Annotated in this window: 100 protein-coding genes and 1 tRNA gene; 51 read left to right on the top strand and 50 right to left on the bottom strand. The window is 68.0% G+C overall.

The window, feature by feature from the left end:
* Positions 1-231: 231 nt before the first annotated feature.
* Complete coding sequence (locus tag VK682_RS01510) at positions 232-525, bottom strand: YggT family protein (RefSeq protein ID WP_089842627.1); 294 nt, start codon at positions 523-525, stop codon at positions 232-234.
* A gap of 130 nt (positions 526-655) precedes the next feature.
* Here VK682_RS01510 and VK682_RS01505 point away from each other — a divergent pair, with 130 nt between their 5' ends.
* The 8 genes from VK682_RS01505 (at position 656) to yaaA (ending at position 8,956) form a co-directional block, all read left to right on the top strand.
* Positions 656-1,234: an acyl-CoA thioesterase gene (locus VK682_RS01505; RefSeq protein WP_230794753.1), complete on the top strand. Its 579-nt coding sequence runs from the start codon at positions 656-658 to the stop codon at positions 1,232-1,234.
* A 40-nt stretch (positions 1,235-1,274) separates the two neighbouring features.
* On the top strand, positions 1,275-2,636 hold the full coding sequence (locus VK682_RS01500) for an MFS transporter (protein ID WP_324781389.1): 1,362 nt from the start codon (positions 1,275-1,277) through the stop codon (positions 2,634-2,636).
* The gene (mepA, locus tag VK682_RS01495; RefSeq protein WP_230794751.1) at positions 2,633-3,553 is read left to right on the top strand and encodes a penicillin-insensitive murein endopeptidase; all 921 of its coding nucleotides are present in this window, start codon (positions 2,633-2,635) and stop codon (positions 3,551-3,553) included. The genes VK682_RS01500 and mepA overlap by 4 nt, the downstream gene beginning before the upstream one ends.
* The gene (locus VK682_RS01490; RefSeq protein WP_230794750.1) at positions 3,526-4,437 is read left to right on the top strand and encodes an esterase-like activity of phytase family protein; all 912 of its coding nucleotides are present in this window, start codon (positions 3,526-3,528) and stop codon (positions 4,435-4,437) included. The genes mepA and VK682_RS01490 overlap by 28 nt, the downstream gene beginning before the upstream one ends.
* Before the next feature lie 66 nt (positions 4,438-4,503).
* The gene (locus tag VK682_RS01485; RefSeq protein ID WP_230794749.1) at positions 4,504-5,145 is read left to right on the top strand and encodes a queuosine precursor transporter; all 642 of its coding nucleotides are present in this window, start codon (positions 4,504-4,506) and stop codon (positions 5,143-5,145) included.
* Positions 5,146-5,422: 277 nt separating this feature from the next.
* The gene (arfB, locus tag VK682_RS01480) at positions 5,423-5,842 is read left to right on the top strand and encodes an alternative ribosome rescue aminoacyl-tRNA hydrolase ArfB (RefSeq protein ID WP_230794748.1); all 420 of its coding nucleotides are present in this window, start codon (positions 5,423-5,425) and stop codon (positions 5,840-5,842) included.
* A gap of 217 nt (positions 5,843-6,059) precedes the next feature.
* Positions 6,060-8,114, top strand: a complete 2,055-nt coding sequence (recQ, locus tag VK682_RS01475; protein WP_089842604.1) for a DNA helicase RecQ — start codon at positions 6,060-6,062, stop codon at positions 8,112-8,114.
* Between the two features lie 80 nt (positions 8,115-8,194).
* A complete protein-coding gene (gene yaaA, locus VK682_RS01470) occupies positions 8,195-8,956 on the top strand; it encodes a peroxide stress protein YaaA (RefSeq protein ID WP_089842601.1) in 762 nt (253 codons plus the stop codon).
* Position 8,957: 1 nt separating this feature from the next.
* Here the strand turns inward: yaaA and VK682_RS01465 are convergent, their stop codons facing one another.
* A complete protein-coding gene (locus VK682_RS01465) occupies positions 8,958-9,893 on the bottom strand; it encodes a capsular polysaccharide export protein, LipB/KpsS family (RefSeq protein WP_089842597.1) in 936 nt (311 codons plus the stop codon).
* Positions 9,894-9,958: 65 nt separating this feature from the next.
* Positions 9,959-12,487 carry a response regulator gene (locus VK682_RS01460; protein ID WP_324781335.1) on the bottom strand — a complete coding sequence of 843 codons (2,529 nt, stop codon included), beginning with the start codon at positions 12,485-12,487 and terminating at the stop codon, positions 9,959-9,961.
* 137 nt (positions 12,488-12,624) lie between these two features.
* On the opposite strand from VK682_RS01460, the gene VK682_RS01455 reads away from it, so the two are divergent.
* The 5 genes from VK682_RS01455 to leuD all read left to right on the top strand — a co-directional run bounded on the left by VK682_RS01455 (position 12,625) and on the right by leuD (position 23,285).
* Complete coding sequence (locus VK682_RS01455; RefSeq protein ID WP_324781334.1) at positions 12,625-18,042, top strand: alpha-2-macroglobulin family protein; 5,418 nt, start codon at positions 12,625-12,627, stop codon at positions 18,040-18,042.
* The gene (locus tag VK682_RS01450; protein ID WP_230794744.1) at positions 18,039-18,596 is read left to right on the top strand and encodes a putative glycolipid-binding domain-containing protein; all 558 of its coding nucleotides are present in this window, start codon (positions 18,039-18,041) and stop codon (positions 18,594-18,596) included. The genes VK682_RS01455 and VK682_RS01450 overlap by 4 nt, the downstream gene beginning before the upstream one ends.
* Positions 18,589-20,601 carry a penicillin-binding protein 1C gene (gene pbpC / locus VK682_RS01445; protein WP_230794743.1) on the top strand — a complete coding sequence of 671 codons (2,013 nt, stop codon included), beginning with the start codon at positions 18,589-18,591 and terminating at the stop codon, positions 20,599-20,601. The genes VK682_RS01450 and pbpC overlap by 8 nt, the downstream gene beginning before the upstream one ends.
* Before the next feature lie 524 nt (positions 20,602-21,125).
* Positions 21,126-22,547, top strand: coding sequence for a 3-isopropylmalate dehydratase large subunit (leuC, locus tag VK682_RS01440; RefSeq protein ID WP_089842585.1), 1,422 nt, complete (start codon positions 21,126-21,128; stop codon positions 22,545-22,547).
* A 132-nt stretch (positions 22,548-22,679) separates the two neighbouring features.
* Positions 22,680-23,285: a 3-isopropylmalate dehydratase small subunit gene (gene leuD / locus VK682_RS01435; RefSeq protein ID WP_230794742.1), complete on the top strand. Its 606-nt coding sequence runs from the start codon at positions 22,680-22,682 to the stop codon at positions 23,283-23,285.
* A 220-nt stretch (positions 23,286-23,505) separates the two neighbouring features.
* On the opposite strand, the gene VK682_RS01430 is transcribed toward leuD, so the two are convergent.
* Complete coding sequence (locus tag VK682_RS01430; protein ID WP_230795119.1) at positions 23,506-24,159, bottom strand: 3-oxoacid CoA-transferase subunit B; 654 nt, start codon at positions 24,157-24,159, stop codon at positions 23,506-23,508.
* A 17-nt stretch (positions 24,160-24,176) separates the two neighbouring features.
* On the bottom strand, positions 24,177-24,830 hold the full coding sequence (locus VK682_RS01425; protein WP_230794741.1) for a CoA transferase subunit A: 654 nt from the start codon (positions 24,828-24,830) through the stop codon (positions 24,177-24,179).
* Positions 24,831-25,174: 344 nt separating this feature from the next.
* On the opposite strand from VK682_RS01425, the gene VK682_RS01420 reads away from it, so the two are divergent.
* The 8 genes from VK682_RS01420 (at position 25,175) to arsJ (ending at position 32,648) form a co-directional block, all read left to right on the top strand.
* Positions 25,175-26,005 (top strand): hypothetical protein, encoded by an 831-nt coding sequence (locus tag VK682_RS01420; RefSeq protein WP_089842573.1) that lies wholly within the window; start codon positions 25,175-25,177, stop codon positions 26,003-26,005.
* Positions 25,888-26,970 (top strand): endonuclease/exonuclease/phosphatase family protein, encoded by a 1,083-nt coding sequence (locus VK682_RS01415; RefSeq protein ID WP_230794740.1) that lies wholly within the window; start codon positions 25,888-25,890, stop codon positions 26,968-26,970. Before VK682_RS01420 ends, VK682_RS01415 begins: the two co-directional genes overlap by 118 nt.
* A gap of 65 nt (positions 26,971-27,035) precedes the next feature.
* Positions 27,036-28,139, top strand: coding sequence for a 3-isopropylmalate dehydrogenase (leuB, locus tag VK682_RS01410; RefSeq protein WP_089842570.1), 1,104 nt, complete (start codon positions 27,036-27,038; stop codon positions 28,137-28,139).
* Positions 28,140-28,272: 133 nt separating this feature from the next.
* The gene (locus VK682_RS01405) at positions 28,273-29,256 is read left to right on the top strand and encodes a DMT family transporter (RefSeq protein WP_089842567.1); all 984 of its coding nucleotides are present in this window, start codon (positions 28,273-28,275) and stop codon (positions 29,254-29,256) included.
* A 26-nt stretch (positions 29,257-29,282) separates the two neighbouring features.
* A tRNA-Pro gene (locus tag VK682_RS01400) sits at positions 29,283-29,359 on the top strand.
* 170 nt (positions 29,360-29,529) lie between these two features.
* Positions 29,530-30,378, top strand: coding sequence for an arsenate reductase/protein-tyrosine-phosphatase family protein (locus VK682_RS01395; RefSeq protein WP_230794739.1), 849 nt, complete (start codon positions 29,530-29,532; stop codon positions 30,376-30,378).
* Positions 30,379-30,381: 3 nt separating this feature from the next.
* Positions 30,382-31,392 carry an ArsJ-associated glyceraldehyde-3-phosphate dehydrogenase gene (locus VK682_RS01390; protein ID WP_324781333.1) on the top strand — a complete coding sequence of 337 codons (1,011 nt, stop codon included), beginning with the start codon at positions 30,382-30,384 and terminating at the stop codon, positions 31,390-31,392.
* Positions 31,389-32,648 carry an organoarsenical effux MFS transporter ArsJ gene (arsJ, locus tag VK682_RS01385; protein WP_230794738.1) on the top strand — a complete coding sequence of 420 codons (1,260 nt, stop codon included), beginning with the start codon at positions 31,389-31,391 and terminating at the stop codon, positions 32,646-32,648. Before VK682_RS01390 ends, arsJ begins: the two co-directional genes overlap by 4 nt.
* A 2-nt stretch (positions 32,649-32,650) precedes the next feature.
* Here arsJ and VK682_RS01380 read toward each other — a convergent pair whose 3' ends face one another.
* Positions 32,651-34,117 (bottom strand): S8 family serine peptidase, encoded by a 1,467-nt coding sequence (locus VK682_RS01380; protein WP_230794737.1) that lies wholly within the window; start codon positions 34,115-34,117, stop codon positions 32,651-32,653.
* Between the two features lie 92 nt (positions 34,118-34,209).
* On the opposite strand from VK682_RS01380, the gene VK682_RS01375 reads away from it, so the two are divergent.
* The gene (locus tag VK682_RS01375; RefSeq protein WP_089842552.1) at positions 34,210-34,716 is read left to right on the top strand and encodes an RNA polymerase sigma factor; all 507 of its coding nucleotides are present in this window, start codon (positions 34,210-34,212) and stop codon (positions 34,714-34,716) included.
* Positions 34,717-34,742: 26 nt separating this feature from the next.
* Positions 34,743-35,513: an anti-sigma factor family protein gene (locus VK682_RS01370; RefSeq protein ID WP_230794736.1), complete on the top strand. Its 771-nt coding sequence runs from the start codon at positions 34,743-34,745 to the stop codon at positions 35,511-35,513.
* A gap of 141 nt (positions 35,514-35,654) precedes the next feature.
* On the opposite strand, the gene VK682_RS01365 is transcribed toward VK682_RS01370, so the two are convergent.
* The 4 genes from VK682_RS01365 to VK682_RS01350 form a co-directional block, all read right to left on the bottom strand.
* Entirely contained in the window at positions 35,655-36,440 is a 786-nt protein-coding gene (locus VK682_RS01365) for a calcium-binding protein (RefSeq protein WP_230794735.1), read from the bottom strand.
* Positions 36,441-36,656: 216 nt separating this feature from the next.
* Positions 36,657-37,154 (bottom strand): hypothetical protein, encoded by a 498-nt coding sequence (locus tag VK682_RS01360; protein ID WP_230794734.1) that lies wholly within the window; start codon positions 37,152-37,154, stop codon positions 36,657-36,659.
* A 42-nt stretch (positions 37,155-37,196) separates the two neighbouring features.
* Positions 37,197-37,490, bottom strand: a complete 294-nt coding sequence (locus VK682_RS01355; RefSeq protein ID WP_230794733.1) for a hypothetical protein — start codon at positions 37,488-37,490, stop codon at positions 37,197-37,199.
* A gap of 68 nt (positions 37,491-37,558) precedes the next feature.
* A complete protein-coding gene (locus VK682_RS01350; RefSeq protein ID WP_230794732.1) occupies positions 37,559-37,963 on the bottom strand; it encodes a thiol-disulfide oxidoreductase DCC family protein in 405 nt (134 codons plus the stop codon).
* Between the two features lie 88 nt (positions 37,964-38,051).
* On the opposite strand from VK682_RS01350, the gene VK682_RS01345 reads away from it, so the two are divergent.
* Complete coding sequence (locus VK682_RS01345; RefSeq protein ID WP_324781332.1) at positions 38,052-39,479, top strand: HTTM domain-containing protein; 1,428 nt, start codon at positions 38,052-38,054, stop codon at positions 39,477-39,479.
* Here the strand turns inward: VK682_RS01345 and VK682_RS01340 are convergent.
* Genes VK682_RS01340 through VK682_RS01325 form a run of 4 tightly spaced genes read right to left on the bottom strand, consistent with a single transcriptional unit; the run spans position 39,476 to position 45,668 of the window.
* Positions 39,476-42,988 carry an error-prone DNA polymerase gene (locus VK682_RS01340; RefSeq protein ID WP_425262616.1) on the bottom strand — a complete coding sequence of 1,171 codons (3,513 nt, stop codon included), beginning with the start codon at positions 42,986-42,988 and terminating at the stop codon, positions 39,476-39,478. The genes VK682_RS01345 and VK682_RS01340 overlap by 4 nt on opposite strands.
* Positions 42,985-44,469 (bottom strand): Y-family DNA polymerase, encoded by a 1,485-nt coding sequence (locus VK682_RS01335; RefSeq protein ID WP_089842530.1) that lies wholly within the window; start codon positions 44,467-44,469, stop codon positions 42,985-42,987. Before VK682_RS01335 ends, VK682_RS01340 begins: the two co-directional genes overlap by 4 nt.
* Positions 44,423-44,998 (bottom strand): ImuA family protein, encoded by a 576-nt coding sequence (locus tag VK682_RS01330; protein ID WP_230794730.1) that lies wholly within the window; start codon positions 44,996-44,998, stop codon positions 44,423-44,425. The genes VK682_RS01335 and VK682_RS01330 overlap by 47 nt, the downstream gene beginning before the upstream one ends.
* Positions 44,982-45,668, bottom strand: coding sequence for an SOS response-associated peptidase (locus VK682_RS01325; protein WP_269061906.1), 687 nt, complete (start codon positions 45,666-45,668; stop codon positions 44,982-44,984). Before VK682_RS01325 ends, VK682_RS01330 begins: the two co-directional genes overlap by 17 nt.
* Before the next feature lie 246 nt (positions 45,669-45,914).
* Here VK682_RS01325 and VK682_RS01320 point away from each other — a divergent pair, with 246 nt between their 5' ends.
* A complete protein-coding gene (locus VK682_RS01320) occupies positions 45,915-47,411 on the top strand; it encodes a CHAD domain-containing protein (RefSeq protein ID WP_230794728.1) in 1,497 nt (498 codons plus the stop codon).
* Positions 47,408-48,151 carry a ParA family protein gene (locus tag VK682_RS01315; protein ID WP_089842520.1) on the top strand — a complete coding sequence of 248 codons (744 nt, stop codon included), beginning with the start codon at positions 47,408-47,410 and terminating at the stop codon, positions 48,149-48,151. The genes VK682_RS01320 and VK682_RS01315 overlap by 4 nt, the downstream gene beginning before the upstream one ends.
* Before the next feature lie 39 nt (positions 48,152-48,190).
* Here the strand turns inward: VK682_RS01315 and VK682_RS01310 are convergent, their stop codons facing one another.
* Positions 48,191-49,057, bottom strand: a complete 867-nt coding sequence (locus tag VK682_RS01310) for a prevent-host-death protein (protein ID WP_230794727.1) — start codon at positions 49,055-49,057, stop codon at positions 48,191-48,193.
* A gap of 119 nt (positions 49,058-49,176) precedes the next feature.
* Here VK682_RS01310 and VK682_RS01305 point away from each other — a divergent pair, with 119 nt between their 5' ends.
* The 5 genes from VK682_RS01305 (at position 49,177) to VK682_RS01285 (ending at position 53,003) form a co-directional block, all read left to right on the top strand.
* A complete protein-coding gene (locus VK682_RS01305) occupies positions 49,177-49,473 on the top strand; it encodes a Cys/Met metabolism pyridoxal-phosphate-dependent enzyme (RefSeq protein ID WP_089842516.1) in 297 nt (98 codons plus the stop codon).
* Positions 49,470-50,150, top strand: coding sequence for a response regulator transcription factor (locus VK682_RS01300; protein ID WP_089842513.1), 681 nt, complete (start codon positions 49,470-49,472; stop codon positions 50,148-50,150). The genes VK682_RS01305 and VK682_RS01300 overlap by 4 nt, the downstream gene beginning before the upstream one ends.
* Positions 50,147-51,442: a sensor histidine kinase gene (locus VK682_RS01295; RefSeq protein WP_324781331.1), complete on the top strand. Its 1,296-nt coding sequence runs from the start codon at positions 50,147-50,149 to the stop codon at positions 51,440-51,442. Before VK682_RS01300 ends, VK682_RS01295 begins: the two co-directional genes overlap by 4 nt.
* Positions 51,443-51,546: 104 nt before the next feature.
* Positions 51,547-52,743 carry a GTP-binding protein gene (locus VK682_RS01290; protein WP_324781330.1) on the top strand — a complete coding sequence of 399 codons (1,197 nt, stop codon included), beginning with the start codon at positions 51,547-51,549 and terminating at the stop codon, positions 52,741-52,743.
* Positions 52,743-53,003: a DUF6525 family protein gene (locus tag VK682_RS01285; protein ID WP_230794724.1), complete on the top strand. Its 261-nt coding sequence runs from the start codon at positions 52,743-52,745 to the stop codon at positions 53,001-53,003. Before VK682_RS01290 ends, VK682_RS01285 begins: the two co-directional genes overlap by 1 nt.
* 6 nt (positions 53,004-53,009) lie before the next feature.
* Here the strand turns inward: VK682_RS01285 and VK682_RS01280 are convergent, their stop codons facing one another.
* Complete coding sequence (locus VK682_RS01280; RefSeq protein WP_324781329.1) at positions 53,010-54,179, bottom strand: ROK family transcriptional regulator; 1,170 nt, start codon at positions 54,177-54,179, stop codon at positions 53,010-53,012.
* Between the two features lie 166 nt (positions 54,180-54,345).
* Here VK682_RS01280 and VK682_RS01275 point away from each other — a divergent pair, with 166 nt between their 5' ends.
* The 4 genes from VK682_RS01275 (at position 54,346) to VK682_RS01260 (ending at position 57,809) form a co-directional block, all read left to right on the top strand.
* Positions 54,346-55,359, top strand: coding sequence for a sugar ABC transporter substrate-binding protein (locus VK682_RS01275; RefSeq protein WP_089842496.1), 1,014 nt, complete (start codon positions 54,346-54,348; stop codon positions 55,357-55,359).
* Between the two features lie 110 nt (positions 55,360-55,469).
* On the top strand, positions 55,470-56,540 hold the full coding sequence (locus tag VK682_RS01270; RefSeq protein ID WP_089842492.1) for an ABC transporter permease: 1,071 nt from the start codon (positions 55,470-55,472) through the stop codon (positions 56,538-56,540).
* Entirely contained in the window at positions 56,537-57,316 is a 780-nt protein-coding gene (locus tag VK682_RS01265; RefSeq protein ID WP_230794722.1) for an ATP-binding cassette domain-containing protein, read from the top strand. The genes VK682_RS01270 and VK682_RS01265 overlap by 4 nt, the downstream gene beginning before the upstream one ends.
* Positions 57,317-57,461: 145 nt before the next feature.
* On the top strand, positions 57,462-57,809 hold the full coding sequence (locus tag VK682_RS01260; protein WP_230794721.1) for an H-type lectin domain-containing protein: 348 nt from the start codon (positions 57,462-57,464) through the stop codon (positions 57,807-57,809).
* 37 nt (positions 57,810-57,846) lie between these two features.
* Here VK682_RS01260 and VK682_RS01255 read toward each other — a convergent pair whose 3' ends face one another.
* Complete coding sequence (locus VK682_RS01255) at positions 57,847-58,857, bottom strand: ribose-phosphate pyrophosphokinase (protein ID WP_230794720.1); 1,011 nt, start codon at positions 58,855-58,857, stop codon at positions 57,847-57,849.
* Positions 58,858-58,961: 104 nt separating this feature from the next.
* Here VK682_RS01255 and VK682_RS01250 point away from each other — a divergent pair, with 104 nt between their 5' ends.
* Positions 58,962-59,561: a 2-hydroxychromene-2-carboxylate isomerase gene (locus VK682_RS01250; RefSeq protein ID WP_324781328.1), complete on the top strand. Its 600-nt coding sequence runs from the start codon at positions 58,962-58,964 to the stop codon at positions 59,559-59,561.
* On the opposite strand, the gene plsY is transcribed toward VK682_RS01250, so the two are convergent.
* From plsY to VK682_RS01215, 7 genes are all read right to left on the bottom strand, one after another.
* Complete coding sequence (gene plsY / locus VK682_RS01245; protein ID WP_089842476.1) at positions 59,558-60,169, bottom strand: glycerol-3-phosphate 1-O-acyltransferase PlsY; 612 nt, start codon at positions 60,167-60,169, stop codon at positions 59,558-59,560. The genes VK682_RS01250 and plsY overlap by 4 nt on opposite strands.
* A 1-nt stretch (position 60,170) precedes the next feature.
* Complete coding sequence (gene pyrC / locus VK682_RS01240; RefSeq protein WP_230794718.1) at positions 60,171-61,460, bottom strand: dihydroorotase; 1,290 nt, start codon at positions 61,458-61,460, stop codon at positions 60,171-60,173.
* Between the two features lie 40 nt (positions 61,461-61,500).
* A complete protein-coding gene (locus VK682_RS01235) occupies positions 61,501-62,040 on the bottom strand; it encodes an aspartate carbamoyltransferase catalytic subunit (RefSeq protein ID WP_089842469.1) in 540 nt (179 codons plus the stop codon).
* Entirely contained in the window at positions 62,037-62,987 is a 951-nt protein-coding gene (locus tag VK682_RS01230; RefSeq protein WP_089842466.1) for an aspartate carbamoyltransferase catalytic subunit, read from the bottom strand. Before VK682_RS01230 ends, VK682_RS01235 begins: the two co-directional genes overlap by 4 nt.
* A gap of 118 nt (positions 62,988-63,105) precedes the next feature.
* A complete protein-coding gene (locus VK682_RS01225; RefSeq protein WP_324781327.1) occupies positions 63,106-64,074 on the bottom strand; it encodes an MBL fold metallo-hydrolase in 969 nt (322 codons plus the stop codon).
* Between the two features lie 72 nt (positions 64,075-64,146).
* Entirely contained in the window at positions 64,147-64,704 is a 558-nt protein-coding gene (rsmD, locus tag VK682_RS01220) for a 16S rRNA (guanine(966)-N(2))-methyltransferase RsmD (protein WP_324781326.1), read from the bottom strand.
* Positions 64,701-65,912: an NAD(P)/FAD-dependent oxidoreductase gene (locus VK682_RS01215; protein ID WP_324781325.1), complete on the bottom strand. Its 1,212-nt coding sequence runs from the start codon at positions 65,910-65,912 to the stop codon at positions 64,701-64,703. Before VK682_RS01215 ends, rsmD begins: the two co-directional genes overlap by 4 nt.
* 82 nt (positions 65,913-65,994) lie before the next feature.
* On the opposite strand from VK682_RS01215, the gene VK682_RS01210 reads away from it, so the two are divergent.
* Positions 65,995-66,483: a peroxiredoxin gene (locus VK682_RS01210; RefSeq protein ID WP_089842454.1), complete on the top strand. Its 489-nt coding sequence runs from the start codon at positions 65,995-65,997 to the stop codon at positions 66,481-66,483.
* A 36-nt stretch (positions 66,484-66,519) separates the two neighbouring features.
* Here the strand turns inward: VK682_RS01210 and VK682_RS01205 are convergent, their stop codons facing one another.
* From VK682_RS01205 to VK682_RS01180, 6 genes are all read right to left on the bottom strand, one after another.
* Positions 66,520-66,810 (bottom strand): 4a-hydroxytetrahydrobiopterin dehydratase, encoded by a 291-nt coding sequence (locus VK682_RS01205; RefSeq protein WP_089842450.1) that lies wholly within the window; start codon positions 66,808-66,810, stop codon positions 66,520-66,522.
* Complete coding sequence (locus VK682_RS01200; protein ID WP_230795117.1) at positions 66,807-67,997, bottom strand: GNAT family N-acetyltransferase; 1,191 nt, start codon at positions 67,995-67,997, stop codon at positions 66,807-66,809. Before VK682_RS01200 ends, VK682_RS01205 begins: the two co-directional genes overlap by 4 nt.
* Before the next feature lie 70 nt (positions 67,998-68,067).
* Positions 68,068-68,823, bottom strand: coding sequence for a glycerophosphodiester phosphodiesterase family protein (locus VK682_RS01195; protein ID WP_380714734.1), 756 nt, complete (start codon positions 68,821-68,823; stop codon positions 68,068-68,070).
* The gene (locus VK682_RS01190; protein ID WP_230794715.1) at positions 68,823-69,284 is read right to left on the bottom strand and encodes a RidA family protein; all 462 of its coding nucleotides are present in this window, start codon (positions 69,282-69,284) and stop codon (positions 68,823-68,825) included. The genes VK682_RS01195 and VK682_RS01190 overlap by 1 nt, the downstream gene beginning before the upstream one ends.
* A gap of 108 nt (positions 69,285-69,392) precedes the next feature.
* Entirely contained in the window at positions 69,393-70,703 is a 1,311-nt protein-coding gene (locus VK682_RS01185) for an HlyD family type I secretion periplasmic adaptor subunit (protein WP_089842438.1), read from the bottom strand.
* Complete coding sequence (locus tag VK682_RS01180) at positions 70,703-72,433, bottom strand: type I secretion system permease/ATPase (RefSeq protein ID WP_089842433.1); 1,731 nt, start codon at positions 72,431-72,433, stop codon at positions 70,703-70,705. The genes VK682_RS01185 and VK682_RS01180 overlap by 1 nt, the downstream gene beginning before the upstream one ends.
* Before the next feature lie 191 nt (positions 72,434-72,624).
* On the opposite strand from VK682_RS01180, the gene VK682_RS01175 reads away from it, so the two are divergent.
* Together VK682_RS01175 and VK682_RS01170 are read left to right on the top strand one after the other, a co-directional pair.
* Positions 72,625-73,386: an MlaA family lipoprotein gene (locus VK682_RS01175; RefSeq protein ID WP_230794714.1), complete on the top strand. Its 762-nt coding sequence runs from the start codon at positions 72,625-72,627 to the stop codon at positions 73,384-73,386.
* On the top strand, positions 73,386-73,985 hold the full coding sequence (locus VK682_RS01170; protein WP_089842426.1) for an MlaC/ttg2D family ABC transporter substrate-binding protein: 600 nt from the start codon (positions 73,386-73,388) through the stop codon (positions 73,983-73,985). Before VK682_RS01175 ends, VK682_RS01170 begins: the two co-directional genes overlap by 1 nt.
* An 89-nt stretch (positions 73,986-74,074) precedes the next feature.
* Here VK682_RS01170 and VK682_RS01165 read toward each other — a convergent pair whose 3' ends face one another.
* Positions 74,075-74,281 (bottom strand): cold-shock protein, encoded by a 207-nt coding sequence (locus VK682_RS01165; protein ID WP_089842420.1) that lies wholly within the window; start codon positions 74,279-74,281, stop codon positions 74,075-74,077.
* 222 nt (positions 74,282-74,503) lie between these two features.
* The gene (locus tag VK682_RS01160; RefSeq protein WP_324781324.1) at positions 74,504-76,711 is read right to left on the bottom strand and encodes a transglycosylase domain-containing protein; all 2,208 of its coding nucleotides are present in this window, start codon (positions 76,709-76,711) and stop codon (positions 74,504-74,506) included.
* A 256-nt stretch (positions 76,712-76,967) separates the two neighbouring features.
* Here VK682_RS01160 and VK682_RS01155 point away from each other — a divergent pair, with 256 nt between their 5' ends.
* Both VK682_RS01155 and amt read left to right on the top strand, forming a co-directional pair.
* Positions 76,968-77,306 (top strand): P-II family nitrogen regulator, encoded by a 339-nt coding sequence (locus tag VK682_RS01155; RefSeq protein ID WP_089842414.1) that lies wholly within the window; start codon positions 76,968-76,970, stop codon positions 77,304-77,306.
* Positions 77,307-77,338: 32 nt separating this feature from the next.
* Complete coding sequence (gene amt, locus VK682_RS01150; RefSeq protein ID WP_089842411.1) at positions 77,339-78,676, top strand: ammonium transporter AmtB; 1,338 nt, start codon at positions 77,339-77,341, stop codon at positions 78,674-78,676.
* Between the two features lie 234 nt (positions 78,677-78,910).
* Here the strand turns inward: amt and VK682_RS01145 are convergent, their stop codons facing one another.
* The 5 genes from VK682_RS01145 to recO all read right to left on the bottom strand — a co-directional run bounded on the left by VK682_RS01145 (position 78,911) and on the right by recO (position 81,906).
* Complete coding sequence (locus VK682_RS01145) at positions 78,911-79,681, bottom strand: FadR/GntR family transcriptional regulator (protein ID WP_230794712.1); 771 nt, start codon at positions 79,679-79,681, stop codon at positions 78,911-78,913.
* Between the two features lie 68 nt (positions 79,682-79,749).
* Entirely contained in the window at positions 79,750-80,190 is a 441-nt protein-coding gene (locus VK682_RS01140) for a molybdenum cofactor biosynthesis protein MoaE (RefSeq protein ID WP_230794711.1), read from the bottom strand.
* 3 nt (positions 80,191-80,193) lie between these two features.
* Positions 80,194-80,439, bottom strand: a complete 246-nt coding sequence (gene moaD, locus VK682_RS01135; RefSeq protein WP_089842402.1) for a molybdopterin converting factor subunit 1 — start codon at positions 80,437-80,439, stop codon at positions 80,194-80,196.
* A complete protein-coding gene (gene pgsA / locus VK682_RS01130) occupies positions 80,439-81,104 on the bottom strand; it encodes a CDP-diacylglycerol--glycerol-3-phosphate 3-phosphatidyltransferase (protein ID WP_230794710.1) in 666 nt (221 codons plus the stop codon). The genes moaD and pgsA overlap by 1 nt, the downstream gene beginning before the upstream one ends.
* A 67-nt stretch (positions 81,105-81,171) precedes the next feature.
* Positions 81,172-81,906 (bottom strand): DNA repair protein RecO, encoded by a 735-nt coding sequence (recO, locus tag VK682_RS01125; protein ID WP_230794709.1) that lies wholly within the window; start codon positions 81,904-81,906, stop codon positions 81,172-81,174.
* Positions 81,907-82,024: 118 nt separating this feature from the next.
* Here recO and VK682_RS01120 point away from each other — a divergent pair, with 118 nt between their 5' ends.
* A complete protein-coding gene (locus VK682_RS01120; protein ID WP_230794708.1) occupies positions 82,025-82,669 on the top strand; it encodes a Pr6Pr family membrane protein in 645 nt (214 codons plus the stop codon).
* Here VK682_RS01120 and VK682_RS01115 read toward each other — a convergent pair.
* The 12 genes from VK682_RS01115 to folK form a co-directional block, all read right to left on the bottom strand.
* The gene (locus VK682_RS01115; protein WP_230794707.1) at positions 82,614-82,946 is read right to left on the bottom strand and encodes a DUF1491 family protein; all 333 of its coding nucleotides are present in this window, start codon (positions 82,944-82,946) and stop codon (positions 82,614-82,616) included. The two genes, VK682_RS01120 and VK682_RS01115, sit on opposite strands and share 56 nt — an antisense overlap.
* Positions 82,939-83,850 (bottom strand): GTPase Era, encoded by a 912-nt coding sequence (era, locus tag VK682_RS01110; protein ID WP_089842386.1) that lies wholly within the window; start codon positions 83,848-83,850, stop codon positions 82,939-82,941. Before era ends, VK682_RS01115 begins: the two co-directional genes overlap by 8 nt.
* On the bottom strand, positions 83,847-84,737 hold the full coding sequence (locus tag VK682_RS01105) for a DMT family transporter (protein ID WP_324781388.1): 891 nt from the start codon (positions 84,735-84,737) through the stop codon (positions 83,847-83,849). The genes era and VK682_RS01105 overlap by 4 nt, the downstream gene beginning before the upstream one ends.
* 52 nt (positions 84,738-84,789) lie before the next feature.
* A complete protein-coding gene (rnc, locus tag VK682_RS01100; RefSeq protein WP_089842383.1) occupies positions 84,790-85,476 on the bottom strand; it encodes a ribonuclease III in 687 nt (228 codons plus the stop codon).
* Complete coding sequence (lepB, locus tag VK682_RS01095) at positions 85,473-86,309, bottom strand: signal peptidase I (protein WP_324781323.1); 837 nt, start codon at positions 86,307-86,309, stop codon at positions 85,473-85,475. Before lepB ends, rnc begins: the two co-directional genes overlap by 4 nt.
* A gap of 100 nt (positions 86,310-86,409) precedes the next feature.
* Positions 86,410-86,817, bottom strand: coding sequence for a holo-ACP synthase (acpS, locus tag VK682_RS01090; RefSeq protein ID WP_089842377.1), 408 nt, complete (start codon positions 86,815-86,817; stop codon positions 86,410-86,412).
* Positions 86,814-87,254 (bottom strand): hypothetical protein, encoded by a 441-nt coding sequence (locus tag VK682_RS01085; RefSeq protein WP_230794705.1) that lies wholly within the window; start codon positions 87,252-87,254, stop codon positions 86,814-86,816. The genes acpS and VK682_RS01085 overlap by 4 nt, the downstream gene beginning before the upstream one ends.
* A complete protein-coding gene (locus tag VK682_RS01080) occupies positions 87,251-88,003 on the bottom strand; it encodes a pyridoxine 5'-phosphate synthase (RefSeq protein ID WP_089842371.1) in 753 nt (250 codons plus the stop codon). Before VK682_RS01080 ends, VK682_RS01085 begins: the two co-directional genes overlap by 4 nt.
* 31 nt (positions 88,004-88,034) lie before the next feature.
* Positions 88,035-88,688 carry a DUF2062 domain-containing protein gene (locus tag VK682_RS01075; protein ID WP_089842367.1) on the bottom strand — a complete coding sequence of 218 codons (654 nt, stop codon included), beginning with the start codon at positions 88,686-88,688 and terminating at the stop codon, positions 88,035-88,037.
* A gap of 15 nt (positions 88,689-88,703) precedes the next feature.
* Positions 88,704-90,842 (bottom strand): RelA/SpoT family protein, encoded by a 2,139-nt coding sequence (locus VK682_RS01070; protein ID WP_230794704.1) that lies wholly within the window; start codon positions 90,840-90,842, stop codon positions 88,704-88,706.
* A 42-nt stretch (positions 90,843-90,884) separates the two neighbouring features.
* A complete protein-coding gene (rpoZ, locus tag VK682_RS01065) occupies positions 90,885-91,238 on the bottom strand; it encodes a DNA-directed RNA polymerase subunit omega (protein WP_089842359.1) in 354 nt (117 codons plus the stop codon).
* A 77-nt stretch (positions 91,239-91,315) separates the two neighbouring features.
* On the bottom strand, positions 91,316-91,897 hold the full coding sequence (gene folK, locus VK682_RS01060) for a 2-amino-4-hydroxy-6-hydroxymethyldihydropteridine diphosphokinase (protein ID WP_324781322.1): 582 nt from the start codon (positions 91,895-91,897) through the stop codon (positions 91,316-91,318).
* A 132-nt stretch (positions 91,898-92,029) separates the two neighbouring features.
* Here folK and VK682_RS01055 point away from each other — a divergent pair, with 132 nt between their 5' ends.
* From VK682_RS01055 to VK682_RS01030, 6 genes are read left to right on the top strand one after another with little or no spacing between them, the layout of a single operon-like run.
* A complete protein-coding gene (locus tag VK682_RS01055; RefSeq protein ID WP_089842351.1) occupies positions 92,030-92,605 on the top strand; it encodes a LabA-like NYN domain-containing protein in 576 nt (191 codons plus the stop codon).
* A gap of 42 nt (positions 92,606-92,647) precedes the next feature.
* Positions 92,648-93,088, top strand: a complete 441-nt coding sequence (locus VK682_RS01050; protein WP_324781321.1) for a YqaA family protein — start codon at positions 92,648-92,650, stop codon at positions 93,086-93,088.
* Between the two features lie 60 nt (positions 93,089-93,148).
* The gene (gene ispH, locus VK682_RS01045) at positions 93,149-94,099 is read left to right on the top strand and encodes a 4-hydroxy-3-methylbut-2-enyl diphosphate reductase (protein ID WP_089842344.1); all 951 of its coding nucleotides are present in this window, start codon (positions 93,149-93,151) and stop codon (positions 94,097-94,099) included.
* 15 nt (positions 94,100-94,114) lie between these two features.
* Complete coding sequence (locus tag VK682_RS01040; protein ID WP_230794701.1) at positions 94,115-94,570, top strand: DUF3429 domain-containing protein; 456 nt, start codon at positions 94,115-94,117, stop codon at positions 94,568-94,570.
* 47 nt (positions 94,571-94,617) lie between these two features.
* Positions 94,618-95,070 carry a ribonuclease HI gene (gene rnhA / locus VK682_RS01035; protein WP_089842338.1) on the top strand — a complete coding sequence of 151 codons (453 nt, stop codon included), beginning with the start codon at positions 94,618-94,620 and terminating at the stop codon, positions 95,068-95,070.
* 4 nt (positions 95,071-95,074) lie between these two features.
* Positions 95,075-95,698, top strand: a complete 624-nt coding sequence (locus VK682_RS01030; RefSeq protein WP_089842335.1) for a trimeric intracellular cation channel family protein — start codon at positions 95,075-95,077, stop codon at positions 95,696-95,698.
* A gap of 129 nt (positions 95,699-95,827) precedes the next feature.
* Here VK682_RS01030 and VK682_RS01025 read toward each other — a convergent pair whose 3' ends face one another.
* Positions 95,828-97,006 (bottom strand): MalY/PatB family protein, encoded by a 1,179-nt coding sequence (locus tag VK682_RS01025; protein WP_230794700.1) that lies wholly within the window; start codon positions 97,004-97,006, stop codon positions 95,828-95,830.
* 105 nt (positions 97,007-97,111) lie between these two features.
* Here VK682_RS01025 and def (VK682_RS01020) point away from each other — a divergent pair, with 105 nt between their 5' ends.
* Genes def (VK682_RS01020) through def (VK682_RS01010) form a run of 3 tightly spaced genes read left to right on the top strand, consistent with a single transcriptional unit; the run spans position 97,112 to position 98,621 of the window.
* Entirely contained in the window at positions 97,112-97,633 is a 522-nt protein-coding gene (gene def, locus VK682_RS01020) for a peptide deformylase (protein ID WP_089842327.1), read from the top strand.
* Positions 97,630-98,127, top strand: a complete 498-nt coding sequence (gene def, locus VK682_RS01015) for a peptide deformylase (protein WP_324781320.1) — start codon at positions 97,630-97,632, stop codon at positions 98,125-98,127. Before def (VK682_RS01020) ends, def (VK682_RS01015) begins: the two co-directional genes overlap by 4 nt.
* The gene (def, locus tag VK682_RS01010; RefSeq protein WP_324781319.1) at positions 98,124-98,621 is read left to right on the top strand and encodes a peptide deformylase; all 498 of its coding nucleotides are present in this window, start codon (positions 98,124-98,126) and stop codon (positions 98,619-98,621) included. Before def (VK682_RS01015) ends, def (VK682_RS01010) begins: the two co-directional genes overlap by 4 nt.
* Positions 98,622-98,727 lie beyond the last annotated feature (106 nt).

Here is a 98,727-nt window from a genome sequence, read left to right as displayed (position 1 = left end):
GGGGCGCGGCCTCTGGCCGCGCGCTGCCTGTCTCGGCTCCGGCTGGCGCCTGCGCCTCGGTCTGGCGGAAAGCTGACGCGCCAGCCCATGGGGGCACCCGGTCACGCGGATGCGTCTGCCTCCGGCGGGAGTTTATGGGCAAGATGAAAGGCGCATGTTGCCGTTTCATCTTGCCGGAAAAACTCCGGGGGACTCGCGCGAAGCGCGAGGGGGGCAGAGCCCCCTGCCTCCTCAGTAGCTGTAGAAGACCGCAGCGTTGTTCGCGAGGATGATCCGCAGCGCGTAGATGGCGATCAGGGCCACCAGCGGCGCGAGGTCCAGTCCTCCCATGGGCGGCAGGATGCGGCGGATCGCGGAATAGGCGGGTTCGAGGATCCGGTTCAGCCCGTCCCAGATCTGGGCGACCAGCGGCTGGCGCAGGTTCAGCACCTGAAAGTTGATGAGCCAGCTCATGATGACATGGGCGATGATGATGAACCAGATCAGGTCGAGGATCAGCATCAGGATCTGGAACAGGGATTGCATCGGGCGCTCTTTTGTCAGTGGATTCGCTGACAGACCTAGGCAGCCTGAGCCCAAAGCACAAGAGTTCCGCGAAGTTGTGCTTGACGGGGCGGGGCTGCGGGACACAGCTGGGCGGCGGAGGACTGTGCCGATGTATCCGTTTCTGCGTCTTGCCAAGGACATGCGCATTGCCCGGCGCGCGGCGCCGCTGGGGCTGCTCGACACGCATGTGTCGCGGCATCGCTGTCTGCCATGGGATCTGGACCCGTGGAACGAGCTGAACAACGGGCGCACGCTGACGCTGTATGATCTGGGGCGGCTGCCGCTGGCGCAGCGCACCGGGCTGCTGGCGGTGCTGAAGCGCGAGGGCTGGGGCCTGACCGTGGCGGGGTCGGTGGTACGTTATCGCCGCCGGGTGCGGCTGTTCGACCGGCTGGAGATGCGCTCGCGGCTGATCGGCTGGGACCGGCGGTTCCTGTATCTGGAGCAGGCGATGTGGAAGCCGGATGGCGACTGTGCCAGCCATGCGCTTTACCGCGCTGCGATCACCGATGCCTCCGGCATCGTGGCGCCTGACCGGGTGCTGGCGGCGCTGGGGCAGCCGCAGGCCTCGCCCGACCTGCCAGACTGGGTGACGGCGTGGATCGCGGCGGAGGCGCTGCGGCCCTGGCCCCCCATGGCGGAGGCGGTGCGCGATCCGGGCGCGGAGCGGGTCAGTTCCGCCGCCTGACCGTGCTTCGGTCTTGCCTTGGGAGGGGTCCGCCTGTTCTATCGCGGCGCAACCCGGGGGATACATGACGATCAGGCATTCGCGCAGGCGCATCTGGGGCTGGTTCTTTTTCGACTGGGCCAGCCAGCCTTACAACACGCTGCTGATCACCTTCATCTTTGCGCCCTATGTGCAGGAGCTGGTGGGCGATGGCAGCCGCGCGCAGGCGGCGTGGGGCTTCGGGATTGCCGCTGCTGGCGCGGTGATTGCGCTGCTGGCCCCGGTGCTGGGCGCGCTGGCCGACGGGGGCGGGCGGCGGATGCGCTGGATCTGGGGATTCTCGGCGCTGTATGTGCTGGGCTCCAGCATGCTGTGGTTCGCGGCGCCGGGCGATTTTCACCTGCTGCCGGTGCTGGCGTTTTTTGCGCTGGGGCTGATCGGCATGGAATTTGCCACGATTTTCACCAATGCCATGCTGCCGGATCTGGGGCCGCGCCACGAGATCGGGCGCATTTCCGGCAATGGCTGGGCTTTCGGCTATCTCGGCGGGCTGATCGCGCTGGCGGTGATGCTGGGCTTTTTTGCCGAATCTGCGGCCACCGGGCGCACCTTTCTGGGGCTGCCGCCAGCCTTCGGGCTGGATCCGGCGCAGCGCGAGGGCACGCGGATCGTGGGGCCGCTGACGGCGGTGTGGTATGCCGTCTTCATGATCCCGTTCTTCCTGTGGGTGCGGGATCCGCGCCGGGATCCCGCGCCGCCGGGGGTGCTGCGCCGCGCGCTGGCGGATCTGGGCCGCACCCTGCGCGCCCTGCCGCAGCAGCGCTCGCTGGCCGCCTATCTTGCCTCGTCGATGTTCTACCGCGACGCGCTGAACGGCATGTATGCCTTTGGCGGCATCTATGCGGCGGGGGTGCTGGGCTGGTCGGTGGTGGATACCGGGGTCTTTGGCATCGTGGCCATCATTGCGGGGGCGGTCTTCGCGTGGATCGGCGGCCATGCCGACAGCCGCTTCGGGCCGAAGCCGGTGATCGCGGGGGCCATTCTGGTGCTGACCGCCGTGGCGCTTGGCGTGGTGCTGGTGGACCGCCAGAGCGTGCTGGGCCTGCCGGTGGCGGCGGGCTCGCGCCTGCCGGATCTGGCCTTTTATGCCTTCGGGGCGCTGATCGGCGCGGCGGGGGGCGTGCTGCAGGCGGCCTCGCGCAGCATGATGGTGCGGCAGGCCGATCCGCGCCGCATGACCGAGGCCTTCGGCCTTTATGCGCTGTCGGGCAAGGCCACCTCGTTTCTGGCGCCGCTGCTGATCGGGGTGACCACCGCGCTCAGCGGCAGCCAGCGCATCGGGGTCACGCCGATCATCGGGCTTTTTCTTCTGGGTCTGGTTCTGTTAGCATGGGTGAAAGCAGACGGAGACCGAGCAGAATGATCCGCACCCTGATGGGCCTTGCGCTGGTGGCGAGCCTTGCCGCCTGCGGCACCTCCCGGCCCGCGCCGCAGCCGCAGCTGCCCCTGCCCACCGTGACGGGTGTCTTGTCCACGAAGAACGCCAAGGCGCTGTTCGGGTCTGAAGCCGTGGGTTCGCCGCAGACCCCCGCCGCCTTTGGCAGCTATGCCAAGGGCTGTCTGGCGGGAGGCCAGCAGCTGGCCGAAACCGGCCCGACATGGCAGGCGATGCGCCTGTCGCGCAACCGCAACTGGGGCCATCCCGAGCTTGTGGATTTTCTGCAGGGCCTGTCGCGCCGGGGCGCGGCTCTGCCCGGCTGGCGCGGCATCTATGTGGGCGACATGAGCCAGCCGCGCGGCGGGCCGATGACCTCGGGCCATGCCAGCCACCAGATCGGGCTGGATGCCGACATCTGGCTGCGTCCCGCCGATGACCTGTCGCTGTCGCGGGCGGCGCGGGAATCGATCTCGTCGATCTCCATGTGGCGGTCCAGCGGTGCCTATGTGAACAGCCAGTGGACCCGGGCGCATCACGATCTGGTCAAGGCGGCGGCGCAGGATCCGCGGGTCGACCGGATCTTCATCTTCCCCGGCGCCAAGGTGCAGATGTGCAATGACGAAACCGGCGACCGGGCATGGCTGCGCAAGGTGCGCCCATGGGCCGGGCATCATTACCATTTCCACGTCCGGCTGTCCTGCCCCGACGGCGCGCGCGGCTGCGTCAATCAGGATCCGCCGCCTGCAGGGGATGGCTGTGCCGATGCGCAGGCCTGGGTGAACAACATCCTCAGCCCGCCGCCGCCCGATCCCGATGCGCCGCGCGTGACGCCCAAGCCCAAGCGCGATCTGGTCATGGGGGATCTTCCGGCCCAATGCGCCTCCGTTCTCGCCGCGCGCTGAACGCGGCGCTCGCGGGTCTCATGGCGTTCCCCGCCGTGGCGGACCCGGAGGGCGCGCGGTTCACCGGCAGCTTCCAGTGGCAGATGGATGACCCCGCCTTTGGCGGGTTCTCCGCGATCGAGCTGTCGGAGGATGGCACCACCTTCACCGCGCTCAGCGACCGGGCGGTTCTCACCTCCGGGCGGATCACCCGGCACGAGGGGCGGATCACCGGTGTCACCGCAGGACCGCTGACGCGGCTGCGCAATCCCGAAGGCCGCCGGATGGCGGGCCATGTGGGCGATTCGGAGGGGCTGGCGATTGGTCCCTCTGGCCCGATGTTCGTCAGCTTCGAAGGCGTGGACCGGGTCTGGGCCTATGAGGATCCGGCGCGCGCGCTTCCTCTGCCGCGTCTGGCAGAGTGGGACTGGCTGGAGCCCAATGGCGGGCTGGAGGCGCTGGCCATCGACGCGGATGGCGCGCTTTACACCCTGCCCGAACGGTCCGGGCAGGCAAACCAGCCCTTCCCGCTCTGGCGGTTCCGGGACGGGGCGTGGCAGCAGGTGGCAGAGATCCCGCGCCGCGGCGGGTTCCTGCCCGTGGGCGCGGATTTTGACGCCGAAGACCGGTTCTACCTGCTGGAGCGGGAGTTTACCGGCATCGGCTTTCGCAGCCGGGTGCGCCGCTTCGGTCTGGACGAGGCCGGGATCACCGGCGAGGAGGTGCTGCTGGAAAGCGCGCTTCTGGAGCATGACAACCTTGAAGGCATCGCCGTCTGGAGCCCGGCCCCCGGCCATATCCGGCTGACGATGATCTCGGACGACAACTTCTTCCCGCTGCAATCGACGCAGATCGTGGAATATGATCTGACGGAATCTCTTGCCGAAGCCGCGGCAAGGCCGTAAGGCAGCGCCCGTCCGTCGCGCTGGCGGGCCAAGTCCCCGCAACCTTGTCAAAACGGGTCAGATAACATGACACGCACCCATATTCCCGGCATTCTTGCCATGGCCGCCATCGTGCTGGCCTCCAACATCCTCGTGCAGTTCCTGTTCGGCCAGTGGCTGACATGGGGCGCCTTCACCTATCCGCTGGCCTTTCTGGTCACCGACGTGATGAACCGCCTTTACGGCGCCGCCGCCGCGCGCCGCGTCGTGCTGGCGGGCTTTGTCGTCGGCGTGATCTGTTCGCTGATCGGCACGCAGATCCTGCTGCAGGGCGACGGCTACACCTATCCCGCCGTGACGCTGCGCATCGCGCTGGCCTCGGGCAGCGCCTTCCTGCTGGCGCAGCTGATGGATGTGGCGATCTTCGACCGCCTGCGCACGGGGCGCTGGTGGCGCGCGCCGCTCGCCTCCACGCTGGTGGGCAGCTCGCTTGACACCGCGATCTTCTTCACCGTGGCCTTTTCCGGCGCGCTGAGCTTTCTGGAACCGGGCAATGACGTGTCCTGGGCCGCCGAGGCGCTGCCGCTGCTGGGGGTCGGGCCCATGGTGCCGCTCTGGGTGTCGCTGGGCATGGCGGACTGGCTGGTGAAGCTGTCGCTGGCCCTGATCGCGCTGCTGCCGTTCCGTCTGATCGTTTCGAAGGCACAGTCGCGCGGCGCCACCGCCTGAGGGCAGAAAAACGCTTTGACTTGCGCGCGCTCCGTGCCACCTTTGAGAGGCGTTGTCATAACAGCTGAAAGGAGGTGATCCAGTGTCCAGAGAAACATTGGAGAGAGGTGTCGGAACAGTTTGGAGGGCAGTGCGCTAGGGCAGCCCCTGGCGTGAAGGAACCCGAATTGGCTGCGCCTAACCGGCCCGCCTCCTTGACGTCTCGAATGGGTCGCCCGACAGGCCGGGCGGCCCATTTCCGTTACAACCCACTCCCGAAGAACCTGACCCGGACCCCATGCTGCACATCACCGACACCGTCCGCATCGAGGATTGGGAAATCACCGAACAGTTCATCCGCGCCTCCGGGCCGGGCGGGCAGAACGTGAACAAGGTCTCAAGCGCGGTGGAACTGCGCTTCGAAGCCGACCGGTCCCCCAGCCTGTCGCCGCCGGTGAAGGCCCGGCTGCGCCGCCTTGCCGGGCGTCGCTGGACCAAGGAAGGCGCGTTGGTGCTGCAGGTCGACGAAACCCGCAGTCAGGTGCGCAACCGCGAGATCGCCCGCGAGCGGCTGGTGGCCCTGATTCGGCAGGCGCTGGAAAAGCCGCGCCCGCGCATCGCCACCCGCCCCACGCTGGGCTCGAAACGCCGCAGGCTCGCCGCCAAGAAAGAGCGCGGCGAGGTCAAGGCCCTGCGCGGCAAGGTCGATCCGGACTGAAAGGCCGCATGGGGGCTCTGCCCCCGCCCGCGCGTGCCGCGCGGCCTCCCCCGGAGTTTAACAGGCAAGATGAATGGCAGACCCTCGTCTTCATCTTGCTCTTTAAACTCCCGCCGGAGGCAGGCCGGAAATTGCGGCCGGGTGCGGGGCTTGGCAAGCGAATCAGGGTATGAGACTGTGCGGCCAACGCCCGAGCGACATCACCGGACCTGATCCCATGCCACGCGACACCGCGCCCGCCGAGGCGCTGCTCAAGGACATCTTTGGATATGACGCCTTTCGCCCCGGTCAGGGCGAGATCGTGGAGGCTGTGGCGCGGGGGCGCAACGTGCTGGCCATCATGCCCACGGGGGGCGGCAAGTCGCTGTGTTTCCAGCTGCCTGCCCTGATGCGCGAGGGGCTGACCGTGGTGATCTCGCCGCTGATCGCGCTGATGCGGGATCAGGTGCGGGGCCTGCGCGAAGCGGGGGTTGCGGCGGGGGCGCTGACCTCGGGCAACACGCAGGAAGAAAGCGACGCGGTCTGGGACAGCCTGCAGTCCGGGGCGCTGAAGCTGCTTTATCTCGCGCCGGAACGGCTGGCCTCGGGCGGCACACAGCGGATGCTGGCGCAGGCGGGCGTGTCGCTGATCGCGGTGGACGAGGCGCATTGCGTCAGCCAGTGGGGCCATGATTTCCGCCCCGATTACCTGCGCATCGGCGAGCTACGCCGCGCGCTTGACGTGCCGCTGGCGGCCTTTACCGCCACCGCCGATCAGGAGACGCAGGAAGAGATCGTCACCCGGCTTTTTGATGGCCAGCAGCCCGAGACCTTTCTGCGCGGCTTTGACCGGCCCAACATCCATCTGGCCTTTCTGCCCAAGGACCAGCCGCGCGCGCAGATCCTGCGCTTTGCGGCGGCGCGGCGCGGTCGGTCGGGCATCGTCTATTGCGGCACCCGCGCCAAGACCGAAAGCCTGTCCGCCGCGCTGGCGCAGGAGGGGCATCCCGCCTGTTATTACCATGGCGGCATGGAGGCGGCGGACCGCCGCGCCGTCGAAGAGCGCTTTGCCACCGAAGACGGGCTGATCGTGGTGGCGACGGTGGCCTTTGGCATGGGCGTGGACAAGCCCGACATCCGCTGGGTGGCCCATGCCGATCTGCCCAAATCCATCGAATCCTATTATCAGGAGATCGGGCGCGCGGGCCGGGATGGCGCCCCCGCCGAGACGCTGACGCTTTATGGCCCCGATGACATCCGCCTGCGCCGGTCGCAGATCGACGAGGGCGCCGCCCCGCCGGAGCGGCAGGCGGCGGATCACGGGCGGCTCAACGCGCTGCTGGGTCTGGCCGAGGCTCTGGGCTGCCGCCGCCGCCAGCTTCTGGGCTATTTCGGCGAGGAGGCCGAGGCCTGCGGCAACTGCGATCTGTGCGACCGCCCGCCCGAGGTGTTCGACGGCACCGAGGCGGTGCGCAAGGCGCTGTCCGCCGCGCTGCGGACCGAGGAATCCTTTGGTGCCGGGCATCTGATCGACATCCTGCTGGGGCAGGTGACCGACAAGGTGCGCCAGCGCGGCCATGACAGCCTGCCCACTTTCGGGGTCGGGCGGGATCTGACCCGCAGCCAGTGGCAGGCGGTGTTCCGGCAGATGATGGGCCGCGATCTGATGCGGCCCGATGCCGCCCGCCATGGCGCGCTGGTGATGACCGAAGCTGCGCGCCCGATCCTGCGCGGGGAGGAGACGATTTCGCTGCGCCGCGACGTGATCGACCGTGCGGCAGAGCGGCGGCCTCAGGTCAAGACGCTGGTGTCGGACGAGGACGCGCCGCTGCTGTCGGCGCTGAAGGCCAAGCGGCGCGCGCTGGCCGAAGGCGCCTCCCTGCCGGCCTACATGATCTTTCCTGACCGCACGTTGATCGAGATGGCCGAAAAGCGGCCCGCCACGCTGGACCAGATGGCGGCGATCAGCGGGGTTGGCGCCAAGAAACTGTCGAGCTATGGCGCGGAATTCCTGTCGGTCATCACCGGCGCGCTGGAGGAAAGCCATCCGCAGCGGCTGCGCGCGGCGGCGCGGGGGGCGGGCACGGTCTATGACCGGCTGATGGCGGTGCAGGCCGATCTGATGCGCGGCAGCGACGGCATCGACAAGCCGCTGTCCTGTTCGGCAGCCCAGCTTGCCAAGGTGGCGCAGCTGCGCGATCCGGGACCAGAGGATCTGGAGCGGGTGCTGGGAGAGCGGCGGTTCGACCGCTTTGGCGCGGCCTTTCTGGACGTTCTCGCGGAAGCGGATTAGAACGATTCCAGACTGGGCGCCCCCGCGATCTGCGGCCTGCGCGGCGCCCTCCCCAGATCTTGAAAACGGACCTGTCCTGCATGCTGATCCTGCTGTCTCCGGCGAAGAATCTCAACGAATCCCGTGGTGCCGGGCGCGCCACCACCCAGCCCCGCTTTCTGGACGAGGCCGCCGAACTGGCGCAGCTTGCCCGGGGCTGGTCCGAGGCGGAGATCGCGCGTCTGATGCAGGTCTCGCCCGCCATTGCGGCGCTGAACCGCGACCGTTTTGCGGCATGGTCGCGCGAGCCTGCCGAGACGCAGGCGGCGGCGGACATGTTCGATGGCGATGTCTACCGGCATCTGGACATGGCGACGCTGGACGATCCGCACCGGGCCGAGGCGGCGCGGCGGCTGCGCATCCTGTCGGGGCTTTACGGTCTGCTGCGCCCCACCGATGCCGTGCTGCCCTACCGGCTGGAAATGGGCCGCAAGCTGCCCGGCCATGACGCGGGCACGCTGTATAAGTTCTGGGGCGGCAAGATCGCGCAGGCGGTGGCGCGGGACGCGCAGGAGGCTGGCGCGGACACGGTGCTGAACCTCGCCTCTGACGAGTATTTCAAATCGGTGGACCGCAGCCAGCTTGGCACGCTGGCGGTGGTGGAGCCCCGATTTGAGGAGGATCGGGGCGGCACGCGCAAGGTCATCGCCTTTGCCGCCAAGCGGGCGCGCGGGGCCATGGCGCGCTGGGTGTTGGAGCAGGGCGTCACCGATCCGGCGGATCTGGCGCAGTTCGAAACCGGTGGCTATGGCTTTGACGCCGAAGCCTCGACCGCGCAGCGCCCGGTTTTCGTGCGCGCCTGAGCTAGAGCGGGCAGCCCCTTGCCGCGAGGCGGTCCAGCACGCGGTCGGTCAGATCCTTGGCCCCCGCGTCAAGGCACTGCGTGCCGAAATACCACGCGATGTAGCGGGCAAAGGCGCGGCGCGGCGGCGTGGCCCGCAGGGCGGCGCGCAGCGCCTGCGGATCGCGCGCGCTGGTGCAGATGTGGTGAAAATCGGCCCTTCCGCACAGGATCACCGGCTTGCGGTGCAGCAGCGCCTCGATCCCCACGGCGGAATTGATCGTCACCACGCGGTCGGCTGTGGCGAGGATGTCATGGATGTTGGCGGTGCTCAGATGCAGGTTCGGATGCGCGGCCAGCCGCGCGGCCAGCCCGCTGCCGGTATCGGGATCGCGGTCGCGCGGATGCGGCTTGACCACCACGGGCCGCCCGTCAGCGGCTGCAAGGCAGGTGTCGAGCATGGTCCAGCGGTCGAGCCACAGCGTTTCCTCGACGCTGCGCTGGCCCTCGGTCTGCAGGAAGACGGCGATGCTGCCCTCTGGCACCGGCTCCACCGCCTGCTGCTGCGGATAACGTGACTGCCGCGCCCCCACCATGCGCTGCCGCAGGCGGCGAAAGAAGGCCTGCGCGCTGTCCCCGTCAACCTCGGCGGGGCGGAAGACGCTGTCGGTGATCGTGGAAAAGGCGCGGATGCCCAAGGGATCCAGATGCCAGTAGGGGTAGATATAGGCGATGCCTGCGGTCAGCACGCGCGGATGCGGGTGCCGCGCGTGGTTCAGGATGTGAAAGGCGCTGTCCGACGCGATCCGGTCGGCCAGCGTGGCGCGGTCCATCGGCACCCATGTCTGCGCGATGCCACGCGCCGCCAGCCCCTCGGACAGGCGGCGGTAAAAGCGGGGCATCTTTTCCGGCGCGGCGCCAAGCCAGAGCTCCGGAACATGAAACACGATTTCGCCCATGGTTTCCTCCGGCCCCGGCCCTGTGCCGGACAGTAGGCGGGGCGCGGGCGCGCCGCAACGGGCGGTCAGTCGGCCATGGCGCGCGCGGTTTCTGTCCAGCGGGCCATCAGCGCCGCCAGATCGGGCTTGCGCAGGGGTTTGGTCAGGTAATCATCCAGCCCCGCCGCAAGGATGGTTTCGCGGTCGCCCGCCATGGCATGGGCGGTGACGGCGATCACCGGCACATGTGGCCCGTCGCCTTCCAGCGCGCGGATGGCGCGGGTGGCATCCTTGCCGTCCATCTGCGGCATGGAAATGTCCATGAAGATCAGGTCGGGGCGCTGCGTCCGGAACGCCTCCACCGCCTCCAGCCCGTTATTGGCGAAGCGCAGCGTCAGCGGCAGATCCAGCGCGCCGATCATCTTGCGGAACACCAGCTGGTTGGTGCGGTTGTCCTCTGCCACCAGCACGTCGAGCAGCCGGGGTCCGGGCGGGCCGCGATGGCGGAAAGCGGGCAGATCCGGGCTGACCGGTGCCGGGGGCGGCGGCGCGATCTGTTCCAGCGCGGCGAAGAGCGTCCGCCGCGGCACCGGTTTCTGCAGCACCAGCCGGGGTGGCCCGTGCGGATCGGGGCCGGGCAGCGCGCCGGGGCTTGCCGCCAGCAGCAGCACCGGGGTGGCATGGCCCGCCTCGGCCAGCCGCCGCGCCAGTTCCGATCCGGTCATGTCGGGCAGATCCTGTTCCGCGATCACCAGATCCGGCGGATCGGCCATGGCAGCCAGCGCCGCATCGGCGGTCAGGCAGAAGCGGGGCGAGAGCCCGATGATGTCCAGCTGCTTGGCCAGGATGGAGCGGTTGACTGCCTGATCCTCCACCACCAGCACGCGGCGCAGCGTGGCGGGCAGGCGGGCGGTGTCGCGCAGGATCGGTTCTTCGACCGGCAGGACCAGCCGCAGCCCGAAACAGGCGCCTTGGCCCAGATCGGACTCCACCCAGATCTCGCCGCCCATCATCGTCACCAGCCGCCGCGTGATGGCGAGCCCCAGCCCGGTGCCTTCGAACGCGCGGCTGCGGGCATCGTCCACCTGATTGAATTCGCCAAAGACGTGATCCAGCTTTTCGCGGGGAATGCCGATGCCGGTATCCTCGACCGTCATGTGGATGGCGGCGCTGTGATCGGGCTCTACCGTGCCGGTGACCCGCACCAGCACATGGCCCGAAGGCGTGAATTTCACCGCATTGCCCATGAGATTGGTCAGGATCTGCCGGATCCGGCCCAGATCGCCGATAAAATGCGTCGGCAGGAACAGATCGTAATCCACCAGCAGATCCAGCTGCTTTTCCCGGGCGGAGGGCTGCAGCAGCATCACCACCTCGTGGATGGCGCGTTCCAGATCGAAGGGATCAAGTTTCAGCTGCATCCTGTCCGCCTCGATCTTGGAATAATCAAGGATGTCATTGATGATCACCAGCAGGCTTTCGCCGGAATTGCGGATGGTTTCGACGTAAAGCCGCTGTTCCTCGGACAGCGGTCCCTCCAGCAGCAGGGCGGCCATGCCCACCACGCCGTTCATGGGCGTGCGGATTTCGTGGCTCATATTGGCGAGGAAGGTGGATTTGGCGCGGTTGGCGATGTCGGCGCGCAGGCTGGCCTCCTGCAGCTTCTGTTCGATGCGCTTCGCCTCGGTGATGTCGATGCGCAGCCCGACGCGCCCGCCATCCGACAGCGGGCGTTCATAGACCCGGAGCCAGCGCCCGTCCCCAAGCTGCTGCTCCGCCTCCTGCGTGGCGTCGCGATGGATGCGCAGCCGGTCCTCCAGCCATGCCTCCTCGCGCCCGCAGGCATCGGCATACTGCCCCCGCTCCAGCCCGTAGCGCAGGATGTCCTCGAAACTGGCGCCGGGCACGATGGCGGGGGTGCTTTCGTGGTAGATCTGCCGGTAGGGTTCGTTGCACATCAGCAGCCGGTCCTCTGCGTCATAGATCACGAAACCATCGGGCAGTTCCTCCAGCGCGGACCACATGCGCATCAGTTCGGTGATGTCGAAGGTCAGGCTGACGATGCCGCCATCGGGCATGTGGCGGTCCTGCAGTTTCAGGAACTGCCCGGTATAAAGCCGGATGGTTTCCGACGGGATCGGGTCGCGGTCCCAGCGGGCCAGCATCCGCATCCGCCATGACCGCCCGTCCTCGCCCTGCAGATCGACGATGCCTTCTTCTACCATCATGTCGAGCACATGGCCGTAGCTGGCGCCGGGGCCGATCGTGTCCAGATCCTCGAACACCGACAGCCACGCGCCATTGGCCAGTTCCATCAGCCGGTCGCGGTTGAACATGGCAAAACCGTCGCGCATGGTCTGCAGCGCCTTCCACAGCTGCCCCTCCACCAGTTCGATCTTCTGATGGGCGGCGCCCAGCTGGGATTTCACCCGCTGATTCTCGTGCCGCACCTCCGCCACCTCGGCGCGGGTTTCGCTGATTTCATGGGTCAGCTGGCGGGCATGTTTGTTCAGCTTGCGGTTGGCGGCAAAGAGTTCAGCCTGTTTCAGTTCCAGCAGCCGTTCCGCCGCCAGCCTTGCGCGCCGTTCCTCCGCCAGCCGTGCCGCCAGTTCCATCCGATGCCAACCCTAACAGACCGGCGCAGCATGGGTGGGTTGAGGTGAAGATTGGCTTAAAGAGCAAACCTTTCGGGGAATCCTTGCCTTCGCTCCGGGGCAGGGGCACCATGGTGCGGTCAGGTGAGGAGATTGGCATGCGGACGCTGTTTCTTGGGATCGCGCTGGCAGTGGCGGCAGCTTCGGCGGGGGCCGCGCAGGATCTGATCCCCGAGCGGCGGATGGTGGTCACGCGCGGCGCGGATTTCTACGGATCCGATCTGGCCACGCTGTTCGACACCACGCTGGAAGCCTGTCAGGCGCAGTGCCTGAACGATCCCGCCTGTGGCGCCTTCACCTACAACACCCGTTCGCGGGCCTGTTTCCCCAAATCCGGCGTGACCGAGGTGCAGCCCTATGACGGCGCCATCTCGGCCCGGGTTCTGAATGCCGATCCGGCGCTGGCGGCACAGGCCACGGCGCGGGCTGCCGATCTGGACATGCTGCGCCCCGAGGATCTGGAGGCGGCGCGGCAGGAGGCTTTGGCGCTTGGCCTGCGCCACGAGGGCGGCGACTGGGACAGCGCCGCGCTGCTGGATGCCGCCCGTCAGGCGGAGGCGCAGGGCGATCTGCGCGGCGCATGGGGCTGGACCGGGGCGGCGCTGGCGCAGAGCGATGCCGCCGACCTGTGGCTGGATTATGCCCGGCTGACGCTGGCGCGGGCCGAAGCGGGGGATGACCCGTGGACCCTGCGCAGTCAGGCGCTGTCGGCGGCGGTGAACGGCACGCTGCGCGCGGCCCCCGGCCCGCAGACCGGCAGCGCGCTGCTGCAGCTGGCGCAGGCCCTGCAGGCGGTGGATCGCGGGCGCGAGTCCGTGCCCGCGCTGCGGCTGGCGCAGGATCTGGCGCCGCGCCCCGAAATCGCGGCGGCGCTGGAGGACGCGCGCGCGCAGTTCGGCTTCCGCATCACCGATCACGAGGTCAGCTCCGATGCCGCCGATCCCCGGCTCTGCGCGCAGTTTTCCGAACCCTTGGCTGCGGCGGGGGTGGATTATGCCAGCTTCGTGCGCCTGCCCGATCCCCGGCTTGCGGTCAGCGCCGAGGACAGCCGCCTGTGCGTCATGGGGCTGGACCATGGCCAGAGCTATGAGGTGACCTTCCGCGCCGGTCTGCCCTCTGCCGAGGGCGAGGCGCTGCCGAACGACGTGCCGATCACCGCCTATGTGCGCGACCGGACCCCTGCCGTGCGCTTTCCGGGCCGCGCCTATGTGCTGCCCAAGACCGAAGGCGCGGGCCTGCCGGTGGAAACGGTGAACCTGTCGCAGATCGACCTGACCCTGCGCCGCGTGTCGGACCGCAGCCTGATCCGCACCCTGCAGGAGGATCTGTTCGGGCGTCCGCTGGATGCGTGGGAACAGGACCGCTTTGGCGCCGATCTGTCGGAAACCATCTGGACCGGCACGGGCGAGGTGGAAAACCAGCTTAACGCCGATGTCACCACCCGGCTGCCCTTGGGCGAGGTGGTGGGCGGGCTGCCTGCCGGGATTTATGCGCTGTCCGCTGCCGTGCCGGGGGCCGATCCCTATGACACGCCCGCCGCCACGCAGTGGTTCGTGCTGTCGGATATCGGGCTCACCACGCTGTCGGGCACTGACGGACTGACCGTCTTTGCCCGCGCGCTGTCGGGGGCCACGCCGCTGCAGGGGCTGGAGGTGCAGCTTGTTTCGCGCGCCAACCGCGTGCTGGAGACGGTGCAGACCGACGATCAGGGCGTGGCGCGCTTTGCCGCCGGGCTGATGCGTGGCACCGGGGGCGCCGCGCCCGCGCTGGTTCTGGCCCGTCAGGGCGAGGCGGATCTGGCCTTCCTGTCGCTGACCGATCCGGCCTTCGATCTGTCCGACCGGGGGGTGGCGGGCCGCGCGCCTGCCGGGCCGGTGGATGCGTTCCTCACCACCGACCGGGGCGCCTATCGCGCCGGAGAGACCATCCATGCCACGGCGCTGCTGCGCGATGCCCGGGTGCGGGCGGTGACCGATCTGCCGCTGACCGCCGTGCTGACCCGTCCCGATGGCGTGGAACATGCGCGGCAGGTGTCCGGCACGGGGGTGAATGGCGGCCATGTGCTGCAGTTTCCGCTGGCGCCGTCGGTGCCGCGTGGCACGTGGCGGCTGGCGCTTTACGGCGATCCGCAGGCGGAGCCGCTGACCTCCACCCCGCTGCTGGTCGAGGATTTTGTGCCCGAACGGCTGGATCTGACCCTGTCCCTGCCCGAAGGTCCGCTGACCGCCGCGACCCTGCCGCGCCTTCAGGTTCAGGCCGATTACCTGTTCGGCGCGCCTGGCGCCGATCTGCCGCTGGAGGGGGAGGTGACGCTGACCCCGCTTGCCACGCTGGAGGCGCTGCCCGGCTACCGCTTTGGCCGCCATGACGCGCCGGGGGATCCGCGCCGCGACAGCCTTGCCGCCGCACTGCGCACCGATGCCGAAGGCGCTGCGGATCTGCTGCTGCCGCTGCCCGACCCCGCCAGCCCCGGCCAGCCGCAGGAGCTGCGCGCGACGCTGCGCGTGGCCGAAGGATCGGGGCGTCCGGTGGAACGCAGCCTGACCCGTCCGCTGCTGCCCGAAGCCGCGATGCTGGGCATCCGCCCGGAATTTGACGGCACCCTGCCCGAAGGCACCGAGGCCAGCTTTCTGCTGCAGGCCTTTGGCGCCGATCTGGCGCCGGTGAGCGCCGAGGTCGAATGGCAGGTGAACCGCATCGAAACCCGCTATCAGTGGTATCAGCTTTACGGCAGCTGGAACTGGGAACCGGTGACCAGCCGCAGCACCATCGCCACCGGCACCGCCACGCTGGGCGGCGATCCGGTGCGGGTCAGCGCGGATCTGGACTGGGGCCAGTATGAACTGGTGGTGGCGCGCACCGATGGCGCCTACAGCGCCACCTCTGTCGGGTTCGAGGCGGGCTGGTATGCGCCCGCCGGGGCCGTGGCCACCCCCGACATGCTGGATCTGTCGCTGGACCAGCCCGCCTATGCCCCCGGCGAGACCGCGCAGTTGCGCGTGGTGCCGCGCCATGCGGGCAAGGCGCTGATCACCGTGCTGTCGGATCATGTCATCGCCATGCAGGCAGTGGATCTGCCCGAGGGCGAGACGGTGATCGACCTGCCGGTGACCGAGGAGTGGGGGGCGGGCGCCTATGTCACGGCGCAGCTGCTGCGGCCCATGGATCAGGCCAGCGGGCAGCAGCCCGCGCGCAGCCTTGGCCTTGCCCATGCCGCCATCGCGCCGGGCGACCGCGCGCTTGAGGTCAGTCTGGACACCGCGACCGAGGCTGCGCCGCGCGGGCCGCTGCGCGCTGCCGTGGTGCTGGACAGCCTGCCCGAGGGCGAGACCGCCCATGTCACCGTCGCGGCGGTGGATCTGGGCATCCTGAACCTGACCGGCTTTGAAAGCCCCGATCCCTTTGAGCATTATTTCGGCCAGCGCCGTCTGGGGGTGGAAATCCGCGACATCTACGGTCGGCTCATTGACGGATCGCAGGGCGCCATGGGGCGGCTGCGCTCCGGCGGGGATGCGGGGGCGATGATGCGTCTGGAAAGCCCGCCGCCGACCGAGGATCTGGTCGCCTTCTTCTCCGGCCCGGTCACGGTCGGCCCCGATGGCCGCGCCGAGGTCAGCTTTGATCTGCCGGATTTCAACGGCACGGTGCGGCTGATGGCGGTGGCATGGACCAAGACGGCGGTGGGGCAGGCGCAGGCCGATGTGCTGGTGCGCGACCCGGTGGTGATTGCCGCAGCGCTGCCGCGCTTTCTGGCGCCGGGGGACCAGACCCGGCTGGCGCTGGATCTGACCCACACCACCGGGGCCGCAGGCGAGATGGCGCTGGAAGTCAGCGCCGAGGGCCTGACGCTGGGCGCCGCCCCCGCCACGGTCACCCTGCCCGAAGGCGGCAGCACCCGGATCACCCTGCCGCTGACAGCAGCGGCGCCGGGCGATCACGCCATCACCGTGGCGCTGACCACGCCCGACGGCCAGCGCCTGACCAAGGCGCTGACGGTGGGCGTGCGCGCCAATGATCCGCAGGTCGCCAGCACCCGCCGCCTGACGCTGGATCCCGGCGACAGCTTCACGCTGGATGCCGAGATCCTGAGCGGGCTTCTGCCCGACAGCGCCGAGGTCATGGTCTCTGCCGGGCCGATGGCGCGGTTCGACGTGCCGGGGCTTCTGGCCTCGCTCGACCGCTATCCCTATGGCTGCACCGAACAGGTGACCTCGCAGGCGCTGCCGCTGCTGTCGCTGGCGCCGCTCGCCGGGCCGCTGGGTCTGGGTGATGCCGCGCGGATCACGCAGCGCATCGATCAGGCGGTGGCCCGGGTGCTGACCCGGCAGGCGGGCAGTGGCGGCTTCGGCCTCTGGCGGGCCGAGGCGGGGGATCTGTGGCTGGATGCCTATGTCACCGATTTCCTCAGCCGCGCCCGTGCCGCAGGGCATGAGGTGCCGGACCGCGCCTTCACCAGCGCGCTCGACAACCTGCGCAACCGCGTCGCCTATGCCCCCGATTTCGAACAGGGCGGCGAGGATCTGGCCTATGCGCTGCTTGTGCTGGCCCGCGAAGGGCAGGCGGCCATCGGCGATCTGCGCTATTACGCCGACCAGCGCGCCGGGGCCTTTGCCACGCCGCTGGCGCAGGCACAGCTGGGCGCGGCGCTGGCCGCCTATGGCGAACAGACCCGCGCCGATGCGCTGTTCTCCCGCGCGGGGGCACGGCTGGCCGGGGCCTCTGCTGCGGAAGGGCAGGTCTGGCGCAGCGATTACGGCTCGGTGCTGCGCGATGCCGCCGCCACGCTGGCGCTGGGGATCGAGGCGCGGAGCGAGGCGCTGGACCGTCCCGCGCTGGCCGCGCTTGTGGCAGAGGCGGGGCGCCCGCTTTCGCCGCAGGAACAGGCGTGGTCGCTGATGGCGGCCCGCGCGCTGGTCGATGATCCCGCAGCCTCTGGCCTGACGCTGGACGGGGCGCCGGTCTCGGGCCCGCTGCTGCGCCGCATTCCGGGCGCCGAACTTGCGCCCATGACCCTCGCCAACACCGCCAGCACCCCCACCGCGCTGACCCTGACCACGATGGGCGTGCCGGAGGGAGCGACAGAGGCGGGCGGCACCGGCTACACGCTGGAGCGGGCCTATTACCGCATGGACGGCACCCCGCTGGACGGAGAGGTGGCGCAGGGTGACCGGCTGGTGACGGTGCTGACCATCCGCCCCGCCGAAGATGTGCGCGCCCGGCTGATGCTGGACGATCCGCTGCCCGCCGGGTTCGAGATCGACAATCCGACCCTGCTGCGCGCCGGGGATCTGCGCGGGCTCGACTGGCTGGAGAGTGCGACGCCCGATCACGCCGAATTCCGCAGCGACCGCTTTCTGGCGGCGCTGACGCAGGAGGGCACGGCGCCGATCCGTCTGGCCTATGTGGTGCGCGCGGTCAGCCCGGGGCGGTTCCATCACCCGGCAGCGCTGGTGCTGGACATGTATCGCCCCGATTACCGCGCCACCACCGCCTCCGGCACGCTGGACGTGCAATGACCGGTACCACACTGGCCCATATCCACTGGCGCGCGCTGGACCGCGACGGCGAGGACAAATGCCGCCTTGCCCGGCACGAGGGCGGCTTCATGCTTCTGGGCCATGCCCGGTTCCGCGATGGCACCGGCTGGGCCGCGCTGGATTACGTCATCCGCACCGGGCCGGACTGGCGCACCCGCAGCGCCGATGTGACCGGCACCCATGCCGGGCAGGATCTGGCGCTGCGGCTGACCTGCGACAAGGGGCAGTGGACGCTGAACGGCGTGCCCCAGCCGCATCTTCACGGCTGCGAGGATGTGGATTTCGCCTTCACCCCCGCCACCAACCTGATGCCGCTGCGCCGCCTGCCCGAGGTGGGGCGCATCGCCACCCGCGCCGCATGGCTGCGCCTGCCGGGGCCAAGCCTTGATCCGCTGGACCAGACCTATCTGCGCGACCGGGGCGGGCTGGTCAGCTATCATGCGTGGCAGACCGATTTCCGCACCCAGCTGGCGGTGGCGGCGTCGGGCTTTGTCACGCTCTATCCCGGGCTCTGGACGGCGGAGGATGGCTAGGCGCGGCCTGCTCGCGCTGGTCCTGCTGCTCTGGGCGCTGGCCTTTGCCCGCGACCGGGCCGAGGACTGGATCGCCGCCACCGATCTGCCGCCGCTGCTGCAGGCCACCGCCACCGAGGTGCGCGACCGCAACGGCGTGCTGCTGCGCGCCTATCAGGTCGAAGACGGCATCTGGCGCATGGCGCTGGGGGGCGATCAGGTCGATCCGCGCTTCTTCGACATGCTGGTCGCCTATGAGGACCGGCGGTTCTACCGGCATTCCGGGGTCGATGCGCTGGCGGTGCTGCGCGCGGCGGGGCAGGGGCTGACGGCGGGGCGGATCGTCTCCGGCGCCTCGACCCTGACGATGCAGGTCGCCCGCCTGCTGGAGGACAGCGGCACCGGCACATGGGAGGGCAAGCTGCGGCAGGTGCGGCTGGCGCTGGCGCTGGAACGGCGGCTGACCAAGGCGCAGATCCTGCAGCTTTATCTGGGCCGCGCCCCCTATGGCGGCAATGTCGAGGGGCTGCGCGCCGCGAGCCTTGTCTGGTTCGGCAAGGAACCGGCCCGCCTGACCCCTGCGCAGATCGCCCTGCTGGTGGCCCTGCCACAATCGCCAGAGGCCCGCCGACCTGACCGCCATCCGCAGGCCGCCCGCGCCGCGCGCGACCGGGTGCTGGACCGGCTGGTGACGGCGGGCGCGCTGGATGCGGCCAGCGCCGCCGCCGCCAAGGGCGAACCGGTGCCCGCCACCCGCCGCGCCCTGCCGCAGCTTGCGCCGCATCTGGCCGACCGCGCCGCGGCACTGGGGCCGGGCCGCCATGACCTGACGCTGGAGGCGGGGCTGCAGGCGCGGCTGGAGGATCTGGCCGCCACCTATATGGCCGGGCGCGATCCCGGCCTGTCGCTGGCGCTGATCGTGGCCGACCACCAGACCGGAGAGATCCTCGCCAGCCTCGGATCCGCCCGCTATGCCGAACAGGGGCAGGGCTTTGTCGACATGACCCGCGCCCGGCGCTCGCCCGGATCGACGCTGAAGCCGCTGATCTACGGGCTGGCCTTCGACCGGGGCCTCGCCCATCCCGAAACGCTGATCTCTGACACGCCCGCGCAGTTCGGCACATGGGCGCCGCAGAATTTCGACGGCGCCTTTCGCGGCGACATCCGCGTGGCCGAGGCGCTGCAGCTATCGCTCAACATCCCCGTGGTCCGCCTGACCGAGGCGCTGGGCCCCGCCCATGTCATGGCGGCGCTGCAGGGCGCGGGGCTTGCCCCCGATCTGGCGGGCGGGCGTGCAGGGCTCGCCATCAGCCTTGGCGGCATCGGTCTCACCCCCGAAGAGATGGTGACGCTTTACGCGGCATTGGCGCAAGGCGGGCAGGCGCGCCCGCTGCGCTGGCAGAGCCATGCCCCCACCGCCGCCGCCACGCCGCTGATGGCGCCGCGCGCGGCATGGATGGTGGGCCATGTGCTGGCCGGGCTGCCGCCGCCACCACAGGCGGGACCACCCGGGCGCGTCGCCTACAAGACCGGCACCAGCTACGGGCATCGCGACGCATGGGCGCTGGGCTGGGACGGGCGCCATGTGGCGGGCGTCTGGATCGGGCGGCCTGACGGCACCCCGGTGCCCGGCGCCTTTGGCGGCGATCTGGCCGCCCCGCTGCTCTTCGAGGCGCTGGGCCGCCTGCACCCCACGCCGCTGCCGCCGCCCCCGCCCGACACGCTGCTGCTGGCCAATGCCGACCTGCCGCCGCATCTGCAGCGCTTCGGCCCCCGGGCCGAGGCCGAACCGCTGCGCCTGACCTTCCCGCCCGATGGCGCCCGGCTTGCCGCCACGCCGCAGGGCGTCCCGGTCAAGCTGCGGGGCGGCACGCCACCCTACACGCTGCTGGCCGATGGCGCGCCGCTGCTCACCGGCCAGCGCAGCCCGGAATTTCTGGCGCCCCTCTCCGGTCCCGGCTTCACCACGCTGTCGGTGATCGATGCCGAAGGCCGCTCTGGCCGCGTCCGCATCGACCTGCGCTAGCGCCGCTCCTGCCCCTTCTTCTTGGCAAAAATATCCCTGGGAGCGCGAGGGGCAGAGCCCCTCGCTTTGCTTCGTGCCGCGCCTCCGGCGCGAGGGGCAGAGCCCCTCGCCTTACGCATTACCGCGCCTCCGGCGCGAGGGGGCTCAGCGGCGCGGCAGCATCAGCGACAGATCCTGCGGCTCGGCCACGGGCAGGCTGAGGGCCAGCGCCGACAGCAGCAGCGCGATCAGGCACAGATGGACGATGTTGAGCGGACTCATCGGCGGACTCCCGGACACCCGCCTCTACGCGCGACAGGGCCCGCAGGTTCCAGCCGCTCTTGATCGGCGGCGCGAAGCCCTGTATCCCCGCTGGCATGACTCGGGTATTCGACCTCGGAGACCGCGTGCGTCTGCGCGAACGGTTCCACGGCGCCACCTTTTCGGTTCTGGCGCGTCTATAAGGCTGCCCAAGCCCGCCCCGGCGCGGGACGAACAGCCCGCGCTGAAGCTCAAGCCAGTTCACCTATCCGGAGAGGACCCTCATGTCCGGCAAGACGCTCTATGACAAGATCTGGGATGCCCATGTCGTCCAGCAGGACGAAGACGGCACCTGCCTTCTGTATATCGACCGCCACCTCGTGCACGAGGTGACCAGCCCGCAGGCCTTTGAAGGTCTGCGTCTGGCGGGCCGCAAGGTGCGCGCCCCGGGCCGCACCATCGCCGTGCCCGACCATAACGTGCCCACCACGCTCGACCGCGCCAAGGGCATCGAGAACGAGGAAAGCCGCATTCAGGTCGAGGCGCTGGACCGCAACGCCCGCGATTTCGGCGTGCATTATTACCCGGTGGACGATGTCCGTCAGGGCATCGTGCATATCGTCGGCCCCGAACAGGGCTGGACCCTGCCGGGCATGACCGTGGTCTGCGGCGACAGCCACACCGCGACCCATGGCGCCTTCGGGGCGCTGGCCCATGGCATCGGCACCTCCGAGGTGGAACATGTGCTGGCCACCCAGACGCTGATCCAGAAGAAATCCAAGAACATGAAGGTGGAGATCACCGGGCAGCTTGCCCCGGGTGTCACCGCCAAGGACATCACCCTGTCCGTCATCGGCGCCACCGGCACCGCGGGCGGCACCGGTTATGTCATCGAATATTGCGGCGAGGCGATCCGGTCCCTGTCGATGGAAGGCCGGATGACCGTCTGCAACATGGCGATCGAGGGCGGCGCCCGCGCGGGCCTCATCGCGCCGGACGAAACCACCTTCGCCTATGTCCAGGGCCGCCCGCACGCCCCCAAAGGCGCCCAGTTCGAGGCGGCGCTGGCGTGGTGGAAGACGCTTTATTCCGATGACGACGCGCATTGGGACAAGGTCGTGACCCTGCGCGGCGAAGACATCGCACCGGTGGTCACATGGGGCACCTCGCCCGAGGACGTGCTGCCCATCACCGCCGCCGTGCCCGCGCCTGCCGATTTCAAGGGCGGCAAGGTCGAGGCGGCGCAGCGCGCGCTGGACTATATGGGCCTGAAGCCGGGGCAGAAGCTGACCGATATCGCCATCGACACGGTGTTCATCGGATCCTGCACCAATGGCCGGATCGAGGATCTGCGCGCCGCTGCCGCCATCCTCAAGGGCAAGAAGATCAAGGACGGCATGCGCGCCATGGTGGTGCCGGGCTCCGGTCTGGTCCGCGCTCAGGCCGAAGAGGAAGGTCTGGCGCAGATCTTCCTTGATGCTGGCTTCGAATGGCGTCTGGCGGGCTGCTCCATGTGCCTTGCCATGAACCCCGACCAGCTGTCGCCCGGCGAACGCTGCGCCGCCACCTCGAACCGCAATTTCGAGGGCCGGCAGGGCAAGGGCGGACGCACGCATCTGATGTCGCCCGCCATGGCGGCAGCGGCGGCCATCACCGGGCGCCTGACCGATGTGCGCGACCTGATGACCGAACCGGCTCAGGCCTGAACGATCCCCGGGGCCCCGGTGCGGGGCCCCTGTTTTGCAGTTCGGGCAGACAGGATCCGGCCCGGTCCCGCGCAGGACATCAGCCCTGCCGCGCAGACCCCGGATCCCGGCCCCGGCCCCCAGGAGGGACAGATGGAAAAATTCGAAAAGCTGACCGGGATCGCGGCGCCCATGCCGCTGGTCAATATCGACACCGACATGATCATCCCGAAGCAGTTCCTGAAGACGATCAAGCGCTCCGGCCTCGGCGTGCATGCCTTTGACGAGATGCGCTATCTCGCCGACGGGTCGGAGAACCCCGATTTCGTGCTGAACAAACCCCAGTACCGCGAGGCGCAGATCCTCGTCGCCGGGGACAATTTCGGCTGCGGCTCCTCGCGCGAACACGCGCCCTGGGCGCTGGCGGATTTTGGCGTAAAGGCGGTGATCTCCACCTCCTTCGCCGACATCTTCTACAACAACTGCTTCAAAAACGGCATGCTGCCCATCGTGCTGCCGCAGGAGGCGGTCGACGTGCTGATGAAGGATGCCGAAAAAGGCTCCAACGCCCGCATGACCGTGGATCTGGAAAACCAGACCGTCACCACCTCCGATGGCGAAAGCTTCGCCTTCGAACTGGATCCGTTCCGCAAGCATTGCCTGATGAACGGGCTCGATGACATCGGCCTGACCATGGAAAAGGTCACCGCCATCGACAGCTTCGAAAGCCAGTCCGCCCAGTCCCGCCCCTGGGTCTGATCCCTGCCTGACTGCGAAATCCGCGGGCGGCTTCTGGCAGCCGTCCGCGCCATTTCCCGCCCCCGCGCCCGGAGCACGCTCCGGCCTGCCTCCGGCGGGAGTTTAGGGGCAAGATGAAGCCGGGTGCGGAGCCTGCGGTTCATCTTGCCGGATAAACTCCGGGGGGCGCCGCTGGCGCGGGGGCAGCGCCCCCTCTGCCCTCGCCCTCCCGTGCGACAGATCAGCGAAGATCCATCTCCGGCACTTCCCCCGCCACCAGCAGCGGCGCTGCGGTCGCGGCCAGAACCTCGGCCAGACTGACATCTGGTGCTGTTTCCAGCAGGTGCAGCCCGTCCTCGCGCGGGGCGATCACCGCAAGCTCGGTCACGATCAGGTCGACCCGCCGCGGCGAGGTGAGGGGCAGCGTGCATTCCGGCACGATCTTGGACTGGCCGTGGACGCAATGCAGCATCGCCACGATCACCCGCTTGGCCCCGGTCACCAGATCCATGGCGCCGCCCATTCCGGGCACATATTCCCCGGGGATCATCCAGTTGGCGAGCCGTCCCCGCGCATCCACCTGCAGCCCGCCCAGCACGGTCAGATCCAGATGCCCGCCCCGGATCAGTCCGAAGGAAAAGGCGCTGTCGATGATCGACGCACCCGGCACCGCCGACACGCAGCTGCCCCCCGCATCGGTCAGGTGCCGGTCGCCCATGCCCTCGGGCGGGCGGTGACCCAGCCCGACCACGCCGTTTTCCGACTGGAAGAACACGCCCATCCCTTCGGGCAGGTGATCGGAGACCCGGGTCGGAATGCCGATACCCAGATTGACCAGCGTGCCGGGCCGGATCTCCTGCGCCACGCGGCGGGCGATCAGATCCTTGGGGGTCATCAGATGCGGATCCGGTCTCATGCCGCCCTCCGGATCACATGATCCACCAGCACGCCCGGCGTTTTGACCGCATCTGGCGGGATCATTCCGACCGGCACGATCTCTTCGGGTTCCGCGATCACCACCGCCCCGGCCAGCGCCATGATCGGGTTAAAATTCGTGGCGCTCAGCATGTAGGTCAGGTTGCCGACATAATCGCAGCTGCGCGCGGCGATCAGCGCAAAATCCGCGCGCAGCGGCGGTTCCAGCAGGAAGGGTTTGCCCTCCACCTCGATCACCCGCTTGCCCTTGGCCACCAGCGTGCCGAGCCCGGTGGGGGTCAGCACCCCGCCCAGCCCCATGCCTGCGGCGCGGATGCGTTCGACAAAGGTGCCCTGCGGGACCAGATCCACCTCCAGCGTGCCCGCGCGCATCTGCGCCTGCACGTCGGGGTTCAGCCCGATATGGCTGCCGATGAATTTCCGCACGCAGCGCGCGGCGATCAGCGGGCCTACCCCCAGATGCGGGCGGGCGGCATCGTTGACGATCAGCGTCAGGTTGCGGCGCCCGGAGGCGGCGAGCGCGCGGACCACGCGGTCGGGCGTGCCCACGCCCATGAATCCCGACAGCAGGACCGAGGCCCCGTCCGGGATCAGCGCTGCCGCGTCTTCGGGGGTGATGGCAGGATGCATGCGCGTCTCCGTGATTGCTGCTCGTGCTGCGTCCGTTGAACCCTGTCCGGCGGCACCGGGCCATGAGCCATGTCAAATCGGCGCGGCGGGATCCCGCAACGTCTCTGACCATATCTTGTGGCGTCTGGGGGAGGATCCGCTATTGCCTTGGGGATTGATGCAAAATGGCACCTGTTTCTCCACGAATCCGCCCGATTGTGGCTGTCTTTATTACGGAAATATTGATGGCTGGAGTGAAAGTGGGCAGAATTTGGGCGATAATGAGGCAGTCCGCCCCAAGGCGGCAAGGTGGGACAAAGGGTTGGCGCCAGACCGACTCCGTCCGGACCAGAGAGGCAGAGCACGTGATTGATCGCCTGGTGAAAGCCGGCTCGCGGGCCGTTGTGATGGCGCTGCTGGTGGCGGCGCCCGCTCTGCTGCTGCCCGAAAAGCCTGTGGACAGCGCGCATATCACCGCACTTCTGGCGCTGATCGCCGCCGTTCTGACCTTTGCCGAATATTATGGCGACTATCCCTCCATCGTCGAATTCCGTGACGCGCCGCCGTTCAACCGCATCCGCGCCATAGCACTTCTGGCCACGGTGCTGAGCCTGACGCTGATCGCGCGGGGCGAGATCCATCCGACCGGGCTGACCGTCTGGCTGACCACGCTGGGCACGGGAATCGGCCATGCGCTGGATTTTCCGTTCTCGCCGGTGCGGCTGATGGTGCTTCTGGGCACCGAAGACATGTCTGGCGCCGAACTTGCGCGGCTGCGCACGCATGCCGGGCTCGCCTATCTCGCCTCGCTGCTGACCATGGCGGCCTTTGTGGTGACGGTGCGGCTGCTGAACTGGCCGGTCCGGCGCGGATCCTTCAATTTCTGGGTCAATCTGCCGCTTTTTGATCCCACCACCGGCGGCGACGTGCTGCGCCGCCTGAAACGGGATGCGCATGTTAACGTGGCCTTAGGGTTTCTTCTGCCATTCCTGATCCCGGCGATCATGAAGTTTGCGGTTGGAATGATCGACCCGCTGTCCCTCACCCATCCGCAGACCCTGATCTGGACGATGAGCGCATGGGCCTTTCTTCCTGCCAGCCTGATCATGCGGGGCATCGCGCTGACGCGCATCGCCCAGCTGATCGAAGAAAAACGCCGTCGCGCCTATGCGCAGGCGCAGTTGCAGGCGGCCTGAGCCTGCTTCTGGCGCTGCTGCTGGCCCTGCCCGGCCATGCGGCGGATCTGACCCTTGCGACATGGCATGCCGATCTGTCCCGTGACGGGCCGGGCCTGCTGCTGCGCGACCTGCAGGATCCGGGGCCGGATCTGCAGGCGCTGGTGGCGCAGGTGACAGAGGCGGCGCCGGATGTGCTGCTGCTGACCCATGTGGATTTTGACGCGGGCGGTGCCGCGCTGGCGGCGCTTGCGGCGCTGCTGGCGGAAGGCGGGGCCGCCTATCCGCACCGGCTGGCCTTGCTGCCCAATACCGGCATGGCCACCGGGCGCGATCTGGATGGCGACGGGCGGCTGGGCGGCGCGCGGGACGCGCAGGGCTATGGCCGCTTTGCCGGGCAGGGCGGCATGGCGCTGCTGTCGCGCTGGCCGCTGGTGGTGGCGCGCGATCTGTCGGACCTGCTGTGGCGCGATCTGCCGCAGAGCCGCATCGCCGCCGATGATCCCGGGCATGACCTGCAGCGCCTGTCCTCCACCGGCCATTGGGTGGTCACGCTGGACGCGCCAGAGGGGCCGCTGACCCTTCTGGCCTTCGCCGCCACGCCCCCGGTCTTTGACGGGCCGGAGGATCGCAATGGCCGCCGCAACGCCGACGAGCTGCGGCTGTGGTCGCTGTGGATGGAGGGCGGCTTTGACGGGGGGGCGGGGCCTTTCGTGCTGATGGGCAATGCCAATCTTGACCCCGACCGGGGGGAGGGGCTGCGGCAGGACATGCAGGCGCTGCTGGCCGATCCGCGGCTGCAGGATCCGCTGCCGGACGAGCCCACCGTCGCGTGGAAAACCGCCGGTCCGATGCGGGTCAGCTACGCGCTGCCCTCGGCTGGCCTGCGGGTCACCGCGGCACGGGTCTGGCCCGCCGCGGAGGGGCAGCTGCACCGGCTGGTGGCGCTGTCGCTGGCTTGGCCGCCACAGGGGCCATCCCCCTGATTTCTTGACCAGCCGTCCCCCCTCGGCTAGGCGATGACCAACATTCCGAGGAGAGGAACAGACCCATGAGCAACCCTTCGCTTCTCATCCTGCCGGGGGACGGCATCGGCCCCGAGGTGATGGCCGAGGTCCGCCGGATCATCGACTGGTATGGCGCGAAGCGCGGGCTGGTGTTCGATGTGTCCGAAGATCTGGTGGGCGGCTGCGCCTATGACGCGCATGGCACGCCGCTGCATGATGACACCATGGCCAAGGCGCAGGAGGTGGACGCAGTGCTGCTGGGCGCCGTGGGGGGGCCGAAATACGACAGCCTCGATTTCTCGCTGAAGCCGGAACGCGGCCTGCTGCGCCTGCGCAAGGAGATGGATCTTTACGCCAACCTGCGCCCGGCGCAGTGCTTTGACGCGCTGGCCGATTTCTCCTCGCTGAAGACCGATGTGGTGGCCGGGCTCGACATCATGATCGTGCGCGAACTGACCTCCGGCGTCTATTTCGGCGAACCGCGCGGCATCTTCGAAGAGGGCAACGAGCGGGTGGGCATCAACACCCAGCGCTACACCGAATCGGAAATCGACCGCGTGGCGCGGTCGGCCTTCGAACTGGCGATGCGCCGCAACCGCAAGCTCTGTTCCATGGAAAAGGCCAATGTCATGGAATCCGGCGTGCTCTGGCGCGAGGTGGTGACCGAGGTCGGCAAGGATTACCCCGAGGTCGCGCTGACCCACATGTATGCCGATGCCGGCGCCATGCAGCTGACCCGCTGGCCCAAGCAGTTCGACGTGATCGTGACCGACAACCTGTTCGGCGACCTGCTGTCGGATCTGGCGGCGATGCTGACCGGCAGCCTTGGCATGCTGCCCTCCGCCTCGCTGGGCGCGCCGATGGCGAATGGCCGTCCCAAGGCGCTTTACGAGCCGGTGCATGGCTCCGCCCCCGACATCGCCGGGCAGGGCAAGGCCAATCCGATCGCCTGTATCCTCAGCTTCGCCATGGCGCTGCGCTACAGCTTCGATCAGGGCGCCGAGGCCGACCGGCTGGAAAAGGCCGTGGAGCGGGTGCTGGCTGACGGTCTGCGCACCGCCGATCTGCTGGGGCAGGAGGGCGTGGCCCCCGTCACCACCGCCGAAATGGGCAGCGCGATCCTCGCCGCGCTGGATGCCAGCCTCTGAGGCAGGCGCCTCGTGACAGGGCGGGGGCGGCGCAACGCCGCCTCCGCAGGCAGGACGCGGGCCCTCCGGCATTGAAACCGCAGGTTTTGAGGCTAACCCTTGCCCGGAACTCGGGCAGAACAGGCGGAATGACATGGGACCGAATGCCAAGGGCGCGCTGCTGGCGCTGCTGACCTTCGGGGTTTACTCGACACATGATGTGATCGTGAAATTCCTCGGTGCCGATTACAGCCCGTTCCAGATCGTGTTCTTTTCCGTGCTGCTGAGCTTTCCGCTGGTCAGCCTGATGCTGATTCGCGACACGACCCCCGGCCATCTGCGCCCGATCCATCCGTGGTGGACCGCGCTGCGCACGCTGTCGGCGGTCATCACCGGGGTGGCGGCGTTCTACGCCTTTTCGGTGCTGCCGCTGGCTGAAACCTACGCCATCATCTTTGCGCAGCCGCTGCTGATCACCGTCTTGGCGATTCCCATTCTTGGCGAACAGGTGCGGCTGCGGCGCTGGATCGCGGTGCTGGTGGGACTGGCCGGGGTCATGGTGGTGCTGCGCCCGGGCAGCACCGATCTGACGCTGGGCCATGCGGCGGCGCTGGTGGCGGCGGTCTGCGGCAGCTTCGCCTCCATCGTGGTGCGCAAGATCGGGCAGGACGAGCGGTCGGTGGTGCTGCTGCTTTACCCGATGATGGCGAACTTCCTGATCATGGCCTGCGCCATGCCCTTTGTTTACACGCCCATGCCGGTGGAGCATCTGGGCGCCGTCGGGCTGATGGCGGTGCTGGCCTCGCTGGGTGGGCTGCTGCTGATCTCGGCCTATCGCGCGGGCGAGGCGGTGATCGTGGCGCCGATGCAATATTCGCAGCTGCTGTGGGCGGTGCTGTATGGCGCGCTGTTCTTTGACGAATATCCCGACACGGTGACCCTGCTGGGCGCCGCGCTGATCATCGGCAGCGGTCTTTACATCGTGCTGCGCGAGGGCCGCGCGGGCACGTCGGAGAACACGCCGGTGCTGCGCACCCGCGCCCGGATCGAATTCGGCACCTCGCTGCGGGTCGGTCCGCTGCTGCGCGCGCTGCGCCGCCGTGACAAGGTGATGAAAGAGGCCTTGCCAAAGCGCTGAGCCTGCGGTAGTTCGCGCGGCACGGTCGGAGTGTAGCGCAGCCTGGTAGCGCACCTGCTTCGGGAGCAGGGGGTCGGAGGTTCGAATCCTCTCACTCCGACCAATTTGCGCAGCAGCTCCCGAACGCTGCGCCTTCCCCCTCAAAAGAAAAATCGCACAAGCCCGCGCATTCCGTGCCGCGGGCTTTTTGCCGTTTGCCTTGCTTCTGTCACCGCAGGCGGGGCTGTGCCGGTTTTTCTGGCATTGCGTTCATATTTCCTGTATTCCGGAAATATGGAACAGAATCGCGCCGCTCATGCCTTTGCCACCCTCGGCCATCCCGGCCGTCTTGCTGTCTTTCGCCTGCTGATGCGGTTTACCCCGCGTGGCGTGCGCCCGACAGAGATTGCCGGGGCGCTGGGGCTGAAGCCCAACACGCTGTCGCACCATCTGTCGGACCTGACCGCGTCGGGGCTGGTGCAGGTGGACCGGCAGGGGCGGTCGCTGTTCTATTCCGTCGATCTGGACACCACCGAGGGGCTGATCGGCTACCTCGCGCTGGATGTGGGCCGCGCCCGTCCCGATCTGCTGTCTGCGTTTCTGTCGCATCAAAAGGACGATCCCGTCATGCGCACCACCGGTTTTAATGTGCTGTTCATCTGTTCCGGAAACTCTGCCCGTTCGATCTTTGCCGAGGCGCTGCTGCGCGATCTGGGCAAGGGACGGTTTGCCGCGCATTCGGCAGGCACCCGTCCTGGCACGCAGCTCAACCCCTTTGCGCTGGAGGTGCTGGCCCGCAACGGCCATGACACGCAGACGCTGCGGTCCAAGCATCTGTCGGAATTCCAGACCCCCGAAGCGCCGAAGATGGATTTTGTCTTTACCGTCTGCGACACCGCCGCCGCCGAGGAATGCCCGCCATGGCCCGGCCAGCCGATCACCGGCCACTGGGGTCTGCCCGACCCGGTGAAGGCGCAGGGCACCGATGCCGAAAAGGCGCTGGTCTTTGCCCAGACCTATGGCGCGCTGCACCGCCGGATCGCGGCCTTTGTGGAACTGCCTTTCTCCACGCTGGACCGGATGGCGCTGCAGGCCCGCGTTGACCATATCGACACCGACGCGCAAAGCGCAGAGAAGGCCTGACCCATGCCCCGTATTGCCCTGAACGGCCTTGGCCGGATTGGAAAGCTGGTCCTGCGGGATCTGATCGACACCGGCGCGGGCGGCGACATCGTCCTGCTGAACGATCCCGTGGGGGATGCCGACCAGCACGCGCTGCTGATGGAATTTGACAGCGTGCATGGCCGCTGGCCGACGCCGGTCCGGGCCGAGGAGGGGGCGCTGGTGCTGGACGGCACCTCCATCCGGCTGAGCCACGAAAAGACGATCGAGGCGCTGCCGCTGGCAGAGCTGGGCGTGGATCTGGTGATCGATGCCACCGGCGTGTTCAAGACCACCGCCAAGACCGCGCCCTATTTTGCCGCCGGTGTCAAAAAGGTGGTGGTCAGCGCCCCGATCAAGGAAGAGGGCGCGCTGAACCTCGTCTATGGCATAAACCACGATCTTTACGATCCCGCGCAGCATGATCTGGTCACCGCCGCCAGCTGCACCACCAACTGTCTGGCGCCGGTGGTCAAGGTGATCCACGAGAACCTTGGCATCCGCCACGGCTCCATCACCACGATTCATGACGTGACCAACACCCAGACCATCGTGGACCGCCCGGCCAAGGACATGCGCCGCGCGCGGTCGGCCCTGACCAACCTCATCCCCACCACGACGGGCAGCGCCACCGCGATCACGCTGATCTATCCCGAACTGACCGGGCTGCTGAACGGTCATGCGGTGCGGGTGCCGCTGCTGAACGCCTCGCTGACCGACTGCGTGTTCGAGGTGGCCCGGCCCACCACGGTCGAAGAGATCAACGGGCTGTTTCAGGCCGCAGCCGAGGGCCCGCTGAAGGGCATTCTGGGCTTCGAGGCGCGGCCTCTGGTGTCCTGCGATTACGTCAACGACCCGCGCTCGGCCATCATCGACGGACCGTCCAACATGGTGGTGGGCGGCACGCAGGTGAAGATCTATGCGTGGTATGACAACGAATGGGGCTATGCCTGCCGGCTGGCCGACATCGCGCGGCTGGTGGCGGCGTCGCTATGAGCCTGTCTGCCGCCCCCGCCAATCCGCTGCGCGCCTATGCCGCCGTCACCGCCGCCTACTGGGCGTTCATGCTGTCGGATGGCGCGCTGCGCATGCTGGTGCTGCTGCATTTCAACGTGCTGGGCTTCAGCCCGGTGCAGCTGGCATGGCTGTTCCTGCTCTATGAGGTGGCGGGGATCGTCACCAATCTGGCCGCAGGCTGGCTCGCGGCGCGCTTCGGTCTGGCGGCGACGCTGTATGCCGGGCTGGCGCTGCAGATCGGCGCGCTGGCCGCGCTGGCGCAGCTCGATCCGGGCTGGAGCGTGGCCGCCTCGGTCGTGTTCGTGATGGCGGTGCAGGGCGTGTCCGGCGTGGCCAAGGATCTGTCCAAGATGTCGTCCAAATCGGCGGTCAAGCTGCTGGCCCCTGCCGAGGATGGCGGGCTGTTCCGCTGGGTCGCGGCGCTGACCGGGTCGAAAAACGCGGTCAAGGGGCTGGGCTTCTTTCTGGGCGCGGCCCTGCTGGGCTGGGCCGGGTTTCAGACGGCGATCTGGTCCATGGCGGCGGTGCTGGCGGCGATCCTGCTGGCGGTGGTGCTGTTCCTGCCCGCAGGTCTGCCGGGCCGGATGAAAAGCGCCGAAGGCTGGTCGGGCTGGCGGTCGCGCGACCTGCGGGTGAACCGGCTGTCTCTGGCGCGGATGTTCCTGTTCGGCGCGCGGGACGTGTGGTTTGTGGTGGGGATCCCGGTCTATTTCCACTCCGTGCTGTCGGACGGCACCCCCGACGGGCGGCGCGAGGCGTTCTTTCTGGTGGGCGGGTTCATGGCGCTGTGGATCATCGCCTATGGCGCGGTGCAGGCCTTTGCCCCGCGTCTGCTGGGCGGACGGGCCCAGCCCGAAGCGCAGATCACCCGCAAGGCGATCCTGTGGTCCGGGCTCTTGGTGCCCATTCCCTTTGCGCTGGCGCTGGCCGCGCTGCTGTCGGACGGTCCCGCGCTCTGGCTGACCATCGTGCTGGTGGCGGGGCTGCTGCTCTTCGGCTTTGTCTTCGCGGTCAATTCCTCGGTGCATTCCTATCTGATCCTTGCCTTCGGATCGGCAGAGCGCATCACCCGCGACGTGGGCTTCTACTACATGGCCAATGCGGCGGGGCGGCTGATCGGCACGCTGCTGTCGGGGGTCAGCTATCAGCTGGGCGGGCTGTCGCTGTGTCTTGCCACCGCCGGGATCATGGCGGCGGCAAGCTGGCTGGCGGCGCGGCGGCTGGCGGCGGACTAGCCTCAGAGCGGGCTGTCGCAGAGCCCGTCAATGTTCAGAAGCCCCGCGCCATAGACCGGATCGCGCCCCGGATCCCCCAGATCCCGGGCGCGTTCCACCAGAGCCTGAGCGATTTCGGCGGCGGTCAGCTCGGGCCGGGATTCGCGCAGCATCGCGGCGGCGGCGGTGACGAAGGGCACGGCAAAAGAGGTGCCGGTCTTCCACCGCGCGCCAGAGATCGAGGCGGCGGTCCACACGTTCACCCCCGGTGCGGCCAGATCCACCGCCTCGCCCCGCTGCGCGCGGCGGAAGACGGTGCCGCGCCGGTCCACGGCGGTGACGGCGATCACTGGCGCAAGGGCGGCGGGATGCGCGGGCTCGGCGCGGGGCCCGTCATTGCCCACGGCGGCCACCACCACGATGTTCTGCTCCATCACCATGCGGTCCACCATGGCGGCCAGCGCGGTGTTGGCTGGCCCGGCAAGGCTGAGATTGACCACCTGCGCGCCACCCTGCGCCAGCAGGTCAAGCCCTTGGATCAGCGAAAAGGAATCGGACCGTTCGTCGCCGCCCTGCCGGTGGAACGTGTCCACCGCCACCAGCCGCGCCCCCGGCACCAGCCCGGGCGACCGGGTCGACGGATCACCCACCAGCAGCGCCGCCACCGCCGTGCCATGCACCGCCTTGGACGGATCTGCCCTGTCGCGGTTCAGTCGCGTCACTTCCAGCCGGGCTCCGGCGAAGGTCTCGTGATCCTCGTTGATGTCGGTGTCGATCATGCCCAGCGTCACGCTGCTGCCGCAGGTGCCCAGCCGGGAGCTGGGCGCGGGCCATGCGATCATCTGGCGCGCGGGGCAGTCGCCCCCCTTGCAGCTGCCGTCAAAGGCCTGTTCGCTGCGGTAATAATGGTTGAAATCCGCGTCCTGACCGCTGGGCAGGGTGCGCACGGCGGCGCGCGCCTCGGTCAGGGTCAGGCCCGCCGGAATCGCCAGCCGCCGCGAGGTCAGGCCAAGCGTGGTGATCTGCGCCTCTTCGGTGACGGTGAAGCCCTGCGCCAGCAGCGCGGCCAGATCGGTTTCGTCCAGCGCCAGCGTCACGATTTCCGACGGGGCAAAGTCGGGCGCGGGTGGGCGGGGCGCCTGCACCGGCGCGGCCCGGCGGGGCGCGGGGGCGGCGGGTGCCGCGCGGCGCAGGTCGGGCAGGCGGATCACGCGGCGGGGCCGCGCCGCGCCCCGGTCATCGTCATTGTCGTTGCGGGCGCTGCTGCCTCTGCTGCTGCCGCCGCCATCGTCGTCATCGTTGCCCCCGCCGCTGCTGCCGCCGCCGCCATCGTCATCATCGTTGCCACCGCCGCCGCCGCCATCATCGCCGCCGCCGTCATCGTCATCAGCCAGCGCCATCCCGCCCGGCAGGCCGGGCGCCAGCACCAGCTGCGGCAGGCCGGAGACCAGACCCAGCACAAGGAGAAAAAGCAGGCAAAAACGAGGCATGGTTAACATTCTCCACTGGTTGCGGCGTCAGGAATGACTACGTATCCGCTTTGCCATTATTCCACCCGCGCCATAAAAAAATCGAGAGGGACATGACCGAGCCGTTCGAGACTGCCTTGATTGCAGCCCTCCCCAAACTGCGGCGTTACGCGCTGTCGCTCTGCCGTCGCGGTGATGTGGCCGATGATCTGGTGCAGATCACGGTGGAACGCGCGGTGACCGCAAAGGCGCGGTTTGATCCCGAAACCAGCCTTGAGGCGTGGCTGTTCCGCATCCTGCGCAATGCGTGGATCGACCAGACCCGGCGCACCGCCACGCGGGGCACCGAAGTCGATGTGGTGGACATGCCGGAAGCGGCGGTTTTCGATGGCGGGCGCGCCACCGAGGCGGCGATCCTGCTGCGCCAGACCGAGGCGGCGCTGGCCACGCTGCCCCCCGAGCAGCAGGAGGTTGTGCGCCTCGTCTGTTTCGAGGATCTGAGCTATGCCGAGGCGGCAGAGGTTCTGGGCATCCCCAAGGGCACGGTGATGAGCCGTCTGGCGCGGGGCCGGGTGGCTTTGGCGGAAAAGCTTGGAATAAATCGGGTGGGTGATGCGTAATCTTCCGGACCCGAAGGAGATGCAGGATGCAGGAGCATAATTATCCGGACGAGACGCTGATGGCCTATGCCGACGGCGAACTGGACGATGCCACCGCTGCCGAACTGGATCAGGCGCTGGCGCGTGATCCGGAACTGCTGCGGCGGCTGGCGCTGTTCACCGGCACGCGCGACGTGCTGGCCGAGGCTGCCGCCGCGCGTCCGCTGGATCCGGTGCCCGATGCGCTGATGGCGCGGGTGCGCGCCACGCTGGAGGCGGGGGCCGCCGCGCCCGAAACCGTGCCCGAGCAGGCGCCCGTGGAAAAGGTGGTGCCGTTCCGGGGCCGCGACACGTCCGCGCCGCGCTGGCAGCCGATGGCGCTGGCGGCGAGCCTTGCGCTGGCCGTGGGGCTGGGCGCGGGATTTGGCGCCGCGCGGCTGGCCACGCCGGATGCCGCGGCGCCGCTTGGCTTTGCGGCTCTGGCTGTGCCGGGCGTGACCGAGGCGCTGAGCAGCCTGCCCTCGGGCGAGGGCCGCGCGCTGGATCAGGGCGAAATCGCGGTGCTGGCCTCGTTCCGCGACGCGCAGGACCGGCTCTGCCGCGAATTCGAGGTGGAGGGCAGCCTTGGCAGCGTGGTGTCGGTGGCCTGTTTCGAGGCGGGCGGCTGGCGCACGACGCTGGCCCTTGCCGCAGCCCCGGAGGAGGGCGGCTATGCCCCCGCCTCGTCGATGGAGACGCTGGAATCCTACCTTTCCGCCGTGGGCGCCGGGCCGGTGCTGACCCCCGAAGAAGAGGCGCAGGCGCTGCAGTCTCTCTGACCGCCGGCGTCCTCAGCAGCAGAAAACCCCCGCCATGGCGGGGGTTTTTTTATGGCCAGAGCGGGGTCGCAGATCGGGGCGGGCACAAAAAAGCCCGCCGCGGACCAGCCGCGGCGGGGGATCATCTTCTGCCTGCCTCACTCAGAAGATGAAATCGTCGGAGTCGAGCTGCGACAGCCGGGTGTCTTCGAGCCGCAGTTCGTGAGCGCCGAAGCGCAGCAGCAGATCCGACCCCTGCTGGATCGCCGCGGCCTGCACATCGCCAAAGCTGTCGGCAAAGGCGCGCAGGTCGATGTCGTCATCGCCGCTTTCGAAGTCGCGGATCACGTCGCGGCCCGCGTTGAACACGAAACGGTCGGCGCCTTCGCCCCCGGTCATGATGTCATTGCCCGCGCCGCCATGCAGCACGTCATTGCCTTCGCCGCCCGACATCATGTCGTTGCCGGTGCCGCCCAGAAGGGTGTCGTTGCCCTCGTCGGCGATCATGCGGTCGCTGCCCGACCCGCCATCCATGCGGTCGTCACCCGCGCCGCCGAACATGCGGTCGGCGCCCGCGCCGCCCACCATCTTGTCATTGCCTTCACGGCCATACATGCGGTCGTTGCCGTCGCCGCCATTCAGCCGGTCATTGCCTTCGCCCGCGTCCATCAGGTCATTGCCCGCGCCGCCCACCAGCAGGTCGTCGCCGCTTTCATCGGTCAGCGTGTCGTCGCCCGCGCCGCCGTCCAGCGTGTCCTCGCCCTTGCCGCCGAGGATGACGTCATTGCCATCTTCGCCATAGAGCCGGTCCTCGTCGTCATTGCCTTCGATCCGGTCATTGCCTGCGCGGCCATAGATGGTGTCTGCGCCGTCAAGGCCAAGGATCACGTCCGAAAGGCCGGTGCCGAACAGGCGGTTGGCGGAGTCGTTTCCAGTAATTCGTGCCATTTTGAAGTCCTTCCGTTGTCACTCATCAAAGGGTTGGTGTGCTGAAGGGCCGGTTCGTCCTGGCCTTCATATGGATTACGTTGGCGGCGCGGGCTTATTCCTCGGAGCGCGACTTTTTCTGAAAATTCTATCGACCGGGGCGGGCGGGAACCGGGGGGCCTGAAACGGAACCGGCCCGCGCGAGGGCGGGCCGGTCCGGGTCTGTGTCAGATCGCGTCAGTCGTCGTCATCGTCACCACCGCGGCCACCGTCGTCATCGCCGCCGCGCCCGCCGTCATCGTCATCATCGCCGCCACGGCCACCGTCATCGTCGCCACCGCGGCCACCGCCACTGCCGCCACGACCGCCGTCATCGTCATCGTCGTTGCCGTCGCGTCCGCTGTCATCGTCATCATCGTCGCGGCCCCAGCCGCCGCCGCGCCGGTCATCGTCATCGTCATCGTCGCGGTCCGCACGACCGCCCCAGCCGCCGCGGCTGTCGTCGTCATCGTCCCGCGACGCGGCGGAGCGGATGTCGCGGGCCGACAGGGGCGAACCGTCACCCCGGCTCCAGACTTCGTCGGCGCCGCGGCTGCCGAAGGTGTTTTCAAGCTCGCGATAGGACAGCAGGCCGTCGCGGTTGCGGTCGATTTCCGAAAACCGGACAGGCTGGGCCAGCGCCGTGGTGGATCCAAGGATCAGGGCCAGCGTGGCAAGGGTGAAGCTGCGGGTCATGGTGTATCCTTTCTGAAGGGCAATGTGGGGGAGGGAGGGGGATCAGTCGTCGTCGTCGTCGTGACGGCGGCGGGGGCTGTCATCGGACCGGCGGTGCCAGTGCGCGCGGCCCTGATGCGGGGCGGCCCGGCGCCAGTGGCCGCGGTCGTCGTCGTCATCGTCGCGGCGCAGCTGCGGGCTGGTCCGGATCAGGGCGCGCAGATCATGGGGCAGATACAGCCCGGCACGGCGGCCACCATCGTCATCATCGTCGGCCCGGGCCATGCCGGGGGCGGCGAAGGCGCCAAGCGCCACGCTGGCGGCCAGCGCCAGCAGAAGGGGTCTTGTCGGGGTCAAGGGGGTCTCCTTTCCGGGATGCGGGCCGGTGCGGCCCTTGTTCCCAGACAACGGCGCTGCCCCGCCCCCTATTCCCGCCGCTGCGAATTTTTCTCGGCGGCAATGGGGCGGCGCCCGGCCAGCCGCAGCCACAGCCGCCGCCCGCGCACCAGCCACGGATAGATCCGGCGGGCCGCGCGCGGGTTGCGGAACAGCTGCCGCTGCAGGCGGTTGAGCCTGCCACCCTGCCCGGACAGCAGCGCCAGAAGATGCACCGCCTCGGCGCCGACATGGCGGCGGCCCTGCCAGAGCACCGCCATGCCCTCGTCCAGATCCACGCGCTCGGCCAGCAGCGTGGCGACGCGCGGATCGTCGGAGCGGGCATTCACCAGCTCGACCGCGCCCACCGTTTCGCGCAGGCGGACAAGGGTGACATAGGCACTGCAGAACGGACAGTCGCCGTCATAGATGATCACCAGCGGCTTTTCCGGCATCGTAACTTGCTCCAGTCTGACTCTGTCGGGAATACGCCCGGCACCCGCCCGTTATTCCCTCATGGACAAGACATAGCGGGAGAGACCGATGACCCCATCCATTCCAAGCCTCACCTCCATGGCACAGGCGCTTGCCCGTCCGGTGCCCGTGCTGTCGCTGGCCGTCTTCCGCATCGCGCTGGGGGCGCTTCTGGTGGTGGATTGCTGGCGCTTCCTTTGGCATGACCGCATCTGGCGCTACTGGGTGGCGCCGGATCTGCATTTTACATGGCCGGGTTTCGGCTGGGTGCAGCCGCTGCCGGATCCGTGGATTCATGTGGCGTGGCTGGGCATGGGGCTGGCCGCGCTGCTGGTCATGCTGGGCCTGTTCTACCGCGTCGTCATCGTGGCGCTGACGGTGCTGTTTGCCTATTTCTTCCTGCTCGACAAGGCGGAATACCTCAACCATTTCTACCTTGTCCTGCTGTTCCTGCTGCTGATGTGCGTGCTGCCCGCCCATCGCGCGCTGTCGCTGGATGCCGCGTGGTTTCCCGGCGTGGCGGCAGATCATGTGCCCTATGCGGCGGTCTTCGTGCTGCGCGCGCAGATGGAGATCATGCTGATCTTCGCGGGGCTGGTGAAGCTGACGCCGGACTGGCTGGCGGGCGAGCCGCTGGGGCTGTGGCTGCGCGCGCAGTCGGGCGCGTTTCCCTTTGGCGCGCTGTTTGACCAGGACTGGGTGATCCTGACCGGGGCATGGGCCACCGTCGCGCTGCATCTGCTGGGGGCGCCGCTGCTGATGTGGCGGCGCACGCGGTTGCCGGTCTTTGGCATCTATGTGCTGTTCCACAGCGCCAATGCGGTGTTTTTCAACATCGGGATCTTCCCGTGGATGACCATCGCCGCCAGCACGATCTTTTTCGCCCCCGACTGGCCGCGGCAGCTGCTGCGCTGGCTGCATGCGCGGGTCGAGCCGCTGCCCGCGCTGCCCGATCCCGTGGCACCTCCGGCGCGGGCGCTGCCGGGGCTGGCGCTGGCCGGGCTTGCGCTGTGGCTGGCGGTGCAGGTGGCGCTGCCGCTGCGCGCGGGCGCCTTCCCGACCGAGGTGCGCTGGACCGGCGACGGGCACCGGCTGTCATGGCGGATGCGCATCTATGACCGGCAGGCGACGGGCCTGTTCCGCGTCCGCTCCGGCGATCAGGAATGGCTGGTCGATCCCGAGGATTACCTGACGCCCCGGCAGGCCTCGAAGATGCTGGTGCGCAGCGACATGGTCCACCAGTTCGCCGGGCATCTGGAAAGCATCTGGCAGGAGGCGGGGCATGGCGATGTTGCCGTATATGCCGAGATCTACAAGTCGCTGAACGGGCGCCCGGCGCAGCTGTTCATCGACCCGCAGACCGACCTGACCGCCGTGCGCCTGAACTACCTGCGCGCCGATGCGTGGGTGCTGCCGCTGCAGGAACCGGTCTGGGGCGTGGCGCAGAACCGCGCCGCCGCCGGGCGGCAGGCCGCGGCAGAGGCCGCCGGGGGCTAGTGGAAATCCCGGCTTGGGAACAGCACCTTGGCCTGATCGCGCGGATGCCGGGCCGAGGCGCGCAGGCTGCCCCCGGCAGGGCGGCGGGTTTCATCCGCCCGCCCGTCATTAGGCGCGATCAGCAGCGGGCGGCCCAGCGTGGCCAGATGCGGCGACAGATCCTCGATCCGCTCCGCGATCAGGTGAACCACCCGGCCTTCGCGTTCGATCCGTCCGCTGACGCGCAGCAGCCGCCCCGCGATCACCGCCTTGCGGAAGGTTTCGTAGATGCGCGACCAGACCACCACATTGGCGGTGCCGGTCTCGTCCTCCAGCGTCAGAAAGATCACCCCCGAGGCGGTGCCGGGCCGCTGCCGGGTGATGACCAGCCCCGCCACGGTGACGCGGCCCGTGGCGCTGGCCAGCCGGTCATGCGGGGTGGTGCCGGGCAGGCGCGGGCGCAGCATCTCCATCGGATGGGCGCGCAGCGACAGGCGCAGCGACAGGTAATCCTCCACCACCTCCTGTCCCAGCGTCATCTGCGGCAGCATCACCTCGGGTTCGCGCAGGCCTTCGCCGGTCTCTCCGAACAGCGGCAGCGGCGCGGGCGCGCGCAGCGCGCGCGCGGCCCAGAGCGCATCGCGCCGGGTCAGTCCCAGCGGGGCAAAGGCATCCGATTCCGCCAGCCGGTCCAGCGCCAGCGGCGGCACCCCGGCGCGGCGCCACAGGCTTTCCACATCGGGATAGCCGTTGCCCCGCGCCGCCACGATCCAGCGCGCGTCCTCCTCGCGCAGGCCCTTGATCTGGCGCAGACCCAGCCGCAGCGCCAGCGCGCCATCCGCGCGCGGTTCCAGCGTGCAGTCCCAGTGCGAATGGTTGACCGAGACAGGCCGCACCTCCACCCCATGATCGCGGGCGTCGCGCACCAGCTGCGCCGGGGCGTAGAACCCCATGGGCTGGCTGTTCAGCAGCGCGCAGGTAAAGACCTCCTGATGATGGCATTTCAGCCATGCCGAGATATAGACCAGCCGGGCAAAGCTGGCGGCGTGGCTTTCGGGAAAGCCGTAGCTGCCGAAGCCTTCGATCTGCGCGAAGCAGCGTTCGGCAAAATCCGCCGCATGGCCGCGCGCCAGCATGCCGGACACGAAGCGGTCGCGGAAGCTGCCGATGGTGCCCATGCGCTTGAAGGTGGCAAGGCTGCGGCGCAGCCGGTCGGCCTCGGCGGGGGTGAAGCCCGCCGCGACCACGGCAATCTGCATCGCCTGTTCCTGAAACAGCGGCACGCCATAGGTGCGGCCCAGCACCTCCATCAGGGCGGGGCCCAGATCCTCCACCGGCTCGCGGCCCTGACGGCGGTTGATGAACGGATGCACCATGCCGCCCTGAATGGGGCCAGGGCGCACGATGGCCACCTCGCAGACCAGATCGTAGAAATCTCGGGGCTGCATCCGGGGCAGGAAATTCAGCTGTGCCCGGCTTTCCACCTGAAACACCCCGATGGCATCGGCGCGGCACAGCATGTCATAAACCTCCTCGTCGCGGGGCGGCACATTGGCCAGCGTGTAGGTCTTGCGCCGGTGTTCGGCCAGCAGGGCAAAGCTTTTGCGGATCGCGGTCAGCATCCCCAGCGCCAGAATGTCGACCTTCATCAGCCCCAGCGCGTCGATGTCATCCTTGTCCCATTCGATGATGGTGCGGTCGTCCATCGCGGCATTCTCGATCGGGCACAGGTCGTCCAGACGGCCCTCGGTGATGACAAATCCGCCGACATGCTGGCTCAGATGGCGGGGAAAGCCGATGATCTGCGCGATGATCTGCGCCGCCAGCCGCACCCGGCGGTCAGCGGGATCCAGCCCCGCCTCGCGCAGCCGGTCCGGCCCCGGCGCGCTGGAGGACCAGCCCCAGATCTGCCCCGACAGCCGCGCCAGCACATCCTGACTGAGCCCCATGACCTTGCCCACCTCGCGGATGGCGGCGCGGGACCGGAAATGGATCACCGTGGCGGTCAGCCCGGCCCGGTCGCGCCCGTAACGGTCATAGATCCACTGGATCACCTCCTCGCGCCGTTCATGTTCGAAATCCACGTCGATGTCGGGCGGCTCGCCCCGGTCCTTGCTGATGAACCGCTCAAAGATCAGCGTGATGGATTCGGGCGGCACCTCGGTGACGCCCAGCAGGTAGCAGACCACGGAATTGGCAGCGGAGCCGCGCCCCTGACACAGGATGCCGCGCGAGCGGGCAAAGGCCACGATGTCATGCACGGTCAGGAAATAGGGCGCATAGCCCACTTCGGCGATCAGGCGCAGTTCCTTTTCGGCGCGGCTGACGATCTTGGGCGGCGGGCCTCCGGGATAACGCCAGCCCAGCCCCTCGCGGGTCAGCCGTTCCAGCCGGTCCTGCGCCGCCTCGCCGTTGCGGGTTTCGGCGGGATATTGATAGCGCAGCTGGTCAAGGCGGAAGGCGCAGGCATTGGCGATGTCCAGCGTGCGGCGCAGCGCGGCGGGATAGCGGTGAAAGAGCCGCGCCATGTCCGCCCCGGATTTCAGGCGGCGTTCGCCATTGGCCAGCCGTCGGGTGCCGATGCCGTCGATGGTGCAGCCGGTGCGCAGGCAGGTCAGCACATCCGCCAGAGGCCGCCGGGCGGCGCGGTGCATCAGCACCTCGCCCACCGCCACCATGGGCAGGCCGGTGCCCTGCGACAGCGCCGCCAGCCGGTCCAGCCGTTCCTGATCCTGCCCGTCATAGACCGGCGCCGCGCCCAGATGGCACTGCCCGGCGAAGGCCCGCGCGATCTGGCGCAGATCGGCCTCGGTCCGGCGGGCGGGGGCCTCTGTCTTCTGCGGGTCGGGATCCAGCGGATCGGGGGGCAGGGCGATCAGGATCATGCCCTGCCCCCAGTCCAGCAGATCGGCGCGGGTCAGGTGACAGTCACCTTTCGGGGCGCGACGCTTGCCCAGCGTCAGCAGCCGGGTCAGCCGCGACCACGCGGCAAGATCGGTGGGCAGGGCCAGCCAGTGCACCGCGCTGTCGGTCAGCACCAGCCGCGCGCCGGGGATGAGCCGGGGCAGGGGCCGGTCGAGCGGCAGCGCCGGGGCGCCCTCCTCTCCGCTTTCGCCCATGCACCGGGTCTGGCGGCTGGAAGGGTCGGTCACCCGGTGCGACCGGATCCCGGATCCGTCCATGGCGGCGGCGTGATCGGTCCGCGCCTGATCCTGCAGCCGGGTCAGTTCCTTCAGCGCCGAAAAGGCGCGCACCACGCCCGCCACCGAATTGCGGTCGGTGATGGCCAGCGCGGCAAGACCCAGTTCGGCGGCGCGGATCACCAGTTCCTCGGGATGGGAGGCGCCGGTGAGGAAGGTGAAGTTGCTGGTCACGCAAAGTTCGGCATAGGAGTCGGCAGGGGACAGGGCGCTGTCCGCCTCGGTCCCGGGGGGGCGGGGCCTGAACGACGCAGTGACGCCCGCCCCGGGCGGAGAGCTGTCAGCCCCCTCCGCCGGGAGGTCCGGGCCGGGTCGTGCGGGGCGGGTCATGCAAATTCCCCCTGCGCGAACCAGCCCTCCGACGGCCATCTGGCGGCCTGCGGGGTATGGAACAGCCACAGACGGGGGCCTTCGCGGGTGTCGATCCGCCAGTAGTCGCGCAGGCCGGACCGCCATGCCGGATCGTCGAACCACCATTCCGGGGCGATCCGTTCCGGCCCGGTGGCGCGCAGCGTGGTCAGGCTCATGCGCCGCCAGCGGAAGCGCGCGGGAGGATGGCCCGAGGTCTGGCTGAGCGGCTCTGGCGGAAACAGCGTGGCCGGGCGCGGCGGGCGGCGCAGCGGCGGATGGGGGGCAGGCGTGCTCCATGCGGCGGCGGCGGTCAGGAAGCTGCGTTCGGGGATGCGGCTTTCGGCGGGCAGCAGACGCAGCACATGGTCAAAGCCCAGCCGGTTGCCCAGCCGGGAGAGCAGATCGGCCAGATCATCCTGCGGGCGGCTGGCGCGGGCGCCGATCTGTTCGGGCAGCAGCGGTTCGATCAGCGTCGCCTCCAGCCGCATCCCGTCGATGCCAAAGCCCGCATCCACCGTCTCCACCTGCTTGCGGAACAGCGGGGCGATGCGGTCGGGATCGCGCATGGCGCGGGCCAGTCCGATTTCCAGCGCGGTGGTGGCGCGGTCGACGCGCCGCAGTTCCAGCCGCAGGCGCCGCGCGCCGCAGCGGGCCTGCGCCAGCCGGTCGCAGAGCCGGGCCAGCAGCCGGTCGAGCGCGGCCATGACATCGGCGCTTAGCCCGATGGGATCGGGCAGGGTCAGGCGCACGCCGAAATGCGGCGGCTCCGGCGGGGCGCCGACCGGTTCGGGCAGGGTGCCCAGCATCTGGTCGAGGCGCTGCAGCGGTCCCGGCCCGAACCGCCGCACCAGCGGCGCGCGCGGCAGCGGGATCAGATCCGCGATGCGGTGCAGGCCCATGCGGGCCAGCGTTTCGGCGGTGTCATGGTCAAGCCGCAGCGCGGTGACGGGCAGCGGGCCCAGCCGGTCGGCCAGAAGCCCCTCGGGGACGATGCCGCCGCCATGCCGGGACAGCGCATGTGCCCCGCCCCGGGTGCAGGCGATGGCGCTCTGTGCGGTGATCCCGGCCCGGTCAAGCCGTGCCTGCAGATCCTCGCGCAGCTCGGCCTCGCCCCCGAACAGATGCGCGGCCCCGGTGATGTCGGCCACCAGCCCGTCCGCCCCGTCCACCGCCACCTGCGGCGCATAACGTCCGGCCCAGCGGCGCAGGCTTTCCAGCCCCGCCGCGTCCTGCGCCAGATCGGCGGGCCGCGTGCTCAGATCCGGACAGATGGCGCGGGCATCGGCCAGCGCCATGCCCCGGTGCAGGCCGCGCGCCTCGGTCTCGGCGGTCAGGCAGTGCAGGTGATCGGCGCTGCCCGCGCGCAACGTCAGCGCAAAGGGCCCCGCACAGGGGCGGCGGCGCAGGCTGATGTCACTGGACAGCCTCGGAAACCATATGACAAGTTGTCGACGTCCCATCCCAGTGCACAGTCCAAAGTCCAGTAGTTCCCTTTTTGTTCTTTATAAGGCGCCATTGGTGCCCTGTCGAGTCCCAAGGCGCGGAAATTGGATCACAGGCCCATCGGGTTTCGGCGGCGGTGCTGCCCTGACCTTCGCGGATCAGCATCAGCCCGGGGGTGCGCCCGGCTTCGGCAGCCAGCTGCAGGCGGCGCCCGGCGGTCAGCGACAGCGGCTTTTCGGGTTCGGCCAGCACCAGCCCCAGCGGCCCGGCGCGCAGGCATTCCTCCACCGACCAGAGCAGATCGGTTTCCGACCGGGCCTCGATCAGCAGGAGGCGGTCGGCCACGCCCTGCGGCAGACCGGCGGGCAGCGGGCGCTGGTGCTGGTGCGCGGGCAGCACCCAGACCAGCGGGCCGGGATGGCGTGCGGCCTGAAACAGCGCAAAGGCGCGGCGGCCCGGGCCTGCCGCCTCGTGCACGCGGGTGGACGCAAGGGCAAAGGGATCGCGCGGGGTGTCGGCGGAGCGGCGGTCAGGCTGGATCTTCACGCATGCCCTCCTGCACCAGCGTCAGGGTTCCGTCCGGCAGCGGCTGCTGCAGGCGCAGCGCCTGTTCTGCCGGGGCGGTCAGCCAAAGGCGGCACTGCTCGGGCCGGGTCAGGATCACCGGCATCGCCTTGGGATGCACCGCGCCCACCTCGGCATTGGGCGGGCAGGTGAGGAAGGCGAACAGATCCGCCGTCACCTCGCCCTCCTTCAGCTTGCGCACCGAGGTCCATTCGGTGCGGATCCCTGCAAAAAAGGCCAGCGGGCGGTCAGGGCCAAGCGCGAACCACACCGGATGGTTGCGCGGCGCGCCGGGGCGCTGGTCCAGTTCGGAAAAGCTGGTGAAGGGCACAAGGCAGCGGTGCTCCACCCCCAGCCAGCGCCGCCAGTGCGGCGAGGCGACGTTGCGGATGTTGGTCACGCCGGGATCGGTGCGCCGACCCTTCAGATAGGCGGGGGGCGTGGGCATGCCCCAGCGCGCGCGGCTCAGCCGCCAGCCGCCCTCCGTCCCGGGGGCGTGGCGCAGGATCGGGGCGGCGGTGTCGGGCCAGATTCCGGGCTGCGGCGGCAGGTTGCCGGTTTCGTCCAGCAGCGGATCTTCGCGGTCCAGCACGGACTCGAAAACCTGACGCATGGCGTCCTGGCTTCGGGTCTGGGAATAAAGATTGCACATGCGGCCTCCGGAGAATCAGCAGATGAGGGGGAACATTGCCAGAACTGAACCCGAAGGCAAACCCCGTCGCGGCGGCTGCCGTGGCGTCCGGCACGGCACGAGCCTTGACGAAGATCACGGTTTCATGACATCAACGCTGTTTCGTTTCGCAGCGTGGCGCCTTTGCCTCTGCTGCGGCACCCCTGACAGAAGAGGTTGCATCGTGCCCGCCACCCCACGAGGTCTGACATGACAGGATCCGAGCGGATGACCGTTTTTGACGGAGTGGAGCTGCCCGAACGGCTGGACGGGCTGGATCTGGGCAAGGGCCGCATCCTTCTGGAGCCCGCCGCCGAGGAGATGGAATTCGATCTTCTCGACACGTTCGACGGGCAGGTGGCGGCCAAGGGCGCGCTGCTGGTGGCCGCCGGAGACGCGCTGGTCCTGCTGGAGCCGCAGGGCCTGCTGCGGCAGGAACGTGCCGCCCCCGGTTTCGTGTCGGATCTGCCGCAGGGGCCGGTGACAGAACGGCTACGCCGTCTCGTCTCGCCGCTGCGCACGCTGATGCGCGTGGCCGAAGGCCATCTGACCCGGCAGGCGGTGCGGGGCGTGGACGATCTGGACAAGACCCATCTGCGCGGCACGCTCTGGGTGTTTGCGCCGATCTGCGGCGGCACGGTCAGCCTGCTGGAGATGGCGGCGCTGCGCGGCTACGCGCCGACGCTGGCCCGGCTGGAGGCTGCGCTGGCCCCCGTGGTCGAAGAGATCCACGATGCGCGCGGTGCTGCTCAGGCGCTGCGTGGCACCGGGGCCTCTGCCCCTGTCCTCATGGCGCCGGACGAAACCGCCTTTCGCGCGGCGGGCGACATCATCCGCAGCCAGCTTGCCGTGGCGCGGCAGCAGGAGCCGGGGGTGCTGGCCGATCTGGACAGCGAATTCCTGCATGATTACCGCGTGGCGCTGCGCCGGGTGCGGTCGGTCGTGTCGCTGTTCAAGGGCGTCTACAGCGCAGAGCGCACCACCGAACTCAAGGCGCGGTTCGGCGCGGTCATGGCCCATACCGGACGGCTGCGCGATCTGGATGTCTACCTGATCGAGCGCGACAAATACCTGTCGCTGGTGCCCGAGGCGATGCGCCCGGGGCTGGGCAAGCTCTTTGACCGGCTGGCCGCCGAGCGTCAGGCCGAACTGAAGGTGCTGACCGCATGGATGGACAGCGACGCCTATCGCGCCGAACTTCACGGTCTGGCCCGGCTGTTCGAAAAGCCGAAGCGGCTGGCCAAGGGCCCCGAGGCCGAGCGCCCCGCGCTCGACTATGCCAAGACGCTGATCTGGAAACGCTACCGCAAGGTCAACAAGATCGCCCGGGGCATCGACGACGCGACCCCCGACACCGAGGTGCACGAGCTGCGCATCGCCTGCAAGAAACTGCGCTATCTCATCGAATTCTTCACGCCGCTCTTTGACGATCCCGAAGTGCCGCGTCTGGTCAAGGCGCTGAAGCGGCTGCAGGATAATCTGGGCAATTTCAACGACTACTCGGTGCAGCAGGCGGCGCTGGGCCGGGTGGCCGAGGATCTGGCGCGCGATCCGGGCCCCGATGGCGTGGCCATCGCCACCAGCCTTGGTGCCCTTGTCACCGTGCTGCATCAGCGCCAGATGGAAGAGAGGGCCCGCATCACCAGCTCTTTCGCGGCGTTTGACGGGCCGGACACGCAGGCGGGCTTCCGCAGGATATTCAAGCCAGAGGAGGGGACGGCATGAAGATCGTTGCCAGCTATTCGAACAAGGGTGGCGTGGGCAAGACCGCGTCCTCGGTCAATCTTGCCCATGGGCTGGCGCAGTCCGGGCTGCGCGTGCTGCTGTGCGATCTGGATCCGCAGGGCGCCTCGGGGTTCTATTTCCGGGTGAAGCCGTCAAAGAAACTGACCGACGAGCGCTTCTTCACCGATGTGAAGCGGTTCACCGACTCGATCCGGGGCAGCGATTACGAAAACCTCGACATCCTGCCGTCGAACCTGACCTTCCGCGATTTCGACGTGTTCCTGTCGCGGATGAAAAACAGCCGCTCGCGGCTGCACAAGGCGCTGAAAAGCGTGGCATCCGACTATGACATCGTGCTGCTCGACTGCCCGCCGAACCTGTCGACCCTGTCGGAAAACGTCTTTGCCAGCGCCGATGCGATCCTTGTGCCGGTGATCCCCACCACGCTGTCGGAACGCAGTTTCGAGCAGCTGCTGGAGTTCTTTGCCGAAACGAAGCTGTCGAAGAAAAAGATCCTTGGATTCTTCTCGATGGTGCAGGGCACCAAGAAGCTTCATGCCGAAACCATCGCGCGGATGCGGCAGGACTATCCCAAGCGGCTGCTGGACATCGCGGTGCCGTTTTCCACCGATGTGGAAAAGATGGGGGTGCATCGCGCACCCGTGGCCACCTTTGCCGCCAGCAGCCCCGCCGCGCGCAGCTATGACGCGCTGCGCCACGAGCTGCAGCAGCGGCTGTAAGGGATCCGGCCCCGCGGTCCCGCGGGGCCGGACAGACCCTCAGCGGTCCCAGAGCCGTTCGCGGTCCAGACGGCCCTGATCGTCCAGCCGCACCTCGACCCAGTCGCCATCGGGGGACTGCGCCACGGCATCCACATGGCGCCCCCCGCGCTTGACGAAACCCACCTCGCTATAGCCAAGCGCGCCCAGCGTCTCGCGCGCCTCGGCTTCGGACATCGACCGGCGCTTGTCGTCCCGCTCCCGGTCCAGTTCCAGCAGGCGGCCATCGCGGGCGAAGGTCAGTTCAAGACGGGTGCCGTCGCTGGCGCGGCCTTCCACCTCGATCTCGCCATCATCCTCGTCGAGGTCGATCTTTTCCAGCCGGGTGAGTTCGGCCATGGCGGGGGCATTGCGCGCCGCCTCGGGCAGCAGCGCGGCCAGCAGCGCCTCCGGCAGGGCGCCGCTGTCGGTTTCCACATCGGTCAGCTGCCCGCGTTCGGTCTTGGCGCGCAGCCAGCCGCCTTCGGACAGGCGGGCGTGGACATGCACCTCGCGGTCGTCATCGTCATCCTCCATGCGGGTCATGACCTCGGTCAGGCCCAGATCCCGCAGCGGCTGCGGCAGCTCTCCGGCCTGCGCCTGTGCCTGCGGTGCCGGCGCGGGGGCCGGGGCCTCGGCGGGGGCCAGCGACAGGCTGCTGGCGGTAAAGCTGCGCCCCTCCGCCGTGCCGGTCAGGTTGACGCGGGCGCCCGCCTCGGGAACGGTGGCGTCGTCGGGCAGGGTGACCAGCATCCGGCCTTCGGGGGCGGCCAGCACGATCTGGCGGTCGAACACTTCGGCCACGGTGCCGGACAGGGTGCTGTCCTGCGCGGCGACGGGGCCTGCCAGAAGGGCGGTCAGGGCGAGAGCGGAAAAACCATGTTTCATCGTGATCTCCTTGATACGATTCGTGCTGTTGATGCGCCCTTTCTGACACGGCCCCCCCGAACCCATCCGAAACGGTCCCGTTTGGGGTCTGTTGAGCTTTTTTGCGCTAGAGTGCTCCGATGCGACACCTTCTTCTGATCTGTCTCTGCGGGTTGCCCGCGCTGGCGCTGGCCGATCCGCCGCGCCACGCGCAGCCCATCGGACCCGAGGCGGCGCTGGCCTGCGCTGCGCAACGCTACCGGGGGGAGGCGCTGGCGCTGCGCGACCGCGACCACGGGCTGGTGCAGGAACTGCGCTGGCGCACGCCTGCGGGCAACGTGCTGCGCATCCACCTGACCGGACCCGGCTGCCGCTTCCTGGAGGTCGAGGGCGTGGGACAGGCCGAAGCGCGCATCCTGCCCGGCGAACGCCCATGAGAGTGCTGGTTGTGGAGGATGACCGCGATCTGGCCGCACAGATCGCCAGCGCGCTGGAGGCTGCGGGCTACACGCCGGAACTTGCCCATGACGGCGAGGAGGGCGAGTTTCTGGGCTCCACCGAAACCTGTGCCGCTGCCGTGCTGGATCTGGGCCTGCCGAAACTCGACGGGATCGAGGTGCTGCGGCGCTGGCGCGGCGCGGGCTTGGGCTTTCCGGTGCTGATCCTGACCGCGCGCGACGAATGGGCCGACAAGGTGGCGGGGTTCCGGGCCGGGGCCGATGACTATGTGCTGAAACCCTTCCGGATGGAGGAGGTGGTGCTGCGCATCACCACGCTGATCCGCCGCGCCGCAGGCCATGCCACCGCCGAACTGACCGCAGGCGCGCTGGGTTTCGACACCGCCACGGGGCTGGCCTCGCTCGACGGGATGCCGCTGAAGCTTACCGCGTTCGAGGCGCGGCTGCTGCGGTTTCTGATGCTGCACAAGGGCCGGGTCATCAGCCGCACGGAGCTGTCCGAACATATGTATGACCGCGACTCGGACCGCGATTTCCGCTCGCTGGAGGTGGTGATCGGACGCCTGCGCAAGAAGGTGGGCGACGGACGTATCGAAACCCGGCGCGGCGAGGGCTACCGGCTGCTGCCCGCCGATCCGGTGGCACCTGCCGGATGACTCCCCGGTCGATCCGGGGGCGACTGCTGCTCTGGACCGGGGCGCTGACGCTGGTGGCGCTGGCCGCCGCCTATCTGACCCTGTCGGCGCTGCTTGAGGGCTTCGTGACCCGCAGGCTGGCGGCGGAGCTTGCGGCGGATGCGCGCGGGATCATGGCCTTTGCCGAATGGGACGCGGCGGGACAGTTCACCGTGGCCGCCCCCCCGCCCGATGCCCGGTTCGAGACGCCGCTGTCGGGCTGGTACTGGCAGGTGACCGACGGGACCGAGGTGCTGGCCCGCGCGCCGGGGCTGGTCACCGGCGATCTGGGGACGGGCGGCATGGCAGCGACCGGCCCCGATGGCGCGGCGCTGATGACCCATCTTGACCGCTTCACCGCCCCCGGCGACAGCCGCGACCTGACCGTGACCGTCACCCTGCCCGAAGCCGACCGGCAGGCCGAACTGGCCGCCATCCGCCGCCCGCTGGGTGCCTCGCTTGCCGTGCTGGGGGCGCTGCTGCTGCTGGCGCAGGGGCTGGCGGTGCGGCTGGGGCTGACCGATCTGGCGCGCTTTGCCGCCGGGGTGGCCGAGGTGCGGGCGGGCCGCCGTGCCCACCTGCCGCCGCCGCGCGCCGTGGAACTGCAGCCGCTGGCGGCGGAACTGGACCGGCTGCTGGTGGTCAATGCCGAGGCCGTGGCACGGGCCCGCGCCCATGCCGGGGATCTGGCCCATGCGCTGAAGACGCCGCTGGCGGTGCTGGCCAACCGCGCCACGCCTGCGGACCGCGCCCTGCTCGACCGCATGGACCGCACGCTGCGCTGGCATCTCAAACGCGCCCGCGCGGTGGGGGCGGGGCAGGCGGCGCATGTGGCCACGCCGGTGGCCCCGGTGCTGGAGGATCTGGTGCAGGTGCTGCGCCCCGAGGCGCTGCGCCGCGACATCGCCCTGCGGCTGGAGGTGGAGGGCGCCCCGGAGTTTCGCGGCGATGCCGAGGATCTGGCCGAAATGCTGGGCAATCTGGCCGAAAACGCGGTGAAATGGGCGGCGCTGACGGTGCGGATGTGCGCCTTTGCCGAGGCGGGCGCGCTGGTGTTCGAGGTCTGCGACGACGGCCCCGGCATCCCGGCAGAGGACCGGCAGCGCCTGCTGGCGCGCGGCGCGCGGCTGGACGAGGGGGCGCCGGGTCACGGGCTGGGGCTGGCCATCGTGGCGGATCGCGTGGCGCTGTACGGCGGCACCCTGACGCTGGAAGAAGCGCCCGAAGGCGGGCTCTGCGCGCGGCTGCGGCTGCCTGCGGCGGAAGCGCGCTAGGCCCCCGGTTTTGCGGTTTGCGAATCGTTACGTTATAACGTAACTACATGGGCGCCGGACAACCCCGGCCCTGATCCGCCACATCCGCCACAGGAGCCTGCCCGATGCAGACCGATCCCCGCCTTCCCGTCACCGTGCTCTCCGGCTTTCTGGGCGCCGGCAAGACCACGCTGCTCAACCGTCTTCTGAACAACCGCGACGGGCGGCGCGTGGCGGTCATCGTCAACGACATGTCGGAGGTCAACATCGACGCCGATCTGGTGCGCGCGGAAACCGATCTGAGCCGGACCGAGGAAACGCTGGTGGAAATGTCCAATGGCTGCATCTGCTGCACCCTGCGCGACGATCTGCTGACCGAGGTGCGCCGACTGGCCGAGGCGGGCCGTTTTGACACGCTGCTGATCGAATCCACCGGCATTTCCGAACCGCTGCCGGTCGCCGCCACCTTTGAATTCCGCGACGCAGAGGGGCAGAGCCTGTCGGATGTGGCGCGGCTCGACACCATGGTGACGGTGGTGGATGCGGTGAACCTGCTGCGCGATTTCTCGGGGCATGACCTGCTGCGCGACCGGGGCGAGACGATGGGAGCGGGCGATGACCGCACGCTGGTGCATCTGCTGACCGACCAGATCGAATTCGCCGATGTCCTTGTGCTCAACAAGGTCAGCGATGCCGGACCGGAGCGGACCGAGGCGGCACGGCTGATCCTGCGCAGTCTCAATGCCGATGCCCGCATCCTCGAGACGGACCGCGCCGATGTGCCGGTGGCGGCGGTGCTGGACACCGGGCTTTTCGATTTCGACAGGGCGCACAGCCATCCGATGTGGGCCAAGGAACTGTATGGCTTTGCCGATCACGTGCCCGAAACCGAGGATTATGGCGTCACCTCGCATGTCTTCCGCGCGCGCAGGCCGTTTGACCCGCAAAAGGTCCATGATCTGTTGAACGGACCGCTGCCGGGGGTGATCCGGGCCAAGGGGCATTTCTGGATCGCCACCCGCCCCGACTGGGTGGCGGAGTTTTCGCTGGCGGGGGCGCTGTCCAGCGTCGCCCCGCTGGGCACATGGTGGGCCGCCGTGCCGCGCGACCGCTGGCCCGGCCATGACGGCGCCCGTGACTATCTGGCCCGCCACTGGCAGGAGCCATGGGGCGACCGGCGGCAGGAACTGGTGTTCATCGGCAGCGGCATCAACTGGCCGGACCTGTCCGCCGCGCTGGACGCCGCCCTCTGCGCCGAGGTGACGCCGGGCGGCGCCGATCCCTTCCCGGTCTGGCGCCGGGCAGAGGTGGCGGCGGCGTGATGCGGGGCGGCAATCTGGGGCAGGTGGCCCTGCCGCGCCGCCGCCGGGCCGAGGATCCGATGCGCGCCTTTGACAGCCTGCCGCCGGTGCTGCGCCGCTGGCTGAGCGAAGCGGCGCTGCCGTGGTCGCCCGCCTCCTGCCGCCGGATCTGGCAGGCGGCGCGGGCGCGCGGCGAAAGCCCGGAGGCGGCGCTGGCCCGCCTGCAGCGCGCCGAGGCGCAGGCGCTGGCCCGCATCGGGGCGGAGCCGCGCAGCCCCTGAAAACGGTCACTGAAAGAAATACTGCGCCCAGATCGGGGCGCAGGCCGCCCCCAGCGCCCGGGCATTGCCGCCGACCTGCGCGGCTTCGGGGCGGGGCGGCAGCAGGCCCCGCGTGTCGAGCCGCGAAAGTTCGGCGCGTGTGGCATCGACCAGCCGGTGCCGCACGTCGGCGGGAAAGGCGCCGTCGATCAGGATCGCCTCGAAATCCATCACCGATCCGATGCTGCGCGTGGCATTGGCCAGCGCCCGGCCCGTGGTGGCGATCCACCCGCTCAGTTCCGGTTCGAACCCGTGCCAGACCTGCGGCATCTGCCACAGCGCCGTGGTGTCGCGCCCGGTCCCGGTCAGGGCCGATTCCAGCAGATAAAGCGAGGCAGCATCCAGCAGCGGCACCTCGCCCCCCGGCTGGCAGACCCGCAGCGAGCCGAAGGCACCCGCGTTCTTTTTGCCGCCCACCACCACGCTGGAGTTCAGCACGACGCCGCCGCCGATGAAGGATCCAATGAAGAAATAGGCGTAATCCACATATTCCCGGCCCCGGCCAAACACATGTTCGGCGCGGCAGGCGGCGGTGGCGTCGTTTTCGGTAAAAAGCGGCAGCGGGCTGATCCGCGCCACCTCCTGCGCCACGTCGATCTCGCGCCAGACGGTGAAATCCTCCGGCGCGCCCAGCACCTCGGTCCATGCCCAGATCTCGGAGGGTGCGGCGATGCCGATGCCGCAGAGCCGGTCCCGCTGGCCCGGATCAAGATCGCGGGCCAGATCGGCCATGCCATCGGCCAGATAGCCGAACACCTCGCCCGGCATGGGATAGCGGAAGGTGGTCTGGCTGGCGCCCAGCACTTCGCCTGCGAGGTTCATCACCACCAGATCCGCCGAGCGCCGCCCGATCTTCAGCCCGAAGGACAGCGCGCCATCGGGGTTCAGCGTCATCGGCACCGAAGGTTTGCCCACCCGCCCGCGTTTCGGCGCACGGCGCAGCACGAACTGCTCGGCCTCCAGCTTGCGCAGGATGTTGGACACGGTCTGTGCCGACAGTCCGGTCAGCTTGGCGATGTCGCTGCCCGGCATCTCGCCATGGCGCTGGATCACCGACAGGATCAGTCGTTCGTTATGGGCCCGCACGCCGGACTGGTTCGCACCGTCGCTCAGCTTGCGGATCTCTCCTGCATCCATCTCTCCGGTCCTCCCTGAGCCGGACCCTACGGCGGTGGGTTAATAAATCAAGTGGATTTATTTATTGACCGAAGCCGGGAATCAGGCCTATCTAGGCAGCGATCCGTTGGAGGACGGAGAGAGGGTAGCGCGGCCCGGCCCGCTGCCCGACCATCGGGAGGATACCATGAAGAAACTGCTTTCCATCAGTGCAATTGCGCTTGCCGCCACCGCAGGCGCCGCCGCCGCGCAGGACGTGTCGGCCTGCATCATCACCAAGACGGACACCAACCCGTTCTTCGTGAAGATGCGCGAAGGCGCCGAAGCCAAGGCCAAGGAGCTGGGCATCACGCTGAACAGCTATGCCGGCAAGGTCGATGGCGACAACGAAACGCAGGTGGCCGCGATTGAAACCTGCATCGCCAACGGCGCCAAGGGCATCCTGATCACCGCGTCCAGCACCTCGGCCATCGTGCCGGTCGTGCAGCAGGCGCGCGACGCGGGCATTCTTGTCATCGCGCTGGACACGCCGCTTGATCCCATCGACGCCGCCGACATGACCTTTGCCACCGACAACTTCCTTGCCGGGGAGCTGATCGGCAAATGGACGCTGGCCAAGCTGGGCGATGCCGCGGCGGATGCCAAGATCGCCATGCTGGATCTGGATGTCAGCCAGCCCACCGTGGGCGTGCTGCGCGATCAGGGCTTCCTGCAGGGCTTCGGCATCGATCTGGGCGATCCCAACCGCTGGGGCGATGAGACCGATCCGCGCGTGGTGGGCCATGACGTGACCCAGGGCAACGAAGAAGGTGGCCGCAAGGCGATGGAGAACCTTCTGGCCAGCGATCCGATGATCAACGTGGTCTACACCATCAACGAACCCGCCGCTGCGGGCGCCTATGAGGCGCTGAAGGCGATCGGGCGCGAAAATGACGTGCTGATCGTGTCGGTGGATGGCGGCTGCCCGGGTGTGCAGAACGTGGCCGATGGCGTGATCGGCGCCACCTCGCAGCAGTATCCGCTGCTGATGGCCTCCAAGGGCATCGAGGCGATCGCCGCCTTCGCCAAGGACGGCACCAAGCCCGAAGCGACCGAGGGCAAGAACTTCTTCGACACCGGCGTGACGCTGGTGACCGACGAGCCGGTGGACGGCGTGGAGTCGATTTCGGTCGAAGAAGGCCAGAAACTCTGCTGGGGGTGATCCCCGCTCTGGCCCGCCCCTGCCGGGGCGGGCCGTTCTGGCAATCCTGAACAGACGGACCGCATGTGCCCTGCGTTCAGGGCGCATGCCCGATAGGGGGGAGGCGCCACATGGCCAGCTCTGACAGATACGAAGACGTTGTGCGCACGCGCAACGCCGAAAAATTTGCCGAATTCGACCGGGGCAAGAAGAGCGTCTGGTCCCGCTTCCACGACGCGCTGCACAGCACGCCCGCGCTGGTGCCGCTGATCGTGCTGCTGGCGGCCTGCATCATCTTCGGCCTTGTGCTGGGGTCGAAATTCTTTTCGCCCTTCGCGCTGACGCTGATCCTGCAGCAGGTGCAGATCGTGGGGGTGCTGGCCGCCGCGCAGGCGCTGATCATCCTGACCGCAGGCATCGACCTGTCGGTGGGGGCCATCGCGGTGCTGTGTTCGGTCATCATGGGGCAGGTCAGCTTTCGCTATGGCGTGCCCGCCGGTCTGGCCGTGCCCATCGGCCTTGCCTGCGGCACCGCCATCGGGGCGGCCAATGGCTGGCTGGTCAGCCGCCTGCGTCTGCCGCCCTTCATCGTGACGCTGGGCATGTGGCAGATCGTGCTGGCGGTGAATTACCTCTATTCCGCGAACGAGACCATCCGCGCTCAGGACATCGAGACCAGCGCGCCCTTCCTGCAGTTCCTTGGCACCAAGTTCACCCTTGGCGGGGCGGTGTTCACGCTGGGTGTGGTGCTGATGCTGCTGGTGGTGCTGGTGCTGGCCTATGTGCTGCGGTCGACCGCATGGGGCCGCCATGTCTATGCCGTGGGCGACGATCCCGAAGCCGCGCAGCTGGCCGGGGTTGACCGCCACAAGACGCTGATGTCGGTCTATATGGTCGTGGGTTTCATCTGCGGGCTGGCGGGCTGGGTGATGATCGGGCGCTTCGGCTCCGTCTCTCCCTCGGCCACCACCGGCGTCATCGGCAACATTCAGGCCATCACCGCCGTGGTGATCGGGGGCATCTCGCTCTTTGGCGGGCGCGGGTCGATCGTGGGGGCGTTTTTCGGCGCGCTGATCGTGGGCGTGTTCGAACTGGGCCTGCGCATGGCCGGGGCGGACCCGCAATGGACCTATCTGCTGATCGGTGTGCTGATCATCGCCGCCGTGACCGTGGACCAGTGGATCAGAAAGGTGACGGCATGACGACTCCGGTTCTTGAAGCCCGCGGGCTGGTCAAGCGCTACGGCAAGGTGACTGCGCTTGATCATTGCGATTTCGACCTGCGTCCGGGCGAAATTCTGGCCGTGATCGGGGACAATGGCGCGGGCAAGTCGACGCTGATCAAGGCACTGTCCGGCGCGGTGATCCCGGATGGCGGCGAAATCCTGCTGGATGGCAAGCCCGTCGCCTTCACCTCGCCCAACGATGCCCGGGCGCAGGGCATCGAGACGGTGTATCAGACGCTGGCCATGTCGCCCGCGCTGTCCATCGCCGACAACATGTTCATGGGCCGCGAACTGCGGATGCCCGGCGTGATGGGCAAGCTGTTCCGCAAGCTTGACCGCAAGCGGATGGAGGATTTTTCCCGCGAAAAGCTGGCCGAACTGGGGCTGATGACCATCCAGAACATCAACCAGACGGTGGAAACCCTGTCCGGGGGCCAGCGTCAGGGGGTGGCGGTGGCGCGGGCGGCGGCCTTCGGGTCGCGCGTGGTGATCCTTGACGAACCCACCGCAGCACTGGGGGTCAAGGAAAGCCGCCGCGTGCTGGAACTGATCCAGTCGGTGCGGTCGCGGGGCATCCCGATCATCCTGATCTCGCACAACATGCCGCATGTGTTCGAGGTGGCGGACCGCATCCACATTCACCGGCTGGGCAAGCGGCTCTGTGTCATTGACCCCAAGGCGCACAGCATGTCCGATGCCGTGGCCTACATGACCGGCGCCGCCGTGCCGGAGGGTCATCTGGAACCGGCCTGAGCCTTGTCCCCCCGGCAGGCGCAGGACGGGCCGTCGCGGTGATGCCGCGGCGGTTTTCTCTTGCGGGGCGCGCGGATTCGGCGGTTTCCTTTTGCGCGGGCTTTGCCGAAGATGCCGCGCGACGCGACACGGGGGGAGAGGCCGCATGCGCAGGATAAGGGCCAGCGTGATCGGCATCGATCAGGGCACCGAGGATCTGTTTTCCGATTTTGCAACCGGCGGCGACATGTGGACCGGATCCGGGCCAAGGGAACGGCGCAAGCCCGTCACCTTTTCCGAACCCTACCGCCAGCCGCCGGTGGTGCAGGTGGCGGTCTCGCTCTGGGATGTGGATCACGGCGCCAATCTGCGTGCCGATCTGCTGGCGGAGAATGTCACCGAACAGGGCTTTGATCTGGTCTTTCGCACATGGTCGGACACGCGCGTGGCGCGGGCGCGGATGACATGGCTCGCCATCGGAGAGATCGGCAGCGACGACGACTGGCAGGTCTAGGGGCAGGCGGGGCGCCGCGCGCCCCCCCGGCGCAGGATCAGAGAATGCCTTCGTAGATCGGGCCCAGCACATCCGCCTCGAACAGCGACGACACCGAGGTGCCGTTCCAGATGTTCAGGATCGCCTGCGCAAAGATCGGCGCGGTGGGCAGCACCCGGATATTGGCCGCGGTCGCCACATCCTCGGTGGCGGCGATGCTGTCGGTGATGACCAGCGATTTCATCACCGAATTCCTCACCCGCTCCACCGCCGGGCCGGACAGCACGCCATGGGTGATATAGGCGTGCACCTCGGTCGCGCCGTGATCCATCAGCACCTCGGCGGCTTTGCACAGCGTGCCGGCGGTGTCGCAGATGTCATCCACGATGATGCAGCGCTTGCCGGTGACTTCGCCGATCACGGTCATTTCGGCGATCTCGCCAGCCTTTTCGCGGCGCTTGTCGACGATGGCCAGCGGCGCGTTGATGCGCTTGGCCAGTTCGCGGGCGCGGGCCACGCCGCCCACATCGGGCGACACCACCATCACCTCGTCCTCGTGGCCCTTGAACTGCTTGAGGATATCCAGCGCGAAGATCGGCGAGGCGTAAAGGTTGTCCACCGGGATGTCGAAGAAGCCCTGAATCTGCGCGGCGTGCAGATCCATGGTCAGCACCCGTTCGATCCCTGCCTCGTGGATCATGTTCGCCACCAGCTTGGCGGTGATCGGCGTGCGCGCCTTGGTGCGGCGGTCCTGACGGGCATAGCCGAAATAGGGGATCACGGCGGTGATGCGCGAGGCCGAGGACCGGCGCAGCGCATCGGCCATGATGAGCAGTTCCATCAGGTTGTCATTGGCCGGGTTCGAGGTCGGCTGGAGGATGTACATGTCCTCGCCGCGGACGTTTTCGTAAACCTCGACAAAGATCTCCTGATCGTTGAAGCGTTCGACCCGGGCATCGACCAGACCGACCGACATGCCGCGATAAAGCGACATGCGGCGGGCGATGGCCTTGGCCAGAGGACGGTTAGCATTACCCGCGATGAGCTTGGGTTCGATGACGGTGGGCATGGGGGAGGACGCTCCGGCAGTGCGAATGACAGATTCGTGACGTTGCGGTGCCCTTAACACGCGGATAGCGTGGGGCAAAGCTCATGCCGGAAGGATCGAAGACCATGGCACAAATCGACTACTTTTTTGCCACCACCTCGCTCTACACCTATCTGGCGGGGGACCGGCTGGAGCAGATCGCCGCCCGGCACGGCGCCACGGTGACCTACAAGCCGCTGGATGCCATGTCGCTGTTCCCGCGCACCGGCGGGCTGCCCCCCAAGGACCGCCATCCCAGCCGTCAGGCCTACCGGCTGGTCGATCTGGCGCGGCAGGCGAATAAGCTGGGGCTGCCGATCAACGTGAAGCCCGCGCACTGGCCCACCAACCCGGCGCCTTCCGCCTATGCGGTGATCGCGGCGCAGAACGCGGGCGGCGGCGATGTGGGGGCGCTGGTGCAGAACATCCTGCGCGCCTGCTGGGCCGAAGAACGCAACGTGGCCGAGGATGACGTGATCCGCGACTGTCTGGACCGGGCGGGATTCGATCCGGCGCTGGCCGATCGCGGCCTGCTGGCCGGGGCGGAAACCTATGCCGCCAACCTTGAAGAAGCGGTGTCGCGCGGCGTGTTCGGCGCGCCCTTCTACATCACCGCCGACGGCACGCCGTTCTGGGGGCAGGACCGGCTGGAGGATCTGGACCTGCACCTGTCCGGCAAGCTTTAGGTCTTCTTGCCGATCTTCGGCTCCGTGCCCGCACGGAGCCGGTCCAGATTGGCGCGGTGCCGCCAGAAGATCAGCAGCGTCAGCGCAAGGCACAGCGCCGTCATCTCGATCCGGCCAAACAGCAGCATCCACGCGGTGGAGAGCAGCGCCGCCACCAGCGCGCCCACCGAGGAAATGCGCGACAAAGCGGCGGCGGCAAGCCATGTGGCGCAGCTGACCAGCCCCACCGGCCAGTAAAGCGCCAGCATCAGGCCAAGGAAGGTGGCGACGCCCTTGCCGCCGTGAAAGCGCAGCCAGACCGGGAAGCAGTGGCCCAGAAAGGCGGTGAAGCCCGCCAGCTGCGCCGCATCCTCTGCCGCCAGCCAGCGCGCCAGCAGCACCGCCACGGCGCCCTTGGCCCCGTCAAGGATCAGGGTCGCCGCCGCCGCCGCCTTGTTGCCGGTGCGCAGCACGTTGGTGGCGCCGATATTGCCGGATCCGATCTTGCGCAGATCGCCCAGATTCAGCGCCTGCGTCAGCACCACCCCGAACGGGATGGAGCCCAGAAGATAGCCCAGCACGGCCCAGACGGCCAGCATGGGGGCGGAGGTGACGATTTCGGGCAACATCTCAGGCACTCCGGTAAACGGACCGGCCCGCGACAAGGGTCTGCAGAACCTTGCCCTGCAGCCGCGCGCCATCGAACGGGGTGTTCTTGGACTTGGACTGCAGCTTGAACCGGTCGAGGATGAAAGGCTTGTCGGCGTCGAACAGCACCAGATCGGCGGGGGCGCCCGCCGCCAGCCGCCCGCAGGGCAGGCCCAGCCGTTTTGCCGGGTTCAGCGACAGGGCGCGGAACAGCGTCGGCAGATCCAGTTCGCCGGAATGGTAAAGCCGCAGCAGCACCGGCAGCATCGTTTCCAGCCCGACGGCGCCTGCGGCGGCGGCCTCGAAGGGCAGGCGTTTGGATTCCTCGTCCTGCGGGGTGTGGAAGCTGCCGATCACGTCGATCAGCCCGCTGCGCACGGCCTCGATCACCGCCTGCCGGTCGTCTTCGGAGCGCAGCGGCGGCTTGACCTTGAAGAAGGTGCGGTAATCGGCCACGTCCATCTCGTTCAGCGTCAGATGGTGCATGGAGGTGCCCGCCGTCACGTCAAAGCCGTTGCGCTTGGCCCGCTCCAGCGCGGGCAGGGCGCGGGAGGTGGTGATCTGGTCGGCGTGGTAGCGCACGCCGGTCATCTCGACCAGCGCAAGATCCCGGTCGAGCCCCATGCGTTCCGCCATCGGGCTGACCGCAGGCAGGCCGCGCAGCGAGGCGAACTTGCCCGAACTGGCCGAAGCCCCGGCGGACAGGCCCGGATCCTGCGGATGGCACATCACCAGCGCCCCCAGCGACCGGGCATAGGTCAGCGCGCGCGACAGCACCTTGGTGTCGGTGACCACATGATCGCAGTCGGTAAAGCCCACGGCCCCCGCATCCAGCAGGAAGCCCAGCTCGGTCATCTCGCGGCCTTCGCGGCCCTTGGTCAGCGCGGCCATGGGCAGCACCCGCACCGGCGCCACCTCGTTGGCGCGGCGGCGGATGAATTCCAGCACCTCGGGCGTGTCGATGGCGGGGCTGGTGTCGGGGCGGGTGACGATGGTGGTCACCCCGCCCGCCGCAGCGGCCAGCCCGGCGGTCTTGAAGCTTTCCTTGTGGCGCTCGCCCGGCTCGCCGACCTTCACGCCCAGATCCACGATGCCGGGCGCCAGAAAGGCGTTGCGGCAGTCGGTCACCTCGGCGCCGTCGCGCGCCTCGGTCCCGGCGGGATCGGCCAGTACGGCGCGGATCTCCCCGCCCTCCAGCAGCAGCGCGCCGGGGGCGACCGTGCCCGCCTCGGGGTCGATCAGGCGGGCATGGGTCAGCAGGGTTCGGGTCATCGCGGGGCTCCGGACGGTTGGGAGGCAGGGCGGATCATGGTCAGCGCGCCAGAACGACGTAAAGCCCGGCCAGCACTAGCGCTGCCAGACCCGCCAGAACCAGCAGCAGCACCCGGCTGCGCGGCGCGGCGGCACCGGGGGCGCCCGACGTGCTGCCCAAGGCAGAGGCGCTGCGCAGCGCGGGGCCGCGCGGGCGGGCGGCTTCTTCGGCGAAGGTGGCGATCCAGCGCAGCGGGGCGGCGATGGTCAGATCCTGCGCCTCGTGGTCGAAGGCCTGACTGGGCAGGATCACCACATGGCCGGCAAGCGCATCCAGCCGAGGCCGCATCTGCCGCGCCTCCTCGCCCTTCACGGCATGGGCCTGCGCCAGATAGGCAGAGAGCGGCATGTCGCCCAGATCGCGGATCGCCACCACATCGACAAAGGCGGGCCGCAGGTGGCGCGCGCCAAGCGCGTAGCGCAGCGGCCATTCGCCGGTGCCCGCTTCGGTGGTGAACCGCTCCACGGCTTCGGGGGGCAGATCCAGATGGAACACCCGGACCACGCCGGTTTCCGATCCGTTGATCTGCATCCGGGTCATGCCGACAGCTCCGTCGGGCGGGCCCGCAGGTTGCGCGCCAGCAGGTCCATCGCCGCCATGCGCACCGCCACGCCCATTTCCACCTGTTCCTGAATGACCGAGCGGTTGATGTCATCGGCGATGGTGCCGTCGATCTCCACGCCGCGGTTCATCGGGCCGGGATGCATCACGATGGCGTCGGGCTTGGCATGGGCCAGCTTTTCGGCATCCAGCCCCCAGCGGTGATAATATTCGCGCTCGGACGGGATGAAGCCGCCGTCCATCCGTTCCTTCTGCAGGCGCAGCATCATCACCACGTCGACGTCGCGCAGGCCCTCTTCCATGTTGTCATAGACCTCGACCCCGAAGGCGTCGATGCCTGCGGGCATCAGCGTGGCGGGGCCGACCAGACGGATGCGGTTTTCCATCTTGTGCAGCAGCAGCAGGTTGGACCGGGCGACGCGGCTATGGGCGATGTCGCCGCAGATGGCGATGTTGAGCCGGTGCAGCCGTCCCTTGGCGCGGCGGATGGTCAGCGCGTCCAGCAGCGCCTGCGTCGGGTGTTCGTGCCGCCCGTCGCCCGCGTTGATGACGGCGCAATGCACCTTCTGCGCCAGCAGATCCACGGCGCCCGACTGCGGATGCCGCACCACCAGCAGATCGGGGTGCATCGCGTTCAGGGTCAGCGCCGTGTCGATCAGCGTCTCGCCCTTCTTGATGGAGCTGGCCTGCATCGACATGTTCATCACGTCGGCCCCCAGCCGCTTGCCCGCCAGTTCGAAACTGGACTGGGTGCGGGTGGAGTTTTCGAAGAACATGTTGATCTGGGTCAGCCCCGACAGCAGGCTGGAATGTTTCTCCCGCCGCCGCGACAGGGTGACATACTGATCCGCCAGATCGAGAAGCGTGGTGATCTCGTCGGCACGGAGGGGCTCGATGCCCAGAAGGTGGCGCTGGTCGAAACGCATGGACGGGCTCCCGGCAGGTTGCCGCGGTTATAGGAACGGCAGCGCGGCGGGACAAGGGTCTGTGCGGGTGCCCCGGGCGGGCTGTGGCGCAGAGGGCATGCCCCCCTGCGCCCCAAGCTCAGCCCCACTGCCAGAGCGCGGGCACAAAGCTGTAGGCCTCGCCCTCGCGCCGGACATGGCCGACGCCGGGGAAGGGGAAGTGATAGCCCAGCACCGCGATGCGGTCGGTGGCGGCCATGTCGAGGATCCGGCGGCGGGTCGCCACGGTCTGCGCGCCGTCCATGTCGAAGCCGTTGAACCAGTCGGGATGGACAAAATTGGTGTGGATATGCGTCATCACATCCCCCAGCGCGATCAGCTGCTGGCCGCCGGACTCCACCACCACCGACATGTGGCCCGGCGTATGCCCCGGAGAGGCGATGACCCGCACGCCCGGCGCCACCTCCTGCCCGTCGTCCAGCAGCGTCCAGTCGGCGCCCTCGACCTGCAGCGAATTCTGCGCGCCCACCACGAACTGCTGCATTTCTGCGGGCACGGTGGTGGCAAGCCCGTCCTGCATCCAGAACTCATGCTCGGCCCGGCCGATGAAATACTGCGCGTCGGGCAGGATCGCCTCGTCGAAATCGTCGCGGATGCCCCAGACGTGGTCGGGATGGGCATGGGTGATGACCACATGGGTGATGCTGGCGGGATCCACCCCCGCCGCCTCCAGATTGGCCATCAGCCGCCCCGCCGTGTCCAGAAAGCGGTTGCCGGATCCGACATCGACCAGCACCTTCGCCTCGCCCGTCTCGATCAGCAGGTGGTTGGTGTGGGAATAATGCGTCTCGGGCGACTGGAAGTAGCTTTCGAGAAAGGCCTTCACCTCCTCGGGGTCGGCATTGACCCCCAGCCCGCTGGCGGGCAGCACCAGTGCGCCGTCCGAAATCACCGTCAGCTTCGCCTCGCCCAGCGTGAAGGAGAAATGCGCAGGGTTGCCGGTGGCGGGTCCGCCCAGATCGGCGGGGGCGGCCACGGGCAGGCTCAGCGCCGGGGCACTGGCGGCCATGGCGAGCATCTGGCGGCGGTTCGGTCTGAAGATGGTCATGGTATCCTCCCATTCACGGCTTTGAATGAAAGAATACTGCCCCAGCCCCGGATTGCCAGCAAAACCGCCCGGTCAGGGCGCGCGCAGCAGGGTCACCGTGCTGTCGCCATAGCGGCGGCTGTCGAGCAGGGCAAACCCCTCCGGCGCGTCCTGCGGCAGCCGTTCCTCCCAGACGATCAGCGCCTCGGGGGCAAGCCAGCCGCCCGCCTGCGCCGCCGCGAGCGCGCGGGCGCCGAAGCCCTTGTCATAGGGCGGATCCAGAAAGACCAGCGTGGCGGGCTGCGGTGCGGCGGGCAGGCGCAGGGCGGAGGTGCCCAGCACCACGGCCCGGTCGGCGCAGCCCAGCAGGCGGATATTGTCGCGCAGAAGCCGCTGCGCCACCCGGCCATCATCGACAAAGGTGGCATGGTCCGCGCCGCGCGACAGCGCCTCCAGCCCCAGCGCGCCGGTGCCTGCAAACAGATCCAGCACCCGCGCCCCGTCAAACGGCGCGCCAAACCGCCCGCCGCCCAGCATGTTGAACAGGCTTTCGCGCACGCGGTCGGTGGTGGGGCGCAGATGCGCGCCCGGATCGCCCTTGCCCACGGCGCTCAGCGCGCGACCGCGCCAGTCTCCGGCGATGATCCTCACGCGCGCAGCAGCGCCTTGAGGTCGGCGCCCGCATCGCCCACCACCGCCGGATCGGCGCTCTTGCCCGCCTCGATCAGCCGCTTGCCCACCATGAAGGCGCGGGGATCGTTCATCGCGTCCAGCGCGATCAGCTGCCCCGCACGGTAATACCAGTGCGACACCGGGCCATCGCCGCCCGCGCGCACCACCACCTGATCGTAACCGGTGTTGAGCCCGGCGATCTGCAGCTTCACGTCATACTGGTCCGACCAGAACCACGGTTTGGGCACATAAGGGGCTGCGGCCCCCATCAGGTTGTCGGCCACCGCCTCGGCCTGATCGATGGCATTGCCCACGCTTTCCAGCCGCATCTGCCGCCCCTCATGCGGGAATGACGCGCAGTCGCCCGCCGCCCAGACATGCGGGGCGGAGGTGCGGCCCATCTCGTCGGTGCGGATGCCGTTTTCGATGGCAATGCCAGAGGCTTCGGCCAGCGCGGTTTCCGGCAGGATGCCCACGCCCACGATGACGAAATCAACCGGCAGGGTGCTGCCATCGGTCAGATCCGCCGCCGTCACGCGGCCGTCGCTGCCGGTCAGGCGGCCCAGCCCCACGCCTTCGCGCAGATCGACGCCATGCGCGGCATGCAGGGCGCGGAACCAGTCCGAGGTCTGCGGGGCGGCGACGCGCTGCAGGATGCGGTCGGCCATTTCCACCAGCGTCACCTTTAGCCCCAGCTTGGCCGCGACCGCCGCCGCCTCCAGCCCGATATAGCCGCCGCCCACGATCAGCACCCGTGCGCCGGGGGTGAAGCGGGGCCGCATCGCGTCCACATCGGCGATGCCGCGCACCACGCAGACCCCCTCCAGCCTGCCGCCGATGGCCTCGGGCAGGGTGCGGGGCGTGGATCCGGTGCAGAACACCAGATCGTCATAGGCAATCTCGCGCCCTGCCGCGATCACATGGCGCGCGGTGGTGTCCACGGAAACGGCAGGCTCCCCCAGCAGCAGGGTGATGCGCTGGTCGTCGTAAAAGCTGCGCGGGCGCAGGAACAGCCGGTCCTTGTCCATCTCGCCCAGCAGATAGGCCTTGGACAGCGGCGGGCGCTGATAGGGTGGCTCGGCTTCGGCGCCAATCACGGTGATCGCGCCCTCGTGGCCCTTGCCCCGCAGCCGTGCCACCAGAGAGGCCGCTGCCTGCCCCGCCCCGATCACCACGATATCGCCCATGCCTGCCCCCGATAACTTTTGCCAAGATCGCGCGCAGCCTATATCCCCGACGCACGGAAACGCAATTGATGGAGAGACCCGCATGGCCCTAGCCGCAGGTGATACGCTGCCCGATGTTTCGCTGGTGAAACTTGGCGCATCCGGCCCCGAACAGGTGGCGCTTGGCGATCTGGTCAAGGGACGCAAGGTCGTGATCTTTGCCGTGCCCGGCGCCTATACCCCCACCTGTTCCTCGGCGCATGTCCCGAGCTTCATCCGCACCAAGGCCGGGTTTGACGAGAAGGGCGTGGATGAAATCATCTGCCTGTCGGTCAACGATCCCTTCGTGATGAAAGCATGGGGCGAGGCGACCGGCGCCACCGAGGCCGGTCTGACCATGCTGGGCGATCCCGACAGCAGCTTCACCACCGCCATCGGCATGGAGTTCACGGCACCGCCCGCCGGGCTTTACGCCCGGTCCAAGCGCTATGCGATGCTGGTCGAAGACGGCAAGGTGACGCTGGTTCATGCCGAGGAAAGCCCCGGCACCTGCGAGGTGTCCGCAGGCGAATCGCTGCTCGCCGCGATGTAAACGACAGGGCCGGGCATTGCGCCCGGCCCTTTTTCGTCAGAGCGCGTCGAGCTTGCGCGCCAGCTTGGCGTCGAGCGAGCTGAGCCCGCCGACGTCATGGGTGGTCAGCTTGACCTCCACGGTCTTGTAGACATTGCGCCAGTCGGGGTGGTGGTTCCACTTTTCCGCCCAGAAGGCGGCGCGGGTCATCCATGAAAACGCTTCGATGAAATCGGCAAATTCATAGGTCTTGCAGATGGCATCTTCGCCCTCGCACAGCGTCCAGCCGGTGGCATAAAGCGGCGCAAGCATGGTGTCGCGCCCGGTGTCGGACAGTTTTTCGGTCATTCCGTTTCCTCGCGGTCGGTCGTCTTGCGGAAGGGGCCGTAGGCGGTCAGGATTTCCACCTCTTCGTTGACGGCCCGCAGCTCTGCTTCAAGATAGTGTGCCACGGCGCGGGAAAAGCCCTTGTCGGGAAACCAGTGCAGCGAATGGGTCTCGCTGGGCAGGTATCCGCGCGCCAGCTTGTGTTCGCCCTGCGCCCCCGCCTCGACACGGGCCAGACCGTGCTGGATGGCGTAATCGATGGCCTGATAATAGCAGGCTTCGAAATGCAGGCACGGGTGATCTTCGGTGCAGCCCCAGTAGCGGCCATAAAGCGTGTCGCGCCCGATGAAGTTCAGCGCCCCCGCCACCAGCCGTCCGTCGCGTTCGCACATGACCAGCGCCACGTCGTTGCGCATGGTGCGGTGCACCTCGTCGAAAAACGCCCGGGTCAGATAGGGGCGACCCCATTTGCGGCTGCCGGTGTCCTGATAGAACCGCCAGAACGCCTCCCAGTGGCGCGGTTCGATCGCGTCGCCGGTCAGCATGTGGATGCTGCCGCCAAAGGCCTGTGCGCGCTGGCGTTCCTTGCGGATCGCCTTGCGCTTGCGCGAGGACAGCGCCGCAAGGAAGGCGTCAGAATCCGCATAGCCGTCGTTGAACCAATGAAACTGCTGGGTGACGCGGCGCAGCAGCCCCATGCTTTCCCCGGCTATCGCCTCGGCCTCGGTGCAGAAGGTCGCGTGCAGGGATGACAGCCCGTTTTCCGCCGTCAGCTGCACCGCCGCCTGCACCAGCGCCGACATGCCCTCGGCCTCGAATCCGGGGCGGGTCAGGAAGCGGCGCCCGGTGGCCGGGGTGAAGGGGGCGGCGATCTGCAGCTTTGGATAATAGCTGCCGCCCGCCTGATCGTAGGCCTGCGCGAAGCTGTGGTCGAAGATGTATTCGCCCTGACTGTGGCCCTTGGCATAAAGCGGGCAGACCGCGATCACCTGCCCGTCCTTTTCCGCCACCATCGGATGCGGTTCCCAGCCGGTGCCCGGCCCGACCGATCCCGACACTTCCAGCGCGCGCAGGAACCGCCATGTGGTGAAGGGGCTGAAGGGCGCGCCGCCCTCCGCCGTCTCGGGGCAGGCGCAGGCGTCCCAGTCGGCTTCGGCGATCTGGTCCAGCCCGTGCAGCACGGTTACGGAAATGCTGTCCTGTTCCATTGGCTTGGTCATCTGTCCTGTCCCCTGCGGGCGAGTATCTGGACCGTTGCCCCCGGGGTTCAAGCCACACTCACGCGAGGTATCCCTCGAAGGTGATGTTGCGGGCAATCTGTCGCGCCTCTGCCTCGGCTTCGGGGCTGCGGATGGTCCAGCACAGCACCTCTGCCCCGGCCTCTGCCAGTTCGGCCACGCGGGGCCGCGCCAGATCGCGCCAGTGATGGCTGATGAACGAGGCGCCGGTGCGGTCGTAATCGGGGATCTCGCGCAGTTCGGCGCGGCGGCTGGCAGAGAGCGTCGGCCAGCCCTCGGCCTCATAGCCATCCGTGGTCAGCCCGCGCGGCAGGTCGGGCGCCAGATCGGCCAGCGCCGCCACCGAATGCGGGTTGAAGGACATCAGCGCGACCGGCCCCCGGTATCCCGCCAGATCGGCGACGGCGGCACGTTCCAGCGTGCCGACATTGGCGCCCATGCCGCCATCCTGATCCTTGACCTCGATCAGCAGCGGCACGCGGCCCGCCACCAGATCCAGCACCTCGGCCAGCGTGGGGATGCCTTCGTCGCTGTCGCGCAGGCGCAGCGCCGCCAGATCCGCCGCCCGCCGCTGGCGCAGCGGGCCGCTGGCCCCGGTCAGCCGGTCCAGCAGATCGTCGTGGAACACCATGGCGCAGCCATCCGAAGACAGCTGCAGATCCATCTCGATCCCGTAGCCTGCCGCGATGGCGGCGGTGATGGCGGCGCGGGAATTTTCGGGCCGCCCCAAGGCGCGGTCATGCAGGGCACGGTGCGCGATGGGGCGGTCCAGAAAGGCCGGGGGCAGGGCGGGCATCAGCTCAGCTCGAAAATGCCTTCGATCTCGACCGCGACACCCAGAGGCAGCGACGCGGCAGAGACGGCGGAACGGGCATGGCGTCCGGCATCGCCCAGCAGGGCCACCATCAGATCCGAGGCGCCGTTAACGACCTTGGGCTGCTCGGTGAACTCGGGCGTGGAGTTGACGAAGCCGGTCAGCTTCACCACCCGCTTCAGCTTGGACAGATCGCCGCCACAGGCCGCGCGCACTTGCGCCAGCAGCGACAGCGCGCAGCGTTCGGCGGCCTTGGCCCCTGCGGCGGTGTCCAGATCGGCGCCCAGCTTGCCAAGGATCAGGCCGTTCTCGTCCTGACAGATCTGGCCCGAGACATAAAGCATCGCGCCGCTCTGCACGAAGGGCACGTAATTGGCGGCAGGGGCGGGGGCGTCGGGCAGGCTCAGCCCCAGATCGGCAAGGCGGGTGTCGAAATCGGTCATGGTCGTCTCCTTGGCAAGCATTGCCGCGACGCTAGACCCGCCCGCCGCCAAAGGAAAGGGGCCGCAGCCCGGACGGGCGCGGCCCCTGCCATGCAGCCCGGCACGGGCTCAGGTTTCGCGGAAGGCCTTGGTGAAGTAATCGGTGAAGGGCTTCACCAGATAGGCCAGCGGCGTGCGGTCGGCGGTGCGCAGGAACGCCTCCACCGGCATGCCGGGCACCAGCACCGATCCTTCGGGCAGGCGGTCGATCTCGCCTTCGCTCAGCATGATCTCGGCGCGGTAATAGCTGGCCGAGCTCTGCTCGTCGGTGAAGGCATCCGCCGAGATCAGCGTGACCGTGCCGAACAGTTCCGGCGTCTCGCGCTGGTCCAGCGCGGCAAAGCGCAGCGTCACCTGCTGGGACATGTGCACCTCGTCGATATGGATCGGCGGCACCTGCACGGTGATGACCAGCGGACGGTCCTGCGGCACCAGAAACAGCACCGGATCGGCGGGGCGGATGACCGAGCGCGGCGCAAACACCGTCAGCCCGTAGATCACGCCCGACACGGGGGCGGTGATGTCCAGCCGCTTGAGCTGTTCGATCAGCGACAGCCGCTGTTCGGCCAGTTCGCGTTCGCGATACTGCATGTCGCGCAGCTGGGTGATCGCCTCTTCGCGGCGGGTGGTCTCGAGCTTCAGGATCTCGATGTCGATCTCGGTCATGCGGCCTTCGGCCTGCGCCTTCTGCGCGGTCATGTCGCCCACCGAACCCGACAGCCGCGCCTCTTCGCGCTGCAGCGCCAGCACCCGGCTGGCCTGCGCCAGCCCGCGATCCAGCAATGACTGCTGGTCGGCCAGTTCGCGTTCGATCAGCGACAGCTGGCTGGCAAGCGCGGTCTGCTGCGCGGCGATGCCATCCACCTGATTGCCGATCTGGTCGCGGCGTTTGGCCAGCTGTTCGATCTCGCGCGCCACGGTGTCGCGGCGGGCGAAGAACAGGTTGCGCTGGCCCTCGACCAGTTCCGCGACCTCCGGGTCCAGATCGGCCTGCGCCAGCACGATCTCGTCAAAGCTGATCTCGTCCTTGCCGTCGCGTTCCGCCTGCAGCCTGCCGCGCCGTGCCACCAGTTCGAAATACTGCCCCTCGATGATGGTCAGTTCCGACAGCAGCAGCGTGGGATCAAGCCGGATCATGGTCTGGCCCGCTTCGACGGTATCGCCTTCGTCCACAAGGATTTCCGCCACCACGCCGCCATCGGGATGCTGCACAACCTGCCGGTTGCGCTCTACCTGGATCTGGCCGCTGGCGACGATGGCGCCAGAGATGTTGGTGGTGGCGGCCCATGTGCCGAAGCCGCCGACCAGCAGCACCAGCGCCGCAAGGCCGATGATCAGGGGACCACGGGTCGGAAACCGCTTATCCGCTTCGCTGGACATCAGCGCACTCCTCCGGGTCCGGCATGTTTGGTGATCTGGTCGTGGTTGGCCACGCGCGAGCGCAGCACCTCGTCCTTGGGGCCAAAGGCGGCGCGGGCGCCCTGATCCAGCATCAGCAGCGTGTCGCATTCGCGGATGGCAGAGGGGCGGTGCGCCATGATGATGACCGACTTGCCCTCTTCTTTCATCCGCTTGATGGCAAGGTTCACCGCCTCCGAACCTTCGTTGTCGAGGTTGGAATTGGGCTCGTCCAGCACAAGGATCACCGGGTCGCCATACATGGCGCGGGCCAGACCGATGCGCTGCATCTGCCCGCCGGACAGCCGCCCGCCATTGGCGGTGACGCGGGTGTCATAGCCGCCGGGCAGCTTCAGGATCATCTCGTGCGCGTCGGCTTTGCGCGCCGCCTCGACGATGCGGGCGGGGTCGGGATTGGGGGACAGGCGGGCGATGTTCTCGGCGATGGTGCCATCGAACAGCGTGACCCGCTGCGGCAGATAGCCGATATGGTCGCCCAGCGTTTCGCCATACTGGTCCAGCGTGGCGCCATCCAGCCGGATGCGCCCGCCCGCAGGCCGCCAGACCCCGGTGATGGCGCGGGCCAGCGTGGATTTGCCCGCTCCGGAGGAGCCGATGACGCCGATTGCCTGACCGGGCAGCACGTCAAAGGACACCAGCCGCAGCGAGGCCTGCTGTTCCCCCGGCGGCACCACGGTCAGCTGCTGCACCTCCAGCTTGGCGCGGGGGCGGGGCAGCGGGGTGCGCGCCGGTTCGGGCGGCATTTCCCCCAGAAGCTGCACCAGATTGTCCCAGCCCTTGCGGGCGCGGGTGACCAGCGGCCACTGCCCGATGGCGGTTTCCACCGGGGCCAGCGCGCGGCCCATCAGGATCGACCCCGCGATCATCGCGCCGGGGGTCAGCTGCCCCTCCAGCACCAGATAGGCGCCAAGGCCCAGCATGGCGGATTGCAGGAACAGCCGGAACGTCTTGGTCGAGGTGGTGAAGGTGCCCACCAGATCGCTGGTGGTGATCTGCCCCTCCAGCGAGTCGCTGCGGGCCTTTTCCCAGCGTTTGAAGGCGGCGGTGCGCATCCCCATGGCCTGCACCGTTTCCGCATCCTGCCGGATCTGGTCCGAGGTCTGTTCGGCCACCAGCATCTGCCGGTTGGATTTCAGCGTCGGGTTGCGGGTCATCACCTGGTTCAGCACCGTGACCACGATCAGCACCAGCCCGCCCGCGATGGCGAGATAGCCCAGCCACGGGTGGAAGACAAAAATCCCCGCGATGAAAAGCGGGGTCCACGGAATGTCGAAGATGGCCATCAGCACCGGCGAGGACATCAGCCGCTGCACCGATTCCAGATCCTTGAGCCCGGAGGAGGACAGCTCGTCAGGCTTCACCGCCGCGCGCCGCATCACGGCATCGAACACGCGCAGATCCAGCGCGGACTGGAAGCGGGCGGCAACGCGGCCCATGATCCGGCCCCGCGCATAGTCGAGAAGCCCCATCATGCCGTACAGAAACACCACCAGCACCGACAGCGCGATCAGCGTCGCCTCAGAGCGGGAGCCGAGCACGCGGTCATAGACCTGCAGCATGTAAAGCGGTCCGGTCAGCATCAGCATGTTGACGAAGAAACTGAAAATGCCGACGGTCCAGTAATAGGGGCGGCTTTGCCTGCGGGCGGCGGCCAGTTCGTCGCGGCCGGCGGTCTGGGATCTGTTCTGCATGAGCGTGGGTCCGCTCTCCATGTCTTTTTTCAATGTCCCGACGGGGGCTCCGCAGGGATGTTCGGTCGCGATGGCCTGTCGCTCTTGCGACACGGATCAAGGCCAATACCCGCCGGTGGCTTGGGCCTCGGGCCGTTTCGAATTATGAGGGCCTTGTACAGCATGATCGGATTTTTCCAATGCGAATTCCTATGGCGGTATACCTGACCCGGGCCCGTGCGGGCGTCGCTCTGGCGGGGCTGCTGGTCGCGCTGGCGGGCTGTTCGGTGCCCGGCCCCGGAGAGGCCCCCGACGGCATCCATGACCCGCAGGAGGCCACCAACCGCCGCATCCATGCCTTCAACAAATCGCTGACCGGCGGGGCCGGGCAGGGCGGTGGCGTGATCGCCGCCATTCCGCAGCCGGTGAAGGCGGGGGTGACCAATTTTGCCGACACCGCGTCGCTGCCGCAGACCGTGGCCAACCAGATCCTGCAGGGCCGTCTGCTGCGCGCCTCGCGCAACACGCTGCGGTTCACGGTAAACGCCACGCTGGGGTTGGCGGGGCTGTTCGACGTGGCAAGCCCGCTGGGCCTGCCCGAAGACGAAAGCGATTTTGGCGAAACGCTGTATGTCTGGGGTCTGCCCGAAGGCGCCTATATGGAACTGCCGGTGCTGGGGCCGTCCACCGAACGTGATGCGGTGGGGCGGTTCGTCGATCTTTTCACCGATCCGCTCTATTATCTGCTACCCAGCCCCGACCGTTACTACGGCAGCGGCGCGCGCGTGGCGGCAAAGGTCATCAAGCTGGATGATTATGGCGACCAGATCGACGCGCTGATGAATGACAGCGCCGACAGCTACGCGCAGCTGCGGCTGATCTGGCTGCAGAACCGGCGCTTTGAACTGGGCGATGACCGCGCGGGGGGCGAGGACTATATCGACCCCGAGGCGCTTGATACGGAGGGATTCTGATGACGCATCATTTCACCCGGCGCCAGCTTCTGGGCTCTGCCCTGTCGCTGGCCCTGATCGCGGCCCTGCCCGGCGCGGCGCTGTCCGCCACCGAGGCCGAGGCGCGCGGCCTTGTCGACCGGCTGGTGGCCGACATCAACGCCGTGATCACCGCCGGGAAATCTGAAGCGGCGATGATCGCGGATTTCGAGCGGATCTTCATCACCTATGCCGACATGCCCTATATCGCCGCCTATGCGCTGGGGGCAGACGGGCGCCGCGCCAGCCCCGCGCAGAAAAAGGCGTTCTCCGCCGCTTTCCAAGGCTATGTGGCGCGCAAATACGGCAAGCAGTTCCGCAAGTTCATCGGAGGCCGGATCGAGGTCAACGGCGCCTCGAAGGTCAAGAACGCCTATCAGGTGTCCACCACCGCCTATCTGCGCGGGCAGTCGCCGTTCGAGGTGACGTTCTTCGTGGGGGAAAAATCGGGCAGGTTTTACAACATGTATATCGAAGGCGTGAACATGCTGCTGACCGAACGGACCGAAATCGGCGCCATGCTGGACCGCCGCCGCGGCGATCTGGACGCGATGATCCGGGATCTGGCGCAGGCGGGCTGAGCCCGCGAGGCGGATCCCTCAAATGCAAATCGCGCCGCAGATGCGGCGCGATCAAAATCATCAGGTCGGGCTGAAAGCCCTGACGCGGTTCAGGCCAGAGCCAGATCGCGTGCCGATTCGCGACCGTCACGGCCGGTTTCGATCTCGAACGTGACCTTCTGGCCGTCCGGAAGATGCGAAATGCCCGCGCGCTCAACGGCGGAGATGTGGACGAAGATGTCCTTGTTGCCGTTTTCGGGCTGGATGAAGCCGAAGCCTTTGGTCTGGTTGAACCATTTCACGGTGCCGTTGGCCATCGTGATGTTCCTTCTTAGATGTTGCTGCCCGCAGTATGCGACAGCCCGGCTGGTCAGTTCGATAGCAGACTGAGGCCGGTGAAGGATACAGGATGCAGCATGAATAACGTAGCGACTCTGTCTTTACAGGAGAAATCCCGAATCAGCAATGCCCGGAGCCGGATTTCTCGGACGGGCCGGCGGGTCCGCGGCATTTCGCCTGTCACCCGCCGGTTCCCTGTCTCAGTTGCGGGGCCCCAGCAGGTCGCGCAGCACCTGCTGGATGATGTTGTCGCGCTGCTGCCGTTCCGGGCCGGGGGCCTGCTGGCTGACCTGCGGCTGCGGCGGGGCCACCGGCTCCGGTGCGGCGGGGGCAAGATCGGGCAGGGGGTTGGCGGGCAGGCCTTCATGCACGCGCACCATGGTTTCCTTCCAGATCTCGGCGGGCAGGCCGCCCCCGGTGACGCCGGTCAGCGGCGAGTTGTCATCATTGCCCATCCAGACCCCGGTGACGTAATCGGCGGTGAAGCCGATGAACCACGCATCCCGCGCGTCGTTGGACGTGCCGGTCTTGCCCGCCGCCTCGCGGTCGGGCAGGCGCGCGCGCTGGCCGGTGCCTTCGGTCAGGACATGCTCCAGCATCCAGATCAGCTGGCCTGCCGCCTCGGGCTGGATCACCCGTTCGCGGATGCCGCCGCCAGTGCCCATAAGCGGGGTGTCATCCCCCTTCAGCCGCAGATCCACCAGACCATAGGGCGTGACGGCTGAGCCGCCGTTGAGAATGCCCGCATAGGCCCCGGTCATTTCCAGCAGCGAGGCTTCGGAGGTGCCAAGCGCCATGGCGGGGGTGTTCTGCAGTTCCGACTGGATGCCGAAATCATAGGCCACCTTGTGGACCAGATCGCGGCCCACGTTTTCCGAGATCTTGATCGCGGGGATGTTCAGCGAATTGGCCAGCGCATCGGTCAGCGTGACGCGGCCCTTGTAGGATTTGCTGTAATTCTCGGGGCACCACTGGCCGGATCCGGCGATGTTCATGCAGAACGGCTCGTCCACCACCGTGTCATAGGGGGAATGGCCCAGTTCCAGCGCGGTGGCATAGATGAACGGCTTGAACGCCGAGCCGGTCTGCCGCTTGGCCTGCGTCGCGCGGTTGAACACGCCAGAGACGCCGGTCTTGCGCCCGCCCACCATGGCGCGCACGGCGCCATCGGCGGACATGACCACGATCGCGGCCTGCGCGTTGGAGCCTTCGCGCACCTTGTTGTCATAGACCGACCGCATCGCCGCCTCGGCTGCGGCCTGCAGCTTGGGGTCGATCGTCGTGCGGATCACCACGTCTTCCATGGTGTCGCGGGTCAGGAAATCCGGGCCGGTGGACATCACCCAGTCGGCGAAATAGCCGCCCGCGCGCCGGTCGGCATCATCCGACAGCGACGCGGGATTGGCCTGCGCGCGCTGTTCCTCCTCGGCGGTCAGATAGCCCTGATCCCGCATCAGCCGCAGCACCGTGGCGGCACGGGCGCGCGACCGCTCAAGGTCATTGGTGGGCGACAGGCTGGACGGGGCGGACAGCAGGCCCGCGATGATCGCGGCCTCCTGCGGCTGAAGTTCTGCGGCATGTTTGCCGAAATACCGCTCTGACGCCGCCTCTGCCCCATAGGCCCCGGCGCCCATATAGGCGCGGTTGAGATAGATCGACAGGATGTCGTCCTTGGAATACTTGGCCTCCATGGCCATGGCGAACAGCGCTTCCTTGCCCTTCCGGGCCAGCGTGGTCTCGCGGCATTCGGCGACATAATCCGCCTCGGTCTCCCAGACATCGGGATCAAAGGTGGTGCCAAGGCACAAAAGCTTCGACGTCTGCTGCGAAATGGTCGACCCGCCATGGCCCGACAGCGGCCCGCGCCCTTCGGACAGGTTGATGCGCACCGCCGAGGCGATGCCGCGCGGCGACACGCCGAAATGCTGGTAAAACCGCCGGTCTTCGGTGGCGATCACCGCATTGCGCAGATGCGGCGACACGCTGGTGGCAGTGACGGGGCCGCCGAACTGGTCGCCGCGCCACGCGAAGATCTCGCCGTTATTGTCCATGAGCGTGACCGAGCCGCGCGCGCGCCCGTCCAGAAGCGCCTCCAGCGGCGGCAGCTTGGTGTAATAGTAGCCCACGCCTGCGGCCAGCAGCAGCAGCGCCACGGTGCCCACCCGCCATGTCACCGTCCAGAGGATACGGACCACCCAGCGGAACAGCCCCAGCACCAGCGCCACCAGCGGGTTGCGCCGCGATGGGGGCTTGCGGCGCGCGGGTCTGCGCCCGGAGCCGTTGCCGCCCCTCGAGGCGGGTTTGCGAGACCCCTTGTCCGGGGAACCCGACCCCGTGGATTTGGAGGATGTCGCCGTGTAGCGGCGATCGGCCACCAGCCGGCCTTTGCCACGCCCTGAATCACTCATATGCCTCTGCCCGGCCCGTTTTGTTTTGCCGCAAGATAGCTGGTTTGGGGCGGGATGTTGACCGGGAAACCACGGGAATGGTGACTTTTTGGTGTGCTCATTGTGTGTGCATCAGGGGAAAATATGCCCGTTTTTTGCTCCGCGGGGGGTCCCGCCCTCCCCGGTTCCCGGCTGTTTCCTTCCCAAAAGCGCGTCTCGGCGGCTTTCTGCCTGTGCACAATGCAGGCAGCGCTTGCCAGAACCGAAAGGGACCAAGGTGAAACTGATCATTGCGACGATCAAGCCGTTCAAGCTGGAGGAGGTGCGCGAGGCGCTCACCGCCATCGGCGTGCGCGGCATGATGGTAACGGAAATCAAGGGCTTCGGCTCGCAGTCGGGGCATACCGAGATCTACCGTGGTGCGGAATACGCGGTGAACTTCGTTCCGAAGATCAAACTGGAAATCGTGGTTGCGGCCTCGATGGCCGATCAGGTGGTGGAGACCATCATGAAGACCGCGCAGACCGGCAAGATCGGCGATGGCAAGATCTTCGTGCTGGATGTGCTGCAGGCCGTGCGGGTGCGGACCGGCGAGATCAACGCGGACGCGCTCTGACCGCCGCGGAACGACAGATAGGGACAAATCAGATGAAATTTCTCAAGACCCTCGCTCCGGTTGCCGCGCTGATCGCGCTGCCGAGCCTCGGGCTGGCGCAGGACGACGCGCCGGCCCCCGGCGTGAACGCCGCGACCGACACCGTCTTCATCTTCAACTCGCTGCTGTTCCTCATCGGCGGGTTCCTCGTGTTCTGGATGGCCGCCGGCTTCTCGATGCTGGAAGCGGGCCTCGTGCGGTCCAAGAACGTGACCATGCAGCTGATGAAGAACGTGGCGCTGTTTTCCTTTGCAGCCATTTTCTATTACCTGATCGGGTATAACCTGATGTATCCGCTGGGCACCTGGGGCATCGAGGGCATCCTGTCCGGCGTCTGGGGCCCTGCGGTTCTTGAAGCCGTCGGCGTGACCGCCGATGCGGCGGATGACTATTCCTACGCCTCCACCGGCTCGGACTTCTTCTTCCAGCTGATGTTCTGCGCCACCACTGCCTCCATCGTGTCGGGCACGCTGGCCGAGCGCATCAAGCTCTGGCCGTTCATGATGTTCATCGTCGTGCTGACCGCGATCATCTACCCGCTGCAGGCATCGTGGAAATGGGGCGGCGGCTTCCTTGACGAAGCAGGCTTCCTCGACTTCGCAGGCTCCACAGTCGTGCACTCCGTGGGGGGCTGGGCCGCTCTGGCTGGCGCGCTGCTGCTTGGCCCGCGGATCGGCAAGTACAAGGATGGCCGCGTGACGCCCTTCCCGGGCTCCAACCTCGCGCTCGCCACGCTGGGCACGTTCATCCTGTGGCTGGGCTGGTTCGGCTTCAACGGCGCGTCGCAGCTGGCGATGGGCACCGTGGGCGACGTGGCAGACATCAGCCGCATCTTCGCCAACACCAATGCCGCCGCCGCAGGCGGGGCCGTGGCCGCGATGATCCTGACGCAGCTGCTCTACAAGAAGCCTGACCTGACCATGGTGCTGAACGGCGCGCTGGCCGGTCTGGTGTCGATCACTGCCGAACCTCTGACCCCGACGCTGGGGGCCGCGACCCTCATCGGCGCGATCGGCGGCATCCTCGTGGTCTTCGCCGTGCCCTTCCTCGACAAGATCAAGATCGACGACGTCGTGGGCGCCATCCCGGTCCACCTCGTGGGCGGCATCTGGGGCACGCTGGCCGTGGTCTTCACCAATGGCGACGCCACCCTTGGCGCCCAGCTTTACGGCATCGTCGTGGTCGGCATCTTCACCTTCGTGGTCTCCTTCGTGCTGTGGTTCATCCTCAAGATGGTGGTCGGCATCCGGGTTTCCGAAGAAGACGAGATCAACGGGCTCGACATGGCCGAACTGGGCATGGAGGCCTATCCCGAGTTCTCCAAAGGCTGATCTCCTCCTTCCCGTCAGCCTTTTGTGACCAACTGCCCGGGCGTTCGCGCCCGGGTTTTTTGTTGCCTCTGCGGAAAGGAAGAAGGGGGCTCTGCCCCCGTCCGCGTGCCGCGGCCTCCCCCGGGATATTTTTCCCAAGAAGAAGATCGAAGTCAGGGTCCGGTTTCTTCTTGGCGGAAATATCCCGGGGGGAGCGCGCCCTGCGCGCGGGGGCCAGAGCCCCCTTCCGCCGAATCAGCCGCGCGGGTGCAGACGGTCGTAGCGCTGGCGGGCCACGTCTTCGTCGCGCGCGGCCTTGCGGTCGGCGGCCAGCGCCGTTTCCACAAATCCCAGATGCATGGCCACGGCGGCGCGGGCGGCTGCGGCATCTCGGGCCTGCAGCGCGGTGTTGATGGCGTGGTGCTGGTCCAGCAGCGCGTCGCGGGTGCTGCGCTGGCGGAACATGATGGAGCGGTTGTAGAAGACGCCTTCGCGCAGCAGCTGATACATCGACCGCATCATGTGCAGCATGATGACGTTATGGCTGGCCTCGATGATGGCCAGATGAAAATCCGCGTCGAGCTGCGCTTCTTCGGCGGGATTGCGTTTCTGATGCGCGGCCTCCATCCGGGTGAAGAGCGTGTCGATCACCCGGAGGTCGGAGTCGGTGCCATGGGTCGCGGCGCGTTCGGCGGCGAGCCCTTCCATGTCGCGGCGGAAGCTCAGGTAATCGAACACCGCCTCGTCGTGATTGGCGAAAAGCTGGATCAGCGCGTCGGAAAAGGCCGAGCCCAGCACCTCGGTCACGAAGATCCCCGACCCCGCCCGGGTTTCCAGCAGGCCGCGCGCCTGCAATTCGGCCACCGCCTCGCGCAGCGACGGGCGGGACACGCCCAGCCGTTCCGACAGGTCGCGTTCGGCGGGCAGCCGTTCGCCGGGGCGCAGGATGCCGCGCAGGATCAGTTCCTCGATCTGGCGCACCACCGCGGCGGCGAGTTTTTCGGACATGACGGGTCGGAAGGGCATCTTGAGGATCCTGACGGGAATTGGTCAGATCATATGACCACGTCCCCGGCGCGGCAAGCGGTGCGGGCTCACCAGCGGCGGAGCGCGTCTTCGTCCTCGTCCTTGGCCGCAACCCAGGCCTCGCCCGCGGTGCCGCTTTCCTTCTTCCAGAACGGGGCGCGGGTCTTGAGGTAGTCCATCAGGAACTCCGCCGCCTCGAAGGCGTCGCGGCGGTGCGGCGCGGCGGTGGCGACCATCATGATGCGCTCTCCGGGTCCCATCCGCCCGTAGCGGTGGATCACCAGCACGTCGCCCAGCGACCAGCGGGCGCGCGCCTGTTCGGCGATCTTTTCCAGCGCGCGTTCGGTCATGCCGGGGTAATGTTCGATCTCCATCCCCGCCAGCGTGCCGGTGCCGTCGCGCACCGTGCCGGTGAAGGTGACCACGGCGCCCATGTCGGTGCGGCCGCTGGCAAAGGCATCGGCTTCGGCGCCGAAGTCGAAGGGGGCCTCGGTCACGACGATCCGCATGGATCAGCCCCCCGTCATCGGCGGAAAGAACGCCACTTCGCGCACCCCGGCCAGCGGCGCGTCAAAATCGGCCAGATCCTGATCCAGCGCCACGCGCAGCGCCGACAGGTCGGCAAAGGCCGCCGCATAGCGGTCCTCGCGGGCGCGCAGTTCGTCGACCAGTTCGGCGACGGTGGCGGCCTGCGTGTCGATGCGTTCGCGGGGCAGGCCGATGCGTTCGCGCACCCATGCAAAATAGAGCAGATCCATCAGCGGTCCTCCCTCAGATGCGGCAGCGCCTTGGTGAAGTAATCCCAGCCTGTGACCAGCGTCAGCGCGGCGGCGATCCAGAGCAGGGTCAGCCCCAGATGGCCGGCCCATTCCATGCCGGTTTCCTTCCAGCGCAGGCCGTGGGTGTCGGGGGCGTCCCCCTCCATCACCTGCGCCGCGGCGGCGGGGTCGATCCCGTCCAGCGACAGGGCAAGGTAATGTTCGAACATGCCTTGGGCAAACAGGGTGGCAATGGCGATCATCTGCAGCGTGGTCTTCCACTTGGCCAGCTTCGTGACCTTCAGCGTGCCTGCCGTGTCGCCCAGATATTCGCGCAGGCCCGACACGAACACCTCGCGGAAGAGGATGAAGGTGGCGGGCAGCACCAGCCAAGGCGACATGGAGGAATAGCCCACGATGACCATCAGCGCGATCACCACCATGGCCTTGTCGGCGATGGGGTCGAGCATGGCGCCAAGCTTTGATTCCTGCCCCCAGAGCCGCGCCAGATAGCCGTCGAACCAGTCGGTGACGGCGGCGGCGACAAACAGCGTAAGGGCGAACCAGTCCGCCCATGGGCGCTGGAAATACAGGAACATCACCGCAAGACCCGGCGCAGCGAGCAGGCGGAGCGCGGTGAGGATGTTGGGTATGGTCCAGCGCATGGCCGATACCTAGCGCGCTTTGCCCGGACAGGGAAGATGCCGCGGGGCAGATGGCGGGGGCTGCCTGTTATCCATGCGACGCCCGGCGCGCCAGCCGGTCGACAAACAGGGCGCGGGCGGCGGGCAGGGGGCGGTCCCGCAGGTCGCGGGCCATGTGATGGTCCAGAAAATGGCCGGTGGTGCCAAGCGCCGTCACGATTTCGGCATCGGGGGCCGCGCCCTCGCCCCGCAGCACCGGCGGCAGCGGCAGCAGGCGGCTGGCCCAGTCCCCGGCGCCCTGCCGCGATACCGCGCGCCCGCTGCGGGGCGAGACATAGGCCAGCCTTTCGGTCGCGCCGGTGACCGCGCAGGCCGCGAGGTCAAGGCCAAAGCCCATCTCCTCCAGCAGGGCCAGTTCCCAGCGCAGATAGGCCAGCGGCCAGAGCTCGGGCTGGCCCAGCAGATCCAGCAGCGATTCCGTGCGGGCATATAGGGCGGGATGCGGTTCGCGTTCGGGCAGGCAGAAGCCGAGCAGCGCGCAGACCGCCTGCAGCCCCGCCAGCGCCAGCGGATCGGCCATGGCGATGGCGGCCCTTGACCGCTGCGGTTCGGCGGAGAAATTGCCCATCTGATCCTCCAGCCGGGCGCGCCATGCCAGATCCAGCTGTGCGCCGGGCTGCAGCGTGGGCGCCAGCCTGCGCGAGCCGCCGCCGCGCATCACCCCCATGTGCCGCCCGCGGCTGGGGGTGAACACGTCGAGAATGGCCGAGCTTTCGCCATGCCTGCGGGCCGAAAGAAGAATGCCGGTGTCGCGCCAGTCCATGGCGGCACTCTGGGGGCTGGGCGGCGCGGCGTCCAGCCTGACGCGACGGTGATGCGGCGCGGGCGCGCAGAGGCTTGACCTTGCGCGCGCGGCAGGGCGGAATTGCGGGATGATGATGATGACCCCCGTGCTTTACCGGCTGACCGCCGCGCTGATCGCTGCCCTTGCGCTGGGGTCGCTGGCGCTGCAGCTGTATCTGGGGCTGGAGCGCTGGCCGGGCCGCACGTTCTGGGTCGAAAGCTGGCGGATGGGGCGCTATTTCACCGTGCTGACCAATCTGCTGCTGGGGCTGAGCTGTGCCGCCATCGCCCTGGGCTGGCGGGCGCGCGACAGCTGGCTGGCCGGTCTGGTGCTGTGGATCGGCATTGTCGGCATCGTCTATCACGCGCTGCTGGCCCGCGAGCTGGAGGGGCTGCGCCGTCTGGCCGATGCGGGGCAGCACACGGTGGTGCCGCTGCTGACGCTGCTGTGGTGGATGATGTTTGCGCCGAAACGGGGTCTGGCGCCCCGCCATGCGGTCTGGTGGCTGTCATGGCCCGCGATCTATGTCGCCTATGCGCTGATCCGGGGCGAGATCGACGGGCGGCATCCATATTTCTTTGTGGATCCGTCGCTGATCGGCTGGCCCGCCGTCGGGCTGTGGGTGCTGGGGCTTGGCGCGGCTTTCTGGAGCGCGGGGCGGGCGCTGGTGGTGCTGGGGCAGTGGCTCAGCCGTCCATCCCCTCCAGCAGGTGCCGCCCCTGACGGTCCTCGATCTCGATGACCCACAGATCGGGGTCAAAGCTGCGCTGCCGGGTCACGGCGGCATCCACCTCGCGTTCCGGCCCTTCGGCCAGCACGGTCCAGCGGCGGCTGTCCAGCACCAGATCCCATTCGCGCACGAAGGCGCGGGCCCGACCGTCCAGCGTGGCGAGCTTGACCAGCACGGCGCCCGCCGTGGCATCGCCACGCGCGGTCACATAGGCGGGAATGTCGGCCAGAGACAGGTGGCGCAGATAGGCGCCAACCCAGACATGGGTTACAAGACGGGGTTCAGGCATTTCCGTCGCGGAAATTCAGCCCCATCTCGTTGTAGCGCTCCGCCTCTTCCAGCCAGTTCTCGCGCACCTTCACCTGCAGGAAGAGATGCACCTTGCGGCCCAGAAACTCCTCCAGCTCGGCGCGGGAGGCTTGGCTGATCGCCTTGATCGTCTCGCCGCGATGGCCGAGCAGGATGCCCTTGTGGCCGTCACGGCTGACATAGATCACCTGATCGATGCGGGCCGAGCCGTCATCGCGTTCCTGCCAGTGTTCGGTTTCCACCGTCAGCTGGTAGGGCAGTTCCTGATGCAGACGCAGCGTCAGCTTTTCCCGGGTCATTTCCGCCGCGATCATGCGCATGGGCAGGTCGGCGATCTGGTCTTCGGGGTAAAGCCACGGGCCTTCGGGCACTTCTTTCGCCAGCCACTGCCGCAGGTCATCCACGCCATAGCCGCGTTCGGCAGAGATCATGAAGGTCTTGGCGAAGGGGTATTTGTCGTTCAGCGCCTGCGACAGCGCCAGCAGCGACTCTGCCTTGACGCGGTCGATCTTGTTGATGGCCAGCGCCACCTTGGCGCCGCGCGGCAGCTGGTCGGCCAGCGTGGCAAGGATGCGCTCCACACCCTCGACCAGCCCGCGATGCGCCTCGACCAGCAGGACGATGACATCGGCATCCGAGGCGCTGCCCCATGCGGCGGCGACCATGGCGCGGTCCAGCCTGCGGCGCGGCTGGAACAGCCCCGGCGTGTCGACAAAGACGATCTGCGCGTCGCCTTCCATGGCCACGCCGCGGATGCGGGTGCGGGTGGTCTGCACCTTGTGGGTGACGATCGACACCTTGGCCCCCACCATGCGGTTGGTCAGGGTGGATTTGCCCGCGTTGGGCTCTCCGATCAGGGCGACGAATCCGGCGCGTGTGGTCATTTGGGGGCTTCCCGGTTCTGATGATCCACGGGCTTTACAGCATCCGGAGGCGGCGGACCAGTGCGTGTGTCCCGTAGAAGCGTATAGACCCCGCTGGCCACGATCAGCGCGCCGCCCGCCAGTGTCCAGAGGTCAGGCCGTTCGCCGAAGAACACGAAGGCAAAGACCAGCGCCACCAGCAGCCGCGAATAACGGAAGGGCGCCACCACCGACACGTCGCCGCTGCGCATGGCGCGGGTCAGCGCGGTATAGGCGGCAACCCCCACCACGCCGGTCAGCAGCAGGCGGCCCCATTCGGCGGGCAGGGGCAGGCGCGGCGGGGCAGGGTCAAGCGGCAGCAGCAGCAGGCCCGCCACGGTGACCACGGCAAAGCCCAAGATCCCCAGCTGGCGCGAGGAGACGGCGGGTGGTGCTGCGCGGGTGAACAGGTCGCGCATGGCAAAGCCCACCATCCCCGCCACCGCCAGCAGCGCGTCGACACGAAAGGCCTCCGGCGTGGGGCGCAGGATCAGCAGCACACCCGCAAAGCCCACGGTCATGGCGATCCAGCGCCGGGGCCCGACCTTTTCCCCCAGCAGCAAGGCGGCGCCTGCGGTGACCACCAAGGGCGCGGCCTGCAGGATCGACGAGGTGACGGAAAGCGAGGTCCATGCCAGCGCCAGCGCGAAGAACAGCCGCCCCATGATCTCGAACCCGGTGCGCAGCAGCAGGCGGGGGCGGATCATGTCGGGGTGAAACACCGGCTCGCCCGCGCGCCATGTCAGCACCGCATAGATCAGCAGGCCCGACAGGCCGAAGATCGTGGTCGCCTCGCCGGGGGGCAGGGCAGGGGCCACGGATTTGAACAGGCTGTCTTCGACCGCAAACAGCGTCATGGCCAGAACCATGAACCCCGCGCCGCGCGCATTGGCGCTGATGCTCCGGCGCGGTGCGCCGGGGTCACTCACCGGCGGAGACCTGTTCAAGCAGGGCCGCAGCGGCCTCCTGTTCGGCCTTGCGCTTGGATCCGGCGGTGGCGGTGGCGGTCTCGCCAGAGGCAAGCTGCACCTCGATGGTGAAAACGGGCGCATGGTCGGGACCGGTGCGCGCGGTTTCCACATAGGCGGGGGGCGGCATCCGCCGCGCCTGCGCCCATTCCTGCAGCGCGGTCTTGGGATCGCGCGCGTCGGTGTCCACGGCGGCCACGCGGTCGCCCCAAAGCCGCAGGATCACGGCGCGGGCCGCGTCAAACCCGGCATCCAGATAGACGGCGGCGATCACCGCCTCCATCGCGTCACCCAGAAGCGCCTGCTTGCGCCGCCCGCCCGACATCATCTCGGACCGGCCCAGCTTCAGCGCGGCGCCAAGATCGATCGCCTGCGCGACTTCGGCGCAGGCCTCCTTGCGCACCAGTGTGTTGAAGCGCGGCGCCAGCTGGCCTTCGGAGGCGGCGCGGTCGCCCGCCAGCAGCGCCTCGGCCATCACCAGCCCCAGCACGCGGTCGCCCAGAAATTCCAGCCGCTGGTTGTCCTCGCGCCCGGGACCGGACATCGAGGAATGCGTCACCGCCCGGCGCAGAAGCTCTGGCCGGGCGAAGCGATGGCCGATCCGCGTCTCGAGCGCCGTGATCTCGGCCGACCGTTTCACTGGATCTTCTCGAAGAAGCGGTCGCCGCGCCATGTCCAGAAATACAGCATGGAATTGCCCGCCGACGAGAACACCACCCGGTTGGCCTTGCCGATCAGGTTCTCGAACGGGACAAAGCCCACGCCGCCCGCCGCACTGGGCACCCGGCTGTCGGAGGAATTGTCGCGGTTGTCGCCCATCATGAAGTAATGCCCGGCGGGCACGGTATAGACGGGGGTGTTGTCCGACCCCTGCATCGCGATGTTGAGCACGTCATGCGCCACGCCATTGGGCAGGGTTTCGGTCCAGCGCGATTTTTCGCAGACGCCGCCATCGCCGACGGGGCCGTTTTCGCAGCGCGGACGCAGCTGCTGCGGACCCTGCGGGGCGGCGGTTTCGGTGAAGGTGCCGTTGCGCTCCATCTCGACGGGGACGACATTGATGTGCAGCACGCCGTTGCGCACCTGAATCTGGTCGCCGGGCAGGCCGATCACCCGCTTGATGAAATCGCGCCCGGTCACCGGATGGCGGAACACCGCCACGTCGCCCCGGTCGGGCTCCGAGCCGAAGATGCGGGTGTTGTCGCCGTCCATCCAGCCGCAGATGTCCTTGGCGTCGATGTCGACCCCGAAGGCGGGCAGATAGACCGAGGGGCAGGAGGCATAGGAATAGCCATAGGACATCTTGTTGACGAACAGGAAATCCCCGATCAGCAGCGTGTCCTTCATCGACCCGGAGGGGATCCAGAACGGCTGAAAAAACAGCGAGCGGAACACCCCGGCGATGATCAGCGCCCAGAACACCGTCTTGACGGTTTCCCAGATCCCGCCGCCCGATTTCTCTGCCTTTGCCATGGACCCCTGCCCCTTTGTGCCTTGTTTCGCAGGCTTCATGGGCGGCAGGCGGGGCGGAGTCAAGCCGGGCTGCCGCGCGCTCACCGCGCCGTGCCCCGCGTCAGGCGGGTGGCAGGGGCCGTGCCTCGATCACCACGAAGGCCTGCGCCCATGGGTGATCGTCGGTCAGGGTCACATGGATGATCGCCTCGTGCCCCGGCGGGGTCATGGCGGCAAGCCGTTCCTGCGCCCAGCCGGTGACCTGCATCACCGGCTGGCCGGTGGGCAGGTTCGACACCGCCATGTCGCGCCACGCGATGCCCATGCGCAGCCCGGTGCCAAGCGCCTTGGAACAGGCCTCCTTGGCGGCCCAGCGTTTGGCATAGGTGCCCGCCACGTCATGCCGCCGCTCGGCCTTGCGCTGTTCGGTGTCGGTGAAGACCCGGTTGCGGAACCGGTCGCCGAACCGGTCCAGCGTTGCGGCGATGCGGTCGATATTCGCAAGGTCGGTGCCGATGCCAAGGATCACTCCTCGCGCGCCTCCACCCGCGACTCCGCCTGATTGACGGTCAGGTGCAGGGTGAAGGGGACAAACCCCGTGCCTTCGTAGCGCTGGCCCGGCAGTGCGATCTGCAGCCCGGTCGCGGGGTCATAGCGCGCCTGCGCGCCCACCAGATCCAGCGAGGACCAGCCCAGCCCGTCATCGCTGGTGACGAAGCGGCAGAGCCCGTAGCCGATTTCCGGATCGGGCAGGGTCACGACCAGATGCGCACCGCAGCAGGCGGGTTCTTCCAGCAGCAGCGAGACCAGCGCCACGTCGCCATTGGCAAATTCCCGGGTGGCGCTGGCGAAGGGCCGTGCAAGGTTGCGCACATTGGCTTCGGGCCGGTCACAGTCGGTGACCTCTGCTGCGGCGGCGGGCAATGCGGCACAGAGCGCCAGCGCCATGGCTGCGGCGCGGATCATGTCCGCGCCTCGTCCATCATGCGGCGCATTTCCGCGATGGCCGGGCCAAGCCCGCGAAAGATCGCCTCGCCGATCAGGAAATGCCCGATGTTCAGCTCCATCACCTCGGGAAAGGCGGCGACGGGCTGCACCGTCTCGTAGGTCAGGCCGTGGCCCGCATGGACCTCCAGCCCCAGATCATGGGCAAAGCGTGCCATGTCGCGCAGGCGGGCCAGTTCGTCGTCGCGTTCCTCCAGCCGTCCCTCGGCATGCAGGTCGCAATAGGCGCCGGTATGCAGTTCGATGACCTGCGCGCCGATGCGATGCGCGGCCTCCACCTGCGGGCGGTCGGCGGCGATGAAGATCGACACGCGGCTGCCTGCCTCGCGCAGCGGCGCGATGAAATGCGCCAGCCGGTTTTCGTCGCGCGCGACGTCAAGCCCGCCTTCGGTGGTGCGCTCCTCGCGCTTTTCGGGCACGATGCAGACCGCGTGCGGCTTGTGGCGCAGCGCGATGGCCTGCATTTCCGGGGTCGCCGCCATCTCGAAATTCAGCGGCACGGTCAGCACCTGCATCAGCCCGTCGATATCGGCGTCGGAGATGTGGCGCCGGTCCTCGCGCAGATGCGCGGTGATGCCGTCGGCCCCCGCCTCCTGCGCCACCTGCGCGGCGCGCAGCGGGCAGGGATAGGCGCCGCCGCGGGCATTGCGCACGGTGGCGACGTGATCGATGTTGACGCCCAGACGAAGGCGGCCCGCAAAGGTGGTCATGGCAAAGCTCCGGGTTGCGATGGCCCGGAGCCTAGTCCGCGCCGCCGTCGCCGTCAGCCTGTTTCTTGCGATTTTTCAACGCGGCAAGCTTGTTTTTCAGCGCGCCCTTGCGGCGGTTCTGATAGGCGCGGATCACCGGCACCGACAGGTAATAGCAGACCAGCCCCGCCACGATGCCGGGCAGGATGCCGCCGATCAGATAGGGGTAGAACACCTCGTGATAGAAGGTCAGCAGCCGGTCCCAATGCACCGGCTCGCCCGCGATCATCGCACAAAGATTGTCCCACAGGCCCTGTCCCGCATCACCGAATTTCTGCAGCAGCGAGCCGTGGTGCGGCGACCGCCGGTCGATGCCCAGCAGGAAATTCCCCGTCTCCAGCGCCACGATGCCGATGGGCACATAGGTCAGCGGATTGCCGAAAAACGTGCCCAGCAGGGCGGCAAGGATGTTGCCGCGCACAAGAAAGGCCAGCGTGGCCGCGACAATGAAGTGCAGCCCGTAAAACGGTGTGAAGGTGGTGAAGACCCCGGCAAAGATGCCGCGGGCGATTTTTTCAGGAGAATCGGGAAGGCGATGCAGACGATGCTGGATGTAACGCGCCGCGCGCCCCCAGCCACCTCGCGGCCAGAAGAACTGGAGCACGATCTTCCAGACCGGCCGTCTGTCGCGGCGCTTGAAGACCAAGGCGCCTTGCCCCCTCTATTCCGCAGCGGTCGCAACCGCCGTTAGGGATGGATCACGCCTGCGGCTCACCGACGCCACATCGCTTTCGGCATCGAGCGCGGACATCACCGAATGCAGGTGCTCCGCGTCCCTCAGCTCGATATCCATCCGCAGTCTGAAGAAATCCGGTTTCCGGTCGATGAAGTGCAGGTCCGAGATATTGGCCAACCGCTCGCCGATCAAGGTGCAAATGCGCCCCAGCACCCCGGCGTCGTTGCCGATGGTCAATTCAAGCGTCACGTCATAGGCGGCGGGGTGGGTGCCTTCGGCCCAGTGCAGATCCAGCCAGCGGTCGGGCTGGTCTTCGAAACCGGCCAGCGCCTCGCAGTCGATGGCATGCACGAACACGCCCTTGCCGCGCTGGGTGATGCCCACAATGCGCTCTCCAGGCAGGGGCTGGCAGCAGCGCGCCCGGGTAAAGCCGGTGCCCGGCTCCATGCCAATGACGGCGCGATGCGCCTCCACCTGCGATTCGTCCGAGGGCGTCAGGTCGGGATAGACCGCATGCACCACCTGCCGCGAGGTGATCTCGGCGCTGCCGAGCCGGGCCAGAACCTCGCCCGCGTTTTCCAGCCGCAGCGTCTTGGCGGCCTTTTCCAGCACCTTGTCGGTGGCTTTCTTGCCGACATGCTCAAAGGCTGACCGCGCCAGTTCCGCGCCCAGCTTGATGAAGCGCTCGCGCCCGGCCTCGCGCAGCGCGCGGCGGATGGCGGTGCGCGCCTTGCCGGTGGTGGCGATATCGAGCCATGTGCCCTGCGGGGTCTGGCCTTCGGCGGTGATGATCTCCACCGACTGGCCGTTCTTCAGCCGGGTCCAGAGCGGCACGCGGATGCCGTCCACCTTGGCGCCGACGCAGGCCGATCCGATGCGGGTGTGGATGGCATAGGCGTAATCCAGCGGCGTCGCCCCGCGCGGCAGCTTCACCACATCGCCCTTGGGGGTAAAGCAGAACACCTTGTCCGAATACATCTCGAGCTTCACCGCCTCGAGGAATTCGTCGTGATCCTCCTCGGCGTCGAACTGTTCGGTCAGCGAGGCGATCCAGCGCGCCGGATCCACGGCAAAGGGGTTTTCGGTGCGCACGCCGTCGCGATAGGACCAGTGCGCCGCCACGCCGGTTTCGGCCACGTCATGCATCTGGCGGGTGCGGATCTGCACCTCTACCCGCTTGCCGTCGCGGCCCGACACGGTGGTGTGGATCGACCGGTAGCCGTTGGATTTGGGCTGGCTGATGTAATCCTTGAACCGCCCCGGCACCGACCGCCAGCGCTGGTGGATCACGCCAAGCGCGCGGTAACAGTCCATTTCGGACCGGGTGATGACGCGAAAGCCGTAGATGTCGGAAAGCCGGGAAAAGCCCATGCCCTTTTCCTGCATCTTGCGCCAGATCGAATAGGGCTTCTTGGCGCGGCCAAATACCTCGGCCTCGATATTCGCGGCCTCAAGCTCCGTGCGCATGTCGCCGGTGATGCGGTGGATCACGTCCCCCGCTTCTTTCTGCAGGTTGATGAAGCGCCGGATGATCGAGGCGCGCCCCTCGGGGTTGAGGACGCGGAAGGCCAGATCCTCCAGCTCCTCGCGCATCCACTGCATGCCCATCCGGCCCGCCAGCGGGGCGTAGATGTCCATGGTCTCGCGCGCCTTCTGCACCTGCTTTTCCGGGCGCATCGCCTTGATGGTGCGCATGTTGTGCAGCCGGTCCGCCAGCTTCACGAGGATCACCCGCAGATCCTTGGACATGGCCATGAACAGCTTGCGGAAATTCTCGGCCTGCTTGGTCTCGGAACTGGACAGCTGCAGGTTGGTCAGCTTGGTGACGCCATCGACCAGATCCGCCACATCCGTGCCAAACCGCTGCTGGATGTCGGAATAGGAGGCGCGGGTGTCTTCGATCGTGTCGTGCAGCAGCGCCGTGATGATGGTGGCATCATCCAGCTGCTGTTCGGTCAGGATCGCGGCCACCGCCACGGGATGGGTAAAATAGGGCTCGCCCGAATGCCGGAACTGCCCGTCATGCATCCGGCGGCCAAAGTCATAGGCCTCGTGGATGAGCTTTTCGTTGGTTCTGGGATTGTAGTTGCGGACCAGTGCAACAAGGTCTTCCGCCGCGATCATGGGCGCCTATCCTTACCCGGCCCGCATCTGCTGGGCCGCGCCTCAGTTTTCGCCCTGAGCTTCCATCAGAGCGCGCAGCAGCTTTTCTTCGGACATGTCGTCTTCGGCGGGCTTGTCCGTTTCGGAGCCCATCAGCAGCGCCATGCTGTCTTCTTCGGGCTCGTCGACTTCGATCTGGGTCTGGTTCGACTCGATCAGCCGTTCGCGCAGCTCGTCAGCGGACTGGGTTTCCTCGGCGATTTCGCGCAGCGCGACAACGGGGTTCTTGTCGTTGTCCCGGTCCACGGTCAGATGTCCGCCCGCCGTAAGTTCACGGGCGCGATGGGCCGCCAGCATCACCAGTTCGAAGCGGTTGGGAACCTTGTCGACGCAGTCTTCTACCGTCACACGGGCCATGGGAGATCACCTTCGGGGTTGTCCGTCAGAAAGGGCACGTTTAGCGCGGCAGGGTCAGGAAGACAAGGCGAAAGCGATCACGGTGCCGCGTCCTGCAGGGGCACCACCGCGGCGCGATCGGCGGCGGGCAGGGCGGCACACATCTCTGCCACGGACCGCCCCAGCAGCGGGTGCCGCCAGCCTGCGGCCACATCGCAGAGCGGCACAAGAACGAAAGCCCGGTCTTGCAGTCTTGGATGGGGCAGGATCAGCTCCGCCGGAGCGCGCTGCGCCTGTTCCGCCACATCCAGCGCGCGCCACGCCGCCTGTGTCGTTGCGTCAGGCAGCACGATTTCGCCGATGCCAAGCAGGTCCAGATCCAGCGTCCGGCTGCCCCAGCGCGTGATCCTCTGTCGGCCAAATTCCGCTTCGGTCGCATGAAGCAGATCCAGCACCCCCGCAGGCGTTTCGGCACTATGTAGCACGGCGCAGGCATTGGCATAGTCCGGCCCCGCACCTGCCGGAAAACACGGCGTTTTGTAAATCCGGCTGCAGCGCCGCAGCGCCAGCCCGCGCCGGTGCAGCGCCGCCAGCGCCGCCTTCAGCGTGGCGGCGGAATCCCCGATCTCGGACCCGAGATTTGATCCCAAAGCGATGAGGATTTCTTGTTCTTTTGGCATAAATAAGGTATCCATGAGGCAATATTGGTCAGCTTGAAACCTTGACCAAAAACTTTACTGTTTGCTGACAGGGTGCCGGATATTTCACTCACTCACGGACCGCAGGCGCCCATTTGCTCGAAAGGACATTTGATGTTTTACAAGGACGAACGGCTCGCGCTGTTCATCGATGGATCGAATCTGTATGCCGCTGCAAAAGCGCTCGGGTTCGACATCGACTACAAACTGCTCCGTCAGGAATTCGTGCGCCGCGGCAAGATGGTTCGCGCCTTCTACTATACCGCATTGCTGGAAAATGACGAGTATTCCCCGATCCGTCCGCTGGTGGACTGGCTGCACTACAACGGCTTCACCATGGTGACGAAGCCCGCGAAGGAATACACCGACAGCCAGGGCCGCCGTAAGGTCAAGGGCAACATGGACATCGAACTGACCGTCGATGCCATGGAGCTTGCGCCGCGCGTGGATCACATCGTGCTTTTCTCCGGGGATGGCGATTTCCGCCCGCTCGTCGAATCGCTTCAGCGTCAGGGCGTGCGCGTGTCGGTGGTATCCACCATCCGCAGTCAGCCGCCGATGATCGCCGACGAACTGCGCCGTCAGGCCGACAATTTCATCGAGCTTGACGAACTGCGCGAAGTCATCGGTCGTCCGCCGCGCGAACAGCAGGCGGAGCGCAACTTCGAGGTTGCAAGCTCGGGCAACTGAGCGACGGGAAGGGGAACCTTATGGGGATGAGGCTCCTTCCGCATGCTTGCTGAGACCGCCGCGCTAGGCGGTCTCTTTCTCGCGGCCTTCGGGGCCGCCACGATCCTGCCGTTCCAGTCGGAACTGGTGTTTGTGGGGCTGCAATTGCGCGGCACGCAGGCGCTGTGGCTGCTGGTGCTGGTGGCCAGCATCGGCAACACGCTGGGATCGGTCGTGAATTACGTTCTGGGGCTTGGACTGGAACGCTACCGCCACCGCCGCTGGTTCCCGGTGACCGAGGCGCAGCTGGAAAAGGCGCAAGGCTGGTATGCCCGCTGGGGCGTCTGGTCGCTGCTGCTGAGCTGGGCGCCGCTGGGGGACGGGTTCACCGTGGTCGCGGGGATCATGCGCACGCCGCTCTGGCTGTTCGTGGCCTTGGTGGCGCTGGCCAAGACCGGGCGCTACATCATTCTGGCCTGGCTGACCGCGCTCACGCTGGGCTGACCGCCGGGCACTGGACCCGGCGCGTCCTTTTGCCTACCTGTTGCCGGACAGGAGACCGCCATGACCAAACCCGCCCTGACCCTTTACCTCGCCGCGCCGCGCGGCTTCTGCGCCGGTGTCGACCGTGCCATCAAGATCGTCGAACTGGCGCTGCAGAAATGGGGCGCCCCGGTCTATGTGCGGCACGAGATCGTGCATAACCGATTCGTGGTGGACGGGCTGCGCGCCAAGGGCGCGGTCTTTGTCGAAGAGCTGGAGGATTGCCCGCCCGACCGCCCGGTGATCTTTTCCGCCCATGGCGTGCCCAAGGCCGTGCCCGCCGAAGCCGCGCGGCGCGAGATGGTCTATGTGGACGCGACCTGCCCGCTGGTCAGCAAGGTGCATATCGAGGCGCAGCGCCACCACGAGGCCGGGCTGCAGATGATCATGATCGGCCATGCGGGCCATCCCGAAACCATCGGCACCATGGGCCAGCTTCCCGAAGGCGAGGTGCTGCTGGTGGAAACCGTGGCGGATGTCGCGCAGGTGCAGGTGCGCGATCCCGCGCGGCTGGCCTTTGTCACCCAGACCACACTGTCGGTGGATGACACCTCGGAAATCGTGGCGGCCCTGCAGGCGCGCTTTCCCGCGATCATCGGCCCGCACAAGGAAGACATCTGCTACGCCACCACCAACCGTCAGGAGGCGGTAAAGGCCATCGCGCCCGACTGCGACGCGCTGCTGGTGGTGGGGGCGCCCAACTCCTCCAATTCCAAGCGGCTGGTCGAGGTGGCGCGGCGCGCGGGCTGCGCCTATGCGCAGCTGGTGCAGCGTGCCACGGACATCGACTGGCGCGCGCTGGAGGGCATCCGCAGCATCGGCGTCACGGCGGGCGCCTCTGCCCCCGAGGTGCTGATCGACGAGGTGGTGCAGGCCTTCCGCGACCGCTACGATCTGACCGTGGACATGGTGGAAACCGCGCGCGAGGATGTGGAATTCAAGGTGCCGCGCGTGCTGCGCGTGCCCGCCTGATCCATGAGCCCCGCCATGCCCGTCCCCCGCGCCGCTCTGCTGCTTGCCCTTGCGGGTCTGCTGCCCTTCGTCTGGGGGGTGGCCACCGCGCTGTCGGATCCGCTTTACGAAGCCGCGCTGACCACGCTTGGCGGGCGCTTCGTGGCGCCCTATGTGCAGCTGAGCTATGGCACGGTGATCCTTGCCTTCATGTCGGGCGTGCTCTGGGGCTTTGCCGCCCGCGCGCCGGTCTCGGGCGGGCAGGCGGCGGTGGGCTACGGCCTGTCGGTGATCCCGGCGCTCTGGGCCTTTTTCATGGTGGGGGGCGGCCCGGTTTCCGCCGCGCTGAACCTGATCTTCGGCTTTCTGGGCGTGCTGCTGCTCGACTGGCAGTTCGCACGCTGGGGGCTGGCGCCGGGCTGGTGGCTGCGCCTGCGCGTGCCGATGACGCTGGCCGTGGTGGCCTGTCTGGGACTGGGCGTGGTGACGTGATCCCGCGCCCCTTGACGCCCCCCGCGCGGCACGGCTAGGGCAGGCGGATGACCAGAATTTTTGCCTATACCGACGGAGCCTGCTCCGGCAATCCCGGCCCGGGCGGCTGGGGCGTCCTGCTGCGCGCCGTCGAGGGCGATGCCGTGGTCAAGGAACGCGAACTCTCCGGGGGCGAAGCCGCCACCACCAACAACCGGATGGAGCTGATGGCCGCAATCAGCGCGCTGGAATGCCTCGCCCGTCCGTCAGAAATCACGGTCGTCACCGACAGCGCCTATGTCAAGAACGGCGTGACCGGCTGGATCCACGGCTGGAAGAAGAACGGCTGGAAAACCGCCGACCGCAAGCCGGTGAAGAATGCCGAACTGTGGCAGCGGCTGGACGAGGCGCAGAAGCGCCATCAGGTGGTCTGGACATGGGTCAAGGGCCATGCGGGCCATCCCGAAAACGAACGCGCGGATGAACTGGCCCGCGCGGGCATGGCCCCGTTCAAGACCTGAGCCGATGGCCGCTGCCGCGCTGCTCGATTTCGCTTCGGTCCTGATCTTCGCGCTGACCGGGGCGCTGGTCGCCAGCCGCGCGCAGCTTGACGTGGTGGGCTTCGCCTTTCTTGCCAACCTCACCGCCATGGGCGGCGGCACCTTCCGCGACCTGCTGCTGGACCGCCATCCGGTGTTCTGGATCGCCGAACCGCTGTATCTGGGCGTGGCCACCGGGGCGGCGCTGCTGGTCTTCTTCACCGCACATCTGCTGGAAAGCCGCTACCGCACGCTGATCTGGCTGGATGCGGTGGCGCTGTCGGTGGCGGTGGCGGCAGGCGCGGGCATCGCACAGGCCGAAGGCGCCCCCGCTCCGGTGGTGCTGGTCATGGGGGTGATGACCGGCTGCCTTGGCGGGCTGCTGCGCGACGTGGTGGCCAACGAGGTGCCGCTGCTGCTCAAACAGGGCGAACCCTATGCCACCTGCGCGCTGGGGGGCGCGCTGGCGCTCTGGACCGCCACGGCGCTGGGGCTGGCGCCGGGCTTCGCCGCGCTGCTCTGCGCCGGGGTCACCTTTGCGCTGCGGGCCAGCAGCCTCGCCTTCGGCTGGCATATCCCGGTCTACCGCCCGCGCCCGCCCCGCCAGTAAGCGCGCGCGCCGTCTCCCGTCCCCTTCTTCTTGGCAAAAATATCCCGGGGAGCGCGAGGGGCAGAGCCCCTCGTCTTTACCCAGTGCCGCGCCTCCAGCGCGAGGGGCAGAGCCCCTCGCCCCGTCGCCTCATTGCAGATCGGCAAAGGCCTCCTGCAGGCGCCGTCCGGCCTCCTCGACGCGGGCGCGGGGGGTGGCGAAGTTGAACCGCAGAAAGTCCTCTCCCCCCGATCCGAAGGTGGTGCCGTGATTGGCGGCGATGCGCGCGCCCTGTTCGACGCGGGCGATAAAATCCGCAGGCGCCATGCCGGTTCCGGAAAAATCGACCCATGCCAGATAGGTGGCCTCCATCGGCATCGAACGCAGGCCGGGGATCTCGTTCACCATGGCGTCGAACAGCCGCCGGTTGCCGTCGAGATAGGCGCAAAGCTCGTCGACCCAAGCGGCGCCTTCGGGGCTGTAGGCGGCGGTGGCCATGTGCAGGCCAAAGGAATTGGGCGAAATGCCAAGCCCGCCCATCACTGCGGCAAACCGCGCCCGCAGCGCCGGATCGGGGATGATGACATTGCCGGTATGGGATCCGGCGATGTTGAAGGTCTTGGTGGTGGCGGTCATCATCACCAGCCGCGCGGCACTTTCGGGCACGGCCACCGGCATGGGCAGGTGGCGATGGCCGGGCATGACCAGATCGGCGTGGATCTCGTCCGACACCAGCACCAGATCGTGCCGTTCGGCAAACTCCGCCACCGCCTGCAGCTCTTCGCGGGTCCAGACGCGGCCCCCGGGATTGTGCGGCGAACACAGCATCAGCAGCTTTTCCTGCCCGGTCATCCGCGCGTCATAGCTGGCAAAATCCATCTGATACCGGCCATCCTGCTGCACCAGCGGCAGCTCGCGCACCTCGCGGCCCGCAGCGGTGATGACGCGGGCGAAGGCGTGATAGACCGGGGTGAACAGCACCACCGCGTCGCCCGGATCGGTATAGGCCTGCACGCAAAGGCCGGTGCCGTTCACCAGCCCATGCGTGGTAAAGACATGGGCCGGATCCAGATCCCAGCCGTGGCGCGTGTCCATCCACCAGCGGATCGCCTCCAGATAGGCGGCGTCATCGCCGAAATAGCCGTAGATGCCGTGATCCAGCATCTGCTGCAGCGCCGCCTGCACCACCTCGGGCGGGCGGAAATCCATGTCGGCCACCCACATGGCCAGCCCGTCCTGCGGCGCCACGCCATACAGCGCCTCCATCTTGTCCCATTTGGCGCAATGGGTTCCCGTGCGGTCGATCACCTCGTCAAAGCGGCTGGTCATGGTCTGCGGTCCTTTTTTCCTCTGCCGCAGACGCTACCCGGCGGGGCGCGGGACGCAAGCCCCGGAAGCTTGCGCAGGGCGCAGGATTTGCCTAAGTGACACGCCATGAAACGCGCCATCCTGATCCATCCCGACCCCCGCCTGAAAAAGGTCAGCGACCCTGTCCCCGACCTGTCGGACGATCTGCGCCGTCTGGCGGATGACATGCTGGACACCATGTATGACGCGCCGGGCATCGGGCTGGCCGCGCCGCAGATCGGCGTGCTGCAGCGGCTCATCGTGCTGGACTGCATGAAGCCCGATATCGGCGAGACGCCGCGCCCGCTGGTGATGTTCAATCCGCGGGTTCTGGCCGGATCGGACGAGAAAAACGTCTATGAAGAAGGCTGCCTGTCGATCCCCGATCAATATGCCGAGGTGACGCGCCCCAAGGTGGTGGATGTGGAATGGATCGACCGCGACGGTAATCCCCGCACCGAAACCTTTGACGGGCTCTGGGCGACCTGCGTGCAGCACGAGATCGACCATCTGGAGGGCAAGCTGTTCATCGATTACCTCACCCCGCTGAAACGCCAGCTGATCACCCGCAAGATGGTGAAGCTGAAACGCGACCGGGCCCGGGTATGAGCCTGCGCCCGATCCTGCGCTGGCCCGACCCGCGGCTGAGCCAGCCCTGTGGCCCTGCGGTGCCGGGCCCCGAACTGGACGCGCTGATCCGCGACATGTTCGAAACCATGTATGACGCGCCCGGACGCGGGCTTGCGGGGCCGCAGGTGGGGGCGATGCTCCGCGTCTTCGTGATGGATGCGGGCTGGAAAGATGGCGAGATGACGCCGCGCGCCTGCATCAACCCGCGCATCCTGTGGATGTCGGAGGAAACGGCGGTGGGCCCCGAGGGCTGCCTGTCCATCCCGGGCGTGACCGCGCAGGTCCGCCGCGCCGCCCGCCTCCGGCTGGGCTATACCGACCTTGACGGGGCGGCGCAGGAGGTGGACCTGCACGGGGCCGAGGCCATCGTGGCGCAGCATGAATATGACCATCTGGACGGGCTGGTGCATTTCGACCGGCTGGAGCCCGAGACCCGCGCCGCGCTGATGGCGGATTACGGCGCGCTGCCATGACCGCGCGGCCCTGCCTGCCCTGGCCCGACGCGCGGCTGCGCACCCCCGCGCAGCCGGTGGCGGCCATCACCGACGAGATCCGCGCGGTCTGGGCCGACATGATCGACACGATGGAGGCGATGCCCGGCGTCGGCCTTGCCGCGCCGCAGATCGGCGTGATGCTGCGGCTGGCGGTGGTCGATGCCTCGGACACGCGCGGACAGGCGCTGCGCATGGCCAATCCGGAAGTGCTGCATGCCAGCGTCAAGCTGCGCAGCCACGAGGAGGCAAGCCCGAACCTGCCCGGCGTTTCGGCCAAGATCGAGCGTCCGCGTGCGGTGACGGTGCGCTTCCTCAATGCCGAGGGCGAGACCGAGGAGCGCGATCTGGTCGGGCTCTGGGCCACCTCGGTGCAGCATCAGATCGACCATCTGGAAGGGCGGATGTATTTTGACCGCCTGAGCAAGCTCAAGCGCGACATGCTGCTGCGCCGGGCCCGCAAAGGCGCGCGCTAGGCGCGGCAGGCGACGGATCGGGCTGCGCGGGAAGACAGAAGCGAGGGGCGCTGCCCCTCGCGCCGGAGGCGCGGGACTGGGAAAGGCGAGGGGCTCTGCCCCTCGC

Origin of the sequence: Salipiger marinus (genome assembly GCF_035481585.1) — a bacterium.
Taxonomy (GTDB): Bacteria; Pseudomonadota; Alphaproteobacteria; order Rhodobacterales; family Rhodobacteraceae; genus Salipiger; species Salipiger marinus.
This window is presented reverse-complemented; position numbering and strand designations above follow the sequence as displayed.

Coding starts and splice junctions, on each gene's coding strand:
- VK682_RS01510 (WP_089842627.1), bottom strand. CDS start 525: ATGCAATCCCTGTTCCAGATCCTGATGCTGATCCTCGACCTGATCTGG.
- VK682_RS01505 (WP_230794753.1), top strand. CDS start 656: ATGTATCCGTTTCTGCGTCTTGCCAAGGACATGCGCATTGCCCGGCGC.
- mepA (WP_230794751.1), top strand. CDS start 2,633: ATGATCCGCACCCTGATGGGCCTTGCGCTGGTGGCGAGCCTTGCCGCC.
- VK682_RS01490 (WP_230794750.1), top strand. CDS start 3,526: ATGCGCCTCCGTTCTCGCCGCGCGCTGAACGCGGCGCTCGCGGGTCTC.
- VK682_RS01485 (WP_230794749.1), top strand. CDS start 4,504: ATGACACGCACCCATATTCCCGGCATTCTTGCCATGGCCGCCATCGTG.
- arfB (WP_230794748.1), top strand. CDS start 5,423: ATGCTGCACATCACCGACACCGTCCGCATCGAGGATTGGGAAATCACC.
- recQ (WP_089842604.1), top strand. CDS start 6,060: ATGCCACGCGACACCGCGCCCGCCGAGGCGCTGCTCAAGGACATCTTT.
- yaaA (WP_089842601.1), top strand. CDS start 8,195: ATGCTGATCCTGCTGTCTCCGGCGAAGAATCTCAACGAATCCCGTGGT.
- VK682_RS01465 (WP_089842597.1), bottom strand. CDS start 9,893: ATGGGCGAAATCGTGTTTCATGTTCCGGAGCTCTGGCTTGGCGCCGCG.
- VK682_RS01460 (WP_324781335.1), bottom strand. CDS start 12,487: ATGGAACTGGCGGCACGGCTGGCGGAGGAACGGCGCGCAAGGCTGGCG.
- VK682_RS01455 (WP_324781334.1), top strand. CDS start 12,625: ATGCGGACGCTGTTTCTTGGGATCGCGCTGGCAGTGGCGGCAGCTTCG.
- VK682_RS01450 (WP_230794744.1), top strand. CDS start 18,039: ATGACCGGTACCACACTGGCCCATATCCACTGGCGCGCGCTGGACCGC.
- pbpC (WP_230794743.1), top strand. CDS start 18,589: ATGGCTAGGCGCGGCCTGCTCGCGCTGGTCCTGCTGCTCTGGGCGCTG.
- leuC (WP_089842585.1), top strand. CDS start 21,126: ATGTCCGGCAAGACGCTCTATGACAAGATCTGGGATGCCCATGTCGTC.
- leuD (WP_230794742.1), top strand. CDS start 22,680: ATGGAAAAATTCGAAAAGCTGACCGGGATCGCGGCGCCCATGCCGCTG.
- VK682_RS01430 (WP_230795119.1), bottom strand. CDS start 24,159: ATGACCCCCAAGGATCTGATCGCCCGCCGCGTGGCGCAGGAGATCCGG.
- VK682_RS01425 (WP_230794741.1), bottom strand. CDS start 24,830: ATGCATCCTGCCATCACCCCCGAAGACGCGGCAGCGCTGATCCCGGAC.
- VK682_RS01415 (WP_230794740.1), top strand. CDS start 25,888: ATGGGCCTTTCTTCCTGCCAGCCTGATCATGCGGGGCATCGCGCTGAC.
- leuB (WP_089842570.1), top strand. CDS start 27,036: ATGAGCAACCCTTCGCTTCTCATCCTGCCGGGGGACGGCATCGGCCCC.
- VK682_RS01405 (WP_089842567.1), top strand. CDS start 28,273: ATGGGACCGAATGCCAAGGGCGCGCTGCTGGCGCTGCTGACCTTCGGG.
- VK682_RS01395 (WP_230794739.1), top strand. CDS start 29,530: ATGGAACAGAATCGCGCCGCTCATGCCTTTGCCACCCTCGGCCATCCC.
- VK682_RS01390 (WP_324781333.1), top strand. CDS start 30,382: ATGCCCCGTATTGCCCTGAACGGCCTTGGCCGGATTGGAAAGCTGGTC.
- arsJ (WP_230794738.1), top strand. CDS start 31,389: ATGAGCCTGTCTGCCGCCCCCGCCAATCCGCTGCGCGCCTATGCCGCC.
- VK682_RS01380 (WP_230794737.1), bottom strand. CDS start 34,117: ATGCCTCGTTTTTGCCTGCTTTTTCTCCTTGTGCTGGGTCTGGTCTCC.
- VK682_RS01375 (WP_089842552.1), top strand. CDS start 34,210: ATGACCGAGCCGTTCGAGACTGCCTTGATTGCAGCCCTCCCCAAACTG.
- VK682_RS01370 (WP_230794736.1), top strand. CDS start 34,743: ATGCAGGAGCATAATTATCCGGACGAGACGCTGATGGCCTATGCCGAC.
- VK682_RS01365 (WP_230794735.1), bottom strand. CDS start 36,440: ATGGCACGAATTACTGGAAACGACTCCGCCAACCGCCTGTTCGGCACC.
- VK682_RS01360 (WP_230794734.1), bottom strand. CDS start 37,154: ATGACCCGCAGCTTCACCCTTGCCACGCTGGCCCTGATCCTTGGATCC.
- VK682_RS01350 (WP_230794732.1), bottom strand. CDS start 37,963: ATGCCGGAAAAGCCGCTGGTGATCATCTATGACGGCGACTGTCCGTTC.
- VK682_RS01345 (WP_324781332.1), top strand. CDS start 38,052: ATGACCCCATCCATTCCAAGCCTCACCTCCATGGCACAGGCGCTTGCC.
- VK682_RS01340 (WP_425262616.1), bottom strand. CDS start 42,988: ATGACCCGCCCCGCACGACCCGGCCCGGACCTCCCGGCGGAGGGGGCT.
- VK682_RS01335 (WP_089842530.1), bottom strand. CDS start 44,469: ATGGGACGTCGACAACTTGTCATATGGTTTCCGAGGCTGTCCAGTGAC.
- VK682_RS01325 (WP_269061906.1), bottom strand. CDS start 45,668: ATGTGCAATCTTTATTCCCAGACCCGAAGCCAGGACGCCATGCGTCAG.
- VK682_RS01320 (WP_230794728.1), top strand. CDS start 45,915: ATGACCGTTTTTGACGGAGTGGAGCTGCCCGAACGGCTGGACGGGCTG.
- VK682_RS01315 (WP_089842520.1), top strand. CDS start 47,408: ATGAAGATCGTTGCCAGCTATTCGAACAAGGGTGGCGTGGGCAAGACC.
- VK682_RS01310 (WP_230794727.1), bottom strand. CDS start 49,057: ATGAAACATGGTTTTTCCGCTCTCGCCCTGACCGCCCTTCTGGCAGGC.
- VK682_RS01305 (WP_089842516.1), top strand. CDS start 49,177: ATGCGACACCTTCTTCTGATCTGTCTCTGCGGGTTGCCCGCGCTGGCG.
- VK682_RS01300 (WP_089842513.1), top strand. CDS start 49,470: ATGAGAGTGCTGGTTGTGGAGGATGACCGCGATCTGGCCGCACAGATC.
- VK682_RS01295 (WP_324781331.1), top strand. CDS start 50,147: ATGACTCCCCGGTCGATCCGGGGGCGACTGCTGCTCTGGACCGGGGCG.
- VK682_RS01290 (WP_324781330.1), top strand. CDS start 51,547: ATGCAGACCGATCCCCGCCTTCCCGTCACCGTGCTCTCCGGCTTTCTG.
- VK682_RS01285 (WP_230794724.1), top strand. CDS start 52,743: ATGCGGGGCGGCAATCTGGGGCAGGTGGCCCTGCCGCGCCGCCGCCGG.
- VK682_RS01280 (WP_324781329.1), bottom strand. CDS start 54,179: ATGGATGCAGGAGAGATCCGCAAGCTGAGCGACGGTGCGAACCAGTCC.
- VK682_RS01275 (WP_089842496.1), top strand. CDS start 54,346: ATGAAGAAACTGCTTTCCATCAGTGCAATTGCGCTTGCCGCCACCGCA.
- VK682_RS01270 (WP_089842492.1), top strand. CDS start 55,470: ATGGCCAGCTCTGACAGATACGAAGACGTTGTGCGCACGCGCAACGCC.
- VK682_RS01265 (WP_230794722.1), top strand. CDS start 56,537: ATGACGACTCCGGTTCTTGAAGCCCGCGGGCTGGTCAAGCGCTACGGC.
- VK682_RS01260 (WP_230794721.1), top strand. CDS start 57,462: ATGCGCAGGATAAGGGCCAGCGTGATCGGCATCGATCAGGGCACCGAG.
- VK682_RS01255 (WP_230794720.1), bottom strand. CDS start 58,857: ATGCCCACCGTCATCGAACCCAAGCTCATCGCGGGTAATGCTAACCGT.
- VK682_RS01250 (WP_324781328.1), top strand. CDS start 58,962: ATGGCACAAATCGACTACTTTTTTGCCACCACCTCGCTCTACACCTAT.
- plsY (WP_089842476.1), bottom strand. CDS start 60,169: ATGTTGCCCGAAATCGTCACCTCCGCCCCCATGCTGGCCGTCTGGGCC.
- pyrC (WP_230794718.1), bottom strand. CDS start 61,460: ATGACCCGAACCCTGCTGACCCATGCCCGCCTGATCGACCCCGAGGCG.
- VK682_RS01235 (WP_089842469.1), bottom strand. CDS start 62,040: ATGACCCGGATGCAGATCAACGGATCGGAAACCGGCGTGGTCCGGGTG.
- VK682_RS01230 (WP_089842466.1), bottom strand. CDS start 62,987: ATGCGTTTCGACCAGCGCCACCTTCTGGGCATCGAGCCCCTCCGTGCC.
- VK682_RS01225 (WP_324781327.1), bottom strand. CDS start 64,074: ATGACCATCTTCAGACCGAACCGCCGCCAGATGCTCGCCATGGCCGCC.
- VK682_RS01215 (WP_324781325.1), bottom strand. CDS start 65,912: ATGGGCGATATCGTGGTGATCGGGGCGGGGCAGGCAGCGGCCTCTCTG.
- VK682_RS01210 (WP_089842454.1), top strand. CDS start 65,995: ATGGCCCTAGCCGCAGGTGATACGCTGCCCGATGTTTCGCTGGTGAAA.
- VK682_RS01205 (WP_089842450.1), bottom strand. CDS start 66,810: ATGACCGAAAAACTGTCCGACACCGGGCGCGACACCATGCTTGCGCCG.
- VK682_RS01200 (WP_230795117.1), bottom strand. CDS start 67,997: ATGGAACAGGACAGCATTTCCGTAACCGTGCTGCACGGGCTGGACCAG.
- VK682_RS01195 (WP_380714734.1), bottom strand. CDS start 68,823: ATGCCCGCCCTGCCCCCGGCCTTTCTGGACCGCCCCATCGCGCACCGT.
- VK682_RS01190 (WP_230794715.1), bottom strand. CDS start 69,284: ATGACCGATTTCGACACCCGCCTTGCCGATCTGGGGCTGAGCCTGCCC.
- VK682_RS01185 (WP_089842438.1), bottom strand. CDS start 70,703: ATGTCCAGCGAAGCGGATAAGCGGTTTCCGACCCGTGGTCCCCTGATC.
- VK682_RS01180 (WP_089842433.1), bottom strand. CDS start 72,433: ATGCAGAACAGATCCCAGACCGCCGGCCGCGACGAACTGGCCGCCGCC.
- VK682_RS01175 (WP_230794714.1), top strand. CDS start 72,625: ATGGCGGTATACCTGACCCGGGCCCGTGCGGGCGTCGCTCTGGCGGGG.
- VK682_RS01170 (WP_089842426.1), top strand. CDS start 73,386: ATGACGCATCATTTCACCCGGCGCCAGCTTCTGGGCTCTGCCCTGTCG.
- VK682_RS01165 (WP_089842420.1), bottom strand. CDS start 74,281: ATGGCCAACGGCACCGTGAAATGGTTCAACCAGACCAAAGGCTTCGGC.
- VK682_RS01160 (WP_324781324.1), bottom strand. CDS start 76,711: ATGAGTGATTCAGGGCGTGGCAAAGGCCGGCTGGTGGCCGATCGCCGC.
- amt (WP_089842411.1), top strand. CDS start 77,339: ATGAAATTTCTCAAGACCCTCGCTCCGGTTGCCGCGCTGATCGCGCTG.
- VK682_RS01145 (WP_230794712.1), bottom strand. CDS start 79,681: ATGCCCTTCCGACCCGTCATGTCCGAAAAACTCGCCGCCGCGGTGGTG.
- VK682_RS01140 (WP_230794711.1), bottom strand. CDS start 80,190: ATGCGGATCGTCGTGACCGAGGCCCCCTTCGACTTCGGCGCCGAAGCC.
- moaD (WP_089842402.1), bottom strand. CDS start 80,439: ATGGATCTGCTCTATTTTGCATGGGTGCGCGAACGCATCGGCCTGCCC.
- pgsA (WP_230794710.1), bottom strand. CDS start 81,104: ATGCGCTGGACCATACCCAACATCCTCACCGCGCTCCGCCTGCTCGCT.
- recO (WP_230794709.1), bottom strand. CDS start 81,906: ATGGACTGGCGCGACACCGGCATTCTTCTTTCGGCCCGCAGGCATGGC.
- VK682_RS01120 (WP_230794708.1), top strand. CDS start 82,025: ATGACCCCCGTGCTTTACCGGCTGACCGCCGCGCTGATCGCTGCCCTT.
- VK682_RS01115 (WP_230794707.1), bottom strand. CDS start 82,946: ATGCCTGAACCCCGTCTTGTAACCCATGTCTGGGTTGGCGCCTATCTG.
- era (WP_089842386.1), bottom strand. CDS start 83,850: ATGACCACACGCGCCGGATTCGTCGCCCTGATCGGAGAGCCCAACGCG.
- VK682_RS01105 (WP_324781388.1), bottom strand. CDS start 84,737: ATGGTTCTGGCCATGACGCTGTTTGCGGTCGAAGACAGCCTGTTCAAA.
- lepB (WP_324781323.1), bottom strand. CDS start 86,309: ATGGCAAAGGCAGAGAAATCGGGCGGCGGGATCTGGGAAACCGTCAAG.
- VK682_RS01085 (WP_230794705.1), bottom strand. CDS start 87,254: ATGATCCGCGCCGCAGCCATGGCGCTGGCGCTCTGTGCCGCATTGCCC.
- VK682_RS01080 (WP_089842371.1), bottom strand. CDS start 88,003: ATGACCACCTTTGCGGGCCGCCTTCGTCTGGGCGTCAACATCGATCAC.
- VK682_RS01070 (WP_230794704.1), bottom strand. CDS start 90,842: ATGATCGCGGCGGAAGACCTTGTTGCACTGGTCCGCAACTACAATCCC.
- rpoZ (WP_089842359.1), bottom strand. CDS start 91,238: ATGGCCCGTGTGACGGTAGAAGACTGCGTCGACAAGGTTCCCAACCGC.
- folK (WP_324781322.1), bottom strand. CDS start 91,897: ATGCCAAAAGAACAAGAAATCCTCATCGCTTTGGGATCAAATCTCGGG.
- VK682_RS01055 (WP_089842351.1), top strand. CDS start 92,030: ATGTTTTACAAGGACGAACGGCTCGCGCTGTTCATCGATGGATCGAAT.
- VK682_RS01050 (WP_324781321.1), top strand. CDS start 92,648: ATGCTTGCTGAGACCGCCGCGCTAGGCGGTCTCTTTCTCGCGGCCTTC.
- ispH (WP_089842344.1), top strand. CDS start 93,149: ATGACCAAACCCGCCCTGACCCTTTACCTCGCCGCGCCGCGCGGCTTC.
- VK682_RS01040 (WP_230794701.1), top strand. CDS start 94,115: ATGCCCGTCCCCCGCGCCGCTCTGCTGCTTGCCCTTGCGGGTCTGCTG.
- rnhA (WP_089842338.1), top strand. CDS start 94,618: ATGACCAGAATTTTTGCCTATACCGACGGAGCCTGCTCCGGCAATCCC.
- VK682_RS01030 (WP_089842335.1), top strand. CDS start 95,075: ATGGCCGCTGCCGCGCTGCTCGATTTCGCTTCGGTCCTGATCTTCGCG.
- VK682_RS01025 (WP_230794700.1), bottom strand. CDS start 97,006: ATGACCAGCCGCTTTGACGAGGTGATCGACCGCACGGGAACCCATTGC.
- def (WP_089842327.1), top strand. CDS start 97,112: ATGAAACGCGCCATCCTGATCCATCCCGACCCCCGCCTGAAAAAGGTC.
- def (WP_324781320.1), top strand. CDS start 97,630: ATGAGCCTGCGCCCGATCCTGCGCTGGCCCGACCCGCGGCTGAGCCAG.
- def (WP_324781319.1), top strand. CDS start 98,124: ATGACCGCGCGGCCCTGCCTGCCCTGGCCCGACGCGCGGCTGCGCACC.